Annotated in this window: 95 protein-coding genes, 10 tRNA genes and 3 pseudogenes; 19 read left to right on the forward strand and 89 right to left on the reverse strand. The window is 19.9% G+C overall.

From position 1 onward, the window contains the following. Positions 1–523 (forward strand): annotated as a pseudogene (locus GJT91_RS01045) (dihydrolipoyl dehydrogenase); the annotation flags it as partial. A 103-nt stretch (positions 524–626) separates the two neighbouring features. Here the strand turns inward: GJT91_RS01045 and dapE are convergent. The 6 genes from dapE to GJT91_RS01075 all read right to left on the reverse strand — a co-directional run bounded on the left by dapE (position 627) and on the right by GJT91_RS01075 (position 7,438). Next, positions 627–1,787, reverse strand: a complete 1,161-nt coding sequence (gene dapE / locus GJT91_RS01050; RefSeq protein ID WP_168868408.1) for a succinyl-diaminopimelate desuccinylase — start codon at positions 1,785–1,787, stop codon at positions 627–629. 73 nt (positions 1,788–1,860) lie between these two features. Beyond that, positions 1,861–4,194 carry an endopeptidase La gene (lon, locus tag GJT91_RS01055; RefSeq protein WP_168868409.1) on the reverse strand — a complete coding sequence of 778 codons (2,334 nt, stop codon included), beginning with the start codon at positions 4,192–4,194 and terminating at the stop codon, positions 1,861–1,863. Between the two features lie 70 nt (positions 4,195–4,264). Continuing rightward, the gene (gene clpX, locus GJT91_RS01060; protein WP_425483094.1) at positions 4,265–5,527 is read right to left on the reverse strand and encodes an ATP-dependent Clp protease ATP-binding subunit ClpX; all 1,263 of its coding nucleotides are present in this window, start codon (positions 5,525–5,527) and stop codon (positions 4,265–4,267) included. Positions 5,528–5,579: 52 nt separating this feature from the next. Further along, positions 5,580–6,215 (reverse strand): ATP-dependent Clp endopeptidase proteolytic subunit ClpP, encoded by a 636-nt coding sequence (gene clpP / locus GJT91_RS01065; RefSeq protein ID WP_281352645.1) that lies wholly within the window; start codon positions 6,213–6,215, stop codon positions 5,580–5,582. A gap of 60 nt (positions 6,216–6,275) precedes the next feature. Then, a complete protein-coding gene (locus GJT91_RS01070) occupies positions 6,276–6,554 on the reverse strand; it encodes a BolA/IbaG family iron-sulfur metabolism protein (RefSeq protein ID WP_168868411.1) in 279 nt (92 codons plus the stop codon). A 104-nt stretch (positions 6,555–6,658) separates the two neighbouring features. Next, entirely contained in the window at positions 6,659–7,438 is a 780-nt protein-coding gene (locus GJT91_RS01075) for an inositol monophosphatase family protein (protein ID WP_168868412.1), read from the reverse strand. Between the two features lie 202 nt (positions 7,439–7,640). Between GJT91_RS01075 and GJT91_RS01080 the strand changes: the two genes are divergently transcribed. The 3 genes from GJT91_RS01080 (at position 7,641) to GJT91_RS01090 (ending at position 10,524) form a co-directional block, all read left to right on the forward strand. Continuing rightward, the gene (locus GJT91_RS01080) at positions 7,641–8,216 is read left to right on the forward strand and encodes a NifU family protein (protein ID WP_168868413.1); all 576 of its coding nucleotides are present in this window, start codon (positions 7,641–7,643) and stop codon (positions 8,214–8,216) included. Positions 8,217–8,325: 109 nt separating this feature from the next. After that, the gene (locus tag GJT91_RS01085) at positions 8,326–9,234 is read left to right on the forward strand and encodes a homoserine O-acetyltransferase/O-succinyltransferase family protein (RefSeq protein WP_168868414.1); all 909 of its coding nucleotides are present in this window, start codon (positions 8,326–8,328) and stop codon (positions 9,232–9,234) included. Positions 9,235–9,258: 24 nt separating this feature from the next. Beyond that, positions 9,259–10,524, forward strand: a complete 1,266-nt coding sequence (locus GJT91_RS01090) for an aminoacyl--tRNA ligase-related protein (RefSeq protein ID WP_168868415.1) — start codon at positions 9,259–9,261, stop codon at positions 10,522–10,524. Here GJT91_RS01090 and tilS read toward each other — a convergent pair. From tilS to rpsB, 10 genes are all read right to left on the reverse strand, one after another. Further along, positions 10,499–11,830: a tRNA lysidine(34) synthetase TilS gene (gene tilS / locus GJT91_RS01095; RefSeq protein ID WP_168868416.1), complete on the reverse strand. Its 1,332-nt coding sequence runs from the start codon at positions 11,828–11,830 to the stop codon at positions 10,499–10,501. The two genes, GJT91_RS01090 and tilS, sit on opposite strands and share 26 nt — an antisense overlap. Before the next feature lie 32 nt (positions 11,831–11,862). After that, the gene (dnaE, locus tag GJT91_RS01100) at positions 11,863–15,384 is read right to left on the reverse strand and encodes a DNA polymerase III subunit alpha (protein WP_168868417.1); all 3,522 of its coding nucleotides are present in this window, start codon (positions 15,382–15,384) and stop codon (positions 11,863–11,865) included. 43 nt (positions 15,385–15,427) lie between these two features. After that, entirely contained in the window at positions 15,428–15,889 is a 462-nt protein-coding gene (fabZ, locus tag GJT91_RS01105) for a 3-hydroxyacyl-ACP dehydratase FabZ (RefSeq protein ID WP_168868418.1), read from the reverse strand. Between the two features lie 66 nt (positions 15,890–15,955). Then, positions 15,956–16,480: an OmpH family outer membrane protein gene (locus tag GJT91_RS01110; RefSeq protein WP_168868419.1), complete on the reverse strand. Its 525-nt coding sequence runs from the start codon at positions 16,478–16,480 to the stop codon at positions 15,956–15,958. Between the two features lie 38 nt (positions 16,481–16,518). Beyond that, the gene (gene bamA / locus GJT91_RS01115; protein WP_168868420.1) at positions 16,519–18,987 is read right to left on the reverse strand and encodes an outer membrane protein assembly factor BamA; all 2,469 of its coding nucleotides are present in this window, start codon (positions 18,985–18,987) and stop codon (positions 16,519–16,521) included. Next, on the reverse strand, positions 18,968–20,332 hold the full coding sequence (rseP, locus tag GJT91_RS01120; RefSeq protein WP_168868421.1) for an RIP metalloprotease RseP: 1,365 nt from the start codon (positions 20,330–20,332) through the stop codon (positions 18,968–18,970). Before rseP ends, bamA begins: the two co-directional genes overlap by 20 nt. Positions 20,333–20,417: 85 nt before the next feature. After that, positions 20,418–21,152, reverse strand: coding sequence for a polyprenyl diphosphate synthase (gene uppS, locus GJT91_RS01125; protein WP_168868422.1), 735 nt, complete (start codon positions 21,150–21,152; stop codon positions 20,418–20,420). Between the two features lie 54 nt (positions 21,153–21,206). Further along, complete coding sequence (locus GJT91_RS01130) at positions 21,207–21,761, reverse strand: ribosome recycling factor (protein ID WP_168868423.1); 555 nt, start codon at positions 21,759–21,761, stop codon at positions 21,207–21,209. A gap of 459 nt (positions 21,762–22,220) precedes the next feature. Beyond that, a complete protein-coding gene (tsf, locus tag GJT91_RS01135; RefSeq protein ID WP_168868424.1) occupies positions 22,221–23,030 on the reverse strand; it encodes a translation elongation factor Ts in 810 nt (269 codons plus the stop codon). 6 nt (positions 23,031–23,036) lie between these two features. Beyond that, a complete protein-coding gene (gene rpsB / locus GJT91_RS01140; RefSeq protein WP_425483092.1) occupies positions 23,037–23,750 on the reverse strand; it encodes a 30S ribosomal protein S2 in 714 nt (237 codons plus the stop codon). Positions 23,751–23,927: 177 nt separating this feature from the next. Between rpsB and map the strand changes: the two genes are divergently transcribed. Continuing rightward, positions 23,928–24,716, forward strand: a complete 789-nt coding sequence (map, locus tag GJT91_RS01145; RefSeq protein ID WP_168868425.1) for a type I methionyl aminopeptidase — start codon at positions 23,928–23,930, stop codon at positions 24,714–24,716. A gap of 67 nt (positions 24,717–24,783) precedes the next feature. On the opposite strand, the gene rpoD is transcribed toward map, so the two are convergent. The 3 genes from rpoD to rpsU all read right to left on the reverse strand — a co-directional run bounded on the left by rpoD (position 24,784) and on the right by rpsU (position 28,722). After that, on the reverse strand, positions 24,784–26,586 hold the full coding sequence (gene rpoD, locus GJT91_RS01150; RefSeq protein WP_168868426.1) for an RNA polymerase sigma factor RpoD: 1,803 nt from the start codon (positions 26,584–26,586) through the stop codon (positions 24,784–24,786). Positions 26,587–26,710: 124 nt separating this feature from the next. Then, complete coding sequence (gene dnaG / locus GJT91_RS01155) at positions 26,711–28,459, reverse strand: DNA primase (RefSeq protein WP_168868427.1); 1,749 nt, start codon at positions 28,457–28,459, stop codon at positions 26,711–26,713. Positions 28,460–28,506: 47 nt separating this feature from the next. After that, positions 28,507–28,722: a 30S ribosomal protein S21 gene (gene rpsU, locus GJT91_RS01160; RefSeq protein WP_168868428.1), complete on the reverse strand. Its 216-nt coding sequence runs from the start codon at positions 28,720–28,722 to the stop codon at positions 28,507–28,509. 127 nt (positions 28,723–28,849) lie between these two features. On the opposite strand from rpsU, the gene tsaD reads away from it, so the two are divergent. Beyond that, the gene (gene tsaD / locus GJT91_RS01165) at positions 28,850–29,857 is read left to right on the forward strand and encodes a tRNA (adenosine(37)-N6)-threonylcarbamoyltransferase complex transferase subunit TsaD (protein WP_168868429.1); all 1,008 of its coding nucleotides are present in this window, start codon (positions 28,850–28,852) and stop codon (positions 29,855–29,857) included. 86 nt (positions 29,858–29,943) lie between these two features. Then, positions 29,944–30,747 (forward strand): undecaprenyl-diphosphate phosphatase, encoded by an 804-nt coding sequence (locus GJT91_RS01170; RefSeq protein WP_168868430.1) that lies wholly within the window; start codon positions 29,944–29,946, stop codon positions 30,745–30,747. A gap of 1 nt (position 30,748) precedes the next feature. On the opposite strand, the gene GJT91_RS01175 is transcribed toward GJT91_RS01170, so the two are convergent. Then, positions 30,749–31,987, reverse strand: coding sequence for a multifunctional CCA addition/repair protein (locus GJT91_RS01175; RefSeq protein WP_168868431.1), 1,239 nt, complete (start codon positions 31,985–31,987; stop codon positions 30,749–30,751). A 190-nt stretch (positions 31,988–32,177) separates the two neighbouring features. Here GJT91_RS01175 and ribB point away from each other — a divergent pair, with 190 nt between their 5' ends. Continuing rightward, positions 32,178–32,825: a 3,4-dihydroxy-2-butanone-4-phosphate synthase gene (ribB, locus tag GJT91_RS01180; protein WP_168868432.1), complete on the forward strand. Its 648-nt coding sequence runs from the start codon at positions 32,178–32,180 to the stop codon at positions 32,823–32,825. Positions 32,826–32,841: 16 nt separating this feature from the next. On the opposite strand, the gene GJT91_RS01185 is transcribed toward ribB, so the two are convergent. From GJT91_RS01185 to trxA, 5 genes are all read right to left on the reverse strand, one after another. After that, positions 32,842–32,915, reverse strand: a tRNA-Pro gene (locus GJT91_RS01185). A 20-nt stretch (positions 32,916–32,935) separates the two neighbouring features. Beyond that, positions 32,936–33,008: transfer RNA gene (locus tag GJT91_RS01190), tRNA-His, on the reverse strand. A gap of 48 nt (positions 33,009–33,056) precedes the next feature. After that, positions 33,057–33,130, reverse strand: a tRNA-Arg gene (locus tag GJT91_RS01195). A 133-nt stretch (positions 33,131–33,263) separates the two neighbouring features. Further along, positions 33,264–34,523, reverse strand: a complete 1,260-nt coding sequence (rho, locus tag GJT91_RS01200) for a transcription termination factor Rho (protein WP_168868433.1) — start codon at positions 34,521–34,523, stop codon at positions 33,264–33,266. A gap of 245 nt (positions 34,524–34,768) precedes the next feature. Continuing rightward, complete coding sequence (gene trxA, locus GJT91_RS01205) at positions 34,769–35,092, reverse strand: thioredoxin (protein ID WP_168868434.1); 324 nt, start codon at positions 35,090–35,092, stop codon at positions 34,769–34,771. 386 nt (positions 35,093–35,478) lie between these two features. Here trxA and dksA point away from each other — a divergent pair, with 386 nt between their 5' ends. Next, positions 35,479–35,931, forward strand: a complete 453-nt coding sequence (dksA, locus tag GJT91_RS01210; RefSeq protein WP_168868435.1) for an RNA polymerase-binding protein DksA — start codon at positions 35,479–35,481, stop codon at positions 35,929–35,931. 500 nt (positions 35,932–36,431) lie between these two features. On the opposite strand, the gene GJT91_RS01215 is transcribed toward dksA, so the two are convergent. The 3 genes from GJT91_RS01215 to tsaC are packed head-to-tail and all read right to left on the reverse strand — an operon-like array spanning position 36,432 to position 38,470. Then, complete coding sequence (locus GJT91_RS01215; protein WP_168868436.1) at positions 36,432–37,049, reverse strand: Fe-Mn family superoxide dismutase; 618 nt, start codon at positions 37,047–37,049, stop codon at positions 36,432–36,434. A gap of 27 nt (positions 37,050–37,076) precedes the next feature. Next, entirely contained in the window at positions 37,077–37,910 is an 834-nt protein-coding gene (gene aroE, locus GJT91_RS01220) for a shikimate dehydrogenase (RefSeq protein ID WP_168868437.1), read from the reverse strand. A 2-nt stretch (positions 37,911–37,912) separates the two neighbouring features. Beyond that, positions 37,913–38,470, reverse strand: coding sequence for an L-threonylcarbamoyladenylate synthase type 1 TsaC (gene tsaC, locus GJT91_RS01225; protein ID WP_168868438.1), 558 nt, complete (start codon positions 38,468–38,470; stop codon positions 37,913–37,915). Positions 38,471–38,596: 126 nt separating this feature from the next. Here tsaC and def point away from each other — a divergent pair, with 126 nt between their 5' ends. Beyond that, positions 38,597–39,127 (forward strand): peptide deformylase, encoded by a 531-nt coding sequence (gene def, locus GJT91_RS01230; protein WP_168868439.1) that lies wholly within the window; start codon positions 38,597–38,599, stop codon positions 39,125–39,127. A 1-nt stretch (position 39,128) separates the two neighbouring features. Then, positions 39,129–40,097: a methionyl-tRNA formyltransferase gene (fmt, locus tag GJT91_RS01235; protein WP_168868440.1), complete on the forward strand. Its 969-nt coding sequence runs from the start codon at positions 39,129–39,131 to the stop codon at positions 40,095–40,097. On the opposite strand, the gene rplQ is transcribed toward fmt, so the two are convergent. The 28 genes from rplQ to rpsJ all read right to left on the reverse strand — a co-directional run bounded on the left by rplQ (position 40,090) and on the right by rpsJ (position 53,796). After that, positions 40,090–40,476 (reverse strand): 50S ribosomal protein L17, encoded by a 387-nt coding sequence (rplQ, locus tag GJT91_RS01240; protein WP_168868441.1) that lies wholly within the window; start codon positions 40,474–40,476, stop codon positions 40,090–40,092. The two genes, fmt and rplQ, sit on opposite strands and share 8 nt — an antisense overlap. A 29-nt stretch (positions 40,477–40,505) precedes the next feature. Beyond that, positions 40,506–41,519 (reverse strand): DNA-directed RNA polymerase subunit alpha, encoded by a 1,014-nt coding sequence (locus GJT91_RS01245; protein ID WP_168868442.1) that lies wholly within the window; start codon positions 41,517–41,519, stop codon positions 40,506–40,508. A 26-nt stretch (positions 41,520–41,545) separates the two neighbouring features. Continuing rightward, on the reverse strand, positions 41,546–42,166 hold the full coding sequence (rpsD, locus tag GJT91_RS01250) for a 30S ribosomal protein S4 (protein WP_168868443.1): 621 nt from the start codon (positions 42,164–42,166) through the stop codon (positions 41,546–41,548). A gap of 52 nt (positions 42,167–42,218) precedes the next feature. Then, positions 42,219–42,608: a 30S ribosomal protein S11 gene (rpsK, locus tag GJT91_RS01255; RefSeq protein ID WP_168868444.1), complete on the reverse strand. Its 390-nt coding sequence runs from the start codon at positions 42,606–42,608 to the stop codon at positions 42,219–42,221. Positions 42,609–42,633: 25 nt separating this feature from the next. Beyond that, positions 42,634–42,990, reverse strand: coding sequence for a 30S ribosomal protein S13 (gene rpsM / locus GJT91_RS01260; protein WP_168868445.1), 357 nt, complete (start codon positions 42,988–42,990; stop codon positions 42,634–42,636). Between the two features lie 49 nt (positions 42,991–43,039). Beyond that, complete coding sequence (gene rpmJ / locus GJT91_RS01265; RefSeq protein ID WP_168868446.1) at positions 43,040–43,156, reverse strand: 50S ribosomal protein L36; 117 nt, start codon at positions 43,154–43,156, stop codon at positions 43,040–43,042. Between the two features lie 39 nt (positions 43,157–43,195). Further along, positions 43,196–44,518: a preprotein translocase subunit SecY gene (secY, locus tag GJT91_RS01270; RefSeq protein WP_168868447.1), complete on the reverse strand. Its 1,323-nt coding sequence runs from the start codon at positions 44,516–44,518 to the stop codon at positions 43,196–43,198. 7 nt (positions 44,519–44,525) lie between these two features. Further along, the gene (gene rplO / locus GJT91_RS01275; RefSeq protein ID WP_168868448.1) at positions 44,526–44,954 is read right to left on the reverse strand and encodes a 50S ribosomal protein L15; all 429 of its coding nucleotides are present in this window, start codon (positions 44,952–44,954) and stop codon (positions 44,526–44,528) included. A 1-nt stretch (position 44,955) separates the two neighbouring features. Next, positions 44,956–45,135: a 50S ribosomal protein L30 gene (gene rpmD / locus GJT91_RS01280; RefSeq protein ID WP_168868449.1), complete on the reverse strand. Its 180-nt coding sequence runs from the start codon at positions 45,133–45,135 to the stop codon at positions 44,956–44,958. Further along, the gene (rpsE, locus tag GJT91_RS01285; RefSeq protein ID WP_168868450.1) at positions 45,119–45,649 is read right to left on the reverse strand and encodes a 30S ribosomal protein S5; all 531 of its coding nucleotides are present in this window, start codon (positions 45,647–45,649) and stop codon (positions 45,119–45,121) included. The genes rpmD and rpsE overlap by 17 nt, the downstream gene beginning before the upstream one ends. A 20-nt stretch (positions 45,650–45,669) precedes the next feature. Continuing rightward, on the reverse strand, positions 45,670–46,023 hold the full coding sequence (gene rplR / locus GJT91_RS01290) for a 50S ribosomal protein L18 (RefSeq protein ID WP_168868451.1): 354 nt from the start codon (positions 46,021–46,023) through the stop codon (positions 45,670–45,672). A gap of 32 nt (positions 46,024–46,055) precedes the next feature. Next, positions 46,056–46,589 carry a 50S ribosomal protein L6 gene (gene rplF / locus GJT91_RS01295; RefSeq protein WP_168868452.1) on the reverse strand — a complete coding sequence of 178 codons (534 nt, stop codon included), beginning with the start codon at positions 46,587–46,589 and terminating at the stop codon, positions 46,056–46,058. Between the two features lie 18 nt (positions 46,590–46,607). Further along, on the reverse strand, positions 46,608–46,994 hold the full coding sequence (gene rpsH, locus GJT91_RS01300) for a 30S ribosomal protein S8 (RefSeq protein WP_246212923.1): 387 nt from the start codon (positions 46,992–46,994) through the stop codon (positions 46,608–46,610). Positions 46,995–47,034: 40 nt separating this feature from the next. Next, positions 47,035–47,340: a 30S ribosomal protein S14 gene (gene rpsN / locus GJT91_RS01305; protein WP_168868454.1), complete on the reverse strand. Its 306-nt coding sequence runs from the start codon at positions 47,338–47,340 to the stop codon at positions 47,035–47,037. 14 nt (positions 47,341–47,354) lie between these two features. Continuing rightward, positions 47,355–47,894, reverse strand: a complete 540-nt coding sequence (gene rplE / locus GJT91_RS01310) for a 50S ribosomal protein L5 (RefSeq protein WP_168868455.1) — start codon at positions 47,892–47,894, stop codon at positions 47,355–47,357. 18 nt (positions 47,895–47,912) lie between these two features. Beyond that, positions 47,913–48,227: a 50S ribosomal protein L24 gene (gene rplX, locus GJT91_RS01315; RefSeq protein WP_168868456.1), complete on the reverse strand. Its 315-nt coding sequence runs from the start codon at positions 48,225–48,227 to the stop codon at positions 47,913–47,915. A gap of 18 nt (positions 48,228–48,245) precedes the next feature. Next, a complete protein-coding gene (gene rplN / locus GJT91_RS01320) occupies positions 48,246–48,617 on the reverse strand; it encodes a 50S ribosomal protein L14 (RefSeq protein ID WP_168868457.1) in 372 nt (123 codons plus the stop codon). A gap of 111 nt (positions 48,618–48,728) precedes the next feature. Beyond that, a complete protein-coding gene (gene rpsQ / locus GJT91_RS01325; protein WP_168868458.1) occupies positions 48,729–48,983 on the reverse strand; it encodes a 30S ribosomal protein S17 in 255 nt (84 codons plus the stop codon). A gap of 7 nt (positions 48,984–48,990) precedes the next feature. Further along, a complete protein-coding gene (gene rpmC, locus GJT91_RS01330; RefSeq protein WP_168868459.1) occupies positions 48,991–49,188 on the reverse strand; it encodes a 50S ribosomal protein L29 in 198 nt (65 codons plus the stop codon). A 7-nt stretch (positions 49,189–49,195) separates the two neighbouring features. Continuing rightward, on the reverse strand, positions 49,196–49,597 hold the full coding sequence (rplP, locus tag GJT91_RS01335) for a 50S ribosomal protein L16 (RefSeq protein WP_168868460.1): 402 nt from the start codon (positions 49,595–49,597) through the stop codon (positions 49,196–49,198). A 12-nt stretch (positions 49,598–49,609) separates the two neighbouring features. Further along, positions 49,610–50,317, reverse strand: a complete 708-nt coding sequence (gene rpsC / locus GJT91_RS01340; protein ID WP_168868461.1) for a 30S ribosomal protein S3 — start codon at positions 50,315–50,317, stop codon at positions 49,610–49,612. Positions 50,318–50,332: 15 nt separating this feature from the next. Beyond that, a complete protein-coding gene (gene rplV, locus GJT91_RS01345) occupies positions 50,333–50,668 on the reverse strand; it encodes a 50S ribosomal protein L22 (RefSeq protein ID WP_168868462.1) in 336 nt (111 codons plus the stop codon). A gap of 41 nt (positions 50,669–50,709) precedes the next feature. Continuing rightward, positions 50,710–50,997, reverse strand: a complete 288-nt coding sequence (gene rpsS / locus GJT91_RS01350; RefSeq protein WP_168868463.1) for a 30S ribosomal protein S19 — start codon at positions 50,995–50,997, stop codon at positions 50,710–50,712. A 10-nt stretch (positions 50,998–51,007) separates the two neighbouring features. Further along, positions 51,008–51,829: a 50S ribosomal protein L2 gene (gene rplB, locus GJT91_RS01355; RefSeq protein ID WP_168868464.1), complete on the reverse strand. Its 822-nt coding sequence runs from the start codon at positions 51,827–51,829 to the stop codon at positions 51,008–51,010. Positions 51,830–51,845: 16 nt separating this feature from the next. Then, positions 51,846–52,151, reverse strand: coding sequence for a 50S ribosomal protein L23 (gene rplW / locus GJT91_RS01360; RefSeq protein WP_168868465.1), 306 nt, complete (start codon positions 52,149–52,151; stop codon positions 51,846–51,848). Beyond that, a complete protein-coding gene (rplD, locus tag GJT91_RS01365; protein ID WP_168868466.1) occupies positions 52,148–52,753 on the reverse strand; it encodes a 50S ribosomal protein L4 in 606 nt (201 codons plus the stop codon). Before rplD ends, rplW begins: the two co-directional genes overlap by 4 nt. 36 nt (positions 52,754–52,789) lie before the next feature. Next, positions 52,790–53,425, reverse strand: coding sequence for a 50S ribosomal protein L3 (gene rplC, locus GJT91_RS01370; protein ID WP_168868467.1), 636 nt, complete (start codon positions 53,423–53,425; stop codon positions 52,790–52,792). 59 nt (positions 53,426–53,484) lie between these two features. Then, a complete protein-coding gene (gene rpsJ, locus GJT91_RS01375) occupies positions 53,485–53,796 on the reverse strand; it encodes a 30S ribosomal protein S10 (RefSeq protein ID WP_168868468.1) in 312 nt (103 codons plus the stop codon). Positions 53,797–54,032: 236 nt separating this feature from the next. Between rpsJ and ruvX the strand changes: the two genes are divergently transcribed. The 3 genes from ruvX (at position 54,033) to hemW (ending at position 56,259) form a co-directional block, all read left to right on the forward strand. Further along, positions 54,033–54,467, forward strand: a complete 435-nt coding sequence (gene ruvX / locus GJT91_RS01380) for a Holliday junction resolvase RuvX (protein WP_168868469.1) — start codon at positions 54,033–54,035, stop codon at positions 54,465–54,467. Positions 54,468–54,540: 73 nt separating this feature from the next. Beyond that, positions 54,541–55,101, forward strand: coding sequence for a hypothetical protein (locus tag GJT91_RS01385; RefSeq protein ID WP_168868470.1), 561 nt, complete (start codon positions 54,541–54,543; stop codon positions 55,099–55,101). Between the two features lie 9 nt (positions 55,102–55,110). Then, the gene (gene hemW / locus GJT91_RS01390) at positions 55,111–56,259 is read left to right on the forward strand and encodes a radical SAM family heme chaperone HemW (protein WP_168868471.1); all 1,149 of its coding nucleotides are present in this window, start codon (positions 55,111–55,113) and stop codon (positions 56,257–56,259) included. Here hemW and trmB read toward each other — a convergent pair. Next, the gene (gene trmB / locus GJT91_RS01395; RefSeq protein ID WP_168868472.1) at positions 56,256–56,951 is read right to left on the reverse strand and encodes a tRNA (guanosine(46)-N7)-methyltransferase TrmB; all 696 of its coding nucleotides are present in this window, start codon (positions 56,949–56,951) and stop codon (positions 56,256–56,258) included. The two genes, hemW and trmB, sit on opposite strands and share 4 nt — an antisense overlap. 71 nt (positions 56,952–57,022) lie before the next feature. On the opposite strand from trmB, the gene GJT91_RS01400 reads away from it, so the two are divergent. Further along, entirely contained in the window at positions 57,023–57,262 is a 240-nt protein-coding gene (locus tag GJT91_RS01400) for an oxidative damage protection protein (protein WP_168868473.1), read from the forward strand. Positions 57,263–57,287: 25 nt separating this feature from the next. Here the strand turns inward: GJT91_RS01400 and GJT91_RS01405 are convergent. Together GJT91_RS01405 and GJT91_RS01410 are read right to left on the reverse strand one after the other, a co-directional pair. Then, a tRNA-Ala gene (locus GJT91_RS01405) sits at positions 57,288–57,360 on the reverse strand. A 28-nt stretch (positions 57,361–57,388) separates the two neighbouring features. Next, positions 57,389–57,462 (reverse strand) — tRNA-Ile (locus GJT91_RS01410). Between the two features lie 1,442 nt (positions 57,463–58,904). Between GJT91_RS01410 and asnS the strand changes: the two genes are divergently transcribed. Together asnS and GJT91_RS01420 are read left to right on the forward strand one after the other, a co-directional pair. After that, positions 58,905–60,308 (forward strand): asparagine--tRNA ligase, encoded by a 1,404-nt coding sequence (gene asnS / locus GJT91_RS01415; RefSeq protein WP_168868474.1) that lies wholly within the window; start codon positions 58,905–58,907, stop codon positions 60,306–60,308. An 80-nt stretch (positions 60,309–60,388) separates the two neighbouring features. Next, complete coding sequence (locus GJT91_RS01420) at positions 60,389–61,540, forward strand: porin (RefSeq protein WP_168868475.1); 1,152 nt, start codon at positions 60,389–60,391, stop codon at positions 61,538–61,540. Between the two features lie 77 nt (positions 61,541–61,617). On the opposite strand, the gene GJT91_RS01425 is transcribed toward GJT91_RS01420, so the two are convergent. The 14 genes and pseudogenes from GJT91_RS01425 to GJT91_RS01490 form a co-directional block, all read right to left on the reverse strand. After that, positions 61,618–62,250: an MBL fold metallo-hydrolase gene (locus GJT91_RS01425; RefSeq protein ID WP_168868476.1), complete on the reverse strand. Its 633-nt coding sequence runs from the start codon at positions 62,248–62,250 to the stop codon at positions 61,618–61,620. A gap of 103 nt (positions 62,251–62,353) precedes the next feature. Further along, a complete protein-coding gene (gene rpsA / locus GJT91_RS01430) occupies positions 62,354–64,018 on the reverse strand; it encodes a 30S ribosomal protein S1 (RefSeq protein ID WP_168868477.1) in 1,665 nt (554 codons plus the stop codon). Between the two features lie 217 nt (positions 64,019–64,235). Then, a complete protein-coding gene (gene aroA / locus GJT91_RS01435; RefSeq protein ID WP_168868478.1) occupies positions 64,236–65,549 on the reverse strand; it encodes a 3-phosphoshikimate 1-carboxyvinyltransferase in 1,314 nt (437 codons plus the stop codon). 39 nt (positions 65,550–65,588) lie between these two features. Beyond that, positions 65,589–66,686 carry a 3-phosphoserine/phosphohydroxythreonine transaminase gene (gene serC / locus GJT91_RS01440; RefSeq protein ID WP_168868479.1) on the reverse strand — a complete coding sequence of 366 codons (1,098 nt, stop codon included), beginning with the start codon at positions 66,684–66,686 and terminating at the stop codon, positions 65,589–65,591. 38 nt (positions 66,687–66,724) lie between these two features. Further along, the gene (rodA, locus tag GJT91_RS01445) at positions 66,725–67,840 is read right to left on the reverse strand and encodes a rod shape-determining protein RodA (protein ID WP_168868480.1); all 1,116 of its coding nucleotides are present in this window, start codon (positions 67,838–67,840) and stop codon (positions 66,725–66,727) included. A 32-nt stretch (positions 67,841–67,872) separates the two neighbouring features. Then, positions 67,873–69,537, reverse strand: a pseudogene (gene mrdA, locus GJT91_RS01450) (penicillin-binding protein 2); the annotation flags it as partial. A gap of 11 nt (positions 69,538–69,548) precedes the next feature. Further along, the gene (locus tag GJT91_RS01455) at positions 69,549–69,743 is read right to left on the reverse strand and encodes a hypothetical protein (RefSeq protein ID WP_168868481.1); all 195 of its coding nucleotides are present in this window, start codon (positions 69,741–69,743) and stop codon (positions 69,549–69,551) included. A 32-nt stretch (positions 69,744–69,775) separates the two neighbouring features. Beyond that, on the reverse strand, positions 69,776–70,789 hold the full coding sequence (gene holA, locus GJT91_RS01460) for a DNA polymerase III subunit delta (RefSeq protein ID WP_168868482.1): 1,014 nt from the start codon (positions 70,787–70,789) through the stop codon (positions 69,776–69,778). Positions 70,790–70,833: 44 nt separating this feature from the next. Further along, the gene (leuS, locus tag GJT91_RS01465) at positions 70,834–73,389 is read right to left on the reverse strand and encodes a leucine--tRNA ligase (RefSeq protein WP_168868483.1); all 2,556 of its coding nucleotides are present in this window, start codon (positions 73,387–73,389) and stop codon (positions 70,834–70,836) included. Between the two features lie 105 nt (positions 73,390–73,494). Next, positions 73,495–73,962 (reverse strand): rRNA maturation RNase YbeY, encoded by a 468-nt coding sequence (gene ybeY / locus GJT91_RS01470; RefSeq protein ID WP_168868484.1) that lies wholly within the window; start codon positions 73,960–73,962, stop codon positions 73,495–73,497. A gap of 18 nt (positions 73,963–73,980) precedes the next feature. Continuing rightward, the gene (gene miaB, locus GJT91_RS01475; RefSeq protein ID WP_246212835.1) at positions 73,981–75,372 is read right to left on the reverse strand and encodes a tRNA (N6-isopentenyl adenosine(37)-C2)-methylthiotransferase MiaB; all 1,392 of its coding nucleotides are present in this window, start codon (positions 75,370–75,372) and stop codon (positions 73,981–73,983) included. A gap of 11 nt (positions 75,373–75,383) precedes the next feature. Beyond that, positions 75,384–75,455, reverse strand: a tRNA-Gln gene (locus tag GJT91_RS01480). Between the two features lie 12 nt (positions 75,456–75,467). Next, positions 75,468–75,556, reverse strand: a tRNA-Leu gene (locus GJT91_RS01485). 19 nt (positions 75,557–75,575) lie between these two features. Next, a tRNA-Met gene (locus tag GJT91_RS01490) sits at positions 75,576–75,651 on the reverse strand. 105 nt (positions 75,652–75,756) lie between these two features. On the opposite strand from GJT91_RS01490, the gene glnS reads away from it, so the two are divergent. Next, entirely contained in the window at positions 75,757–77,397 is a 1,641-nt protein-coding gene (gene glnS / locus GJT91_RS01495; protein ID WP_168868485.1) for a glutamine--tRNA ligase, read from the forward strand. A gap of 57 nt (positions 77,398–77,454) precedes the next feature. On the opposite strand, the gene fldA is transcribed toward glnS, so the two are convergent. Continuing rightward, positions 77,455–77,967, reverse strand: coding sequence for a flavodoxin FldA (gene fldA / locus GJT91_RS01500; protein WP_168868486.1), 513 nt, complete (start codon positions 77,965–77,967; stop codon positions 77,455–77,457). 6 nt (positions 77,968–77,973) lie between these two features. Beyond that, the gene (locus GJT91_RS01505; protein ID WP_168868487.1) at positions 77,974–78,771 is read right to left on the reverse strand and encodes an alpha/beta fold hydrolase; all 798 of its coding nucleotides are present in this window, start codon (positions 78,769–78,771) and stop codon (positions 77,974–77,976) included. A gap of 170 nt (positions 78,772–78,941) precedes the next feature. On the opposite strand from GJT91_RS01505, the gene pgi reads away from it, so the two are divergent. Next, positions 78,942–80,555 (forward strand): glucose-6-phosphate isomerase, encoded by a 1,614-nt coding sequence (gene pgi / locus GJT91_RS01510; protein WP_168868488.1) that lies wholly within the window; start codon positions 78,942–78,944, stop codon positions 80,553–80,555. A 191-nt stretch (positions 80,556–80,746) separates the two neighbouring features. Here the strand turns inward: pgi and GJT91_RS01515 are convergent, their stop codons facing one another. From GJT91_RS01515 to rpoB, 14 genes and pseudogenes are all read right to left on the reverse strand, one after another. Beyond that, positions 80,747–82,423: a DEAD/DEAH box helicase gene (locus GJT91_RS01515; RefSeq protein WP_168868489.1), complete on the reverse strand. Its 1,677-nt coding sequence runs from the start codon at positions 82,421–82,423 to the stop codon at positions 80,747–80,749. Between the two features lie 265 nt (positions 82,424–82,688). Beyond that, on the reverse strand, positions 82,689–84,785 hold the full coding sequence (pnp, locus tag GJT91_RS01520; protein WP_168868490.1) for a polyribonucleotide nucleotidyltransferase: 2,097 nt from the start codon (positions 84,783–84,785) through the stop codon (positions 82,689–82,691). Positions 84,786–84,864: 79 nt separating this feature from the next. Next, positions 84,865–85,134, reverse strand: coding sequence for a 30S ribosomal protein S15 (gene rpsO / locus GJT91_RS01525; RefSeq protein ID WP_168868491.1), 270 nt, complete (start codon positions 85,132–85,134; stop codon positions 84,865–84,867). Positions 85,135–85,179: 45 nt separating this feature from the next. After that, the gene (truB, locus tag GJT91_RS01530) at positions 85,180–86,124 is read right to left on the reverse strand and encodes a tRNA pseudouridine(55) synthase TruB (protein ID WP_168868492.1); all 945 of its coding nucleotides are present in this window, start codon (positions 86,122–86,124) and stop codon (positions 85,180–85,182) included. 35 nt (positions 86,125–86,159) lie between these two features. Continuing rightward, entirely contained in the window at positions 86,160–86,513 is a 354-nt protein-coding gene (gene rbfA, locus GJT91_RS01535; RefSeq protein WP_168868493.1) for a 30S ribosome-binding factor RbfA, read from the reverse strand. A 50-nt stretch (positions 86,514–86,563) separates the two neighbouring features. Then, the gene (infB, locus tag GJT91_RS01540; protein ID WP_168868494.1) at positions 86,564–88,876 is read right to left on the reverse strand and encodes a translation initiation factor IF-2; all 2,313 of its coding nucleotides are present in this window, start codon (positions 88,874–88,876) and stop codon (positions 86,564–86,566) included. A 29-nt stretch (positions 88,877–88,905) separates the two neighbouring features. Then, positions 88,906–90,402: a transcription termination factor NusA gene (gene nusA / locus GJT91_RS01545; RefSeq protein ID WP_168868495.1), complete on the reverse strand. Its 1,497-nt coding sequence runs from the start codon at positions 90,400–90,402 to the stop codon at positions 88,906–88,908. 286 nt (positions 90,403–90,688) lie between these two features. Further along, positions 90,689–90,765: transfer RNA gene (locus tag GJT91_RS01550), tRNA-Met, on the reverse strand. Positions 90,766–90,821: 56 nt separating this feature from the next. Beyond that, positions 90,822–90,913, reverse strand: a tRNA-Leu gene (locus GJT91_RS01555). 10 nt (positions 90,914–90,923) lie between these two features. After that, the gene (gene secG / locus GJT91_RS01560; RefSeq protein WP_168868496.1) at positions 90,924–91,199 is read right to left on the reverse strand and encodes a preprotein translocase subunit SecG; all 276 of its coding nucleotides are present in this window, start codon (positions 91,197–91,199) and stop codon (positions 90,924–90,926) included. Positions 91,200–91,488: 289 nt separating this feature from the next. Then, positions 91,489–93,291 (reverse strand): annotated as a pseudogene (gene ftsH / locus GJT91_RS01565) (ATP-dependent zinc metalloprotease FtsH); the annotation flags it as partial. Positions 93,292–93,342: 51 nt separating this feature from the next. Further along, complete coding sequence (locus tag GJT91_RS01570; protein WP_168868497.1) at positions 93,343–93,975, reverse strand: RlmE family RNA methyltransferase; 633 nt, start codon at positions 93,973–93,975, stop codon at positions 93,343–93,345. Between the two features lie 155 nt (positions 93,976–94,130). Beyond that, positions 94,131–98,342 carry a DNA-directed RNA polymerase subunit beta' gene (gene rpoC, locus GJT91_RS01575; RefSeq protein WP_168868498.1) on the reverse strand — a complete coding sequence of 1,404 codons (4,212 nt, stop codon included), beginning with the start codon at positions 98,340–98,342 and terminating at the stop codon, positions 94,131–94,133. 58 nt (positions 98,343–98,400) lie between these two features. Beyond that, a partial coding sequence (gene rpoB / locus GJT91_RS01580) for a DNA-directed RNA polymerase subunit beta (protein WP_246212847.1) occupies positions 98,401–101,932 on the reverse strand: 3,532 nt, incomplete at its 5' end.

Raw genomic sequence — 101,932 nt, forward strand, 5'->3', positions numbered from 1 at the left:
TAATCAAATGAAAACTAATATTCCAAATATATATGCTATAGGAGATGTTGTAGGTAATCCTATGTTAGCACATAAAGGAATTCATGAAGGACATTTAGCTGCAGAAGTTATTGCTGGAAAAAATCATTATTTTATTCCTAAAGTGATTCCATCAATTGCGTATACTAATCCAGAAATAGGTTGGGTAGGAATAACAGAAAAAAATGCTATAAAAAATAATATAGATTATAAAACTTCATCTTTTTCTTGGAAAAATTTAGGAAGAGCTATATCTTCTGATGAAAAAAATGGATTAACTAAATTAATTATAGAAAAAAGTTCTAATCGAGTTATTGGTGGAAGTGTTATTGGATATAATGCAGGAGAATTATTAGGAGAAATTAGTTTAGCAATTGAAATGGGATGTGATGTAGAAGATATTGCTTTAACTATACATGCTCATCCTACTTTTTATGAATCTATTGGAATAGCAGCAGAAATATATTTAGGATCAGCAACAGATATTATTAATATTAATAAATAAAATTTTAATTTATATAATTTTAAATTTAGAATTTTTATATTTATTTAAAATATAAATTTATATATTTTACCATTTTAAATAAAAAATTATTTTATTATAAAATTTATAAAATAAGAATTTCTTTTATTATTTTATAGTATATTTTATATATTATATTTAAATCATTGATATATACACATTCATTAATTTTATGAATAGTAGAATTAATTAATCCTAATTCCACTATTTGTGCACCAGTTTTAATAATAAATCTTCCATCAGAAGTACCTCCATTATTAATTAATTTTGGATTAATATTATTTATTAAATTAATATTTTTTTTTACTATTTTTAATAAATTTTTATTTTTTTTAAAATTATCATAAATACTTAAAAAAGGTAATCCTGATAAATTCCATTTTATATCATAATTAACAATATATTTTTTTATAATATAATTTAATTTTTTTAAAATATCTTTATAATAAATTTCATTATTAAAACGAAAATTTATATATAAAATAATATTTCCTGGTATAATATTATTATTTTTTATATCAGAACTTATTTTTGTTATTTGCATACTAGTTTCAGGAAATAAATAACTTTTTTTACTCCATTTAATTAATAATAATTTATTTAGTAAAGGTACTACCATATGTATGGGATTTTTTGCCAATTTATGATATGCAACGTGTCCTTGTACACCTATAATTTTTAATTTAATATTTAATGAACCTCTTCTTCCATTTTTAATAATATCTCCTATAATTTTATTACTTGTAGGTTCTCCTATTATACAATAATCCAGTTTTTCTTTTTTTTTTATTAATTTATTAATAACTTGAATAGTACCATTTTTTGCGTTACCTTCTTCATCAGAAGTAATAATAAAAGCTAAACGACCATTATAATTAGGATATTTTGTAATAAATTTTTTAGCCGCAATAATCATTGCGGCTAAGGATCCTTTCATATCACAAGCTCCTCTTCCATATAATATATCATTTTTTATGATAGCTTTAAATGGATCAAATTTCCATTTTTTAATATCACCTGGAGGAACAACATCTGTATGTCCAGCAAAAACTAAGGTATTATTATTTTTATTATTACCATTATGAAATGCCCAAAAATTTTTTGTATTTTTAATATTAATTAATTTAATATGAAAATTTAATTGTTTTAAAATTTTTATTAATATATTTTGACATCCTGCATCAAAGGGACTAATAGAACGACACTGAATAAGTTCTTTAGTTAAATTAATTATTTTTTTTAACATAATAATCATTTACTTTTATTATAAATATTTTTGTATAAAAAATTATTTGAAAAAATAGTTATTGATTCAAAGTTTAATATGGTTTATTTTGTAAAGATAATAATAATACTTCTTCAATATTTTTTACTGGAAAAATTTTTAGATCTGCAATAATATTTTTTGGTATATCTTCTAAATTTCTTTTATTTTGTTCTGGAATTAAAACAATATTAATACCTCCTCTATGAGCGGCTAATAATTTTTCTTTTAATCCTCCTATTGCAAGAACCTGTCCTCTTAAAGTAATCTCTCCGGTCATAGCTACATTTGCTTTTACAGGATTATTAGTTAAACTTGATACCAGAGCTGTACACATAGATATTCCAGCACTAGGTCCATCTTTTGGTGTAGCTCCTTCTGGAACATGTACATGAATATCTATATTTTTATAAAATTCCTTATTAATATTTAATTTTTCTGTTCTTGCTTTTACTACAGTTAATGCAGTTTGTATTGATTCTTGCATTACTTCTCCTAAAGATCCTGTATAAGTTAATTTTCCTTTTCCAGGTATACATACAGTCTCAATTGTTAATAATTCCCCTCCAACTTCTGTCCATGCTAATCCGGTAACTTGTCCTACAATATTTTCATTTTCCGCTTTTCCATAATCGAATTTTTTTACACCTAAATAATCTTTTAAATTAGAATTATTAATTACAATTGATTTAACATTTTTTTTTATTAAAATCATTTTAACAGTTTTTCTACATAAAGTAGATAATGTTCTTTCTAATCCTCTTACTCCAGATTCTCTAGTATAATATCTTATTATATTTATAATTGCTTTATCATTTATAAATAATTCTTTTTCTTTTAAAGCATTATTTGTAAATTGTTTAGGTAACAAATATTTTTGTGCTATACTTAATTTTTCATCTTCTGTATAACCAGATATTTTAATTACTTCCATTCTATCTAAAAGAGGTAATGGTATATTAATAGAAGAATTTGAAGTTGCTACAAACATAACATTAGATAAATCATAATCTATTTCAAGATAATGATCGTTAAAAGAAACATTTTGTTCTGGATCTAAAACTTCTAATAATGCTGCTGCAGGATCTCCTCTCATATCATATGAAATCTTATCTATCTCATCTAATAATAATAACGGATTTTTTACTCCGGATTTAATTATTTTTTGTATTATTTTACCAGGCATAGAACCAATATATGTACGACGATGACCTCTTATTTCTCCTTCATCTTTTATTCCTCCTAATGCTATTTTAATAAATTTTCTTCCTGTTACTTTTGCTATAGATTTTCCTAATGATGTTTTACCTACTCCAGATGGACCTACTAAACATAAAATTGGTCCTCTAATTTTATTAGATCTATTTTGTACTGCTAAATATTCTAAAATATGTTCTTTAACAGATTCTAAACCAAAATGATCTTGATCTAATATTTTTTTAGCTTTACATAAATTTTTTTTTAATCTACTTTTTTTATTCCATGGAATTTGTATCATCCATTCTATATATCCTCTAACAACTGTTGCTTCAGCTGACATAGGAGACATCATTTTTAATTTTTTTAATTCGGCATAAGTTTTTTCTTTTGCTTCTTTTGGCATTTTTGCTAATTTTATTTTTTTTTTTAATATTTTATTTTCATCAAAATATTCATCTGTTTCTCCTAATTCTTTTTGTATAGCTTTCATTTGTTCATTGAGATAATATTCTTTTTGACTTTTTTCCATTTGTTTTTTAACTCTATTCCTAATTTTTTTTTCTACTTGTAATAATTCAATTTCTGATTCCATTATAGCCATTAAATATTCTAATCTTTCATTAATATTTGACATTTCTAATATTAATTGTTTATTAGATAATTTTAAAGTCATATGTGCTGCTATAGTATCAGCTAATTTTGCTGCATCGTTAATATTATTTAAGGAATTTAAAACTTCTGGAGGAATTTTTTTATTTAATTTAGTATATCTTTCAAATTGATTAATAGCTGTTCTTATTAATATTTCTTGTTCTTTAACTTCAAGATTAGGCGAAGATAAATATTCTATTTCAGCTGTGAAATAATTATCGTTATCTGATAAAACTTTTATATTTGCTCTATATAAACCTTCTACTAATATTTTTACTGTTCCATCAGGCAATTTTAACATTTGTAAAATAGAAGTAATTGTTCCAACACTAAATAAATCATTAATATTAGGATTATCATTAGATGCTTCTTTTTGAGCAACCAACATAATTTTTTTATCATTATGCATTGCTGTTTCTAAACAACGAATAGATTTTTTTCTACCAATAAATAAAGGAATTACCATATGAGGATATACTACTACATCACGTAATGGTAATACAGGAATTACAATACGTTCTGAAATTTCAGAATTCATAAATTTTTCTCTTTATTATAATTATATTATAAAATATATTTTTATATATAAAATTAAAATTAATTATATTTTAACTATTATTTTTATATTCTATAATAGGTTGGGAAATATTATTAATAACATTACTATTAATTATAATTTTACTTATATTTTTTATTGAAGGTGTATCATACATTATATCTAATAATGATTTTTCTAAAATAGATCTTAGTCCTCTAGCCCCAGTATTTAATAATAATGCTTTTTTAGCTATTAATTCAATAGCATCATCTTTAAATTTTAATTTAATATTCTCATATTTAAATAAGGTTTGATATTGTTTAATAAGAGAATTTTTGGGTTCTAATAAAATTTTTATTAATTTTTTTTGATTTAATTCATTTAATGAAACTATAATAGGTAAACGTCCTATAAATTCTGGTATTAATCCAAATTTTATTAAGTCTTCGGGTAAAATTTTTTTTAAAATTTTATATTTATTACAAAATTTATTTGAATTTTTTTCTTTTTTTATATGAAATCCTATTTTACTAGAACTATTTAATCGATTTAAAATAATTTTTTCTAATCCATAAAAAGATCCAGCACAAATAAATAATATATTTTTAGTATTTATTTTAATAAATTCTTGTTGCGGATGTTTCCGTCCACCTTGTGGTGGTATAGAGGCAATTGTACCTTCAATTAATTTTAATAAAGATTGTTGAACACCTTCTCCGGAAACATCTCTTGTTATAGAAACATTTTCTGATTTACGTGCAATTTTATCAATTTCATCAATATATATAATACCATTTTCTGTTTTTTCTATATCATAATTAGCATTTTGTAATAATTTCTGAATAACATTTTCTACATCTTCTCCTACGTATCCAGCTTCTGTTAAAGTAGTTGCATCTGCAATAGCAAAAGGTATATTAAGAAAACGTGCTAATGTTTCAGCTAATAATGTTTTACCACTACCAGTAGGTCCTAATAAAAGGATATTACTTTTTTCTATTATATTATCTTTTTTATTATAATTTTTTAATTTTTTATAATGATTATATACTGATACTGAAAGTATTTTTTTAGCTTGTGATTGACTAATCACATAATTATTTAAATAATTAAAAATTTTATGTGGTGTAGGTAAATTTAAATAATTATTTTTATTAAAATTTTTATATTGTTTTTGATTTTCTTTTTGTAAAATATTATTACATAATGTAATACATTCATTACAAATATGAACTTTATTATCACTTAATATTAATTTAATAACTTCATTCTGTGTTTTTTTACAAAAAGAACAATATAATATTTTATTTAAATTATCCTTTTTTTTTATCATCAAAAACCTCATTTAAAAATTAATAAGTAGTAATTTTTATAATTTTATAAAACTAAGTAATAATATTATTTTTATTAGAAATAATATCATCTATTAAACCATATCTTATCGCTTCTTTAGCTGTTAAAAATCTATCTCTATTAGTATCTTTTTCAATAATTTCAATAGATTTACCTGTATGAAGTGCAAAAAGTTTATTTAGGTAATTTTTTATTCTTAAAATTTCTTGAGTTTGAATTTCTATATCAGTTACCTGACCTTGATAACTTCCTATTGGTTGATGTATCATTATTCTAGCATTAGGTAAGCAAAATCTTTTATTTTTTTTCCCAGCTGCTAATAAAAAAGCAGCCATTGAACATGCTTGTCCTATACAAAGAGTGCTAATATCTGATTTAACAAATTGCATAGTATCATAAATACACATTCCTGATGTAATAATGCCTCCTGGACTATTTATATAAATAAATATATCTTTATTTGGATCTTCTGATTCTAAAAATAATATTTGTGCAACTATTAAATTAGCCATACTATCTTCAATAGTACCGGTTAAAAAAATAATACGTTCTTTTAATAATCTTGAAAAAATATCATATGATCTCTCTCCTTTAGAGGTTTGTTCTATTACAATTGGTATTGTATACATTTGATGTTTTTTAAAAATTTTATTATTTTTTTTATACAAAATTATTATCCTTTTTTAAAAATGAAAAATTTTTTATATAATATGTAGATAATGTATATTTTATATTTTATGAATTTTAATTTTTTCCCATTCAACAGATGTATAAGTATATAAAGATAATGAATGAATATCCTTTAATATATCACCTATAATATGATATATTAATCTATGTCTACTAATTAATTTTTTTTTAATAAAAAAATTACTAACAATAATAATTTCTAAATGAGTTATTAAATTTGATATATGATTATTATGATTATGACTATTATTATTAATTTTTAAATATATAGGTTCTAATTTAGATTTTATTTTATTTTTTATTTTTTTTATAATCATTATGATATGTCCGGGACTTTTAATTTTATAATTTAAATTATATTTTTTATATATTTATAATTAAATAATTTTTTTATTATTAAAAAATAATTATAATTTATAAATTATTTAATTTTAGAAATTACTAATTTTATAATATCAGCATTACCTGCTAATATGTTAGTAGAATTTTTATAATTACAATTACCTACAAAATCTGTTATTAATCCGCCTGATTCTTTAATAATTAATTCTCCAGCAAGTAAATAATTAAAATTTTGTACATTATTATTTAAATAACAATCAATTTTATTTGCAGCTAAATATGCTAAATCTAAAGAAATAGAACCACTTATTCTAAGTGAAATTAAATTTTTAATAAATAAATTGATTAAATCAACATTTTTTTTTTTTGTAAAAAACATATAATTAGTATTTAAAGCAAATAATAAATTTTTATTTTGAAAATATTTATCACAACGTAATTTATAACCATTTAGTTGAGCATTTTGTCCTCTTATTGCTGTAAATAAATCATTTTTTAATGGATCATATACTAAAGAAATTTCAGTTTTTCCTTTTATACAAATAGCAATAGATATTGAAAAATGAGGTAATTTTTTAAAAAAATTAATAATTCCATCTAAAGGATTTATAATCCATACAGTTTTTTTATATTTAAAAATAAAAAATTTTTTTTTACATAAAAAAGTAATATTTTTTGCGTATATATCATAAATTACTTTAGTAATCATATTATTTAAATTTTTATTAATTTTTTTTATAAATAAATTAATATTATGTTTATTATAATCGGAATTTATATTTTGTATTTCATAATTTTTAATAATGATATTACCAATATTACGTATTATACGTATAGCAATATTAAGCATTGGACGCATATATTATTTCTCACTAACCTTTATATATTTTAAGTTAAGTAATTAAAATAATTAAATGATAGATCTAATTCATTTTATAATAAAAAATTAATATTTAAAATATTTTTTTATAAAAAATATATTATTAAATATATTGTTTTTTTTTTTAAAACATATATTATCTAAAATAGATACTTTAATAATTTTAATTATTTTTTTAATTATGTTACAGATTACAAAATCAGCTCAAAAATATTTTTTAGATTTATTATCTCAAAAAGATATTAATACATATATTAGAATTTTTGTTTTAACAAAAAATAATATTTTAAAAGGTAATGTTTCTTTTTGTAATATAAAAAAAATTAAAAATGATGATATTAAATTAGAATTTAAAAAATTTTCTATATTTATAGAAATAAATAGTTTTAAATTTTTAAAAAATATTAAAATTGATTTAATAAAAAAAGAATTATCTTCTAAATTAGAATTCATTTTTTTAAATAAAAAATATAAAGAAAATAATGTAAAAACTAAAGATTTAAAAAAAAATATTAATATTTTTATAAAAAATATAATTAATCCTAAATTATCATTACACGGTGGTTTTATTGTATTAAAAGAAATAACTAAAAATAATATTTTGTTATTAGAATTTCGTGGTGGTTGTCAAGGTTGTGCAATGAGTCAATATACTCTTAAAAATCAAATAGAAAAAGAATTATTAAATAATTTTCCTAGTATTAAAGGAATATGTGATATAACTTTACATAAAAAACATAAATTTTCTTACTACTAAAATAGTAATATATTTTTATTTAAATATTTTATTATATTTTAATAAAAAATTTAATTTTCATAATTCTAACATAATTTTATATAAATATTTAAATAAGGAATAAAGGAATATGCCCGTTTTAGTTATAAAAAAATTACCTGCTATTAATTTTTTAAAAAAAGAAAATATATTTTTATTACAAAAAATTGCAAATAAAAAATATCCAAATAAAATTAAAGTAATTTTATTAAATTTAATGTTTAAAAAAATTGAAACAGAAAATCAAATAATTAGGTTATTATCTAATTCTTCATTATTAATAGATTTATCTCTATTATGTGTTTATGATAAAAAATCATCTAATTATTTATCCATTAAGCATATTAAAAAATTTTATATTAATTTAGAACAAATATCTAGTAAGTATTATGATGGATTAATTATTACGGGAGCACCTTTAGGTTTAATTGATTTTATTAATATAAGATATTGGAAAGAATTTGTAAAAATAATACATTGGGCTAAAAATCATGTTAATTCTATTTTATCCATATGTTGGTCTGTACAAGCTGTATTAAATATATTATATAATATTCCAAAAAAAATTCATAAAAAAAAAATATTAGGTATATTTAAACATAATATTTTATTAAAAAATAATTTTTTAACTAAAGGTTTTGATGATTATTTTTTTGTACCACATTCAAGATATTCTAATTTTTCTTTAAATTTTATTAAAAATTATAATAATTTTAAAATTATTTCTTATTCAAAAGAATCAGGTGTTTATCTTTTTACTAGTAAAAATAATAAATATATATTTGTTACAGGACATCCAGAATATGATTCTTTAACAATACATGAAGAATATTTAAACAATTTAAAAAAAAATAAAAAAAATATAGATATACCTTATAATTATTATCCTCTAAACAATCCCAATTTAATACCTCAAATTAACTGGAAAAGTCATGGTAATTTATTATTTTTAAATTGGTTAAATTATTTAAATTATAAAAAAAATAATATTATTTATTAATAATTAATTTTAAAAGAGGTTTTAGTGTTAACTACTAAATATTTATTTTTTACATCTAAAAATAAAATACATAATCAAAATATAAATAGTTATTCTTTAATGATTAAAGCAGGAATGATTAAAAAATTATCTTCTGGAATATATATTTGGTTGCCAAGTGGATTGAGAGTAATTAAAAATTTTGAAAAAATAATACGTTTTACAATGAATAATATAAATGCAATAGAATTATTATTACCCATGATACATCCTAGTTATCTTTGGGAAAAAAGTGGACGTATAAATGATTATGGTGAAGAATTATTAAAAATTTTAGATCGAAAAAAAAATAGTTTTATTTTAGGCCCTACTCATGAAGAAGTTATTAATTATTTAATAAATCATGAAATTAAATCTTATAAATCTTTACCTATTCATTTATATCAAATACAAACAAAATTTAGAGATGAAATAAGATCTCGTTTAGGAGTTATACGTTCTAAAGAATTTATAATGAAAGATAGTTATTCATTTCATATGAATAAAAAATGTCTACAACAAACATATGAAGTTGTATTAAATACTTATAGAAAAATTTTTGATTTAATACAAATAAATTATTTCGTAATACAAGCAAATAATAGTGTTATTGGTGGAAATATTTCTCATGAATTTCATGTTTTATCAAAAAATGGAGAAAGTAAAATTTTCTTTTTTAAAGATAATTATTATTTTTTAGATAAAAAATTAAAAAAAAATTCAATAAAAATTAAAAATAGTATAGAAATAGCTCATATTTTTAAAATTGGAAAAAAATATTCTGAATCAATGAATATTTATATTCATAATAAAAAAAAAATTAAACAACATTTATATATGGGTTGTTATGGAATTGGCATATCAAGATTAATTGCTGCTGTTATAGAACAAAATTATGATTTAAAAGGTATATATTGGCCTAATTCGTTACTAGCTCCTTTTTTAATAGCTATTATTCCTATTAATATGTATAACCATCCTATGGTAAAAAAAAAATCTTTTTTAATTTATAAAAAATTTATTTCATTAGGTATAGAAGTTCTATTAGATGATAGAAAAATAAATCCTGGTATTATGTTTTCAGATATAGATATTATTGGAATACCATATATTATTATTATCAATAATAATAATATTATTAATAATAATGTTGAATATAGACATAGAAAAACAGGATTTAAAGATATTATTTCTTTAGATTTAATTACTGATTTTATTTTTAAAAAAATTAAATTAAACAAGTGTTTTAATATTTTTTTTCCCAAAAAATAAAAAAATTATTTTTGTTATTTGAAGAAATTTTTCCTTCTTTTGTAACCAAATTATTTTCTAGTTCTGCAATGAATTCATTATTATAAAATAATAACGGTATTTGTTCTCTTTTCCACTTAGGAATTAATAAATTTTTCCATATATCATTTATATTTTTTTTACATTTTAATTCATTAAAATAATATTTACCTGTAATATTAAACTTTATATATACACTTTCATGATAATTTGGTTTTCTTATATTTATAAATTTATCTTTATAATTTATATTAGTATCTAATGTTACTAATTTTCCTAATTTATTAGGTAATATAAATGGAACATTTAAATTATCCCATGTTAATAAAATATTTTTCAAATTATTAAAATATTTTATACAAAACAAATAATTTTTATATTTACGAATAATATATTTTCCTATTTTAATTTGTGGATTATTATTATTTTTACAACAAATAATCTCATTCCATATAATAAATAACATTCTTCTAGAAGGCATATAATAATATTTATTATATTCAATCCATCTTCTAATTATAAAATTTCTTTTTATTGTACTAAATTTATATAATGGAGTAATGAATAAACTATTATTTTTTTGTATTAATTTCATTAATATTGGATTCATTAAATCTACTAAAAGTTTTTCTTGTTCTTGACAAATTATTGAAGATCTATTGACTGAATAATTAAAAAAAGGCCATCTATTTATAATTTTAGGTAAAATAATATTTCTTAAAAAATTACGGTCATATCTTATATCTTTATTACTAGGATCTTCTATCCAACTTATTTTTTTTTCTATAGCATATTTAAATATTTGATTTCTAGTAATCTCTAAAAAAGGACGAAATAATTTTATATTATTTAATATACTTATTTTAGATATTCCAGATAATCCCTTAGGGCCACTTCCTCTTTTTAAAGCAAGTAAAAAAGTTTCACATTGATCATTTAAATTATGAGCAGTAACTAAAATTTCATCATTTTTAATAATATTTTCAAAAATCTTATATCTTTTTATTCTAGCATATTTTTCTATATTATTTTTTTGTGTAATTTTTATATTTTTTTTTATAAATAAAACGTTCCATTTTTGACATTGTAACCTACATATTTTAGACCAATTATTTGATAAAATGTGTAAATTATGATTAATATGAATAGTTCTTAATAAAATTGGATATTTTTCTCTTAATTTTACTAAATTATATAGTAATACTGTAGAATCTATACCTCCGCTATATGCTAATAGTATTTTTTTAAATTTACATAACATTAATTGTATCTCAGTTTTTATTAACATAATTTTATTTTTAAAAAAAATATTTAATTGAGTTAATTAAATTCAAATTTAATATTATTATTATTATTATTATCTAGTAAATAAATAAATTTATTTTCATTAATTGAAATATAGTAAAATTTTTTAAAAAATATTTTTTTTTTTATACCAAAAAAATTAGAATAAAAATATATTTGTATTAAATTTTTATCATGATTTTTATCAAAAAAAATTAATTTTTTAAGATTTTTTAAAAAAGAATTTTTTTTTAAAAAAAAATCATTCATAAAAATAATATTTATACTATGTAAATATTTTTTTCTAGTTTCTTCAATATCTTTTATATGAAAAGCATCACATATAAATAATTTTTTAAAATTATTGAAATATATAATTCCACGTATTATTACAATATTATTTAATATAATTAAATTATTATTTAATTTATTTAATAATATATGTACTTCAATTATATTAGTACTGTCATCTAAATTAAAAATAAAAATTTTTTGTTTTTTTTTATTATAAGAATTACGAATATTACTTATTATACCTCCTATTGTTATAGGTAAATAAATATTTTTTTTATAATTCATAATTATATTATTAATACTTCTATTTTTAGTATAAAACATAATTTCTTTAAAATAAATATGTATTGGGTGACCTGTTAAATAAAATCCTAAAGTATTTTTTTCTTTTATTAAAATATTTTTTTTAGACCAAAAATAATTTATGTTATTATCAATAAATTTTTTATCTATTAATAATTTTTTATTATTTATATTAAAAAAATCTATTTGACCTGTTTTTTTTTCTTGTAAATATTTATTAGTTATTTTTATAATTTTTTCTAAATTATTTATTAAAATTCCTCTATTAAAATTAAAACAATCTAATGAACCAGAAGTTATTAGTACTTCTAAAATTCTTTTATTTATTTTTTTTAAATTTATTTTAATAAGAAAATCAGATATAGATTTAAAAAAATTATTTTTTTTTCTTATATTAATTATATTATATGCTTGTTGCTCACCAATTCCTTTTATTGCTCCTAGTCCATATATAATATTACCATATTTATCAACATTAAATTTATAGGAACTATTATTAATATTAGGAGGTAAAACATTAATTTTCATATTTTTACATTCAGATATTAAATTAATAGTTTTATTTATATTATCCATTTCCGATGTTAAAACAGCCGCCATAAATTCTGAAGGATAATAAAATTTTAACCACAAAGTTTGGTAAGATATTAAAGCATATCCAGCAGAATGAGATTTATTAAATCCATATGAAGAAAATTTTTCTAAATAATCAAATATTTTCATAGATAAAATATTATTAATTTTTAATTTTTGAGAACCTTGTAAAAAACGTTTTCTTTGTTTTGACATTTTTTCATGTTGTTTTTTACTTATTACTCTTCTTAAAATATCAGCTTCACCTAAACTATATCCTGCTAATATTTGTGCTATTTTCATAACCTGTTCTTGATATAAAATAATTCCATATGTAGATTTTAATATTGGTTTTAATTTTTTATGTTGCCAATTTATATCAGGATATGATATTACTTCTTTTCCATTTTTTCGATTAATAAAATTTTCAACCATTCCTGATTGTAATGGTCCAGGACGAAATAAAGCTAATAAAGCAATTAAATCTTCAAAATTATCTGGTTTTAATTGTTTTATTAACTTCTTAATACCTTCAGATTCTAATTGAAATATACCCGTAGTTTTAGCAGTTTTTAAAAAATTAAAAATTTTTTTATCATCTAAATTAATATTATTAATATCTATTAATTTTTTTTTTTTTTCAAATCTTTTTTTATTAATTATATTTAATGAATAATTAATAACAGTTAAAGTTCTTAATCCTAAAAAATCAAATTTTACTAAACCAATATCTTCTATATCATTTTTATCAAATTGAGTAACTATATTTTTTCCATTATCATCACAATATATTGTCGTATATTTTGTAATATTATCTGGAGATATAACAACTCCACCTGCATGTTTACCAACATTTCTTATTGTTCCTTCTAATTTAAGAGAAGTATTTACTAATTCTTTAATATTAATATCAGATTTATATAAATCATGTAATTTTTTATTATTTATAAATGCCTTTTTTAAACTTATTTTAACATCTAAAGGTATTAGTTTTGAAATACGATTAAGAAAATCGTACGGATATCCTAGTACTCTACCAACATCTTTTATTACAGATTTTGCAGTCATAGTTCCAAATGTTATAATTTGGGATACTGATGTATTTCCATATATTTCTCTTACATGATTAATAACTAAATCACGTTTTTCCATACAAAAATCAATATCAAAATCTGGTAATGAAATTCTTTCAATATTTAAAAACCTTTCAAAAATTAGATCAAATTTTATTGGATCTAAATTTGTAATATTTAAAACATAAGCAACTAATGAACCAGCACCAGATCCTCTTGCAGGTCCAACAGGTATATTATTTTTTTTTGCCCATTGAACAAATTCCATAACTATAAGAAAATAACTAGGAAAACCCATTTTATTAATAATATCTAATTCTAGATCTAATCTTTTTTTATATTTTATTTTTTGTATTTTGAATAAATCAGAGTTTTTATATAAAATTTTTAATTTTTTTGTTAAACCTATATAAGATTTTTTGATAAGATAATTCTGTGGTGTTATATTTTTTATTATTGAATAATTAGGTAAAAAATATTTTCCTAAAGATAAAAAAACATTACATCTTTTAGCAATTTCTACACTATTATTTAGTGCTTCAGGTATATCTTTAAATAAAATATACATTTCTTTTTGACTTTTTAAAAATTGTTCTTTACTATAATTAGATTTTTTTTTACTTTCATTTAAAGTATAACTTTTATTTATTGCTACACGAATTTCATGTGCATAAAAATCTTGTTTGTTTAAAAAACGTACGTTATTAGTAGCAACAACTGGTATAGAAAAATAATTTGCAAATTTAAGAATTAAATTTATATAATTTTCTTCATATATATGATTAGTACGATTTAATTCAAAATAAAAACGATTATAAAAATATTTTTTATAAAAAAAAATTATTTTTTCTACTAAAAAAAAATTTTTTTGTAAAATATTTTTACCTATATCTCCATTTATTCCACCTGATAATATAATTAATCCTTTATTATACTTTTTAAGTAGATCATAAGTTATTATAGGTCCAATTTGGCTATTGTAACCATTTTTATAAGTGTCAAAAATTAGTAATTTTAAATTTTGATAACCTATATTATTCATTATTAATATTGTTAATTTTGAATATTGATTACTATTATTTAAATTAAATAAATTTTTAATTTTAAAATCTGCTCCAATAATAGCTTTTAAACCAAAATTATGAGCATATTTATAAAATTTTATTAAACCAAAAATATTACTAAAATCTGTGATAGCTATTGCTGGCATATTTAATAGTGAAACTTTTTCTACAAGTTGTTCTATTTTTGCTAATCCATCTTGTATCGAATAATCACTATGTACATTTAAATGAATAAATTCTGGATAATTCATATTATATATAAAATTTCTTAAATTTGATAAAAATCGAAAATTTTTATTTTAAAACTCTCATACAAGTAATTGTTGCTTGACAAATAATTTTATTATTTATTTTAGCTATACTATAAAAACTTATAAAAGATTTTTTTTTTTTTTCTATAATACTATTAATTAGTATTTGATCTCCTGGAAAAGCAGGTTTTTTAAAACGCGCATTATCAATACCTGTTAAATAACAGATTTCTTTATTTTTTATATTTTTTTGATTAATACTTTTATATAAAAGAATATTTGTAGTTTGTATCATAGATTCTAATAATAATACTCCAGGATAAATAGGTGTTTTTGGAAAATGTCCTTGAAAATAAGGTTCATTTATAGAAATATTTTTTATAGCATTTAAAAATTTAAATTTTTTAAATGCTATAACTTTATCAATTAAAATAAATGGATATCTATGAGGTAGCATATACAAAATTTCATTAATATTTATTACAGAACAATTTTTATTATTCAAAATAATTTTTCTTTATAATAAAATATAAAATTTTAAAATAATTATTTTATAATTAATTTTATTATTTTACATTATTAACAATATATTTATTTGTTTATTTGCTAATTCTATAACATCATTTGTTATATCTTTAACATTTTTTACATATGATAAAAAAGAAACATCTATAATTATATTATAATGTCCTTTTTCTGCAACAATATTAATTAATTTATTAATAAAAAATAATATTTTGTTACGTGCTCTATTTTGTTTTTGATTATTTTTTATTTTAAAACTTTTTATTTTTTTAAATAATAATTTTTTTTCATATATTATTTCTCTTTCTATTTTTTTTTTTAATTTTTTTGATAAATTTTTATTTTTTAATTTTTTTATTTTATTTTTTAATAATATTTCCATTTTTTTAATTTTTTTAATTTCTAAATCAAATTCCTTTTTTAATTCCTTAGATATTTTTTCTTTTTGAGGTATAGTTTGAAAAATTTTTGCAAGATTTATAATAGCTATTTTAGGGCAACAAAAAACTTTATTACATGGTATAACTAAAATTAATATTAATAATATTATAGTTTTTAAATAATATTTCATTTTATTTAAACCTTTTATTAAATTTAAAATATAAAAAATTACCAGATTTTTGAAATACTAAATTGAAAAAATTCAATCTTATCTGTTTTTTCCATTTTTAATGGATATGCATAAGATAAAGTAATTTTTCCAAATCGAGAATACCATTTTAAAGAAAAACCAATTGATGCTTTAATTTTTGTAAAAGTACTAAATTTTGGAATTTTATATAATTTAGATAAATAATCATTTTTCCATGAAGTATCTACTAAATTACCTATATCTAAAAATATAGAAGATTTTATTTCTTTTTTATACTTATCTTTTATAAAAGGAACAGGCATAATTAATTCATTATTTATATTAATTAAAAAATTACCTCCAATTGAATTATCCGATAAACAAATAGTTTTTTTATTATTACAATAATGTTCCTTTGAGGAATAATATACTGCTTTTGGTCCAATACTATTATTTTTAAACCCTCTAATTGAATTAGCCCCTCCTAATAAAAAATTTTTATAAAAAGGATATTCTCCAAAAAAACTATTTCCATAACCAATATTACTTTTAAATAAAAATACTAAAGAATTATGTAAAAATTTTAAATTTAAAGGAAAATATTGTAAATAATTAAAATCAATTTTATAATTTCCAGTATTAATATACACTGGTGCAGTAAAATCTGTATCAATAGAAATTAAGTTTCCATTAAATGGAAATTGAAAATTATTTAAATTATTATGAAAAAATGAATATTGAATAATAAATTCATCTAATAAATAATGTTTATATAATTTATTATATTTTTTATATCCTATACTTTTAAAATAACGCCATAAAGATATTTGTGGTTTAATATTATTAATTTGATTTTTTATAAATCCAAAATTACTTTCTAGAAAAATATTATTATTTATAGGAAATTTTATTATTCCAATTATTCCTTTATTTTTATTGATATAATCATAAAAAAAATTATTATTTTCTTTAAGTTTATTTATAAATATTTTTATACCAATATTAACTTGATTTAAAAAAACATTATTTTTCATTACAAAAAATTCTAAATAATAATGATAAAAATCCTTATTAAAATTAATATCTACATCATAACCAGTACCTATAAAATTATTTTGTTTTATGTTAGTATCTAATGATAATGATCCACCCATCCCCATTCCTAAATTAGTATTTAAAAAACCTATATTTTTTTCCTTAACTTTAAATATGATATCTATTGTGTTTGCTAAATCATGATTTTTATGTAAAAAAATTTCAACTTTATCAAAATAACCCAATGAATATAATTTTTTTTGTGTTTTTTTTAAAAGTTCAACATTAATATAAGTTCCTTCCATCTGTAATACTTGATTCCTTAATATATAATCATGAGTAAAATTATTTCCTAAAAAATCTATTTTTCTTACATAAAATTTTTTTTGTGTTTTAATATCAAAAATTAAATCTATTGTATTATTTTTATTGTTAAATATTTTTTTTATTTTAATTTTATTATTTAAAAATCCATGATTGTTCATAAATTGTTTAATTTTATATCTTGATTGTATCACTACACTATTATTATAAATATTTCCAGGAGTAATATTAATTATATTTTTTATATTTTTATAATATTTTTTTTTATTTATATTTAAAATAATTTTTTTATAAAAAAATTTTTTATTTTCTTGAATTGTGATTATTAAATTTAGTTTTTTTTTATTAAATGATAAATATTGAGTAATATTTTTAATTTTAAAATTTATATATCCTCTATTAAAATAAAAATTTTTTAATTTAATTAAAATATCAATAATAAAATTAATTTGATATGTTTCTTTTTTAAAAAAGAAATGATTATTTATTTTTAAATAATTTAATAAAAAATTAGTTGTATAATTATTATTTCCTATAATATTTATTTCATTTATTTTTGTAATATCATGTTCTTTAAATAAAATTTGAATATTTGCTCTATTATTTATATCTGTTGTAATTTTAATTTTAACTTTAGAAGTAAACATACCATTTTTTAAAAATACATATTCAATATTTTTTTTAAAATAAAATAATAGAACATTATTTAATATTTCTCCTTTTTTTATGTTAAATTTCTTTAATAATAAATTTATAAAATTATTATAAATAATTTTATTACCTTTAATAAGAATATTATTAATAATAGGTTTTTCTAAAATTTTGATAAAAATTAAATTTTTATATCTAAAAATATCAATATTATTAAACATATTAGTAAGAAATAATGTATTCATAATATTAGATATATCTTTTTCAGACATACATTTTTTTTTATATGAATTTATATTAGTAATAAAATTTTTTAATTTTATTTTATTAATACCAAAAAATATTATTTTATTAATACAATATAAATCTTTTTTTTTTTTTATATTATAATCATAAGAAATAATATTTGTATTTAAAATAAGTATAAATATAAATAAATATTTATAATATTGATTTATTTTTAAAAAAAATTTTTTTTTAAAATTGTTTAATATCATTTATTAATGTAATCCCCATAATAATAATTAAGATAATAATACTAATATTATATATTAATTGTTTAATTTTATATGATAATTTTTTACTTGTAATTTTTTCAAAAAATAAAAGAAGTAATTGTCCTCCATCTAATATAGGAAAAGGAAATAAATTAATAATACTTAAATTAATATTTATTAAAGCTAAAAACATAAAATAATAAATAAAATTATTACGAACTAATTTCCCAGCAATATAACCTATAGAAATAGGACCATTTAATTTATAAATATTATTTTTATTATAAAAAAAATTTATAAAAGAATTTAAAATTATATTAATTAAATTTAAATTTTTATTTAAAGATTTTTTTAATGCTTCAAAAAAATTATATTTACATATAATTTTTGATGTATCTTTTATACTAATTATTTCTGGTAAAAATCCTAAAAAATTTTTATTTTTAGATTTTATAATAATAGGTAAAATACTAAAATTTATCTTTTTTTTATTTCTTTTAATACTAAAATGTATAATTTTATTATGATTTTGATAAAGAAATTTTTGAAAATTATACCAATTTGTAAATTTTTTTTCTTCTATGTTTATAATTTTATCACCAATATGTAATTTTAATTTTTCTGCTATAGATCCAGGTATAATATAACTAATATTAGGATTAATTTTTAATTCTTTAGGTATAATTCCTAATATAAATATTAAATTTTTTTCTTTTAAAAATTTAATAGATTTTTTGTAAATATTTAATGTTTTTTTGATTATAATATTTGAATTTATTTTATTAATTTCTAAATATATTTTTTTATTGTTATTTATATTTTTAATTAATTCTATATTAAAAATATTCCAATTAGAAATATTAACATTATTAATTTTTTTAATTTCTAAATTTGATTTTAATCCAATATTATTAGCTATTGAAGCATAATTAATTTCATTAATAATAGTTTTTTTTATAGGAAATCCTATAAAAAAAATAATCCAGTAAATTACTATTGCAAAAATAATATTTGCAATTGGTCCTCCTAAAATAATTAAAATTTTTTTTAAAAAATTTAACTGATTAAAAAATAAAAATTTATATTTTTTGAAATTATATTTAATATTATCTTTTTCTATAAAATCAGGCATTTTAACATAACCACCTAATGGAATTAATCTTAAAATATAATTAGTTCCATATTTATCACGATATTCAAAAATTTTTTTACCGAAACCTAATGAAAAACATTCTACATATGTATTAAAAAATCTTGCTGTACAAAAATGTCCATATTCATGCACTATAATTAAACTACTTATAGTAATAATAAATACTATTATAGTATATAAAATACTAAACAAAATTTTAACTCCTGAAATTAATATTTAATTAAATTATATTATATTTTAAAATAAAATATTTATATTTTTTTTAAAATTTATCAATTTAATCACCACCAAAACGACGATTTCTTTTTACAAAAGATTTTATTGCTTTTTTAAAATCTTGTTTATTAAATTCAGGCCATAATTTTTTTGTAAAATATAATTCTGAATATGCAATTTGCCAAATTAGAAAATTACTAATACGATATTCACCTCCTGTTCTTATTACTAAATCTATAGGAAAAATATTATTTAAACAAATATAATTATTTATTATATTTTCGTTAATATCTTTAATATTTAATAATCCTTTATTTATATTTAAAAAAATTTTTTTAACACTATTAGTAATATCCCAACGACCACCATAATTTGCTGCTATATTTAATAATAATTTATTATTTTTTCTAGTTATAGATTCCGCTTTAGCGATTGATTTTTGCAATGAAATATTAAATTCTTTTGTATTACCAATTATTTTAAGACGTATATTTTTTTTTTTTAAATTTATTGTCTCAATATCTAAAATTTCTTGAAATAAATTCATTAAAAATTTAACTTCATTACTAGATCTTTTCCAATTTTCACTGCTAAAAGCATATAATGTTAATGCTTTTATTTTATATTTTAAAGAAAATCCAATTATTTTTTTTACAGTTTTAACACCTTCTTTATGTCCTAAAAATTTTACTTTTTTATTTTTTTTTGCCCATCTTCTATTACCATCCATAATAATAGCTATATGTTTTGGATAATTAATATTATTATTTTTTATATTTAATTTATTAATTTTCATTTTTATTCTAAAACATAAATATCATTATATAATGATTTATCAAAAATAAATATTTTATTTTAAAAGTTCTTTTTCTTTTTTTTTTACAAATTTTTTTATTTTATTTGTAAATAATATAGTTTGTTTTTGTATATAATTATATAATTTTTTTTCTTGATTTTCGTCTATTTTTTTTTCTTTTAAAAAAATTTTGATTTTATTATTTGATTTTCTACGTATATTACGAATATAAATTCTATTTAATTCAGCTTCTATTTTAATATTTTTTAATATTTTTCTTTTTTTAGTTTCAGTAATAGGAGAAATATAAACATAAATATTATTATTAATTATTTTAGTAGTTACATCTAAGTTAGAAAGAGCAATACTTTTTTCTATATTTTTTATTATTTTTAAATCAAAAGGAGTTATTTTCAGAGTAAAAGAATTTTCTACTACTATAGAAGATATGTAATTAATTAATATTAATTTATTATCTAATTTTATAGATATATTATTCAATAAATAAGGAGATAATCTATTTTGAGACATTAAAGTAATTTTATTTATAAATGAATTTAAACATTTTTCCATATTTTTTTTATTATTATTAATAATATCACTATGCATATAATAATTACCTTTATTTAAAAAATTAATTATTTAAAATTATTTTCAAATAATTTTTTATTAATATTATATAAATAAAATTAATTTTTTTTAATATAAAAATATATATATTATAAATATATTTTTAAAAAAATATTATTTATAATTTATTTTTATAATATAACTATATTCTAATAAATTAAAAAATTAAATATTTTAATATTTATTATACAAAAAATATTTTATTTTAATATTTAAAATAAATATTAAAAAAATTATTAAATTTTTATATTATCTATTTACTTTATCTTATAATATATTCTATATAATTTTTATTTATTATATAATAATATAGTTTATATATTTTTATATAAATAAAATTTAACTTTATAAAAATTTATAATTATAGGTAATTTTTTTAATTTTATTAAATTTATTGATAATATTTAAATAAAAAATATTAATTAAATTATGCTTAAATTAATTTTTAATTATATTTGATCCTAATTCAAAACATATAAATTTTAAAATTTTCATATTATTTTCATTTAAATATTTTTTAACAGTTTTATTATTGTCTAATAAGAATTTTTGATTATATAAAGTAATATTATTTATAAATTTTTTTACACGACCTTCAACTATCTTATCTATAATTATTTGAGGTTTATTTGTTTTTATTATAATATTTTTTTGTATTTTATATTCATGATCAATAATATCTATTGGAATATCTTGTGTATTAATATAATCTGGTTTTAGCATAGCAATATGCATAGCAATTTGTTTCATTAATAATTTATTATTTATATTTGATTGAATTATAACTCCAAGACGTTTGTTATGATGTATATATTTACCGATAAATTCTCCTTTAATAAAACCAAGACGATTAATAAATATATTTTCTTTTAATAATCCTATTAATTCCATTCTCTTTTTATTAAAAATTTTTCGTATTATATTTATATCTGTTTGTTTATTTTGAGTAATGTATTTTATTATATCTTTCGTAAAATTTATAACTTTTTTTGATTTTGTAATAAAATCTGTTTGACAATTTATTTCTAATAATATACCAAAATCTTTTGTTACATAATCTGTAATTAATCCTTCTTTTGTTATATTTTTTAATTTTTTAATAGATTGTAATTTTAAATATTTTCTTATGTAATCAATAGCAAGATTTAAATCTTGTTTGGTTTTTATTAATGCTTTTTTACATTCTGTAATTCCAGCTCCAGTAATATCTCTTAGTTCCTTAATTTTTTTTATATTAATTTTCAACATAATCTCCTAATTAATTTTATTTTCTAATTTATAAGTACTATTGTCTTTTTTATTATTTAAAATAGTTTTAGTAACATAATATAAATATAATTTTATGGCACGAATAGCATCATCATTTGCAGGTATAACAAAATTAATATCATCTGGATCAGAATTTGTATCAACAATAGCAAATATAGGAATATTTAATTTTTTAGCTTCCCTAATAGCAATTTTTTCATAATTTGCATCTATTACGAATATTGCATCGGGTAATCCTCCCATATTTTTTATACCTCCTAAACTTTTTTCTAATTTTAGTAATTCTCTATTACGTGTTAATGCTTCTTTTTTTATTAATTGTTTAAAAGTTCCATCCTTACTCTGTAATTCTAATTCTTTTAATCTTTTAATAGATTGTTTAACAGTTTTCCAATTTGTTAACATTCCTCCTAACCAACGATAATTTACAAAAAATTGACCACAATTATTAGCTGTTTCTTTAATTAAATCAGAAGCAGCTTTTTTTGTACCAATAAATAAAATCTTACCTTTATGAAAACTTATTTTTTTTAATTCCATTAAAGCATTATTAAACATAAGAATAGTTTTATCCAAATTAATAATATGTATTTTATTTTTATTATAAAAAATAAATTTTTTCATTTTTGGATTCCAATAACGTGTTTGATGTCCAAAATGTGCACCTACTTTAAACATTTTATTAATAGATATAGACATTATTTATTATCCTTTTTTATATATTATTAAATAATATTATATAATAATAATTTATACAAAAAATTATTTAATTCATAATATTCTTATTTTAAATTTTAATTTTATTAAACTTAATTAGTTATAATATAATGTTTAATATTATACAATTAATAACCATTAACTATGTAAAATTAAATAATGAAAATATTAATTAAAAATTCTGAAGAGATAAAAAAAATTCATAAGTCTTGTAAATTAGCCGCAGAAGTTTTAGAAATGATTGAAAATTATATAAAACCTGGTATAAGTACAGAAGAAATAAATATTATATGTCATGATTATATTACTAAAGTTCAAAAAGCTATACCAGCTACTTTAGGTTATAAAGGATTCCCAAAATCTGTATGTATTTCTAAAAATGATATTGTATGCCATGGTATTTCAAGTAAAGATGATATTTTAAAAAATGGTGATATTATTAATATAGATGTAACAATCTTATATAATAATTATTATGGTGATACATCTAAAATGTTTTTTGTAGGTAATAAAATTTCTTTAAAATCTAAGTTATTATGTTTAATTGCTCAAAAAAGCTTATATAAAGCTATTAATATTTTAAAACCTGGTCTTAGATTACATAAAATAGGACAAATTATTCAAAAATATGTAGAATCAAAAAGTTTTTCTGTTGTAAAAAATTATTGTGGACATGGTATAGGTAAAAATTTTCATGAAGATCCTCAAATTTTACATTATAATTCACATGATTATGGTATAATTTTAAAACCTGGTATGATTTTTACTATTGAACCAATGATAAATATAGGAAAACATAATGTTTATTTAACAAATGATAAATGGACAGTTAAAACTCAAGACAAAACTAATTCAGCTCAATATGAGCATACTATACTTATTAACAAATCAGGTAGTGAAATTTTAACTATTAGGAAAGAAGAAAAATTAATTTTATTAAAAAAATAAATTTGATATAATCAAGTAGTTAATTTTTAATTACTTGATTATATTAAAATTTATAAAAAAAATTTTTTTAATTATCTAAAAAACTTTTTAAAATTTCAGATCTACTAGGATGACGTAATTTTCTTAATGCTTTAGCTTCTATTTGTCTAATTCTTTCTCGAGTTACATCAAATTGTTTACCAACTTCTTCTAAAGTATGATCAGAATTCATATCTATTCCAAATCTCATTCTTAAAACTTTAGCTTCTCTTGGAGTTAAACTAGACAAAATATTATATGTTGCTACTTTTAAACTTTCTGATGTTGCTGCATCTAATGGTAATTCTGAAGTATTATCCTCTATAAAATCACTTAAATGTGATTCTTCATCATCTCCTATAGGAGTTTCCATAGAAATTGGTTCTTTAGCTATTTTTAATACTTTTCTAATTTTTTCTTCTGGTAACATCATATGTTCGGATAATTCTTCTGGAGTAGGTTCTCTTCCTAATTCTTGTAATATTTTTCTAGAAATTCTATTAAGTTTATTTATAGTTTCAATCATGTGTACAGGTATTCTTATTGTTCTAGCTTGATCAGCAATAGATCTTGTAATAGCTTGTCTAATCCACCATGTGGCATATGTAGAAAATTTATATCCTCTTCTATATTCAAATTTATCTACTGCTTTCATTAAACCAATATTTCCTTCTTGAATTAAATCAAGAAACTGTAATCCTCTATTTGTATATTTTTTAGCTATTGATATAACTAATCTTAAATTAGCCTCAATCATTTCTTTTTTAGCTTTTTTAGCTTTTATTTCACCTGTAGTAATTTTTTTATTAATATTTCTAATTTTTTTAATTGTTAAACCAGTTTCTTTTTCAATATTTATTAAATTTTTAAAGTGATTTTTTAATTTATTAAAAAATATATTTATATCATATGTATTAAATTTATTTTTTAATTTATATTTTTTTAAAGATTTAAAAAAATATTCTTTATTAATTTCTTTTTCATAAAAAATTTTAATAAATTCTTTTTTTAAAATATTATATTTTTGAATACACATATTCATAATATTTTTTTCTTCTATATGTATACGAAACATTATAGAACGCATATTATTTACTAAATAATTAAATTCTTTAGAAACCAAACGAAATTGTTTAAAAATTATTGAAAGATTTTTAATTTTATTTAATGATTGATAATGATTTATACCTTTTTTCTTTATAAAAATTAATGTTATATCATGTTGTTTTTGTAATTCTAAAAATTTTTCTTCAGCTAATTCATAATCTATAATATTTTCATTATTTTCTGTTTGGTTATTAGATAATTTTTTATTTACGGATGAAGATATTAAAATATTTTTTTTATTTTTATTATGTATAAAACCATGAATTAAATCTGATAAACGAATATCTCCAGATTTAACTTTATTATATTGTTGTAATAAATATTTTATTGACTTAGGATATTCTGCTATTGAACATTGTACTTGATTTATTCCTTCTTCTATACGTTTAGCTATATTAATTTCTCCTTCTCTTGTTAATAATTCTACTGTTCCCATTTCACGCATATATATTCGTACTGGATCTGTTGTTCTACCCATTTCTGATTCTACATTAGATAATACTTGTACTGCTTCTTCTTCTACTTCATCTGTATGATTATTATTTAATATTAAATCATCATTATCTGGCGTTTTTTCCATGACTGGAATACCCATATCATTTATCATTTGAATAATATCTTTAATTTGATTAGAACTAATGATATTATCAGGTAAATGATCATTAACTTCTGAATAAGTCAAATAACCCTGTTCTTTTCCACGTGTTACAAGTAATTTAAATTGTAATTTTGAGTTATGATCCATAAATAGTTCCATAATTTTATTTATTACTTTCATAAATTTTTATAAAATTAGTTAATAAAATATACTAATATTTAATTAAATATATTATTTATATATATTAATTATTATTTTTAAATATATATTTTTATAATTTTAAATTATTTTTTTTTTCAATTAATATTTTATTTAAAGACCACAATTCTTTTTTTTCTTTAAAATTTAATCCTTTTTTTCTATCTAAAGATATTAAATATTCTTGTCTATTTTCTAATATATTTATTTTTAATTTATTTATTAAATAAATAAAAAATTTTTCTATTTTATTATCAAAAATCATATGGTTCCATGTTACTAAAATTTCAAGAACTTTTTTTAATTTTGTTCCTCTATATTCTTCTAAAATTTTCAATGTCGTTATATTTTTATTTTTATATAAATTAACAAATTTAATAAAAAAAAATAAACCATTTATATTAGAAGTTTTAAAAAATGTTAATTTTGGTACTAATTTTATTAGTTTTGGATTTTGTATTAATAAACTTAATAATCTACGAATAGTAGTTTTTTTAAGATAATTATTTGTAATAATTTTTTTTTCATAATTTGGTAAATTATATATATCAAGTAAATTAATAATTCCAATTTTTTCTCCTAATTTTTTTATTAAATTTATTTGAAAAAGATAATCGGGAATTAATTTTATAAAAGATAAAGCTTTATAGCAAAATTGTGTCTTTTCTTCACAAGAAGAAAATAAATTTTTTGAAAGTAATTTTTTAAAAAAAAAATCAGAAAATGACAAAGTATTATTAATTCTTTTTTGAAATATGATTTTCCCCTCTTTTCTAATTAAACTATCTGGATCTTCTTCATTAGGTAAAATCATAAATCTTATTTCTTTTCCATTTATTAAGCATGTTAAACTAATTTTTAAAGCTTTCCAATTTGCTTTTACACCAGCTTTATCTCCATCATAACAATAAATAATTTTATTTGTTACAGTAAATATTTTTTTTATATGTTTATTTGTAATAGCAGTACCCATTGTAGCTACTGCATATTTTATATTAAATTGAAATAAACTAATTACATCAGTATAACCTTCAACAACTAATATTTTTTTAATAATATTATTATTTTCTTTTTTTGTTTCATATAATCCATATAATTCGTTACTTTTATGAAAAATAATATTTTCTGCAGAATTTAAATATTTAGGATTTTTTTTTTTAGTTATTCTTCCTCCAAATCCAACTATAAAACCTTTTATATTTTTAATTGGAAAAATAATACGATTATAAAAAATATCATAATATTTATTATTTTTCTTATTTATTTTTAAAATATTTAATTTTTTATATAAAATTTCAATATTTTTTTGATTATTTTTTATTTTATCGATCCAATATAATGGAGAAAAACCAATGGAAAAATATTTTATAATATTTGTATTAAATCCTCTATTTAATAAATATTTAAATGCTTCTTTACCCATAGAAGTATTATATAGAGAATTTTTATAAAAATTACTTATATTAAAAATTAATTTATAAAAAATATAATTTTTAGATACTTTATTTTTAATATATGATTGATTATTTATAATAGGAATTTTAAATATATTTGCTATTGATTCTATACTTTTTAAAAAAGATAAATTATCATAATTCATAACAAAATCAATAATATTACCATGTACACCACATCCAAAACAATGATATAATTGTTTTTTGGAATTTACAACAAATGAAGGATTTTTTTCCATATGAAAAGGACAAAGACCAAAAAAACTTTTTCCTACTTTTTTTAATTTAATTTTATTTTTAACTAAAAAAACGATATCAGTTTTATCTAATAAATTATTAATAAACGTACGAGTAACATATTTAATCATTAAAATAATTTTCTATAATTTGTTATTATTTATAATAAATATTTATTTTAATATAAACGTATTCTCCTATATTTTTCTCTAGAAATTTTTTTTGCATATCTTTTAATTGCAGAAGCTTTTATTCTTTTTCTTTCTGTTGTTGGTTTTTCATAAAATTCTCTACGTCTTACTTCTGCTAATATTCCGGCTTTTTCACAAGAACGTTTAAAACGTCTTAAAACTAAATCAAAGGGTTCATTATCACGTACTTTTATAACAGGCATATAAAGTTTCCTATTTTAATATATTAATTCATAATTTTATTATATTTTGTATTATAATATATAATAAAAATTATATAAATATTTTTTTATTTATAAAAAAAGTTAATAATAAAAAAGGATAATAATTATGCTTATAATGGGAATTGAAACATCATGTGATGATACAGCGGTAGCAATTTATGATAAAAATTTAGGTATATTATGTAATAATATTTACACACAAAAAATTCATTCTAAATATGGGGGTGTTGTTCCTGAATTAGCAGCAAGAAATCATTTTACAAAACTTATTCCATTAATAAAAAAATCTTTATTAAAAATAAATAAAAATTTAAATAACCTTGATTGTATATCTTATACCGCTGGCCCAGGACAAAAAAATTCTTTAATTATAGGAACTATTATTGCACATTCTTTAGGATATATTTTAAATATACCGGTTATTCCAGTAAATCATATGGAAGGACATTTATTTTCAATTATGTTAAAAAAAAAAAAACCAAATTTTCCTTTTATTGGTTTATTAATTTCCGGAGGTCATACACAATTAATATATACATATAAATTTGGAATATATAAATTATTAGGAACAAATATAGATGATGCTGTTGGAGAAGCTTTTGATAAAACATCTAAAATATTAGGTTTAGATTATCCCGGAGGGAAAAACTTATCTAAATTAGCTAAATATGGAATTCCAAAAAAATTTATATTTCCTAGACCAATGATTTTAAAAAAAAATAATTTAAATTTTAGTTTTTCTGGATTAAAAACTTTTGTAAAAAATTTTATACAAAAAAAAAAATTAAAAACATTTCAAATTAAAGCAGATATTGCATGTGCATTTGAAGATACCATCATAGATACACTTTACATAAAAAGTTTATGGGCTTTAAAAAAATATAATATTAATCAATTAGTAATTGCAGGAGGTGTAAGTTCTAATAAAAAACTTAGAATTTTTTTTAAAAAAAATTTACAAAAAAATCATATTAAATTATTTTATAGCAATATAAAATTATGTACTGATAATGCCGCTATGATAGCTTATATTGGATCAAAAAAATTTTTTTTAGAAAAAAAAAAATATATTTTAAATAAAATAAAAATAAATTCAAAATTATCTTTCAATTAATAAAATTTATTTTATTTATAAATTTAATATAAAATAATTTTTTTAAAAAAATATAAATATACATTTTAAATTGAGATAAGATAATAATGTTAATAAATTATACTTCTATTATAATATTAAGTATAGTACAAGGTTTAACTGAATTTTTACCAATTTCTTCAAGTGCACACATTTTCATTTTTTCTAAAATATTAAATATAATAGATAATAACAATATTCAATTATTTAAAATAATTATACAATTAGGTTCTACATTAGCTATTTCTTTATTTTTTTGGAAAAAAATTATCAAAATTATATTAAATACTATTAAATTTAATATTTTTTATGAAAAAAAAATAAATTTATTACATATTATAATAACTACATTACCAGTAGTAATTATTGGTATAATTTTTTATTATAAAATAAAAACAATAATTAATATACAAAATATTATATATGGATTATTTTTTGGTGGAATATTATTATATTATGCAGAAAAATTAAAACCAAAAAAAAATATAATTAAAAATATAAATAATATAAAATATAGTACAACTTTTTTTATTGGATGTTTTCAATCTTTAGCTTTATTTCCTGGAATTTCAAGATTTGGAATAACTTTCTCAATTAGTTTATTATTAGGATTAAAACGTATTATAGCAACAGAATTTTGTTTTATTATATCTATTCCTGTTATTTTTGGTGCAAACTTATTAGAATTATATAAAAATTATTCAATAATAAATACAAATAATATAAAAATATTTATCTTAGGATTTATTATTTCTTTCATTACTAGTTTAGTTATTATGAAAATATTCTTATATATTATCAATCATTTTTCTTTAAAATTATTTACATTATATAGACTATTTTTAATATTAATATTAATTTATTTATTTTAAATTAAATTTTATTAACTTTTTTTTTTAAATATAATTTCAACAATTTTAATCTTTTTTTTTGAATTTTTTTATTTATATCATATCCTGTTAAATTATTTTTATTAATTATATTTTTAATATCTATTTTAGATATATATTCATACATATCAATAAAATATTTACCTTGTAAATATTTTATTGATTCTAATGTAGCTCTTCCTCTTGCATCTGCTTCACTAATTTGTGCAATTTGTCTTACCCTATAAGGTTTTCTCCAAGCATCAATCATATTATATATATTCAATATATCTTCTGGTTTTTGATTTTCTATATCATGTATAATATCATGTATTTGTGCTGCTAATATAGATAAATTTTTAATATTATTAGGAATTCTTAAATTTTTACATAATTTTTTAATTAAAGGTACACCTGCTTTACCATGACCAGGATGTCTAGGTAATACTTTTTTAGGAGTTAAACTTTTACCTAAATCATGACATAATGCTGCAAATCTTGTTGATACTTTAGATGTAATTTTTGATATTACATTTAATGTAAGCATAGTATGTATACCAGTATCTATTTCTGGATGCCATTTAACTGGTGCTGGTATTCCATATAATTTATTTATTTCAGGAAAAATTATAGCTAAAGCATTACATTTTTTTAATATTTGAAAAAATATATGAGGATGTGTTGTTTGAAGAGCAATATATGTTTCTTTCCATATTCTTTCTGGTTTTAAATAAGATAATTCACCTGAATTACTCATAATTTTCATTAATTTTAATGTACTATCATGAATACGAAAATTTAAATATTTTAATTTAGCAGCAAATCTAGCTACTCTTAATACTCTTAAAGGATCATCTTTGAAGGCACTTGAAACATGTTTTAATAATCGATTTTTAATATCATTTATCCCATTATATGGATCATAAAAATTTCCTAATTTATCTTGTGCAATAGAATTAATAGTTAAATCTCTACGTAATAAATCTTCTTTAAGGGTAATTTTTGAAGAAGAATGATATATAAATCCTTTATATCCATGACCCATTTTTCTTTCTGTTCTTGCTAAAGCATATTCTTCATGATTTTTAGGATGTAAAAAAACAGGAAAATCTTTTCCTACTAATTTAAAACCTAATTTTAACATTAATTTTATATTTGAACCAACAACAACCCAATCTTTATCCGTAACTTTTATATTTAAAAGATGATCACGAACTGCTCCACCAACTAAATATATTTTCAATTTCACACCTCTTAAAATAAAGTAATATTTATATTTTTTATATTTATATTTATATTTAATATTATTATATTAAATTTTAATATAAATATATTTTATTAATATTTTAATTTTAATTTATTTAAAAAAATAAAACTTAATTCATTTTTTTTTAATATACAATATTATTAAATTATAATATAAAAATATTTTTATGAAAATACTTGATATAGAATTTGGTACTACTGAAAATCGTATTAAAAATGCTATTTTTTCTTTACAAAATAAAAATGGGATTTTAGTTTTAGATGATGAAAAAAGAGAAAATGAAAGTGATATAATTTTTTCAGCAGAAAATATTTCTATTAAACAAATAGCTTTTTTAATTAGATATGGAAGTGGTATTGTTTGTTTATGTATTACGGAACCTCTACGTAAAAAATTAAAATTACCTATGATGGTAAAAAAAAATACAAGTATATATAAAACAGGATTTACAATTAGTATTGAAGCGGCTCATGGTGTTTCTACAGGAGTATCTGCAAAAGATAGATTTACAACTATTAAAACAGCTATTGCGAATAATACAACACCTCAAGATTTAAATAGTCCAGGGCATGTTTTTCCTTTAAGAGCTGTAAAAGGAGGTATTTTTAAAAGAAAAGGACATACTGAAGCAACAATTGATTTATTAAAAATTGCAAAAATGAAACCAGTAGGAGTATTATGTGAATTAACTAATTCAGATGGTTCTATGGCAAAAATATTAGATACAATATCTTTTGCAAAAAAAAATAAAATGATAATTATTACTATAAATGATATAAAAAAATATATTACTAGAAATAATATTTCTATTTAAAAAAAAATTATTTTAATCGGCGAGAGAGGATTTGAACCTCTGACCCACTGGTCCCAAACCAGTTGCGCTACCAAACTGCGCTACTCGCCGATATAATATAATATTTTTTGGGTGGTTAATGGGAATCGAACCCATGACAACTGGAATCACAATCCAGTACTCTACCATCTGAGTTATAACCACCAAATAACTATTTATATTTTAAATATTTATTAGTATGTTTTATTATTTTACACCCGACAGGAATTGAACCTGAGACTTCTGTTTTCGGAAAACAGTACTCTATCCTACTGAGTTACGGGTGTAATATCATTACATTAATATTACAAATAGATTTCTTTAATGTCTAGTATTTTTTTTTAAAAATATTTTTTTATAAAAAAAACAATATTTTTTTTCATAAGATAAAATTAAATTATAATAAAAATCTTAATAAAATTAGGATCTTTTCATCATATCAAAAAAATCATTATTAGTTTTTGTCATAGATAATTTATTTATTAAAAATTCCATTGCATCAATTTCATTCATAGGATGTATTATTTTTCTTAAAATCCACATTCTTTGAAGTTCTTCTTGAGAACTTAATAATTCTTCTTTTCTTGTTCCTGATCTATTATAATCTATAGCAGGAAAAACTCTTTTTTCTGCTATTTTACGTGATAAATGTAGTTCCATATTCCCAGTTCCTTTAAATTCTTCATAAATAACATCATCCATTTTTGATCCTGTATCAATTAATGCTGTTGCAATAATTGTTAAACTTCCTCCTTCTTCAACATTTCTTGCTGCTCCAAAAAAACGTTTAGGACGATGTAATGCATTAGCATCAACACCTCCTGTTAAAACTTTTCCAGATGCAGGTGCTACAGTATTATATGCTCTAGCTAAACGTGTCATTGAATCTAATAAAATAATTACATCTTTTTTATGTTCTACTAATCTTTTTGCTTTTTCAATAACCATTTCTGATACTTGTACATGCCTAGATGGAGGTTCATCAAAAGTTGATGCAATAACTTCTCCTTTAACTAATTTTCGCATTTCAGTAACTTCTTCTGGACGTTCATCAATAAGTAAAACTATTAATACACAATCTGGATGATTATAGGCTATACTTTGTGCAATATTTTGTAATAACATAGTTTTTCCCGCTTTAGGAGGAGCTACTATTAAACCTCTTTGTCCTCTACCAATTGGAGAAGCCAAATCTAATACTCTAGCCGTTAGATCTTCTGTTGATCCATTTCCTCTTTCCATACTTAATCGTAAATTAGCATGTAAAGGTGTTAAATTTTCAAAAAGAATTTTACTTCTAGCATTTTCAGGTTTATCAAAATTAACTTGGTTTACCTTTAATAAGGCAAAATATCTTTCTCCATCTTTAGGAGGTCGTATTTTTCCTGAAATAGTATCTCCTGTACGTAAATTAAAACGTCTAATTTGACTGGGAGAAACATATATGTCATCTGGACCTGCTAAATAAGAACTATCAGAAGAACGTAAAAATCCAAATCCGTCTTGTAATATTTCTAATACTCCATCACCAAAAATATTTTCACCACTTTTGGAATGTTGTTTTAATATAGTAAAAATAATATCTTGTTTACGCATTCTAGCTAAATTTTCTAGATAAATACTTTCACCTAAATCTATTAATTCAGATATTGGTTTATTTTTTAATTCGGTAAGATTCATAATGGTGAGGTCTTAACTTTGAATAAGTCTTGATGTTTTTATAAATAAATATAAAATATAATTTTATTTATATTTAATAAATACATATTATTTAATAGATAATAATTTTTTTTAAAATATGAAGATATATATATTCTTAATTATAAAAATAATTTAATTATTTTTTTAATTTTTTATAATAAATTTTCATAAAATATTTATTTCCTCTAAAAAAAGAATTATATTTTTTAAAAAATATAATTAAGTTATTTTAAATTTTTATTTAAAAAATTTTCTAATTGTGTTTTATTAATTGATCCAATAATTTTATCTATAACTTTCCCATTTTTAAATAATATAATTGTTGGTATACTACGAATATTATTTTCTTCAGCTATATTTTTATATTTTTCAACATTTAATTTAGTAAAAATTATATTTTCATATTTATTAAATATTTGTTCTAATATTTGAGAAAATATTTTACATGGATTACACCAATCTGCCCAAAAATCAACTAAAACTAAATTATTTTCTTTTATTTTTATTTTAAAATTTTGATCAGTTAAATTTATTATAGTATTTTTCATAAATTCATATCCTATTATAAATTAAATAATTATAAAATTATATTTTTTAATAATTTTAAAAAATTATTCTAGTATAAATATTTATTAGAATATTTTTGATTTTAAAAATAATTTATTTTCTTAATAAATTATTTTAAATAATTATAATAATTAATTTTTTTATTAAAAAATTTCATAGTCATTATATATTAATATTAATTTAATTACAATAAAATAAATAAATTTTAAAAAATATTAAGAATTTAAATATTTTAAATTTTAAAAAAATAGTATATAATATTTGTTTGTTTAAAAAAATTTATGATAAACACATAAATTTTTTATAAAAAATAAAAAAATAAAATCTAAAAAAATTTTTATATTAAATAAATAATGTTGGAGTTTTAATGAAAAAAAATAAAAATTTTTTATCTTCTTTGAATATTTTATCTATAGCTGGAGTATCTCCATATAAATTAGAATCTAATGAAAAATATATGAATAATAAACAATTATTACATTTTAAAAAAATATTACAATCATGGAAAAATAAAATAAATAGTAAAATTAATAATACAATATCTTATATACAAGATAAAGCATCTAATTTTCCTGATATTATAGATAGAGCTTCTCAAGAAGAAGAATTTAATTTATTATTACGTAATAAAGATAGAGAAAGAAAATTAATTAAAAAAATAGAAAAAACTTTAAAGAAATTAGATACAAAAAATTTTGGATATTGTGATTATTGTGAGGTAGAAATTGGAATAAAAAGGTTAGAAGCTCATCCTACAGCAAATTTATGTATTGATTGTAAAACTTTAGCAGAAATTCGTGATAAACAAATTATTAGATAAAATTTAATTTATTTTTATAAATTAAAATATTTATTATTAAAATTTATAATAAGTATAAAAAAATAAAAACATATAATAAATTTGTCTAAAATTAATAATTTTTAAAATTATATATCAATTTATTATTAATAAAATATATTTTATACTTTGAAACAAATTTTTAACTTTTATTTTTTTATTTTATAATTTTAATAATATTAAATATTTTTAATTTTTATAATAATTTTTTTCTAAAATCTAAAATAACTTAATTGATTAAAATTTATATTATTTTTTTAAAAAGATTAAAATTAAATATTTAAATACTATATTTTCTAATTTTAAATTAAAATTTTTTAAAATTTATAAATTATTTAAATAAATTTTCAACAAATTTTTTATTTTTCATAAATAATATATATTATTATATATTATTTTTCAAAATGAAAATGATTAATAATATATTATATTTTTCTTTTAAATGTACTTTATTAAATAAAATAAAGTACATTTTATATTTTTTATTTTAAAAATAAATATAATACTCTATCCCAATTTAAAACATGCCAAAAAGATTTAATATATAAAGATTTTTGATTTTGATATTTTAAATAATAAGCATGTTCCCATAAATCTAATCCTATTATAGGATAATTCAATAATTTATTATTTTTTTTATTCATAATTGGATTGTCTTGATTTTTTGTAGTTATTATTTTTAATAAATTATTTTTTTTAATTAACCAAATCCATCCTGAGCCAAAAAAACTTAAAGCTTTTTTTTCAAAATTTTTTTTAAAATTTTCTAAATTATTAAAATTATCTTTTAAAATATTTAAAATTATATTATTAGGTTTTGTATTTTTTTTTAAAATTTTCCAAAAAAAACTATGATTAGCATGTCCACCAGCATTATTACGTAATAATTTTTTTTGTTTTATAGGAATAGATAAATTATCTAATTTTAATAATAATTCATTAATTTTAATATTTTTGATATTGTTTTTTTCAAGTATTAAATTAGTATTATTTATATAATTTTGATGATGTTTTGTATGATGTATTTCCATTGTTTTAGTATCAAAAAAAGGTTCTAAATCTGAATATTCATATAATAATTTTGGTAATTGATAACTCATAAAAAATCTCCTATTAAAATAATATTATTAATATAAATAATTTTTTTTAAATTTTTTAATAATTATTTTAGTATTTGGCATAATACCATGCCATAAATAAAATGAATATGCCGCTTGTTCAATTAACATTCCAATTCCATCTGATATTTTTTTTGCTCCATATATACGACACCATCTTAAAAAGGGAGTAATAGAAATATTATAAAAAAGATCATAATAAAAAATATTTGGTTTAATAATTAAAGAAGGTATATTAGGAATATTTCCTTTAATACTACTTGATGTAGCATTTATAATTAAATGATATTTTAATTGATTAAATAAATTTTTAGAAAAATATTCTAATTTTATACAATTTAAATTTTTTATATTATTAAAATATTTAATAATATTTTTAGCATTTTTATAAGTACGATTTATAATTGTTATACTACAACCAAATTTAATTAATGGATATATAATACCTTGAGCTGCTCCTCCTGCACCTATTAATAAAATTTTACTTTTAGGATTAATAAATTTTAAATTTTTTAAATCTTTTAATAAACCAATACCATCAGTATTATCACCTAAAATTTCTTTAGATTTCATTATTTTTATTGTATTTACTACCCCAGAATATTTAGCTCTTCTAGTATATATATTACACAATTTATATGCTTTTTTTTTAAAAGGTATTGTAATATTAGCTCCATTACCTCCAGATTTAATAAAATCTGAAAATTTTTCATAAAAATTATTTAATGGAACATAAATTCTTTTATATTTTTGTAATATTCCTGTTTGTTCAGCAAATAATTTGTGTATAATTGGTGATAGACTATGTTTTATAGGATTACCAAATACTGCAAATGTTTTCATATTTATCCCTTACGAATAACTAAATTAGTAAAACTATCTCTAATTTCAGAAGGTTTTAAATATCCTCCTGTTTTACCATTTATAATTAAAATATTATTTTTTTTACTAAAATACTTTATTACTTCTTTAAAAGTTTTACATGGTTTCATTCCTGAAATATTTGCACTAGTAGAAATAATAGGTTTACCAAAATAATCACATAATTTTTTCATTATATAATGATTAGTTACACGTACTGCTATAGTATTAAAATCTCCAATTAACCAATAAGGTGTATTATTTGAAATAGGCATAATCCATGTAATCATTCCAGGCCAAGTAGATAAAATTTTTTTTTTTTGATTTTTAATAATTTTTTTTTCATTTATATATTTTAATAATTGAGAATATTTAGAAGCAACTAAAATTAATCCTTTTTTTATACTACGTTTTTTTATTGTTAATAAATTATATACTGCTTTTTTATTATCAGGATCGCATCCTAATCCAAATACAGATTCAGTTGGATATGCTATAATTTTACCTATTTTTAATGCATTAATAAATATATTTATATTCATAATTTTTGTAAAAATTTGATAAAGTTATAAATACATTATATATTAAAAATAAGTATATTTTTAAATTTTAAAAATTTTTCTGCTATATTATAAAGATTATTATTTTATAAAAAAAAGATTTTAATTATGTCTATAATGAAATTATTATATTTTCCCAATAATAAGTTGCGTATAAAAGCTAAATATATTAAAAATATAAATAATGATATTATTTCATTAGGAAAAAATATGTTAAAAACAATGTATTTTTATAATGGCATTGGATTAGCTGCTACTCAAGTAGGAATAAATAAAAGAATAATAGTAGTTGATATAACTATAAAAAAAAATAATCCTTTAATTCTTATTAATCCTGAAATAATAAAGTTTGACAAATTAAAAATTAATAGTAAAGAAGGTTGTCTCTCTATACCTATTAAACAACAATATTCTATTTTAAGATATAAAAAAATAAAAATCAAAGCAAAAAATTTAATGAATAAATATTTTGAATTAGAAATTTATGATTTATTATCCTTTTGTATACAACATGAAATTGATCATTTAAATGGAATTTTATTTATCGATTACTTATCAAATTTAAAATTTCAAAGAATTTATGATAAAATGTATAAATTTAATCAAAAAATAATATCTTTTAAAAAAAAAATTATATAAAATGAAAAAAAAAATAAAAATTATTTTTATAGGTACTTCAAATTTTGCTTCATATCATTTAAAAGGTTTAATAAAGAATTTATATACAATATCGTGTATTATTACTAAACCAGATACCCGTGCTAATAGAGGTCATAAATTAACTTTTAATTCTGTAAAAAAATTAGCAATAAAATATAAAATTGATATTTTACAGCCAAAATCTTTAAATTCTATTATATTAATTAAAAATATTATGGTTTATAAATGTGATCTAATTATAGTAATAGATTATGGTTTGTTAATACCTAATAATATTTTAAATATTCCTAAATTATTTTGTATTAATATACATGCCTCATTATTACCTAGATGGAGAGGAGCGGCACCAATACAAAGAGCATTATTAGAAAATGATTTAAAAACCGGTATTAGTATTATAAAAATGAATAATTTTTTAGATCAAGGAGATATAATTTACCAAGTAGAATATAATATTTTATTATATGATACATATGGATCTTTATATAAAAAATTAGCTGTATTAGGTTTACAAGGTCTTTTATTAATTTTAAATAAAATTAAAAAAAGAGAAAAAATTAAATTTAAATCACAAAATATACATATGATAAAACCTACATATGCAAAAAAAATTTCTAAAATAGAATGTAAATTAAATTGGTATTTATCAGCTAAAAAATTAGAATGTATGATTCGTGCATTTAATCCTCAACCAGGAACTCATTTTATAATACAAAATCAACGATTTAAAGTATGGCAAGCAGAAGTAATTACTAATTTTAGTAGTAATGATAAAATACCAGGAACTATTTTATTAGTAAATAAATACGGCATACAAGTTAATACTATTAATGGTATTTTAAATATTCAAATTATTCAACCTAGTGGTAAAAAACAAATGAATATTCAAAATTTTTTAAATTTTAATCAGTATAAAAGTATTTTTATAAAAAATAATGTCATTACTTAATTTTTTTATTTTTTATATTTATTTTTCTTCCTATTAACTCTATATAAGCCATAGGTGCATTATCACCAACACGAAACCCACATTTTATTATACGTGTATAACCACCTAATCTATTTTTAAATTGTGGCCCAATAATATTAAATAATTTTATAATATTTTTTTTATTATTTAATTTAGAACGTATTAGTCTTTTATTAGAAACATTATTATTTTTAGCCATAGTAATCATTGGTTCAATTATAGTTCTAAGTTCTTTTGCTTTTATTAAAGTAGTTTTAATAATTTCATTATAAATTAATGAATTTGCCATATTATATAACATTGCAGATCGGTGAGTATTACTTCTATTAAAATAACGACCTATTTTACGATGACGCATCTTATTTTCCTTTTTTTAAATTTAAGAAATTATTTAATTTTTTTATTATTTATTACTGGGGGCCAATTTTCTAATCTCATTCCTAATGATAATCCTCGAGCGGCTAATATATCTTTTATTTCTGTTAAAGATTTTTTTCCTAAATTAGGAGTTTTTAATAATTCTACTTCAGTACGTTGTACTAAATCTCCTATTAAATATATCATTTCTGTTTTTAAACAATTTGCAGAACGAACAGTTAATTCTAAATCATCAACTGAACGTAATAAAATAGGATCAAATTCTGGTTTTTCTTCTTTAATTTCTTTTTCTTTTTTTATATCACGTAAATTTACAAATGATTCTAATTGTTCAGCTAAAATTGTAGCTGCTTTTCTAATTGCTTTTTCTGGATCTATTGTTCCATTAGTTTCCATTTCTATAATTAATTTATCTAAATCTGTTCTTTGTTTTACTCTTGCTGCTTCTACATTATATTTTATTCTTTTAATAGGACTATATGAGGCATCTAATAATAATCTACCTATTTTAGGATTATTTTTAATAATATTATCATTATTTATGATTGTATGAGCAGCTACGTATCCTCTTCCTAATTCTATTTTAATTTTCATATTAATTGATGTATTTACATTAGTAATATGACAAATAATATGTTCTGGATTAATAATTTCTACTTCATTACCATGATTAATATCTGAAGCTTTTACTATGCAAATTCCTGTTTTATTTAAATTTAAAATAATTTTTTTTTTCTTATTTTTAATCTTTATAGCTAATTTTTTTAAATTTAATAATATTTCAATAATATCTTCTTGAATACCTTCTTTTATACTATATTCATGTAATATTCCTTCTATTTCCACTTCTGTTACTGCATAACCAGGAAGTGAAGATAATAAAATACGTCTTAATGCATTTCCTAATGTGTGTCCAAAACCACGTTCTAAAGGTTCTAATGTTACTTGTATAGTAAAATTACTTATTTTTTTTATATTTACTAAACGAGGTTTTAAAAATTCTGTTACAGAACCTTGTTCCATCTATAAACTCTCTTTATTTTAAAATGTTATTTTGAATATAACTCAATAATTAAATGTTCATTAATATCTGCAGGAAAATCAGAACGTTCCGGAATTTTTTTAAATACACCTATCATTTTATTATGATCTACTTCTAACCAATTAGATTTTTCTCTTTGTTTATATAAATCAATTGATGCAATAATTCTTAATTGTTTTTTAGATTGTTCACATATTGATACTTTATCATTTAAAGATAATTGATAAGAGGCTATGTTTACGACTTGATTATTAATTTTAATAGATTTATGAGAAATTAATTGACGAGATTCTGCTCTTGTAACTCCGAAACCCATTCTGTAAACAATGTTATCTAATCTTTTTTCCAATAAGAATAATAAATTAAATCCTGTATTTCCTTTTATACGTGATGCTTTTTTATAATAATTACGAAATTGACGTTCTAAAATACCATATAATCTACGTAATTTTTGTTTTTCTCTTAATTGAATACCATAATCAGATAATCTTTTTTTTTTAAAACCATGTTGTCCAGGAAATTGTTCTAATTTACACTTTGTGTCAATAGCACGTACATTTGATTTTAAAAATAAATCTGTACCTTCTCTTCGACATAATTTTAATTTAGGTCCTAAATATTTAGCCATTATATTAATATCCTTTAGTATTTAAATTTAGTTATATTTTAAATAATATTATTTATACTCTTCTTTTTTTAGGAGGTCTACATCCATTATGTGGAATAGGAGTCACATCAGTAATATTTGTGATTTTAAATCCTGCATTGTTTAAAGCTCTAATAGTAGATTCCCTACCAGGTCCAGGACCTTTTACCATTACTTCTAAATTTTTAATTCCATAAATTCTTACAATTTCTGCACATTTTTCTGCCGCTACCTGAGCTGCAAATGGGGTAGATTTTCGAGATCCTCTAAATCCTGATCCTCCTGCTGTTGCACATCCTAAAGAATTACCTTGACGATCTGTAATCGTAACAATAGTATTGTTAAAAGAAGCGTGTATGTGAGCAATACCATCTATAATTTGTTTTTTTAAATTTTTTTTTAAATTTAAAGATTTTTTTTTCATTATATATTTTACCTAAATTAAAATATTATTTTTTAAAATGTTTGCGTAATTTTTTTCTAGTTTGAGCATTTGTTTTAGTACGTTGTCCTCTAACAGGTAATCCTTTTTTGTGACGTATACCACGATAACAACCTAAATCAACTAATCTTTTAATGTTTAAATTAATATTTCTTCTTAAATCTCCTTCTATTATAAATTTAGATATCATATTCCGTAATAAATCTATTTTTTCTTTTTTAAGTTCATTAATTTTAGTATTTTGAGAAATATTAATTTTTTTACATATGTAAAAAGCATGAGATGTACCTATTCCATAAATGTATTTTAATGCTATTATTATACGTTTATTATCGGGGATATTAATTCCAGCTATACGAATCATTTTTAATTTTTCCACATAATTTTAAAAGTTTAGAATAAATAAAAATATATTATCCTTGACGTTGTTTATGTTTGGGGTCAATATTGCAAAATACATATATTTTTCTATTTCTACGAATAATTTTACAATTACGACATAATTTTTTTACAGAAGCACGAACTTTCATTTTATTATATCTCCTAAAAAAATAGATATTTAAATATTATTATTTTAAGTTAATTTTTTTAAGTATAGATTCATATTGATTAGACATAATTAACGTTTGAATTTGTGAAATAAAATCCATAATTACAACTACAACTATAAGTAGTGATGTTCCACTAAAATAAAATGGTACATTTATTATGTTACGTAAAAATTCAGGAATTAAACAAATAAAAGTAATATATATACTTCCAGTAAGTGTTAATCGCATAATTATTTTTTTTATATATTTAGATGTTTGTTTACCTGGACGGATACCAGGAATATAAGCACCTGATTTTTTTAAATTATCAGCTGTTTCTTTAGGATTAAATACTAAAATAGTATAAAAAAAACAAAAAAATATAATTGCAGATATATATAATATTATATATATAGGTTGTCTTGGTTGTAAAGATATAGAAATAATATGTAACCAATTTAAATTAGTCATATTATTAAACCATGAAAATATAGTAGAAATAAATAATATAATACTAGAAGAAAAAATTGCAGGAATTACTCCAGACATGTTAATTTTTAATGGTAAATGAATATTTTGTTGTGTATACATTTTTTTTTCGTAATTTCTTCTTGCGTATTGCACAATTATTTTTCTTTGTCCTCCTTCTATAAAAACAACAAATAAAGTTATAAAAAATATTAAAAATAATAAAATCAAAATTGTAAAAAAATTTAAATCTCCTTGTTTTGTTTGTTGTATTATTTGTCCAATCGCAGAAGGTAATCCAGCAATTATACCAATAACAATAATAATTGAAACTCCATTTCCTATTCCTTTTTTTGTAATTTGTCTTCCTAACCACATTAAAAATGTTGTACCAGTAATTAAACTGAAGATAGAAATCATAAAATAATAAATATCAGGATTTAAAACTAAATTTTTCATATTTGGTATATGCAATAATCCTGTAGTGATACCTATTGCTTGTATAATAGATAAAATTAATGTAGCATATTTAGTATATTTATTAATTTTTTTTCTTCCAGATTCTCCTTCTTTTTTTAAAAGAATAAAAGTAGGATGAATAGATGTTAAAATTTGAATAATAATAGATGCAGAAATGTAAGGCATAATTCCTAATGCAAAAATAGAAGCTCTACTAAGAGCACCACCAGAAAACATGTTTAACATGTCAAGTATAGTACCATGTTTCTTTATAATTAATGTATGTAAAAGACTCACATTAATTCCTGGAATTGGTATAAATGAACCTATGCGGTAAATAATTAAAGAAACTATTAAAAAAACTATCCTTTTTTTTAACTCATTAAATCCATTTTTAGTACTTTGAAAATTTAATTGGTTAAATGATTTAATCATTTATTATTTATTCCTCAATTATACCACCTAATTTTTTAATAATGATTTTAACACTTTTTGTACAATGTAATTTAATTATTTTTTTTGATGAGTTTAGATTTCCTGTATTAATAATTTTTACATACTTAATTTTTTTATTTATAATTTTAGTTGATTTTAGAATATTTAAATCTATATAATCACCTTTTATTTTTGATAAATCATCTAATCTAATTTCTTTAAAATAATTTTTTTTTCTTGATTTAAATCCAAATTTAGGTAATCTACGATATAAAGGTGTTTGTCCTCCTTCAAATGATCTATTAATATTATAACCAGAACGAGATTTTTGTCCTTTATGGCCTCTACCACAAGTTTTTCCTTTGCCAGAACCAATTCCACGTCCTAATCTTTTTTTATTATTTTTTATTTTAAAAAATAAAGTATTTAAATACATATTAATTATTAACCTTTATCATATAAGATATTTTTTTTATCATTCCTAAAATACTGGGTGTATTTTTTCTTATAACAGTATGTCCAATATGTTTTAATCCTAAACTAATTAAAATTGATTTATGTTTAGGTAATCTACCTATAGAACTTTTAATTTGTGTAATTCTAACATTTTTTAACACTTCTCATATTCCTTTTTATTTCTTCTATAGTTTTATTTCTTTTTGCAGCAATCATTCTTAATGATCGTATATTAGATAATCCTTTAATAGTTGCTCTAACAACATTTATTGGATTTGTTGAACCATATGATTTTGCTAAAATATTATAAATTCCTGCAACTTCTAATACAGCTCTCATCGCTCCTCCAGCAATAATACCAGTACCTTCATAAGCAGGTTGCATAAATACAAATGAACCAGTATGATAACCATAAATTGGATATTGTACTGTATTATTTTTGATAATAATATTAATCATGTTCTTTTTAGCTTTTTCCATAGCTTTTTGTATCGCACTAGGTACCTCTTTAGATTTTCCATAACCAAAACCAATTTTTCCTTTTCCATTCCCCACCACAGTTAAGGCTGTAAAAGAAAAAACACGTCCTCCTTTTACAGTTTTAGATACTCTATTAACAGAAATTAATTTTTCTTTTAATTCATTATTTTGATTTTTATTATTATAAATATTCATAATTTTTTTTAATATTAATGTTAAAATTTTAAACCTGAATAACGAGCTGCTTTAGCTAATTCCTTAATTCGTCCATGATATTTAAATCCTGAGCGATCAAAAGATACATTTAAAATACCCTTTTTAATAGATCTATTAGCTATTTTATTTCCTACTAAAATAGCAGCTTTTATATTTCCGGTATATTTTAATTTTTTTTTTATTTTTGATTCTAAAGTTGATGCTGTTACTAAAATCTTATTATTTTTGGAAATTACTTGTGCATATATATGACGAGAAGTACGATGTATTAATAGACGTGTTATTTTAAATTTTTGTAAATTTTTACGAAATTTAGTAATTCTCCGTATACGAGTAATTTTTTTATTATTCATGATATTGATGTTAAATAACCTTATTTTATATCTTATTTTTTTTTAGTTTCTTTAATTTTTATTTTTTCGTCACTATATCTAATTCCTTTACCTTTATATGGCTCAGGAGGACGATAAGATCTTATATTTGCAGCAACTTGTCCTAATAATTGTTTATCTAATCCTTTTAATATTATTTCATTTTGATTTAAACATTCTCCTACAATACTTTTAGGTAAAGTATAAGATATTAAATGTGAAAATCCTAATGATAAATTTAATTTATTATTTTTAATTGAAATTTTATAACCTACTCCGAATAATATTAATTTTTTTTTAAATCCCTTTGTAACTCCAATAATCATAGAATTAATAAGAGACCGAGTAGTACCCGCTTGTGCCCATCCATTTTTACATTCAAAAATTGGTTTAAATGATAATTGATTTTTTGCAAAAAATATTTTTACTTTTTTATTAACAGTATTTTCTAATATTCCATTTTTACCTTTAACACTTATATTCTGTTTTTTTATAAAAATTTTTACATTACTAGGAATAATAATTAATTTTTTAGCTATTCTAGACATTATTGTATATACCTTTTTTTAGGATACATAACATATTATTTCACCACCTATCCCATAAAGACGTGCTGTATAATCAGTCATTATTCCTTTAGATGTAGATATAATAGCAATACCTAAACCTGCCATTACTTTAGGTAAAAAAATTTTTTTTTTATAAATTCTTAATCCTGGACGACTCACACAATGTATTTTTTCTATTACTCCTTTTCCTTTAAAATATTTTAAATTTATTTCTAATTTTAGGTTTTTATTTTTTATTAAATTAAAATTTTCTATATATCCTTCAATTTTTAAAATATTTGCAATAGATTTTTTTATTTTTGAATATTGCATGGTTACTTTAGATTTATGTGAAAATTGTCCGTTACGAATGTGTGTTAACATATCTGCAATTGGTGATTGTATACTCATATTAATATTTTATCCTATATTATTTTATAATAAATTACCAACTAGCTTTCTTTAATCCAGGAATATCTCCTCTCATTGCTGCTTCTCTAAATTTAATTCTACTTAAACCAAATTTTCTTAAAAAAGCATGTGGTCTACCAGTTAATTTACATCTATTTCTTTGTCTAGAAATACTAGAATCTCGTGGTAAAGATTGTAATTTAAAAATCGCCTCCCAACGAGATTTATCCGATGTATTAATATTAGAAATAATTTTTTTCAATTTTTTTCTTTTTAAAAAAAATTTTTTTCCTAATTTAATACGTTTTAATTCTCGTACTTTAACAGATTCTTTAGTCATTTTATTTACCTTATTTATGTCCGAAATGGAAAATTAAATTCTTTAAATAAAGCATAACTTTCTTTAATTGATGTTTTATTAGTTGTTATTGCAATATCTAAACCTCGTATATGATCTATTTTATCAAAATTAATTTCTGGAAAAATGATTTGTTCTTTTATACCTATATTATAATTACCATTTTTATCAAAAGATTTTTTAGATAAACCTCTAAAATCTCTAATTCTTGGAATTGCTATCCATAATAAACGTTCAAAAAAATCCCACATTCTTTTTTTTCTTAAAGTTACTTTACATCCAATAGGATATCCTTTTCTTATTTTAAAACCAGATATAGATTTATGTGACTTAGTTATTATAGGTTTTTGTCCACTAATAACAGTTAAATCATTAATAGCATTATTTAAATGTTTTTTATCCAAAATAACTTTACCTACTCCCATATTTAAAGTAATTTTTTTTATACAAGGAACTTGCATAATAGAATTATATTTAAAATCTAATATTAATTTTTTTACTATTTTATTTTTATAATAATTATATAATTTTGACATATAATAATAATCCTTGATTTATTCAATATACTTATTATTTGATTTAAAGAATCTTTTTTTTCTTCCTTGAATATATCGAATACCAATTCGATCAGCTTTTTCTGTTTCTTTATTAAAAATAGCAATATTAGAAATATGGATAGCCGCTTCTTTTTCGATAATTCCTCCTGTATGTGACCTTGTCGGATTAGGTTTACTATGTTTTTTAATAATATTGATACCTTCTATTATTACTAATTTTTTTTTTATAAAATATTTTATTTTTCCCGTTTTACCTTTATCTTTGCCCGTTAATATAATTACTAAATCATTACAACGTAATTTACGTATCATAAATTTATATCTCTTTATTTAAATTACTTCGGGAGCTAATGAAATAATTTTCATAAATTTTTCATTTCTTAACTCTCTAGTAATAGGACCAAAAATTCTTGTCCCAATTAATTGTTCATTACTATCATTTAATAAAACACATGAGTTATTATCAAAACGAATTATAGAACCATCAATACGTCGTATTCCTTTTTTAGTTCTTACTACTACTGCTTTTAATACATCTCCTTTTTTTACCTTTCCTCTAGGAATAGCATCTTTTATGGTAATTTTAATTATATCACCAATATTTGCATAACGACGACGAGTTCCTCCTAATACTTTAATACACATTACACTACGAGCTCCGGAATTATCTGCAACATTTAATATTGTATGTTCTTGTATCATAATGATTATCTTTATATATAAATTTATATAATAATTAAAGTAATTTTATTTATAAAATTATTATTAAATAAATTTTATTATTTATTGTTAATTAATGAAAGGATTATATGATTAAATTATTGTTTTTTTTATGATGTTAACTAAAATCCAAGATTTAGTTTTTGATAATGGACGACATTCTTTAATTTCAACAATATCTCCAATATTACATATATTTTTTTCATCATGAACATGTAATTTTGTAGTACGATTAATAAACTTACCGTAAACTGGATGTTTTATTAATCTTGTGATATTTACTACAATTGATTTTTGCATTTTATTGCTTTTAACCTTTCCTTTTAAGATTTTTATTTTTTTTTTCATAATATTATTATAACTTTTTTACTTTTCTTTGTAATAAAATTGTTTTTATTCTTGCGATATTTTTTCTTGATTTTTTTAATAAATGATTTTGTTTTAAATTTCCTGAATTTAATTGTATTTTCAAATTAAATTGTTCTCTTGCTAAACTTAATAATTCATTTTTCAATTCTTTATTATTTTTTTTTAAAATTTCATTCATTTTCATATATTTTTTATTTCTTTAAAAAAATTGTTTGAACAGGTAATTTTGCAGAACCTAATTTAAATGCTTTACGAGCTATTATTTCTGATACTCCATCAATTTCATATAACATTCTACCTGGTTGAACTAAAGCTACCCAATATTCTACATTTCCTTTCCCTTTACCCATTCTAACTTCTAGAGGTTTTTCTGTAATAGGTTTATCTGGAAAAATTCTTATCCATATTTTACCTTGTCTTTTAATTGCATGACTTATAGCTCTTCTTGCTGATTCAATTTGTTTTGAAGTAATTCTTCCTCTATTTACAGCTTTTAATCCATAAGTTCCAAAATTAATATCCATTCCTACAATCATACCCCTATTTCTTCCTTTTTGCATTTTTCTAAATTTAGTACGTTTTGGTTGTAACATTAAAACCCCTTTTTACTTACGTCTTTTTTTATGTTGCATCCTATAATTTTTTATAATAGGTTTTGTAAAAATTGATGTTTCTTTTAAAGAATTTTTTAATATTTCTCCTCTAAAAATCCAAACTTTAACACCTATTATTCCATAAGTAGTATTTGCTTCTGATATACTAAAATCTATATCAGCTCTTAAAGTATGCAAAGGCACTCTTCCTTCTCTATACCATTCTGTTCTTGCAATTTCAGTACCTCCTAAACGACCACTAACTTTTACTTTAACTCCTTTAGCACCTAATCTCATTGCATTTTGTACTGCTCTTTTCATTGCTCTTCTAAACATTACTCTTTTTTCTAATTGTGAAGATATAATATTAGCAATTAATTTAGCTTCTAATTCAGGTTTTCTTATTTCTGTTATATTAATTTGTGCGGGTACTCCTGTAATTTTAGATACAGTTTTTCTAAGTTTTTCAACATCTTCTCCTTTTTTACCTATAACTATACCAGGACGTGCTGTATAAATATTAATTCTAATACTTTTAGAGGGTCTTTCTATTATAATTTTTGATACAGAAGCTTTTATTAATTTTTTATTTAAAAATTGCCTCACTTTAAAATCACTATATAAATAATTAGCATAATCTTTTGTATTAGCAAACCAAATAGAATTCCATATTTTTACAATACCTAATCGTAATCCATTTGGATGTGTTTTTTGTCCCATTAATATTTTCTCCAATTATGTATTATCAGATAATATAATAGTAATATGACTTGTGTATTTTAAAATCCGATCTGAACGTCCTTTTGCACGCGGCATAATACGTTTCATATTAGTTCCTAAATCTATAAATATTTTTAATACAATTAAATTATCAATATCTAAGCCATAATTATGCTCAGCATTTGCTATAGCTGAATTTAATACTTTTTTAATTAAAAAAGCGGATTTTTTATTAGAAAAATTTAAAATATCTAAAGCTTTAGATATTTTTGCCCCTCTAATTAAATTAGCTATTAATCTTAATTTTTGTGCAGAAGAATATGCATATTTATGTTTTGCTAAAATTTCCATTTTTCTCCTTACTAAAGTAAGTATTTATTTATAATTAATAATTACTTTTTTAAATTTTTTTTAATTTTTTTATCAGCAGTATGCCCTCTGTATGTACGTGTTGGTGAAAATTCACCTAATTTATGACCAACCATTTCGTCAGAAATATATACTGGAATATGTTGTCTACCATTATGTACAGCAATAATTAATCCTATCATATTCGGAAATATAGTAGAACGTCTAGACCAAGTACGTAATGGTTTTTTATTTTTATTTTTTATTGCTTTTTCAACTTTTTTTAATAAATGCTTATCAATAAAAGGACCTTTTTTTAGAGAACGAGGCATGTGTTATCCCTTATTTATTACGATGTTTAATAATATATTTATCTGTTCTTTTATTTTTTCTTGTTTTTTTACCTTTAGTTTGTACTCCCCAAGGAGTTACAGGATGTTTTCCAAAATTTTTACCTTCTCCACCACCATGTGGGTGGTCTATTGGATTCATTGCTGTCCCTCTAACAGTAGGTCTAATTCCTTTCCAACGTTTTGCTCCTGCTTTCCCAAAAGATTTTAACATATGTTCATTATTACCAATCTCACCTAATGTGGCACGACAATCAGATTTTATCTTACGAATTTCTCCTGATTTTAATCTTAAAGTTATATATAATTTTTCTTTAGCAATTAATTGTACATATGTTCCAGCTGATCTAGCTATTTGACCACCTTTTCCTGGTTTCATTTCAACATTATGTAAAATAGAACCTACTGGAATATTACACATTGGTAATGTATTACCAATTTTTATACTAACATTTTTTCCTGATTTAATAATATTGCCAATTTTTAAATTTTTTGGAGATAAAATATAATTTCTTACTCCATCTTTATATTTAATTAATGCAATATGAGCTGAACGATTAGGATCATATTCAATACGTTCAACTATAGCAGAAATATTATCTTTATTTCTTTTAAAATCTATAATACGATATAATTTTTTATGTCCTCCTCCGATATGACGAGTTGTTATACGACCATAATTATTTCTACCTCCTGATCGCTTTTTTTTTCCTATTTGAGAAGATAAAGGTTTGCCTTTATATAAATATTTATTAACAATTTTAATCATATGACGTCTTCCTGGAGAAGTAGGTTTATATTTTTTAATTGTCATATTCTTAATTTTATCCTTATAAATTTTGATTTATATTAAAATTAATATTTTGATTTTTTTCTAAAAAAATATATGCTTTTTTCCAACTATTACGTTGATAAGTATATTTTTTATTTTTTTTAAGTTTACCCTTTACAAGTAAGGTATTAACATTTTTAATGTTAATATTAAAAATTTTTTTTATTGCTCTTTTAATATCTATTTTTGTTGCTTTTTTAGAAACCTTTATAGTTAAAACATTATTTTTTTCAGAAATAAAAGAAGACTTTTCGGAAAAGTGTGGGCCTTTTATAATTTTAAAATCTTGTTCTTTTAAAATCATGATAATATCTCTTCTATATGTTTAATAGCATTAATAGTAATTATTATTTTATTTGCATTTATTAAATAAAGAGGATTTATATTAATAGAATTTTTTATTTTTATGTTATATAAATTACGAGATGCTAAAAATAAATTTTTATCAATAAATGTTGTAATAATCATTATTTTATTTGATAAATATTTTTTTAATTTTTGAATTAATATTTTAGTTTTAGGTTTTTTCACTATAAGTTCTTTTATTAAAATTAATCTTTTTTTTCTAATTAATTCTGAAAAAATACTTTTTAATGCACCACGAAACATTTTTTTATTAATTTTTTTATTATATATTTTATTTTTTGACGCAAAAGTAACTCCACCTGAACGCCAAATTGGACTTTTTACAGAACCTGCTCTAGCTTTTCCTGTTCCTTTTTGTTTCCATGGTTTTTTTCCAGATCCTATTACTTCTCCCCTTGTTTTTTGAGCTTTTGTTCCTTGTCTTCCTATTGTTCTATAAGATTCGATTACTTGATGTATTAATGATTTGTTATAATTTCTATTAAAAATTTTATCTGAAACTATAACTATATCTTTTGTATCTTTTGTTATAATTTCCATTATATTACCTAGCTAACATGTTTATAATATTATTTATTAAAATTTAATTGCTGGTTTAACAATTACATTACTCCCCGTATAACCAGGTATAGCACCTTTTATTAATAATAAATTTTTTAAAAGATCTATTTTAATAATATGTAAATTTTGAACAGTAATTTTTTTATTACCTAATTGTCCAGCCATTTTTTTTCCTTTAAATACTTTTCCAGGAGTTTGGTTTTGTCCAATTGATCCAGGAACTCTATGTGATAAAGAATTACCATGACTAGCATCTTGTGTTTTAAAATTCCATCTTTTTACAGTACCTGAAAAACCTTTTCCTTTTGATATTCCAGTAACATCAACTTTAACTATTTTTTTAAAAATATTAATATTTAATTTTTGTCCTACATAAAATTGATTTTTATAATTATTAGAAAGACGATATTCCCATAAAATATATCCTGCTTCAGTTTTAGCTTTTGCAAAATGTCCTATTTCAGCTTTATTAATTCTGTTAGTTTTTTTAAAACCTGTTGTCATTTGTATCGCATTATAACCATTATTTAAAATATTTTTAATTTGTGTAACACGAATATTTTCAAATTGTATAACAGTTATTGGAATAGATATTCCAGTTTCATTAAAAATTCTAGTCATACCCATTTTTTTTCCAACTAATCCAATCATTATTATATATACTCCACATTATTATTAATAATGTTTAAAAAAAATTGTGATAAATTTTCCTAACCTAAACTAATTTGAACATCAACTCCAGCTGCTAAATCTAAACGCATTAATGCATCTACAGTTTTTTCTGTGGGTTCTATAATATCAACTAAACGTTTATGAGTACGAATTTCATATTGATCTCTTGCATCTTTATTTACGTGAGGTGAAATCAATATTGTAAATTTTTCTTTGCGAGTAGGCAAAGGTATAGGACCACGAACTTGAGCACCAGTACGTTTAGCAGTTTCAACGATTTCCGCTGTTGATTGATCAATCAAACGATGATCAAAAGCTTTAAGACGAATACGGATTCTTTGGTTCTGCATTAGACCAGAGCCTCCCATTTTAAAATTAAAATGACCCTCTATAAATTTAAAATAATATTGAGAGCACCTATTTGATAATATTAAAAACAATAATCATATTATTATGACTTATAAAGTATTAATAAAGCAATATATTTTAATTTATAAAATTAAAAAAACTATATAATAATAATTATTATTATTTATAATAAAATATTATTTTAATTAAAATTATCTTAAATAAGAAAATATTTGATATGGAAAAAAATTGTAATAATATAACGCTATTAGCATTTGATTATGGAACCAAAAATATAGGAGTAGCTGTTGGACAAAGTATTATACGTATAGCACATACATTGAAAGTTATTAAAAATAAAAAATCTGGTATTATTAATTGGATAATATTAAATAATTTAATAAATGAATGGAATCCTAAAAAAATTATAGTAGGATTACCATTACAAATGGATGGAAGTCAACAATATATTACTGTTTTGACTAAAAAATTTGCTTATTATATAAAAAAAAAATTTAATATAAATGTAGAATTACATGATGAAAGATTAAGTACTGTTGAAGCTAAATATATTTTATTTAAATATGGAGGATGGAAAAAACTCAAAAAAAAAAATATTAATTCTTTATCTGCGTCAATTATTTTACAAAGTTGGTTTGAAAAAAATAAATAAAATTTTTTCTTAAATTAAATATTTAATATAAAAAATTTTTATAGTAAATATTTTCGAAATAATAAAGGAACTTATGATAATAACAATATTTTTATATAAAACTTTAATAGAAATAATAATATTAATTTTTTTATTACGATTATGGATTTTTTTTACTATAAATAATAATTGTAATTCTTTTACAAAATTTATTATTTTATTAACAGAAATATTTTTAATATATATTAAAAATATTATTTCTAATATAAAAAAAAATGAGTTTTTATCTTTATTAACATTAATATTTTTAATATTTATTAAATATCCAACAATAATATTATTACAAAATGGAAATCTATTTTATCATAATTTAATTTTTTATATATTTATTAGTATTGTAATTTTATTAAAATCTTTTGGATATTTATTTTTTTGGATAATAAATGTATATTTAATTACTAATTTTATAAACATTAAATATAATAATTTTAATTATATTTTAGAAAAATTAGTAAATCAAATTTTAAATTCTATAAAAAAAATTTTTCCCAATATTTATAATATAAACTTATGTTTATTTATAATTAATTTAATTTTATATTTAGTTAATAATTTATTAAAAAATTTTTTTCCTCAATTTTGGTTTTTAATATAATTAAATTATATGATTAATTTAAATCAATATCCATATAGTTTATATATTCATATTCCTTGGTGTTTAAAAAAATGTCCTTATTGTGATTTTTATTCTTCTATTTTTATTAAAAAAAATAAAAAAATACAAAAAAAATATATAAATAGTTTATTACTTGATTTAGAAAAAGATTTATTTTTGATTAAAAAGAATATTTATATTACAAGTATTTTTTTAGGAGGTGGGACTCCAAGTTTAATAGATTCAAAATTAATTTTTTTTTTGATAAATAAAATAAGAAAAAAAGTTTATGTATCAAAATTTGCAGAAATTACTATTGAAATAAATCCATCATCTATTTCTGAAAAAAAAATTATAAATTATATAAAAAGTGGAATTAATCGTTTTTCATTAGGAATACAAAGTTTTAATGACAAAAATTTAAAAATTTTAGGAAGATTACATACCTCTAAAGAGGCTATAAATGCAATTAATATTTTAATTAAAAATAAAATATCAAATTTTAACTTAGATTTAATCTATGGTATACCAGGACAATCATTAAAAAGTGCTTGTAATGATTTATATAAGGCTATTTCATTTCAACCTAATCATATTTCTTGGTATCAATTAACTATTGAAAAAAATACAATTTTTGAAAAATATAAACCTAAAAATCTTTTAGATGATAATTTATTATGGAAAATGTTTATACAAGGTATAAAAATATTAAAAAAAAATAAATATTCTCAATATGAAATTTCTTCTTTTGTTAGAAAAAAAAATTATATGTGTAAACATAATTTAAATTATTGGTATTTTGGAAATTATTTAGGAATTGGTTGTTCAGCTCATAGTAAAATAAATATTTTAAATAATCAAATTATTAGAATTGTTAAAAACAAAAATATAAAACAATATATAAATGGATATTTTATATCATATAAAAAAAAAATTTTATTAAAAGATATAGTTTTTGAATTTTTTTTAAATCGTTTTCGTTTATATACAAAAATTAATAAAATAGAATTTCAAAAACTATTAAATATAAATAATAATATTCATTATTGTATTAAAAAAGCATTAAAATTAGGATATTTACAAGAAAATGATAATTTTTTATTTGTAACGAATAAAGGACATTTATATTTAAATGATTTGTTAGAAATTTTTCTTTAAAAAAAAGATATTTTTTGATATTCTATACAATATATTATTTTTTTTTCTCTTTTGGCTTTATCTAAAAATTTTGTACTTAAAGTTAATGGATTAAAATTTTTATATATATTTTTATATTGATTAGATTTAAAAATTAAAAATTGATTTTGATATTTAAAATTTTCAATACAAGAAATAATATCAAGGTAATAATCTTTACAATCAGTAACTATATATAATAATCCATTATTTTCTAATTTATTAAACATTATTTGAATAAAATTTATTTTTAATAATCTCCTTTTTTTATGTTTTAATTTTGGCCATGGATCTGGAAAATATAATTGAATTAATTTTATTGAATTATTAGGAATCATATATTTAAAAACAAAAAAAACATCACAATAAATCAATCTTAAATTTTTAATATTATTTTTTATAATAGATTTAAGACAATTGATAATTCCTGGTAAATATACTTCTACTGCAATAAAATTATATTGTATATTATTAATAGCTAAATTAATTATATTATTATCTTTACCAAAACCTATATCAAATATAATTGGTAATTTATTATGAAAATAATATTGAAAATTTATTATTTTATTTTGTTTTTTAATATTAAAAAAATTAAAATATTTAGAAAAAAATATATTATTAAATTTTGTTAATTTTCTATAACGACAGATAAAACTCTTAATATTATTCATATTATTTATGTAAATATTATTTTAATTATAATATATATAAATTAATTAAATTTAAAATTATAGGTTATATAATGTCAAAAAAAATTTTTTGTATTTATTTTCAAACAAAATTAGAAAAATTAAATCATAAGGTATATCCTGGTAACATAGGTAATATTATTTTTTATCATATATCTAAAAAAGCATGGTTAAAATGGCTAATTTATCAAACTAAAATAATTAATGAAAAAAAATTAAATATGATAAAAGAAAAAAATATTATTTTACTAGAAAATGAAATGATTAAATTTCTTTTTTTAAAAAAAAAATAAACCCATAAAATAACAAAAATATTTATGGAGCTAAGCGGAATTGAACCGCTGACCCTCTGCGTGCAAAGCAGATGCTCTACCATCTGAGCTATAGCCCCTTTATTTTTTATATTTTCTTTAAACTTTTAGGCTTGAGTGGACTTGAACCACCGACCTCACCCTTATCAGGGGTGTGCTCTAACCATCTGAGCTACAAGCCTATCATATAAAAAATATAATATGTAATTATCCATAACTAAAATTAAAAGTCAACCTAAATATTTTTTTATTTTATTAATATTAATTTTATTTTTTTATAATAAAATTTATAATAATAATAATTATAAAAAAAATAATTAAATATATAAAAATTGAAATTAATCATTTTTAAAAAATATATTTTTTACAATTAAATTAAAAATTAAAAAAAATTAAATATACATATTTATTAAAAAGTTAATAATTTAATTAAATTTTTTAAAAAAAAATAATAAAATTCAAGATATTTAGAATATATTAATTCTTAATAAAATTTTAAAATATTTTAAATTGAAATTAAATAAATATAAAAATATAATGTAAAATAATTAAATTAGAGATTTTAAAAAATATAATTTAATGCAATTAATACATCTTAAAATAAAAAATTATTAAAATTTAAATAAAATTATTAAATTATTTATAATATAACTATTAAAAAATTAATTAAAAAAATAAAGAAAATAGAAGTTTTAATCTAAAAATTTTTAAAATTTAGATATTAAAATTATTAATAAAATAAATAAAATTTTTATTAATAAAAATGATATATTTTTAATTTTAGTATAAATTTAATAAATAAAAATTTAAAAAAGATAAAATAATATAATTAATAAAAGAATTAATAATTATATAAATTTGTTATTAGTAACCATATATAATATAAAAATAATTATGATATTTAACAGATTAACTAAAATATAAAAAATTATTATTAATCTATATATATATTCAAATTATGTTATACTAATTTACAGGAAAATATGTTTTTAATAAAATTAGAAAATTAATAAAAAATAATAAAATTTAAATTCTATAGGAATAATTTATTTAAAAATTATAATCATTTATATTTTAAATATAACTTAAATTAGTATTTTATTTTGTTATACTAATAAATATATTTATTCATTTTATAATAATATTTTTAAATTTTTTTTAAAATATTAAAATTTTTTAAATTATAATATGTTATTTTTTTCTATAAATAAGTATGAACTAAAAAATATTTAGATAATATATTAATAAAATTATCAAAATTATTTTTTAATTAAAATATAAAAAAATTTATTTAATTAATATTAATTTAATTTTAAAAATAAATTAATAATATAAACTAAATTTTTTTTATTATTTAAAAATATATAAAAAACTTAAAAAATTATAATAAAATTTTATTATTATTCAATTTTTTAAGAAAAAATTTTATTTATTAAAAATATAATTTTTTTAAATTAAATTTTAAATAAAAATAAACATATTTAATATATTAAATTTAAATAAAAATAATTGTAATTATAATTTTGATAATTTAGAATAAAAATTCTAATACAAATATTTTAGTATAATTTTTTAATATAAAATAAAATTTTAAAATTTAAAAATCTAAATAAAGAGTAAAATTATGTGTTTAATCTCTAGTATATCGCAATTAATAACTAGTGAAAAAAAAATTAATAGTGAAATATCTATAGGAGGTTGGGTACGTAATAGAAGACATTCTAAAATAGGTATTACTTTTATTAATTTATATGATGGTTCTTGTTTAGAAGATATTCAAATCATTGCTAATAATAAATTAAATAATTATGAAAATGAAATTTTATTTATTACCAGTGGTTGTTCTTTAAAAGTTATAGGAAAATTAAAAATTTCACCTAAAAAAATACAAAAATATGAAATACATGCTTTAAAAATAAAAATTACAGGATGGGTTAAGAATCCAGGAAAATATCCCATTTCACCTAAAAAACATAGTTTAAAATATTTAAGAGAAGTATGTCATTTACGTTCTAGAACTACAATAATCAGTAGTATTACTAGAATTAGACATAATATAGCATTATATATACATAATTTTTTAAATAAAAAAAAATTTTTTTGGATAAATACTCCTTTAATTACTACTTTAGATACTGAAGGTTCTGGAAAAATGTTTAAAGTATCTACTCTAGATTTTGTAAATTTAAAATATAAAAAAAATAAAAAAGATTTTTATAAAAACGATTTTTTTGGAAAAGAATCATTTTTAACTGTTTCAGGACAATTAAATTTAGAAACATATGCTTGTTCTATGTCTAAAGTTTATACATTTGGTCCCACTTTTAGAGCAGAAAATTCTAATACTAAACGTCATTTAGCTGAATTTTGGATGTTAGAAATAGAAATAGCATTTACGAATTTAAAAAATCTTATAAAATTTGCAGAAAAAATGTTAAAAAATATTTGTAAATATATTTTACATTATCATGAAAATGAAATTTCTTTTTTATCTAAAAAAACAGAAAATAATTTATTTATTAAAATTAATAAAATTTTATTAAATAAATTTATTATAATTAAATATACTAAAGTTATAGAAATTTTAAAAAATTGTAAAAAAAAATTTTCTAACCCCATAAAATGGGGAGAAGATCTTTTTATAGAACATGAAAAATATCTAACAAATAAATATTTTAACAATCCTATAATAATATATAATTATCCTAAAAAAATTAAAGCTTTTTATATGTATTTAAATAATGATGAAAAAACTGTAGCATCAATGGATTTATTATTACCAGATATTGGAGAAGTTATTGGAGGTTCTCAAAGAGAAAATAGAATAGAAATATTTGATAAAAGATTAAAAGAATTTAAACTTAATCAAAATGATTATTGGTGGTATCGTGATTTAAGAAAATATGGAACTGTTCCTCATTCCGGATTTGGTTTAGGTTTTGAAAGATTAATATCTTATATTACTGGTTTATATAATATTAGAGATGTTATACCATTTCCAAGAACTCCATATAATGCTAAATTTTAAAAATTTTTTATAAATATAAAAAATAATAAATTTTTAATTTATATCAATGAATAATAATTTTATTAATCAGGATAAAAAATATGAAATTTAATATATTTAAAATTTTAATACCTTTTGTACTATCAATAAGCGTTGTTAACGCTAGTGAAATTTATAACAATAATGGACAAAAAATAGATTTATACGGATTTTTAGAACTTAAAAATAGTGTTTCTAAAAATAATGTTAAAGTTTCTGAAAAATATAGAGATACTGCATCAAATGTTATTCTAGGTATTAAAGGAGTTACCCATATATTTGATGATATTTATGGTTATGCACAATTAGAATATAGTTTACCAATAAATGAAGTTGAAACCAGTAAAAATATTCATCCATCAATTCATTTAGGATTTATAGGTATAATTTTTAATCATGGTAATAATTCTATAGATTATGGAAGAAATTATGGTATATTATATGACGTAACTTCTTATATGAAAAAAAATTCTTTTTTTGAAAAAAATTTTATGTATGATAAGAATGATTATTTTATGTTTGGCAGAACTAATAATCTTCTAACATATAGAAATAGAAATTTTTTTGGATTAATGAAAGGATTAGATTTTGCTTTACAATATAAAAATTCTGATCAAAATTATGATAATAATAATAAAAATTATTTAGAAAATAATAGAAAAGGATGGGGTACTTCTATTAGTTATAAATTAGGAAATACAGGAGTAAGTATTTCAGGAGCTTATTTTAATTTTTTAAATATAATTAATAAAGATAAAAAAGTTTTCTCTAATGCTGATAAAAATTTTAATAACAAAAATAAAGATATTAATACTTATTCAATCGGAGCTAAATATCAAAAAAATAATATTTATTTAGCAGCAGTTTTTAGTGGTTCTTATAATGGATTAAAATATATGGATTATTATGAAAATTTATTTGCTCATAAAATTAAAAATTTAGAAATTGTTGGACAATATAAATTTGATGATAATTTAAGAACTACTATATCATACACACAATCACAAGGATATGATATTCCTCCTGGAGTTAATTATGCTGGTGGTAATATAGATTTATCAAAATATATTTTAATTAATACAATTTATAAATTTAGTAAAAATTTTTCTGCTTATGTAGGTTATCGTATTAGTTTATTAAGTAATGAATATATTAAAAGTAATAGAATTTTTAATGGAAATCTTTTAGGTATAGGTATAACTTATAATTTTTAATAATGGAAAAATAAATATTTTAACTAACTATTTTTAATTTTTTAATTTTACAAAAAATAAATTTTAAATAGTTAGTTTTATTTTTTATATATAATATTATTATTGATAATTTCTTTATAAATTATTGTTTTTTTCCCATGTCCAGGTAAAATTATATTATTTATTCCTAATGGAATTATATTTTTTTGAATAGAATTCATTAAAATATGAAAATTACCTTTTGGTAAATCTGTTCTTCCTATGTTATTTTTAAAAATAATATCTCCTGATATTAAAATATTATTTAATTTATTAAAAAAAATAATATGACCAGGACTATGACCGGGACAATGATATATTTTAAAAATAACTTTACCTATATTTACAATTTGATTATTTTTTAACCATATATTATTTTTAAATATACATTTTGGTAGTTGAAAAATTTTATTTTGTAATTTTATATTTTTTAACCAAAAAATATCTTTTTTATGTGGTCCTAAAATAGGTATTTGATAAAAATTAGATAATATATCAGCTGCACCAATATGATCTAAATGACAATGAGTTATTAATATTTTTCTTATATTTACTTTATATATGCTTATAATTTTTATAATTTTTTGATATTCACCACCGGGATCAATAATAGCTGCCTTTAATGTTTTTTTACACCATATTAAATAACAATTTTGTTTAAAATTTGTTACGGGTATAGATATATATTTCATATGAATTACTGTTTATATATTTTATACAAAAAAAATATATTAAAAAATATTTTTAAATTTTTTAAAATTACTTAATTTAAATTTTTGTTAAATAAAAAAATTATTATTCACATTTAGCTGCTTTAAAAGCCTCTGTCATTGCGTTAGAAAAATTACTATTTTTAGTATTATTATTTTTTTTAATAATTTTATTTTCTAATGTCTTCATATTAATAATAATATTCACTATTCTAGTTTTACGGTCAATATTATTTATTTTTCCTTCTATATTTTGTCCTATTTTAAGATATTTTAATATATTTTCAATTTTATAATTTTTATATTCAGATAATTTAATATTACCTAATATACCGTTATTTAATTTTATTTTAATATTTTTAATATCTTTACTAGTAATAGTTCCTTTCACTTTATGATTTTTTTGTTGTTTTTTTAAATAAAAATTTAAAGGATCTTCTATTAATTGTTTAATTCCTAAAGAAATTCTTTCCCTTTCTGGATCTACTTGTAAAACCATAGTTGTAATGTTTTCACCTTTTTTATATTTATATACTTCATTTTCACCATTATTTATCCATGATAAATCAGATAAATGAACTAAACCATCTATTCCTCCAATTAAACCTATAAAAATACCAAAATCTGTTATTGATTTTATTTTTCCTTCTACATGATCTCCTTTATTATAATTTTTTGAAAATTCTAACCATGGATTTAAAGTACATTGTTTAATTCCTAAAGAAATTCTCCTTCTTTCTTCATCAATATCTAATACCATAACTTTTATTTTATCATTAACAGTTACTACTTTAGTAGGATGTATATTTTTATTTGTCCAATCCATTTCTGATATATGTACTAATCCTTCTACTCCTTCTATAATTTCAACAAAACAACCATAATCTGTTAAATTAGTAACACGACCGACTAATGTACTATTTTCAGGATAACGTTTAGATATAGAAACCCAAGGATCTTCTCCTAATTGTTTTAATCCTAATGAAACACGAGTTTTTTCTTTATCAAATTTTAATATTTTTATTAAGATTTCTTCTCCAATACTAACAATTTCACTAGGATGTTTTACTCTTTTCCATGCCATATCTGTAATATGCAATAATCCATCTACTCCTCCTAAATCTACAAAAGCTCCATAATCAGTAAGATTTTTAACTAAACCTTTTATTTCCATTCCTTCATATATAGTATTAAGTAATTGATTTCTTTCAGCACTATTTTCTAATTCTATTACTGATTTTCTAGATACAACAACATTATTACGTTTTCTATCTAGTTTGATAACTTTAAAATCTAGTTCTTTCCCTTCTAAATGAGAAGTATCTCTAATTGGTCTAATGTCTACTAAAGAACCTGGTAAAAAAGATCTAATACCATAAAGATCTACAGTAAAACCACCTTTTACTTTTCCATTAATAATTCCTTTAATATTATCATTTTTTAAATTTGCTTTTTCTAATATTAACCAAGCTTCATGCCTTTTAGCTTTTTCTCTAGAAAGTATGGTTTCACCAAATCCATCTTCTATGGAATCTAATGCAACATCAATTTTATCTCCTATTTTTATTTCAATATCACCTTGAGAATTTTTAAATTGAGTAATAGGAATAAAAGATTCTGATTTTAATCCAGCATCCACTAAAACAACATCTTTTTCAATAGAAATAACAGTACCAGTAATTATTGATCCTAAATTAATAATTTTATTTTTTAATGATTTTTCAAATAATTCAGTAAAACATTCACTCATATTAGTAACTTTTAAATATTTATTAAAAATATATACTTAAATCATATTTAGTATTATTTTTTAAAAAACTCATATAATCCTTATATGAGAATGAAATGAAATATATAAGTTAATTTAATTATATAAAATATAATTTATTTTAAAGTTAACATTAATAATATTTTTCTGCAACTACATATATAAATTTTTTAAATATTCTTATTAACAAATATTTAAATTATTTTTCTTTATTATTTTTACTATTATAAAAACTTATTTTTTGTAATTCTTTAAAAAAATTAGGATATGTTTTATTTGTACATTTAGGATTAATAATACTTACAGAATTATTTGAAAGTGCTAATAAAGAAAAACACATAGCAATACGATGATCATTATAAGTTTCAACAATAATTTTTTTTATTTTTTTAGGAGGAGTAATTATAATATAATCTTTACCTGTGATAATTTTTGCTCCTGTTTTTTTTAATTCATTAGACATTGCTTTTAAACGATCAGTTTCTTTGACACGCCAATTATATATATTTTTAATAGTTGTAATTCCATTTGCAAATAAACTAGTAACAGCTATGGTCATAGCTACATCTGGGATATGATTCATATCCATATTTATGGATTTTAAAATGTTTTTAGTACAACTAATATAATTTTTTCCATAATGTATAATGGCACCCATTTTTTTTAAAACATTTGCATATTTTATATCTCCTTGTATACTATTTTTAGTAATATTTTTGATTTTTACTGTCCCTCCTTTAATAGCTGCTGCAGATAAAAAATATGATGCAGAAGATGCATCTCCTTCTATAAGATATTCTCCAGGAGAAATATAACTTTGTTTGCCTAAAATTTTAAAATGTTTATAATTATTATTTTGTACATTTACTCCAAAAACTTTCATTAATTTAATTGTTATATCGATATACGGTTTTGATACTAAATTACTATTTATAATAATTGAAATATCTTTTTTTATTAGAGGACTAATTAGTAATAAAGATGTTAAAAATTGACTTGATATAGAACCTTCTATTTTAATATTTTTAATGTTTTTAAAACCTCCTTTTATCTGTATAGGAGGAAAATTTATATTTTTTAAATATTTTATAATAGCTCCACAATTTGTTAAAGTATCTACAAGATGTTTAATAGGCCTTTCTTTCATACGTGGATCACCAGTTAAAATAATATCACATTTTTTATTTAATGAAAGTAAAGCAGTTAAAGGTCTTATTACTGTACCAGCATTACCAAGATACAATTTTAATTTTTTTTGTGGATTAATAATTCCATTATTCCCTGTAATTTTACATATTGTTTTATTATTTGATAATAAAAATTTTATACCTAATAACTTTAATGCTTTTAACATGTAATTAACATCATCACTATTAAGTAAATTTATTAATTTAGTATTACCTTTAGCTAAGGAAGCTAATAATAATACTCTATTAGAAATACTTTTTGATCCAGGTAATATTATAGAACCTTGAATTTTTTCTATAGGTTTTAAAACTAAAATATTTTTCATAATATAATTTTTAAATTAAATTTAAAATAATCATAACATTTATGAATACATTTTTTCGAAATTATTCATAAAATTTATTAGTTTTTCAACTCCTTCTATAGGCATAGCATTATATATTGATGCTCTAATTCCTCCTATTATTTTATGTCCTTTAAGATAAATTAATCCAATATCTTGTGCTTTTTTTAAAAAAATATTTTCTTTTTTAGGGTTTTTTAAGTGAAAAACAACATTTGTTATAGATCTATTTTGTTTATCTATTTTATTTATATAAAAATTACTATTATCTATAGTTGAATATAATAATTGTGCTTTTTTTTTATTTATTTTACTAATATATTTTATTCCACCTTTTTTTTTCAACCACTTTAATACTAATCCGGATAAATATAAAGAAAATGTAGGAGGAGTATTAAACATTGAATCATGTTGAGAAATAATTTGATAATCTAATACTGAAGGTAATTCTTTACGTTTTTTATTAATATTATTTATTATTAAATTTTTTTTTATAATAATAATAGTTAAACCTGCAGGACCTATATTTTTCTGAACACTAGCATATATCATTCCATAATTTTGAATATTTATTTTTTGTGTAAGTATAGAGGATGATAAATCTGCTATAATAATTTTATTTTTTAATTTAGGTTCTTCATTTATTGCAATTCCTTCTATAGTTTCATTAGGACAATAATGAACATATTTTGTATTATTATTTAAATCCCAATCTTTTATTTTTTTTATATAATATTTTCCATTTTTTTTTTTTACAGGATTAATTATATTAGGTTTACAGTATTTTTTTGCTTCTTTTATAGCTTGATTAGACCAATGACCAATATTAATATAATCAGCTGTTTCATTATAAGATAATAAATTCATAGGTATAGCTGAAAATTGTGTTCTAGCTCCACCTTGACAAAATAATATTTCGTATTCTAAGGGTATATTCATTAATTCACGTAAATTATTTTTTATATCTATCATTAATTTAATAAATTCATTATTACGATGACTAATTTCCATAACAGAAATATTCAAATTATTCCAATTTGTAAATTCATTTTGTGCTTTTTTTAATACTTCATAAGGTAATGCAGCGGGACCAGGACTAAAGTTAAATACTTTTTTCATTATTAGAATCCTATTTAATAATAATTTTTATAAATATATTATATTTTATATTTTTTATTAAAATCATATGTATACATAGACATTATAATACCAAAATTAGTCATAACAACTACAAAAGAAGTACCTCCATAACTAACTAATGGTAAAGGAATACCAACAACTGGTAATAACCCACTAACCATGCTCATATTAATAAATACACATAAAAATAATACTAATATTATTCCACCAATTAACATTTTATTAAAAATATTTTTACAATTTAATGATAAATATATACCTCTTATTATTAATGACATATATAAAATAATAAAAAGTAATATTCCTATAAAACCAAATTCTTCAGCTAAAACAGAAAATATAAAATCAGTATGTTTTTCTGGTAAAAAATTTAATTGTGCTTGAGTTGCATTTTTCCAACCTTTACCTAATATTCCTCCAGAACCAATTGATATTTTAGATTGAAAAATATGATAACCTTTTCCTAATACATCATAATTAATTTTTGTTAACATAAACATTCTTTCTCTTTGATAATCATGTAATAATAAAATCCACGTAAAAGGAATAGATATAATAAATGTTATTATACTTTTTATTATAATTTCCCAAGATAATCCTCCTAAAAATAACATAATAAGACCAGAAAGACTGATTAAAATAGCAGTACCTAAATCTGGTTCTTTTGCAACTAATAGAACTGGTATTAAAATTAGAATAATTATTTCAAAAAATATTTTTATATTAATAGGATATTTATTTTTATTTAAAATTTGAGTAACAATTAAAGGAACTGATATTTTAGATATTTCCGAAGGTTGAAATTTAATAAAACTAATATTTAACCATCTTTTTGCGCCTTTTGTTGTATAACCAAAAAAATTTACCATTATTAACAAAAAAATAGAAAATAAATAAAATATAAAAGAATATTTTTTATAAAGATTAGGAGGAATTTGCGAAGCTATTATCATAATTATAAAACCTATTAATAATTGTACTAACTTATGTTTTATTAAATTATAATTAAAAGTTTCTGATATACTCCATGTTATAAAAAAACTTATTGCTGAAATTAATATAATTAATATCAATAAAATAATATCTATATGTAAAACAGAATTTATAAAATATTTTAAATTTTTTTTTTTCATAATAAATTATAATTATATAATTAATCTACATTTTAAATTAAAAATTCTTTTTTATGTTCAAAAATATAATCAAAAATTTTTCTTGTAATATAACCTATTGAAATACTATTATCACTATTTTCTATAATAATTGTAATAGCTATTTTAGGATTTTCGAAAGGAGCAAACGATATTATAAGTTTATGATCTCTTAATTTTTTTTTTATTTTTTTAATATTATATTTTTTTAAATTTTTTAAATTAAATACTTGAGCTGTACCAGTTTTTGCAGCTATATGATAGCGTGCTGAAGAAAAATATTTATACATAGTACCTTTTTTTTTATTAGCTACATTGTACATTCCTAATTTTACTATATTCCAATATTTTAAAGGTAAATTTATTATTTTTTTATCTTTTGGTTTCGAATAATAATAAAAAATATTATTTAATTTTCTTTTTTTATAAATATGGAGATTTTTACTAATACCATTATTTATTAAAATAATCAATGCATTATGTATTTGTATAGGTGTAGCATTCCAATAACTTTGTCCTATTCCAACTGAAATAGTATCTCCTAAATACCAAGGAACTTGTATATTATTAAATTTCCATTTTTTAGTAGGCATATTACCTAGTTTTTCATTAAATAAATCAATATTTGTTAATTTACCATAACCAAATTTAGTCATCCATTGATGAATTTTATTAATACCTATATTATAGGACAGTTGATAAAAAAAAGAATCAGATGATTCTTGTAAAGCTTTTGTAATATTTAAGTAACCATGTCCATTTTTTTTCCAATCTTTATAAATTTGATTAACTTTAGGAATTTTCCAAAATCCAGGATCAAATAAAATTGTATTTTCATCTATTAAATTTAAATCTAATGCAACTAAAGATAAGTATGGTTTTACAGTAGAAGCCGGAGGATATATTCCTTGAATAACTCTATTAACTAATGGATGATTATTATTTTTTAATAAAATATTTAAGTTTTGATTTTTAAAACTATTAATAAATAAATTAGGATCATAACTAGGTGTAGATACCATAGCTAAAATATCACCATTTCTGGGATTACTAACAATAACAGCACCTTTAATATTAGTCATTAAAGAATAAATATATTTTTGTAAAGAAAAATCAATTGTTAAAAAAATATCACTTCCCGTATATGCATTTTTTTTACAAATTTTATATTTATATTCACCTTTATTATTTGTAGCAATTTTTTGGTAACCTAAATTACCATATAATAAATCTTCATAATATTTTTCAATACCACTAACACCAATTGGGTGATTTTTAATATATTTTTTTATAAGATTTATATTTTTGAAAAAAATTTTTTTTTTATTATTATATAATTTAGTATAACCAACTAAATGAGCAAATATATTACCATGAGGATAAAAACGTTTTTGACAATATATCAAAGATATTTGAGGAAATTTATATTTATTAACTAAAAATTTTGACATTTGTACATTATTTAAATTAAATTTTAATGTAAATGGTGTATAATTATTATCTTTAATTTTTTTATTAAAAATATTAATAATATTATATTTATTATTTTTTAATTTTAATAATTTTTGCAAAGTTATAAGATTTTTAAAAAAAATATTATTCTTATCAGGTTTTATTTTTAAACGATAAAAAATTATATTTTTAGCTAAAATTATCCCATTTCTATCATAAATTAATCCTCTATTAGGTTTTAAAAAAAAAAATTAGTATAATTTAATTCTGCTTGTAATTTATATTTTTTATAAGATCTAATTTGTAAATAATATAAATTATATATTAAAATGATTATTAATATTAAGAATGTTTTTATTGAAAATTTTATTCTTTGTAAAAATATTTTTGATTTTATTTCGTTTTTTTTTAAAAAATTATACTTTATATTCATTAGTGATTTATAACCTGTAATATTTTAGATATTTATAAAAATAAAAAAGCTAACCTTTCTAAATCAATCCAAAAATATTCATCTATATAATTAGATATTATAAAACTTTTAATATTTATTTCAATTTCTAATAATAATTTAATTATTAAATATAATTTTTTATAATTAATTTTTTTTAATGATATTTTAAAACAATTTTTTTTTTTTATAGATATTATTTTATTTTTTTTAAAAACTATATCTAAAGAATTTTTTTTAAGATTTCTATATAATTTTAAAAGTAAAAAAATATTTTTTTGTAATTTATTTAAAACTAAAAATGGATTTTGTTGAATATATTTCATGTATTTAATTATGTTAATACTATTTTCTATATTTCCTGTTAAAAGAGAATTAATTAAATTATTTTCTTTAATTAATATAAAATTATTTATATTACTATATATAATTGATAAAGGAGAAAAATTTTTGTTTTTTTTTTGTAAAGAAATATTTTTTATTATTTGATCTAATAAAATTAAATTATTAGAAAAATAATTTTGTAATACATTATAAATATTTTTATTTATTGGTAAATTTATTTTTTGAAAACAATAATTAATCCAGTTAATAAATTCTATATTATTTAATTTATTACATTTTATAAATATAGAAAATTTATTATTTATAATATTTTTTATTATTTTTTCTATATATAAATTTATATTATTATGAATTTCTATAATTAATATATTATTTTTATCTGTTAAATTTATTAAAAATATTAAATTTTTCATAAATTTTAAAAATATATTTATATTTAAAAAAATTAAATGTATAATTTGTTTTTCATAAAAAATATCATGTATAGAAAATTTAGAAAAAATATAATCCCAAATAAAATTTTTATCTACAATAATAACATTATTTTTAATAAATTTTAATTTTAAAAATTTATGAAATAACAAATTTATATTTTTTTTTATAAAAAATAACTCATCTCCTGCTATAATATAACAAAAAAATTTTTTATTATAAATTTTTTTATAAAAATTATTTAATAACATTGTATCCGTTTTTATGCAAAATTAATTTTAAAATTAATATATATTTATATTTTTTTTGTAACTATATTAAATAATTTATGTGGTACATAAATTGTTTTTATAACTATAATATTTTTTAAAAATTTAGATATTTTATTATGTAATAAAATATATTTTTTAATATTATTTTCTTTTTTTTTATATTTTAATGGAATTGAAAGATTATATTTTTTTTTACCATTAATTTGAATTACAATATTAAAAGTATCAAATAATTTAGTATCAATATTTTCAATTATTGGCCATGATTCATAATCTATATCAGTATTTTTTCCTATATATTTCCATAATATAAAACAAAAATGTGGTGTAAAAGGATATAGAATCTTTATTACTATTAATAATCCATTATAAATAATAAGATAATCTATTTTATTAGATATTTTATATTGAATAAATTTCTTAACTAAGATCATTATAGATGATATAATTGTATTAAAAACTTGAGTTGTTTCAAAATTATTTGTTACTTTTATAATAGTTTCATTTATATAGTTTTTTATTATTAATTGTTTTTTATTATATTCATTAAATAAAAAATATTTTTTATTAATTTGTTTATAATCATAATTTAATTTTTTATATTGGTAAATAAATCTCCATAATTTTTTTAAAAATCTAGACATTCCTTTAATACCTGATTCTTTCCATTCTAAAGACATAGTAGGAGGCGCTGCAAACATAATAAAAAGACGTAAAGTATCAGCACCATATTTTTGAATAATATCTTTAGGATCTACACCATTATTTTTAGACTTAGACATTTTTATCATACCATTATATATTAATTTTCTTCCTTTATTATCAAAAATATTTATAATATTATTATCTTTTTTAAAAATAATATTTTTTGATGAAACCCAATTATATTTATTATTTTTATCTATATAATAGTAAGAATCAGCTAAAACCATTCCTTGACACAGTAATTTTTTCACTGGTTCATCAGTATCTAGTAAACCTATATCTCTCATTAATTTATGAAAAAAACGAAAATATATTAAATGCATTGTTGCATGTTCTATTCCTCCAATATATTGATCTATAGGTAGCCAATATTTTGCTTTTTTTTTATCTAACATATTATTATTATCATGAGGACATGTATATCTAACATAATACCATGAAGATTCAATAAAAGTATCAAATGTATCAGTTTCTATTTGTCCTTTTATTCCATTTTTATTATATTGAAACCATTTTAAATTTTTTTTTATTTTTTCATTATAATTTTCTTTTATATCTTCATTAAAAAAATTTGTAGGAAAAATAAGAGGTAAATCTTTTTTTTTAAAAGGAATAAAATCCCCATTATTTTTTATAATAATAGGAATAGGGGTCCCCCATAAACGTTGTCTTGAAATACTCCAATCTTTTAAATGATAATATTTTTTATAAAATGCTATTTTTTTTTTAATTAAGTTATTAAATAATAATTTATTATTAAATTTATTATTTTTATTAAAATTAAATACTTTATTTTTATTTATAATTAATATATTACATTGCTGTGCTAATAAAAAATCTTTTTTATCATACTTTGGTATACCAATAGTAGCATTTATTTCATAAATATTAGATAAATAATTTACAATTATTATTGGTATTTTTTTTTTTGTAAAAATATTTTCAGCAAATAATAAACTATTAATACATTTTATGTTATGAATAGGAAAAGATAAATTTTTTTCATTAGAAAAAAAAAATTCACATTTTTTAATAAATTTTTTAATTTCTTTATTTTTAATAAATTTTTTACATATAGGATGATTATATAAAATTTTTATAAAACTTATATCTATAAATTGATATTTAGATTCTATAAAAACATTGAATTTTAAATTAGTATTAAAAATTTTAAAAAGAATTTCTACTCCTTTTATTTTACCTATCCAATTTTTTTGCATATTTTTAACTTTATTAGGCCAATTATTTAATTTTTTTAAATAATTTAATAATTCTTCATTATAAGAAGTAATTTTTAAAAACCATTGTTTAATCCATTTTTTTTTAACAAAACTATGACATCTCCAACAAGAATTATTTATAACTTGTTCATTAGCTAATACTGTTTTATCAGTAGGACACCAATTTACTAAAGAATTTTTTTTATACGCTAATCCTAATTTATATAATTTTAAAAAAAACCATTGTTCCCAATGATAATATTCAGGATTACATGTTGTAATTTCTCTATCCCAATTAAAACTAAATCCTAATAATTTTAGTTGTTTTTTCATATATAAAATATTATTTTTAGTCCAAATATTAGGAGATACATTATTATTATAAGCAGCTATTTCAGCTGGTAAACCAAAAGCATCCCATCCAATGGGATGTAAAACATTTTTACCTAACATACGTTGATATCTAGCAATAACATCTCCTATTGTATAATTACGTACATGACCCATATGTAATTTACCCGATGGATATGGTAACATTGATAAACAATAGAATTTTTCTTTATTATAATTTTCTGTTACTTTAAAAGTATTATTTAAATCCCATTTTTTTTGAACATAAGATTCTACTTCTTTAGGAGAATATTCTTTTTTCATATAAAAATAATTCCTGCATTTTTTATTTACAAAATTATTAAAAAAAATAAAAATTATTTTAAAAAAAAAATTTATTATTATATATTTTAATTTTATTAAAATTTTTTATAAATATGGATTTTTATATCCAAGTAATTTAAGTATATTAATTTCTTCTAATTCCATTAAATTTGCTTCTTGAAAATTTTTATGTTCATATTGTAATAGATGTAAAACTGAATGTATAATAATATGAGTGTAATGAAATTTTAATGCTTTTTTTTGTAAAATAGATTCATATTCAATAATTTCTTTACATAAGATAATATCTCCTAATAATTTTTTTTTTAAAAAATTATTTTCTAATAAAAAAGATAAAACATTAGTAGGTTTAGATATTTTTAAATATTTTTTATTAAGTTTTTCAATAATATTTTTTGTGACTATAGAAATAGTTATTTCAATATTTTTAACATTTTTAATATTTTTTTTTTTAAAAATAATATTTAACCAATAAAAAATTTCATTTTTTGTTGGTAAATTATAATTATTTTTACAATAATTATAATAATTTAAAAGAATTTTTGATTTCATAAAATCCTAAATAAAAAATTAGTTTTTACAAATAGAAATAAATATTGCATATAAAGAATATAAATAAGAATCAATAATTTTTACATTTATAAATTTACCAATATAATTATTATTACTTATAAAAAACACAGTCCTATTATTTTCTGTTTTTCCAAAATATTGATTATTTTGAATAGATATCCCTTCTACTAATATAATTTGTATTGTATTTATCATTTTTAAACTAAATTTTTTAGTCTGTTGTTTTAAATAATATTGTAATAAATATAATCTTTCTTTTTTCTCACTTATACTTACATTATCTTTCATTTTACTAGCTGGAGTTCCAGGTCTAGAAGAATAAATAAAACTAAAACTCATATCTAAATCAATATCTAAAATTAATGAAATAGTATCATAAAAATCTTTTCTAGTTTCACCAGGAAAACCAACAATAAAATCTGAACTAATTTGAATATTAGGTCTAATATTTTTAAGTTTATTTATAATTTCAATATAATCACTAACATTATATCTTCTTTTCATTAATGAAAGAATTCTATCAGAACCACTTTGTACTGGTAAATGTAAAAAATTTACTAATTGAGGAATTTTTTTATATATATTAATTAATTCATTAGAAAAATTTTGTGGATGACTTGTAGTAAATCTAATTCTTTTTATGTTTTCTATTTTAGATATCATTTGTAATAATTTTGTAAAATTACAATAATCTTGTTTTTTAATATCTTTATAATTATAAGAATTAACATTCTGCCCCAGTAAATGTATTTCTTTAACTCCTTGTAAAGATAAATTTTTAATTTCTAAAATTATATCCTTATAAGGTCTACTTATTTCTTTTCCTCTAGTATATGGAACTATACAATATGTACAATATTTATTACAACCTTCAATAATTGAAATAAAAGAACTTACATCTGTTGTTTTTTTAGGAGGAAAAAATTTAAATTTTTCGTTTTTTGGAAAACTTATATCAATTAAATATTTTTTAAATTTATGTACTTTATATACCATTCTAGGTAATTTATGAAAAGTTTGGGGGCCAAAAATAATATCTACATAATGTGCTCTTCTTAATATTTTTTCACCTTCTTGAGAAGCTACACAACCACCAACTCCAATTATAATTTCAGGATTATTTTTTTTTAAATTTTTCCATCTTCCTAATTGATGAAATAATTTTTCTTGTGCTTTTTCTCTAATAGAACAAGTATTTAATATTAAGATATTTGCATTTTGAGCAAATTTAGTAATTTTACAATTTAATTCTTTTTTCATAATATCAGCTATCTTAGAAGAATCATATTCATTCATTTGACAGCCCCAAGTTTTAATATATAATTTGTTATTTAACATAATTAGATTATAATAAATTATTTTTATACAAAATTTTAATAAAATTAACATAATAAATTAATCTGGGGTACCTGGATTCGAACCAGGGATGCCGGTATCAAAAACCGGTGCCTTAACCACTTGGCTATACCCCAATTTTTATATTTTGCGGAAGACGAGACTCGAACTCGTATTATATTTATTAAATAGCCAGAACCTAAATCTGGTGCGTCTACCAAATTTCCGCCACTTCCGCAAAAATAAATTATTTTATTTAGCTACGATGGGAATTGAACCCATGACCTCAGCGTTATGAGTGCTGTGCTCTAACCCAAACTGAGCTACGTAGCCAATAATTATTCTTATATTATGTAAATAATCAAGTATAACGTCAACTAATTTATTTATAAAAATTAATATTTTAAATTAATTTTAGAAAAAGGATTAAAATAAAAAATGTATAATTATTATAAAAATAATTTTATTTTTAAAATTATAGAAAAAGATATAAAAAAAAAAAAATATAATATGATTTGTACTAGATTTCCACCTGAACCAAATGGATACCTACATATAGGTCATATAAAATCTATTTGTTTAAATTTTTTAATAGCTAAACATTATAAAGGAAAATGTTTTTTAAGAATTGATGATACTAATCCTTCTACAGAAAATGTTAAGTATATTCAATCTATTATAAAAGATTTAAAATGGTTAGGATTTAAATGGAATGAAGAAATTAAATATTCTTCAAATTATTTTAATATAATGTATAAATATGCTATAGAATTAATTAATAAAAATTTAGCTTATGTTGATGAATTAAATATTAAAGATATTAAAGATTATAGAGGAACATTATTAATACCTGGCAAAAATAGTCCATATAGAAATCGTTCAAAAGAAGAAAATTTAGAATTATTTAAAAAAATGAGTTTAGGTTATTTTCCTGAAGGTAGTATGTCTTTACGTGCAAAAATTAATATGAAATCAAAAATAATTGTAATGAGAGATCCTGTATTATATAGAATTAAATTCAAAAAACATCATCAAACTGGAACAAAATGGTGTATATATCCTACTTATGATTTTAGTCATTGTATTTCTGATGCAATAGAAGGTATTACACATTCTTTATGTACGTTAGAATTTCAGGATAATAGAAAATTATATAATTGGATATTAAATAATATTAGTATAGGATTTTATCCAAAACAATATGAATTTTCAAAATTACAAATAGAACATAATATAACTTCAAAAAGAAAAATTAATTTATTAATAAAAAAAAAAATTATAAAAAGTTGGGATGATCCTCGATTATTAACTATTTCTGGTTTAAGAAGAAAAGGATATACTGCTTCTTCTTTAAAAAATTTTTGTTATCGTATAGGTGTAACAAAACAAAATAATATTATTGAAAAATCTTTTTTAGAATCTTGTATAAAATTAGAATTAAATAAGACAGTACCTAGAACTATGGCCATTTTACGTCCTTTAAAAATAATTATTGATAATTTTCCTACAAAAAAAAAAATAAAATTATCTATTCCTAATCATCCAAATAATTTAAATATGGGATATAAAAATATTTATTTTACTAAAGAAATATATATAGATATTTTAGATTTTTCCGAAAAAGAAAAAAAACATTATAAAAGACTTATTCTTGGGAAAAAAGTACGTTTAAGATATGCTTTTATAATTAAAGCAAAAAAAATAATTAAAGATAAAAATGAAAAAATTATTTGTGTATATTGTAATTATTATAAAAATACATTAGGAATAAAAATCAATAAAAAACAAGAAATAAAGGGAATTATACATTGGATATCTTGTTCTTATTCAATTTCAGCTTTTTTTCATTTATATGAAATTTTATTTACAAAAAAAAATATTAATAATTATGATAATATTTTTTCTATTCTAAATAAAAAATCAATGTTAGTATATAATGGTTTTATAGAAAAAAATTTACTAAAAAATAACAAAAATAAACATTTTCAATTTGAAAGAGAAGGATATTATTATTTAGATAATAAATATTCAAATAAAATTATTTTTAATAGAATTGTATCATTAAAAAATAATAATTAATATTTTTAAAAATTAAAAAATAAAATCAATTATATTAATATAATTGATTTTATAATTTTATATTTGAAATTCTTTATATATTTGTTTTGTCCAAGTTATAATGCGTGAATTTGTTAATTCTGGTTGTCTATCTTCGTCTATAGTTAATCCTAAAAAATAATTTTTATTTTTTAAACTTTTTGTATGATAAAAATCATATCCTTGAGTAGGCCAATATCCTATAATTTTTGCTTTATTTTTTTTTATTATATTATAAATAATTTTTATTGCATCACAAAAATAATCTCCATAATCTTCTTGATCACCACAACCAAATAAACCTATAATTTTATTTTTAAAATTAATTTTTTGTAAAATAGGTAAAAAATCATCCCAATCACACTGAGCTTCTCCATAATACCATGTAGGTATTCCAAATAATATATAATTATATTTTTCAATATTCTTTTGTTCTGCCTGAGAAATATTAAATACTGAGGCAAGATTATTGCCTAGTTGTTTTTGTATTTTTAATGCAACATTTTCTGTATTTCCTGTATCACTACCAAAAAAAATACCTATTTTTGACATTTTTTATTATTTTTCCTCGATAAATATTATTTTTAACAAAAATTTTAAAATAAAATGAAAAATGAATTTTTTATTTTCAATATATAGTAAATGCCCAACATTAGGAATATTATATATTTTAGCAAAAGGAAATTGACTAAATATATTATTATAATAAATAAAATTTATATAATTTGATAATTCACTTTTTAAAAAAAAAATATTTCCATTCCACTTAGGAATTATATTCCAATCTAATATTTTTTTATATTCATTTTTTAAAATTTGTACATTAAATTCCCATTTTCCATTTTGAAATGTTTTTAATAATGTATTTATTACATATAAATTTTTAATATATAATTTCATTATTTGAAAAATTTTTTTTTTAATTAAAATATTTTTTTTATATATTATATCAAATATAGTAAAAATATTTTTATTAAAATATTTATATTTAACAGGAGCAATATCTAATATAATAATAAATTTTATTTTATTAGGTATAAATTGAGTAAGTTTCATTGCTATTTTCCCACCCATAGAATGTCCTATAATAATAATATTATTTTTAATATTTAAAAAATTTAAAGTTTCTAAAACATCTTGAGATAAAAAAATATAATCCATCCCTTTACTATGAGATGATAAACCATGATTTCTTATATCTAATAATATAATTTGACATTTTAAATATTTATTTAAAAATTTTCCCATTAAATATAAACTTTTTTTATTACCAAATAATCCATGAAGCATAACAATTGTATATTTATTTTTTATAAATAAATACTTATATGGAATAATTAAATAACTTAAAATCATATAAAGTAAAACTCATTTTAAATACATTATTATATTATATATAAATTAAAAATTGATTTTTAATAAATTTAAAATTTATGATATAATTTTTTTAATAAAAACAATTTTATTTTAAAAAATGTTATTTATTTTAAAATCTATATTTTTATATAACTAATAATTTATATATTATGAAAAATATTAATCCTACAAAAACTATTTCTTGGAAAAATTTGCAAAATCATTTACAAGAAATGAAAAAAATTAATCTTTATCATCTTTTTAAACAAGATAAAAATAGATTTACAAATTTTTCGATTAATTTTGAAAATAAAATTCTTTTTGATTATTCAAAAAATATAATTAATAAAAATACAATACAATATTTAATTAATTTAGCAAAAGAGACTGGTTATATTGATTTTATTAATGCATTATTTTATGGTGAAAAAATTAATGTTACAGAAAATCGTTCTGTTTTACATACAGCAACAAGAAATAATAATAATTATTTATTAAAAAATAAAAAAATATATGATGATATAAATTTTATTTTACAAAAAATAAAAAATATTTCTAATAATATTATTTTAAATAAATGGAAAGGTTATTCAAATAAAAAAATAAAAAATATTATAAATATAGGTATAGGTGGATCAGAATTAGGACCATTAATGGTTACAGAAGCATTAAAATCATATAAAAATAAACTAAATTTATTTTTTTTATCTAATATTGATTCTGAACAATTAATTAATATTATTAAAAAAATAAAACCAGAAGAAAGTTTATTTATTATTGTATCGAAAACTTTTACTACACAAGAAACAATAACAAATGCTTTAAGCATAAAAAAATGGTTTATAAAAAAAATTTTTACAAAAATTAATAGAAATATATTATCAAAACATTTTATTGCTGTTACAAATAATATTAATGCTGCAATAAATTTTGGTATTGATAAAAAAAATATTTTACCATTATTATCTGAAATAGGAGGACGTTTTTCTTTATGGTCTTCTGTAGGATTATCTATTTCCTTATCTATAGGATTTAATAATTTTCAAAAATTACTAAACGGTGCTAATAAAATGGATAATCATTTTTTTTATACTCCTATAAATCATAATATTCCTATTATTATGGCTTTAATTAGTATTTGGTATAGTAATTTTTGGAACACAGAAACAGAAGCTATAATTCCTTATTCTAATAATATGTGTTTTTTTCCAAAATATTTACAACAATTATGTATGGAATCTAATGGTAAATCCATAGATAGAAATGGAAATAAAATAAAATATCAAACTAGTCCTATTATATGGGGAGATATTGGTACTAATGGACAACATTCTTTTTTTCAAATGCTACATCAGGGTACTAAATTAATACCATGCGATTTTATCGCTTCAGTTAATAATTCAAATGATTCTTTTAAAGAACATCATAATAAACTTATTGCAAATTATATTGCACAAACTAAAACATTAGCATTTGGTAATGCTAATAAATATATATTACAAAAAAATATATATAAATATTGCTTTGGAAATCATCCAAGTAATTCTATTTTTTTAAAAAAAATTAATCCTTATAATTTAGGATTATTAATTTCTTATTATGAAAATAAAATTTTTATGCAAGGCATAATTTTAAATATTTTTTCTTTTGATCAGTGGGGTGTTGAATTAGGTAAGAAAGTAGCAAATATTATACTTAATGATTTTAATCAAAATATTAAAAAAGTAAATAAATATGATAGTTCAACTAATGGGTTAATTAATTTTTATAAATCTTTTTATTAATTTTTATTAAAGAAATTAATAAATAAATTCATTTAATTAATAAAAATAAATAATAATAATAATTTATAATATTTATAATTATTTTTATTTTATTTAAAATAATATTTTAAATGATAAATACATGTCTTATATTTTATTGAAAATTTATATATTTTATTAATTAAATAAAATTTTTATAAAAAAATTTTTTACTAAATTTTATGTATTTTTTTATAATTCTTAAATGATTTTTTAGATTTAGGCATCAAAATAAAATTTATTTTTTTATTTAGGATTTTAATATTTTTAGTATATTGAATAATATTTTTTTTAATTTTTGAATTTAATTCTACAATAGAATAATAAGTAAATAATTTAATATTTCCAATATTATTACTTTTAATTTTAAATTCATTAATAATTGCTCCTACAATATGACGAACTTCTAAATTATCTTTTTTACCTATATTAATACGATATACATCCATATAATTTTGATTTTTTTTATACTTTTTTATATACTTATTTTGAATAAAATTTGTTTTTTTATAAAATTTTTTTCTTATATCATATAATGAATCAGGAGGTAAAATTAAAGGTCTTTTCCCTTGTGCCATTTTCAACAAAATAATTATTAATGTTTCTTGATTTATATTACTTTGAGTAATTATCTTAGATAAGATATCTTTATATTTTTTTAAATCAATATTATTTATTTCTTCTTTTATTTTTACAATAAATTTTTCTAGTCTTTTTTGACATAAAATTTGAGAATTTGGTAATAATATTTCATTAATACTGCATTTAATTCTACGTTCAATATTTTTTAGTAATCTTTTTTCTCTATATTCGATAAATGTTAAAGATTTACCTTGTCTACCTGCTCTTCCTGTTCTCCCTATACGGTGAATATATGATTCAATATCCATAGGAACATCATAATTTATGACTAAATTAATTTTATCAACATCTAAACCTCTAGCAGCAATATCAGTAGCGATTAAAATTTTTAATTTACCATTTCGAAATTTTTCCAAAGTTTTTTCTCTATTATTTTGTTTCATATCACCATTTAATGGTGCACTATTATAACCAAATTGTTTTAATGTATCTGATATTTCAATTGTTGATGTTTTCATTTTAACAAATATTAAAACTGCATCAAAATTTTCAGTTTCTAAAAATTTCATTAAAGCTTCTATTTTTTTACCATATATTATCCAATAAGTTTGTTTAATATCGGGAATAGTTTTAATATTTGTTTTTATAAAAATTTCATATGGATGAATCATAAATTTTTTAGTTATATTTTTTATTCTTTTTGGCATGGTTGCTGAAAATAATGATGTTTGATGTCCTTTAGGTATTGTAGATAATATTTTTTCTACATCTTCAATAAAACCCATTCTTAACATTTCATCAGCTTCATCTATAACTAAACTACGTAATTTTGTTAAATTAACTGTTTTTCTTTTAATATGATCTAATAAACGTCCTGGAGTTGCTATAATAATTTGTACTCCCAAACGTAAATTTTTTAATTGTATATGATATGATTGTCCTCCATATAATGGTACAATATTTATACCATGAATATGTTTTGCAAAAATAGATGTAGCTTCTGCTACTTGTATAGTTAATTCTCTTGTAGGTGTTAAAATTAATACTTGTGTTGTTTTATTAGATAAATTTAAATTATTTAATAAAGGTAATATAAATGCTGCAGTTTTACCACTGCCTGTTTGTGCTATTCCTAATACATCTTTACCTAATAATAAATAGGGAATACATTTTTTTTGGATTGGAGAAGGTTTTAGATATCCTGTATTATTCAAGGATTTTAAAAGAAACTTATTTAGACCAAATTTTTCAAAAGTAATATTAGTCATTAATATGTATACCTCTTAAATATATTTTTTAAAAAACTAAAAATTAGTAATTCATATAATAATAAGTAAAATTACTAATATATAAGATTATAAATATTTAATTGTAATTATGTTTTTAAACATAATTACAAATATTAATAATTAATTTTTATAAATTAAAATATTAATTATTATTTATATTTTGAATATATAATTATTAAATAATTTATATTATTTTTTTAATAAATTTTTTATAAAAAATAAATATTATTAAAAACTATTAAAATTAAATTTTATTATTAGCAGCTTTAATACTTAATCTTATTCGTCCTTGTTTATCAATTTCAATAACTTTAACCATTACATTTTGTAATAATTGTAAGTAATCACTAACTTTATTTACATGTTTATTAGCAATTTGAGAAATATGTACTAATCCTTCTTTTCCATTTCCTATAGAAATAAAAGCACCAAATTCAACAATACGAATAACTTTACCGTTATAAATTTTTCCAATTATTATATCTGCTGTAATTTCTTCTATACGACGAATTGCAAATTTAATTTTTTCATTATTTTTAGCTGCTATTTTTATAATTCCACTATCTTCTATTTCGATAATTGTATCAGTTTCTTCTGTTAAAGCTCTAATAACAGAACCCCCTTTACCTATCATATCTTTAATTTTTTCTGGGTTGATTTTAATTGTATGAATTCTTGGTGCAAATTCTGAAATATTTTTTCTAGGTAAGCTAATAGCTTGTTTCATTATTTCTAAAATATGTAATCTAGCTAATTTTGCTTGTTTTAAAGCTAATTTCATAATTTTATAAGTTATACCTTCTATTTTCATATCCATTTGTAATGCAGTAATTCCTTTTTTAGTACCTGCCACTTTAAAATCCATGTCACCTAAATGATCTTCATCACCTAAAATATCTGATAATATTATAAAATTATCATTTTCTTTAATTAAACCCATTGCTATTCCAGCAACAGCATTTTTTATAGGAATACCTGCATCCATCATAGCTAAAGAGGCACCGCATACTGAAGCCATTGAAGAAGAACCGTTAGATTCTGTTATTTCGGATACAATGCGTATTGTATAAGGAAAATTATCCATATTAGGCATTACTGATATTAATGATTTTTTTGCTAAATTACCATGACCAATTTCACGTCTTTTAGGATTACTAATAATACCAATTTCACCAACAGAATAAGAAGGAAAATTATAATGAAACAAGAAATTATCTATTTTATTATTAATTAAATTATCTAAAGGTTGAGCATCTCTAGCAGTACCTAATGTTACCGTAACTAAAGCTTGTGTTTCTCCGCGTGTGAATAAAGCCGAACCATGTGTTCTAGGTAAAATTCCTGTACGTACATCTAAACTACGTATCATATCATTTTCACGACCATCAATTCTAAGATTCTTATTAATAATATTTTCTCGTACTATTTTTTTTTCTAACTCATAAAAAATTTCATTTATATGATTAATCGGTATGTTTTCATGTTCTTTTTCTTCTTTTATTAATTCAATAATTTTTAATTTAATTAAGTCAATTTGATTAATTCTATTTTGTTTTTCTTTAATATTATATGCTTTAATTAAATCTTTTTGTGATAAAAAAATAATTTTTTGTTTAAGATTTTTATTAATAGGATATAAAATCCATTCTTTATTATTTTTTTTAACCTTATTAGATAAATGAATAATATTATCAATTAATTTTTGTTGTTTATTATGACCATATATTATTGCATTTAAAATTTGTTCTTCAGTTAATAAATTAGATTTTGCTTCTACCATTAAAATAGCTTTTTTTGTACTAGTAACAATTAAATCTAATTCACTATTTTGCATTTCTTTTATATTAGGATTTAATACATATTTCTTATTAATATAACCAATACGAGCAGTTCCAAATGTACCATTAAAAGGAATGCCAGATAAATTTAAAACGGTAGATGCTCCAATAATAGCAACAATATCTGGATTAATTTCAGGATTTACAGACATGACAGTAGCAATAATTTGTACTTCATTTAAAAAACCTTTTTTGAATAAAGGTCTTATAGGACGATCTATTAAACGAGAAATTAATATTTCTCCTTCACTGGGACGTCCTTCTCTCCGAAAAAAATTACCAGGAATACGACCAGCGGCATATGATTTTTCTTGATAATATACTGATAGTGGAAAAAAATTTTGTTCTGGTATTACTTTTTTATCTACTACCATTGTGACAAAAACAGCTGTGTCGTCAATACTAACCATTACAGCTGATGTTGCTTGTCTAGCTATCATTCCTGTTTCAATAGTTACAGTATTATTACCATAACGAAATCTATGAATAATGGGATTTAACAAAATAAATATCCTTTAAAAAAATTTAATATTAAGATAAATCTAAATTTTAAAAAATTTATAAATAATATTAAAAACATATTTATTTTTTCAATCCTAAATCTTTAATTAGTATATTAAAATCATGTAATTTTTTTTTTTTAAAATAATTTAATAATTTTCTACGTTGTGATATCATATGTAAAAGTCCTCTACGACTGTGATAATCTTTTTTATGTATATGAAAATGTTTATGTAAATAATTAATTTTAAATGTCAATAAAGCTATTTGTATTTTTGTTGAACCTTTATCCTTAGGATTCATTTTATATTTTTTTATAATTTTTTCTTTTTTTTCTTTATTAAAATACATAATTTACTCCAATAAATTATTTATAAATGAATATAATTATAAAATCTAAATAAAATTTATTAATTTATATTTTGTTATATAACCTTTATTATTAATTTGACAAACACCTATCAAATTAAATGAATTAATTTCAAATATACGAAATTTTTTTTGTTTTTTTACAAAAGAAACAACTTTTACTTTTTTTCCATTTTTAATATTATTTATCAAAGTATATGACAAATATAATTTAGGTAAGTAATGTATTATATAATTAATTGGTAATAATAATTTATCTATTAAAAAAATATTTAGTTTATTATTTTTATAATTTTGAATTAAAATTTTTAGTTGTTCAATTGTTATAACATTTTTATGTAAAATAGAAATATGAGATATTTGAATTCTACGTAATTTTATTATGTGTGCTCCACAATTTAATTCATCTCCTAATTTATCAATAATGCTACGTATATAAGTTCCCTTGGAGCAATTAATTTTTAATTTAATTTTATTTTCATAAAATTTTAGTAATTTAATATAATAAATTAAAATTTTTCTTTTTTTTAGATGAGAAAAATTAATTCCTAATCTAGCATATTTATAGAGAGGTATACCTTTATATTTAAGAGCTGAATACATAGGAGGAATTTGTATATTTTTCCCTTTAAAAAAATTTATTTTTTTAATAATATTTTTTTTATTTACATAAATATCTTTTTTTTGAATAATAATACCATCTTTATCACCAGTATTAGTTTTTTCACCTAAAAGAGCTGTAACTATATAAATTTTATTTGCATTTATTAAATAACTAGTAAATTTAGTATATGCTCCTAAACAAATAGGCAATAACCCACTTGCTAGTGGATCTAAAGTTCCTGTATGACCTGCTTTTTTTGCCCTAAAAATAACTTTAATATCTTGAAGAAGTTTATTTGATGTAAAACCTATAGATTTATCAAGTAATAATAAACCATTTATATTACGTTTTTTTATTTTTTTTAACATATATAGTTAATTATATCATAATTTTTATTATATAATTAAGTATTTTTTTTAATATTAATTAAAAGATTATTAATATATTTTCCTTTTTTTAAAGAAAGATCTAAAAAAAATTTAAGTTTTGGTATTTTCCGTAAATTTATTTTTTTTTTAAGAATATATCTAATATATTCTGAAATATTATTTAAATAATAAAGTGAATTTTGTTTATTATTTCTTTTTTCTTCTTCATATGATAGCATTATAAAAATTTTTGCATATGAAAAATCTTTTGATATTAGTATATCAGTAATAGTACTAAACTTATTTATTCTTATGTCACTAATATTATTTAGTAATATTTTTGCTATTTGTTTTTTTAATTCATATGAAATACGTAAATTTCGATACAAAAAAACCTCCATTTAAATATTTTATAGTATATTAAATTAATTTATGATTATTATTTTTTTGTAATTTCAGTTTTTTCAAAAATTTTTATTTTATCTCCTATTTGCATATTATTAAAATTTTTAATACTAATTCCACATTCCATACCATTACGTACTTCATTAACATTTTCTTTAAATCTTCTTAAAGAATCAAGAATTCCTTGATAAATAATATTTTTATCTCTTAATAATTTCATTAAATTATTACGTTTAATAATACCATATGTAACTATACATCCAGCTACAATTCCTATTTTAGGAATAGTGAAAATACTTCTTACTTCGGCCAATCCTAATAACTTTTCTTTGTATTCTGGTAATAAAAGATTTTTTATATATTTTTTCATATCATCTATTAAATTATATATAATAGAAAAATATTTTATTTTTATTTTTTCTTTTTTTATTAAATTTTTGGCAATATTATTTGCTTTAATATTAAAAGCAATAATAATAACATTATTTTTATTACTAGCCATAGCAAATGATATATCTGTTTCCGTAATTTCTCCTACTCCTGAATGAATAATTTTTATATTAATTTTTTCATTAGATAAATTCATTAATGTATCTTTAATAGCTTCAACAGAACCTTGTACATCTGCTTTTAATAAGATATTTATTTCATGAATATTTTTGTTATTATCGTTTAAATCTAAAAATATTTTTTTAAATTGTTTTTGTTTTTTTTCTAATTTAATTTCACGATATTTATTTTTTCTATATAATGCTACTTCTTTAGCTTTTTTTTCATTATTTACTTCTATTAAAATATCGCCAGCATATGGTATTTCAGATAAACCTAAAATTTTAATAGGAGTAGAAGGTCCTGCTTGAAGTATATTTTCTCCTTTAAAATTAATTAATCCTTTAATTTTTCCATAAGTATATCCACATAATACTATATTTCCTTTTGTTAATATTCCTTCTTTTATTAAGACATTAGCTATAGGACCTTTTCCTTTATCTAAATAAGAATCAATAACAACACCTTGTGCCATACCCTTATTATTTGCTTTTAATTCTAATATTTCAGCTTGTAATATAATAGCATTTAATAAATCATTAATACCTTCACCTGTTTTAGCAGAAACATTAACAAAAATATTATCTCCACCCCATTCTTCAGGTATAATATCATACCTACTTAAATCGCTTTTTATTTTTTTAAAATTTGAAATTTTTTTATCTATTTTATTAATAGCAACTATAATAGATACTTTTGTTTTTCTTGCATGTTTTATTGCTTCTATAGTTTGGGGCATGACTCCGTCATCAGCTGCAATAACTAATATAATTATATCTGTAATTTGTATTCCTCTTAACCTCATAGAGGAAAAAGATTTATGTCCTGGAGTATCAAAAAATGTTATATTTTTATTATTAAATTTAATTTCATAAGCATTTATATATTGAGTTATTCCACCATTTTCTTTTAGAGCAATATTACTAGAAAAAATATAATCTAATAATGAAGTTTTCCCATGATCTACATGACCCATAATTGTTACTATTGGAGATCTTGTTTTTGGTTTTATATTAATATTATTTTTATTAATTAATAATTTTTCTATATCATTTTCACGACGCAATATAACTTTATGACCCATTTCTTCCGCTATTAATTGAGCTGTTTCTTGTTTTAAATATTGATTAACATCAGAAATTTTTTCTCCCATATTTATTATAATTTTCATTAGTTTTGAGCTTTTAACTGCCATTTTATTAGATAATTCTATTATACTAATAGTTTCGTTAATAATAATATCGCGATTAATATTTTTAATAGGTTTATGAAAGTTTTGATACAACTTAGAAGAATTTAATTTATATTTTTTATAATTATTATTATTTTTATTATTTTTAGGATGTAATTTATGTTTTTTTTTCTTATATATTTTTTTATTAAAAATATCATTATTTATATTTTTATTTTTTAAATTTTTCTGAATATAATATTTTTTATTTTTATTTATTTTTTTTTTATTTAATTCTAAATACTTTTTATTTTTATGATTTGTAATATTTTTTATATTATTTATAAATATAGTTTTTTTTTTATTTATAATTTTTATTAATTTTTTTTTACCTTTATTATTATTTACTGGTGAAATATCATGTATTTTTTTTTTAAAATTTAATAATTTTAAACTTTTTATTTTTTTCTTTTTTAAATATATTAAAAAATTTTTTTTTTCTTCTACATTAACTATATCATTTTCTACTTTAGATATACCATTATCAGAAAAATATTTTATTATATTTTTTACTGAAGTTTTAACTTCATTAGCTAATGATTTTATAGTTATAACAGCATCTATCATGCTGTCTACTCCTCTATTTTAATAATTAATTACGTATTATTTTTTTTATTAAACCAACAAATATTTCGTGCAGACATAATCATTTTTCCAGCTTCTAACTCATTTAAACTATCTATATCAGATAGATCTTCAATGCTTTGCTCTGCTAAATTTTCAATAGTTAAAATTCCTTTATTTACTAATAATTTAGATAATTTTTTATCCATTCCTTTTAATTGCAATAAATTATTTTTAGATTTTTCATGATTATCTTTTATTAAAGATAAATTATTGTTAACATTTTTAGCTAATTTTTTAAGTTTTTTTAAATCATTAATTTTTAAATTAAAATTATTAGTTATTTTATATAATTTATTTATTGGAATTAATATTAATTCTTCAAAAGAAGATATTTTTCCATCTTCAACTATTATTTTTGATAATTTATATTCAATATTTAAATATTTTATAAACATTTCTATAATATTATTTTTTTCTTTCTTATATTTATGACATAAATTATTTTTTGTCATAATATTTAATTCCCAACCACTTAATTGTGATGCTAAACGAATATTTTGTCCATTTCTACCAATAGCTTGAGCTAAATTATCTTCCTTAACTATTATATCTATAATGTGTTTTTTTTTCTTTAAGACAATTGATGATATCTCAGCAGGAGACATAGCGTTAATAATAAATTTTTCAGGATCAGAATCCCATAGTATAATATCAATACGTTCTCCATTTAATTCATTAGAAATTGCTTGTACTCTAGCACCTCTCATACCTACACAAGCACCTACAGGATCAATTCTTTTATCATTTGTTTTTACAGCAATTTTAGCCCTAAATCCTGGATCTCTTACAACACCTTTAATTTCGATTAATCCTTCTGCTATTTCGGGAACTTCAATATGAAATAATTCAACTAACATCTGTATTTTAGATCTACTTAAAAATAATTGTGTTTCTTTTACATTTTCTTTAATGTAAAAAAGTAAACCTCTTATTCTATCTCCTAATCTAAAATTTTCTCTTGGTAACATATCAGAACGTAAAATAATGGCATTAATACTATGTCCTAAATCTAAATTTAGATGTTTTCTATTTACTTTTTTAACTATTGCACTTAATATTTTTCCTTCTTTTTTTTTAAATTTAGCAATAGTAACAGCTTTTTCTGCTTCTCTTACTTTATGTACTATGACTTGTTTAGCAGCTTGCGTAGTAATACGATCAAAATTAATAGATTTAATTTGATCATAAATATAATCACCTAATTTTAAATTATTATTTTCAATACGCGCTGCTTCTAAAGTAATTTCTTTAGTAGGATAATTAACTTTTTTAACAATTAACCATTTTCTAAAAGTATTAAAATTTCCATTTTTACGATCAATATTTACAAATACTTCTATATCTTGTTCATATTTTTTTTTTGTAGCACTTGCTAAAGCACTTTCCATCGCTTCAAATATTTTTTCACGAGGTAAAGATTTTTCATTTGCAACTGCTTCAATGACAGCTAATATTTCTTTATTCATCCTAGTTATCCTTAAATATTAAATTATTAAATTAGAAAACTAGATTATATTCAAAGATTATTACTTATATTAGCAATATGAATGTACTTTTTTAATAAAAATAATAATTATTGAAATAATATTTTTATTATCTATAAAATAATTATTTATATAGATTAATTTCATTAATTTAAAAAAAATTCGATAATAAGTAAATATATATATAAAATAATTTTATATATTAATTATATACCTATGCTAAAAAAAGACATTACTTACTTAAGGAATTAATATAAAATATGATATTTGGTTGCGGGAGTTGGATTTGAACCAACGACCTTCGGGTTATGAGCCCGACGAGCTACCAAACTGCTCCACCCCGCGTCTATAGTGAATATATATATAATATGCTAAAAATATAAATAATGCAATATTAATTTTGGTACCGAAGACGGGATTTGAACCCGTAAACCCAAAATAATAGGGCACTACCACCTCAAGGTAGCGTGTTTACCAATTTCACCACCTCGGTAAAAAAATTATTACTTATTATATTTTACTATATTAAATTGTTGTGTGGTATATTTTTTATACTTTTTTACGTTAATATTATTTAATATTAAACTAATAATAAAAAATAAAGACGTTAATGTAATAATTAACCTAGTTAATATTTTATTTGATATATTTGTATTAAAAGGTGATTTTATACTATTTGATGATGAATTAATATCTATTTCATTATTATCTTGAAACATAATAACACTAATTAAAATAATTGTAATCAAAATAAATAAAATCAATAATAACTTATACATAAATTATTAACAAATAACATTCCAATCAAATATTAATTATTATTATTATATAATAATAAATATTAATTACAATATAAATTTATGTTTTATATAAAAAATATTTTTTATTTTTTTAAATCTTTAATTAAAAAATATTAATTTTGTAAAAAGTATATTTATTAAAAATTTTTATTTTTACCATATAATATTTAATATTAAAGTATTTACAATATTTTATTTTATTATTTATCTTTATTTTTATAAAATATTATTTATTTATATATAATAAAAATTATTATTATTTTTATTCAGGTGGTCTTACTTTTTTTCTAGCCATTAAATCATTAATTTGTATTATACCTATTGTTTCATATTTAATGAGAGTATTTTTCATAGCATGTAAAATATCAATATTATCACTTAAAATTTTAAAAGCTCTATTATAATTTTCTTGTATTAAAAATTTGACTTCCTGATCGATTATTTTAGCTGTTTCATCAGACATATGTTTAGCTTTAGCAACTGATCTACCTAAAAAAATTTCACCTTCTTCTTCTGCATACAATAAAGGACCTAATTTTTTAGAAAAACCCCATTGAGTTACCATATTTTTTGCAATATTCGTTGCGACCTTAATATCATTAGAGGAACCTGTTGATACATATTTTTCACCATAGATAATTTCTTCAGCTATTCTACCACCATATAATGTAGATATTTTACTTTCTAACTTTTGACGACTAATACTAATTATATCAATTTCAGGTAAAAAAAATGTCACTCCTAATGCTCTTCCTCTAGGAATAATTGTAACTTTATGTACTGGATCATGATCCGGAACTAATCTTCCAATAATTGCATGACCTGCTTCATGATAAGCGGTAGCTTCTTTTTGTTCTTCAGTCATTACTAAAGAACGTCTTTCTGCACCCATCATAATTTTATCTTTTGCTTGTTCTAATTCTAACATAGAAACAAAATTATAATTTTGACGAGCTGCTAATAAAGCCGCTTCATTGATTAAATTTGCTAAGTCAGCTCCTGAAAAACCTGGTGTTCCTCTTGCTAAAATTTTTAGATTAACTTCTTTAGATATAGGTATGTTTTTTATATGTATTTTTAATACTTGCTCTCTTCCTCTTATATCTGGTAAACCAACAATTACTTGACGATCAAAACGACCTGGTCTTAAAAGAGCTGGATCTAACACATCAGGACGATTAGTGGCTGCTATAACAATAATACTTTCATTATTATTAAAACCATCCATTTCAACTAACATTTGATTTAAAGTTTGTTCCCTTTCATCATGTCCTCCACCTAATCCCGCACCTCTCTGTCTTCCTACGGCATCTATTTCATCAATAAAAATAATACATGGAGATGATTTTTTAGCTCTACTAAACATATCTCTTACTCTGGAAGCCCCCACTCCTACAAACATTTCAACAAAATCAGAACCTGAAATAGTAAAAAATGGTACTTTTGATTCTCCTGCGATAGCTTTAGCTAATAAAGTTTTTCCAGTTCCTGGAGGACCTACCATTAAAATTCCTTTAGGGATTTTACCTCCTAATTTTTGAAATTTTGCTGGTTCTTTTAAGTAATCAACTAGTTCTTTAACTTCTTCTTTTGCTTCATCACATCCAGCTACATCATTAAATGTAATTTTTATTTGATCTGTTGTTAACATTTTAGCTTTACTTTTTCCAAAAGATAATGCTCCTTTACCACTACCTTGTAGTTGACGCATAAAAAAAATCCAAACTCCAATTAATAGTAACATTGGAAACCAGGAAATAAAAATAGATAATAACATACTAGGGGATTCAAGAGGTTCTCCTAATACTTTAATATTTTTTGAAAGTAACATTTCAAGTAAATGTGAATCATGCATTGGTAAATAAGTGGTATAATTACTATTATCTTTTCTAACAACACGAATTCTTTTTCCATTAATACTTGTTTTAATTATTTTATCTTGTTTTATTTCGGATAAAAAAGTTGAATATTCAATTTTATTTTTTTTATTTGATTCATTTGGATTTAAACTCTGGAAAACAGATATTAATATGACTGTAATTGCTAACCAGAGAATTAGATTTTTTGCCATATCATTCAAAAGAATAACCCCTTGTAACTTTGTTAGTATATTTATTTTATATTAATTTTTATATTTTTTTGCAACAATATAAATTTCACATGATTGAGATCTTGAAGCATTAGGTTTACTAATTTTAGTTGTTTTAAATACAGAACTAATCTTATTATAATATTTAGTTAATCCTTTACCTTGAAAAGTTTTTATCAAAAAACTCCCATTATATTCTAATAGAGAATAGCATAATTTTAATGCTATTTCATTTAAATGAATAATACGTGGTATATCTATTTCTTTTATTCCTGAAATATTAGGAGACATATCAGACATTATTATTTGAACTTTTGTTTTATTTAGTATTCTTAGTATTTTATTTAATATAATAGAATTACATATATTTCCTTGATAAAAATAAACTTTTTGAATAGGATTCATTGGTAATATATCACAAGCTATAATTTTTCCCTTTTTACCAATTTTTGATGCAGCAAAACTAGACCATCCACCAGGTGAAGATCCTAAATCAATTATTGTTATATTATTTCGAAATATCTTATGTTTTTTTTCTATTTCTTCTAATTTAAACCATGACCTAGATCTAAATTTATTAATGTTTCTTTTTGCTTTTCTTATATAAGAATCTTTAAAATAATTTTTTAACCATTTTTTAGATTTTTTATTTTTTTTAAAATTCATAAAAATTATTTTTTATAAAATACTTAATAAATTTTAAATAACGATAAATATAATTTTTTAAAGTTATATACTAAATAATAACAAAAAATTTTAAACATTACAATTTATAACAGAATTAAACAATCTAAAAAATTATTTCTTTTAAAAAGAATTTTTTAATTAGCATTTAATAATTCAGTTAAATTAGCAGCAGCGGAATCTGCTGAAGAAATATTATTTGTTTTTTTGTTTAATTTTAATTTTTTTTTCTTAATTTGATTTTGATGATACGAGTATCCAGTTCCAGCCGGAATTAATCTTCCTACAATAACATTTTCTTTTAATCCTTTTAATTTGTCACATTTTCCAGATACTGATGATTCAGTTAAAACTCTTGTTGTTTCTTGAAAAGAAGCAGCAGAAATAAAGGATGAAGTTGCTAAAGATGCTTTAGTAATACCCAATAAATCGTGATTATATAATGCTATATTTTTTCCTTTTTCTTGTAATTTTTTATTTGCAATTTTTATTTTTGATACTTCTACTTGTTCTCCTTCTAAAAAATTAGAGTCTCCCATTTTAATTATGGTAGCTTTACGTAACATTTGACGTATAATAACTTCTATATGTTTATCATTAATTTTTACTCCTTGAAGTCTATAAACATCTTGTACTTCATTAATTATATAATTAGTAACCGCGTTAATTCCTCTTAATCTTAAAATATCATGTGGAGATTCTGGACCATCTGAAATTATATCTCCTTTATTAATTAATTCTCCTTCAAGTATATTAAGTTGTCTCCATTTTGGAATCATTTCTTCGTATGGTTTAATATCAGAATTAACAGGAGTAATTATTATTCGTCTTTTTCCTTTTGTTTCCTTACCAAAAGAAATAATACCACTAATTTCTGCTAAAATAGCAGAATCTTTTGGTTTTCTAGCTTCAAATAAATCAGCTACTCTTGGAAGTCCTCCAGTAATATCTTTAGTTCCGCCTGATTCTTGAGGTACTTTTGCTAAAACATCTCCTGTATTTATATTAATACCATCTTTTAAGTGAACTATTGATTTATTAGGTAAAAAATAATGTGCAGGCATATCTGTACCTGGAATTATTATATCTTCATCATTATTATTTATTATTTTAATCATAGGCCTAAAATCTTTTCCTATAGAAGTTCTTTCAAAAGTATCTAAAACAACAATAGATGTTAAGCCAGTTAAATCATCAGTTTGTTTTATAATTGTTTGTCCTTCTAACATATCAACAAATTTTATTTTACCGCTTACTTCACTAATAATAGGCATACTATGAGGATCCCAATATGAAACTATTTCTCCTGCAACAATATCTGATCCATTTTTTTTTGTTATAATAGCACCATATGGTATTTTATAACTTTCTATAATTTTATTTAAATTATTTATAATTTTTAATTCAGAATTTCTAGATATTACTACTAATTTATTAGTAGAGTTTATAACTGATTTTACATTTATTAATTTTATAGTTCCATTATCTTTAACTTGAATACTCGATTCTGTAGCAGAACGAGAAGCAGCACCTCCAACATGAAAGGTTCTCATTGTTAATTGTGTTCCAGGTTCCCCTATTGATTGTGCTGCAATAACTCCTATAGCTTCCCCTATATTTATAAGATGGCCTCTAGCTAAATCACGACCATAACAATATGCACAAACTCCAAAATTATTTTCACAACTAACAACAGATCTTACTTTAATATCATCAATTGCATATTGTTCTAATATATCACAGTATTTTTCATTTAATAATGTATTTCTATGAATTAGAATTTTTTTCCTATTTGGATAAAAAATATCTTCTGAAACTACTCTTCCTAATACTCTCTCTCTTAGAGATTCTTTTATATCTCCTCCAGTAATAATAGAAGAAATTTTTATACCATCTAAAGTTAAACAATCATTTTTAGTTATTACTAAATCTTGAGCTACATCTACTAGTCTACGAGTAAGATAACCAGAATTTGCTGTTTTTAAAGCAGTATCTGCTAATCCTTTACGAGCTCCATGAGTTGAAATAAAATACTGTAAAACATTTAATCCTTCTCTAAAATTAGCAATAATTGGAGTTTCAATAATAGAACCATCTGGTTTTGCCATTAAACCTCTCATTCCAGCTAATTGTCTAATTTGCGCTGCAGAACCTCTAGCACCAGAATCTGCCATCATAAAAATATTATTAAAAGAACTTTGTTTTGTTATAAAACCCTCTTTATTTATTACTTTTTCTATGGATAAATTTTTCATCATAGCTTTTGCTACTTTTTCATTAGCAGCTGCCCAAATATCAATAACTTTATTATATTTTTCTCCTGAAGTAACAAGACCTGATTGGAATTGTTCTTGAATTTCAGTAACCTCAGATTCTGCTTCAGAAATAATTTCTGTTTTATTATCAGGAATTACAATATCATCTATTCCTACGGAAGAACCAGATTTAGCAGCATAATAAAAACCAGTATACATAATTTGATCAGCAAAAATAACTGTAGATTTTAATCCTAAAATTCGATAACATATATTTAAAATTTGTGAAATATCTTTTTTACCTAAAGTTTTATTTATCATATTATATGATATACCTTTAGGTACGCAATTCCAAAAAATAGCTCTACCAATAGTGGTGTTATAAATATTACTATTTTTTATCCATGTATTTTTAATTAAATTTTTTTTATATTCTTTAATTTTTACTTTAACACGAGCATGTAAATCAGCTTTTCCAAGAATATAAACACGTTCTGCTTCTTTAGGGCCTGTTAATATCATTCCTTCTCCATATGCATTAATTTTATCTTTAGTCATATAATATATACCTAATACTACATCTTGTGATGGAACAATAATCGGTTCACCGTTTGCAGGAGATAAAATATTATTAGTAGACATCATTAAAATTCTTGCTTCTAATTGTGCTTCTAATGTTAAAGGAATATGAACAGCCATTTGATCTCCATCAAAATCTGCATTATATGCTGCACATACTAAAGGATGTAATTGTATCGCTTTACCTTCAATCAAAATAGGTTCAAAAGCTTGAATTCCTAATCGATGTAAAGTTGGAGCTCTATTTAATAAAATAGGATGTTCTTTGATTACTTCATCTAAGATATCCCATACTATTGGTTCTTCTTTTTCTACCATTTTTTTTGCAGCTTTAATAGTATTTGCAAATCCTTTTATTTCTAATTTTCCATATATAAATGGTTTAAATAATTCTAATGCCATTTTTTTAGGTAATCCACATTGATGTAATCGTAAATACGGACCTACTGTAATAACAGATCTACCTGAATAATCAACTCTTTTACCTAATAAATTTTGTCTAAATCGTCCTTGTTTACCTTTAATCATATCAGCTAATGATTTTAGAGGTCGTTTATTAGCACCAGTAATTGATTTTCCTCTTCTTCCGTTATCTAATAATGCATCAACTGCTTCTTGTAACATACGTTTTTCATTTTTTATTATAATACCAGGAGCTGATAATTCTAATAAACGTTTTAATCTATTATTACGATTAATAACTCTACGATATAAATCATTTAAATCAGATGTTGCAAATCTTCCTCCATCTAAAGGTACTAGAGGTCTCAAATCTGGAGGTAATACAGGTAATACTGTCATAATCATCCATTCTGGTTTATTACCTGAATTTATGAAAGATTCTAATAATTTTATTCTTTTAGAGATTTTTTTTCTTTTAGTTTCAGAATTAATATTATTTAATTCATCACGTAATATTTTACATTCTTGTTTTAAATTAATATTTTTTAATAAATATTGTATTGCTTCTGCACCCATTTTAGCTTCGAATTCGTTACCAAATTCTTCTAATGAATCTAAATATTGTTCTTCAGATAAAATTTGTTTTTTATTTAATGAAGACATACCTTCTTCAATTACTACATATGATTCAAAATATAGTACTCTTTCTATATCTTTTAAAGGCATATTTAATAATAAACCTATTCTAGAAGGTAATGATTTTAAAAACCATATATGTGCAATTGGAGATGCTAATTCAATATGACCCATCCGATCTCTTCTTACTTTAGTTTGTGTAACTTCTACTCCACATTTTTCACAAACAACACCTCTATGTTTTAGACGTTTATATTTACCACATAAACATTCATAATCCTTAATAGGGCCAAAAATACGAGCACAAAACAAACCATCTCTTTCTGGTTTAAAAGTACGATAGTTAATTGTTTCAGGTTTTTTTACTTCTCCAAAAGACCAAGATTTTATCATATCAGAAGAAGCTAAAGAAAGTTTTATTGTATCAAATTCTTCTATTTTATTTTGTGATTTTAAAAAATTAAATAAATCTTCCACAAATTTATTACCTCAATCATATTATGAGCAGATAAGAAATTTTTATATTTTTTAATTATTATTTATTTTCTAAACTAATATTTATACCTAATGAACGTATTTCTTTTAATAAAACATTAAAAGATTCTGGAATACCAGCATTCATTTGATGGTTTCCAGCAACAATATTTTTATACATTTTTGTTCGTCCATTTACATCATCAGATTTAATTGTTAACATTTCTTGTAAAGTATATGCTGCTCCATATGCCTCTAATGCCCAAACTTCCATTTCACCAAATCTTTGTCCTCCAAATTGAGCTTTTCCTCCTAAAGGTTGTTGTGTTACTAAACTATAGGAACCTGTAGATCTAGCATGCATTTTATCATCTACTAAATGATTTAATTTTAACATATACATATATCCAACAGTAACAGGTTTTTCGAAAGGCTCTCCTGTGCGTCCATCATATAATTTAATTTGTCCAGAAATTGGTAAATTTGATAATTTTAATAATTCTTTAATCTCATTTTCTTTAGCACCATCAAATACTGGTGTGGCTATAGGCATTCCTTTTTTTAAATTTTTTGCTAATATCATGATTTCATCATTACTAAAATTATTTAAATTTATATTTTGATCAATATTATTACCAATATCATATGCCTTTTGAAGGAAAATACGTATTTTTTCTATATTTTTTTTTTTTAATAAAAACTTAATTTTATTTCCTATTTCTTTAGCTGCCATACCTAAATGAGTTTCTAAAATTTGTCCTATATTCATTCTAGATGGGACACCTAAAGGATTTAATACAATATCAACAGGAATCCCATTATCATCATAAGGCATATCTTCTATAGGACAAATTTTAGAAATAACTCCTTTATTTCCATGTCTTCCTGCCATTTTATCTCCTGTTTGTATTTGTCTTTTTACTGCTAAATTTATTTTAATAATTTTTAAAATACCAGGAGCTAAATCATTACCTTGTGTGATTTTTTTTTTTTGTAATTTTATTTTTTTTTCAAATATATTTTTTATTTCTTTATATTTTTTAATATAATTATTTATTTTTTTTTGTTTTATTTTGTCTTTTAAAGAAATGGAGCTACAATAATTAATATCAAAAGTTTTGATATTATCTTTTATTAAAAAATTATTATTTAATAAAAAATTTTTTATATTAAAAATAATATTTTTTTCAAAAATTTTTTGTTCAGCAAGTAAATCTTGTTTTATTTGATTAAATTGCATTTCTTCAATTTCTAAAGTTCTTTTATCTTTTTTTACTCCATCTCTTGTGAAAATCTGAACATCAATAACTGTACCTAAGGTTCCATTAGGAACACGTAAAGAAGTATCTTTTACATCAGAAGCTTTTTCTCCAAAAATAGCACGTAATAATTTTTCTTCTGGTGATAATTGTGTTTCTCCTTTTGGAGTAACTTTACCTACAAGAATATCTCCACTTTTGACTTCAGCACCAATATATACAATTCCACATTCATCTAATTTAGATAAAGAAGACTCACTAACATTTGGTATATCAGATGTAATTTCTTCTTGACCTAATTTTGTATCACGAGATATACAAGATAATTCTTGTATGTGTATAGTAGTAAATTTATCTTTTTGGACAATTTTTTCTGATAATAAAATTGAATCTTCAAAATTATAACCATTCCATGGCATAAAAGCTACTCTCATATTTTGTCCTAATGCTAATTCTCCTAAATCTGTAGCGGGCCCATCTGCTAAAACATCACCTTTATAAACTAATTCATTTAAATGAACACATGGAATTTGATTTATACATGTATTTTGATTAGATCTTATATATTTTTCTAAATGATATATATCTATATTATTTTTATTATTAATGTTATCATTTACTTTTACAATAATTTTTGAAGAATCTACATATTGTATAATGCCAGAATTTTTAGCAATAATGGTAACACCAGAATCAATTGCTACAATTCTTTCCATACCAGTTCCTACTAATGGTTTTTCAGATTTTAAAGTAGGAACTGCTTGTCTTTGCATATTAGCACCCATTAAAGCTCTATTAGCATCATCATGTTCTAAAAAAGGAATTAATGAAGCACCTACGGAAACAATTTGTTGTGTAGAAACATCCATATAATGAATTTGGTTTTTGTTAAATAAACCAGATTCACCTTTATAACGACATGTAATAAATTCATCTATTATATATCCATTTTTATCAAGATCTGTATTAGCTTGTGCAATAATAAAATTTCCTTCTTCTATCGAAGATAAATAATTAATTTTATTAGTAACTAATCCATTTTTTACAAATCTATACGGTGTTTCTAAAAAACCATATTCATTTGTTCGAGCATAAACTGATAATGAATTTATTAAACCTATATTAGGACCTTCTGGGGTCTCAATTGGACATACTCGTCCATAGTGAGTAGGATGAACATCTCTAACTTCAAACCCAGCTCTTTCTCTAGTTAATCCTCCTGGTCCTAAAGCAGAAATACGTCGTTTATGCGTAATTTCAGATAATGGATTATTTTGATCCATAAATTGTGATAATTGGCTGGAACAAAAAAATTCTTTTATAGCTGCAGAAATTGGTTTAGCGTTAATCATATCTTGAGGTGTTAAAGTTTCTAAATCTCCTAAAGATAATCTTTCTTTTACGGCCCTTTCCACGCGAATTAGACCTATACGAAATTGATTTTCTGCCATTTCACCAATAGAACGTATTCTTCTGTTACCTAAATGATCAATATCATCAATATTTCCTTTTCCATTACGGATATTAATTAATTTTTTAATTACATCAATAATATCTTTTTTATCAAGTGTACCAGGACCATTAATATATTTACGTAATAATGAACGATTAAATTTCATTCTACCAACTGGAGATAAATCATAACGGTCTTCTACAAAAAATAATCTTTTAAATAAAATTTCCGCTGCTTCTTTTGTAGGTGGCTCACCTGGACGCATCATTCTATAAATTTCTACTAAAGCTTCCAAGCGATTAGTAGTAGTATCTAATTTTAGAGTTTCTGAAATATATGCACCATGATCTAAATCATTAGTAAAAATTGTTTCAATAAATTCATTATTTTTAAAAATTTTTTTAATTATATCCTTTGATAAAGGAGAGTTAGCAGAGATAATTACTTCTCCAGTAGAAGTATCTATATAATCTTTATTGACTATTTTACCTACCATATATTCTATAGGAATATTAATATATTTTATATTATCTTTTTTAAAAGAATTAATATGACGTATAGTAATTCTTTTACCTTTTTTAACATAACAAATATTATTATATTTAATATCAAAAAATGCTGTTTCCCCTCTTAATCTATCTGGAACTAATATCATTGAGATTTTGTGATTTTTCATATAAAAAATATTTTTTTCAAAAAAAATATCTAATATCTCTTCTATATCATAACCTAAAGCACGTAAAATAATTGTAATTGGTAATTTTCTTCTTCTATCTATACGTACAAAAATATTATCTTTAGGATCAAATTCAAAATCTAACCAAGAACCCCTATAAGGTATAATTCGAGCATTATATAATATTTTTCCTGATGAATGTGTT

The sequence above is a fragment of the Enterobacteriaceae endosymbiont of Donacia semicuprea genome (assembly GCF_012570535.1).
Lineage (GTDB): Bacteria > Pseudomonadota > Gammaproteobacteria > Enterobacterales > Enterobacteriaceae.

Coding starts and splice junctions, on each gene's coding strand:
- rpmJ (WP_168868446.1), bottom strand. CDS start 43,156: ATGAAAGTTCGTGCTTCTGTAAAAAAATTATGTCGTAATTGTAAAATT.
- tilS (WP_168868416.1), bottom strand. CDS start 11,830: ATGTTAATAAAAACTGAGATACAATTAATGTTATGTAAATTTAAAAAA.
- nusA (WP_168868495.1), bottom strand. CDS start 90,402: ATGAATAAAGAAATATTAGCTGTCATTGAAGCAGTTGCAAATGAAAAA.
- rpsE (WP_168868450.1), bottom strand. CDS start 45,649: ATGAATATTTATAATAATAAAAATCAAAATAATGAATTAAAAGAAAAA.
- rpsO (WP_168868491.1), bottom strand. CDS start 85,134: ATGTATTTTAATAAAGAAAAAAAAGAAAAAATTATAAAAAAATATAAA.
- fldA (WP_168868486.1), bottom strand. CDS start 77,967: ATGTCAAAAATAGGTATTTTTTTTGGTAGTGATACAGGAAATACAGAA.
- tsf (WP_168868424.1), bottom strand. CDS start 23,030: ATGTTGAAAATTAATATAAAAAAAATTAAGGAACTAAGAGATATTACT.
- serC (WP_168868479.1), bottom strand. CDS start 66,686: ATGAAAAAAGTATTTAACTTTAGTCCTGGTCCCGCTGCATTACCTTAT.
- dksA (WP_168868435.1), top strand. CDS start 35,479: ATGAAAAAAAATAAAAATTTTTTATCTTCTTTGAATATTTTATCTATA.
- rplX (WP_168868456.1), bottom strand. CDS start 48,227: ATGATACGTAAATTACGTTGTAATGATTTAGTAATTATATTAACGGGC.
- def (WP_168868439.1), top strand. CDS start 38,597: ATGTCTATAATGAAATTATTATATTTTCCCAATAATAAGTTGCGTATA.
- tsaD (WP_168868429.1), top strand. CDS start 28,850: ATGCTTATAATGGGAATTGAAACATCATGTGATGATACAGCGGTAGCA.
- rplQ (WP_168868441.1), bottom strand. CDS start 40,476: ATGCGTCATCGTAAAATAGGTCGTTATTTTAATAGAAGTAATACTCAC.
- infB (WP_168868494.1), bottom strand. CDS start 88,876: ATGATAGATGCTGTTATAACTATAAAATCATTAGCTAATGAAGTTAAA.
- rpsM (WP_168868445.1), bottom strand. CDS start 42,990: ATGATTCGTATAGCTGGAATTAATATCCCCGATAATAAACGTATAATA.
- rpoD (WP_168868426.1), bottom strand. CDS start 26,586: ATGGATCATAACTCAAAATTACAATTTAAATTACTTGTAACACGTGGA.
- ribB (WP_168868432.1), top strand. CDS start 32,178: ATGAAAATACTTGATATAGAATTTGGTACTACTGAAAATCGTATTAAA.
- GJT91_RS01170 (WP_168868430.1), top strand. CDS start 29,944: ATGTTAATAAATTATACTTCTATTATAATATTAAGTATAGTACAAGGT.
- rplN (WP_168868457.1), bottom strand. CDS start 48,617: ATGATACAAGAACATACAATATTAAATGTTGCAGATAATTCCGGAGCT.
- GJT91_RS01570 (WP_168868497.1), bottom strand. CDS start 93,975: ATGAATTTTAAAAAAAATAAAAAATCTAAAAAATGGTTAAAAAATTAT.
- dapE (WP_168868408.1), bottom strand. CDS start 1,787: ATGTTAAAAAAAATAATTAATTTAACTAAAGAACTTATTCAGTGTCGT.
- GJT91_RS01400 (WP_168868473.1), top strand. CDS start 57,023: ATGTCAAAAAAAATTTTTTGTATTTATTTTCAAACAAAATTAGAAAAA.
- rho (WP_168868433.1), bottom strand. CDS start 34,523: ATGAATCTTACCGAATTAAAAAATAAACCAATATCTGAATTAATAGAT.
- GJT91_RS01505 (WP_168868487.1), bottom strand. CDS start 78,771: ATGATTTTAAGTTATTTAATTATTCCATATAAGTATTTATTTATAAAA.
- rplP (WP_168868460.1), bottom strand. CDS start 49,597: ATGTTACAACCAAAACGTACTAAATTTAGAAAAATGCAAAAAGGAAGA.
- GJT91_RS01130 (WP_168868423.1), bottom strand. CDS start 21,761: ATGCATAGTGATATTATTAATAATAATAAAAAAAATATGGAAAAATGT.
- uppS (WP_168868422.1), bottom strand. CDS start 21,152: ATGAAAATTAATAAATTAAATATAAAAAATAATAATATTAATTATCCA.
- clpX (WP_425483094.1), bottom strand. CDS start 5,527: ATGATAAAAAAAAAGGATAATTTAAATAAAATATTATATTGTTCTTTT.
- aroA (WP_168868478.1), bottom strand. CDS start 65,549: ATGAAAAATATTTTAGTTTTAAAACCTATAGAAAAAATTCAAGGTTCT.
- bamA (WP_168868420.1), bottom strand. CDS start 18,987: ATGATATTAAACAATTTTAAAAAAAAATTTTTTTTAAAAATAAATCAA.
- aroE (WP_168868437.1), bottom strand. CDS start 37,910: ATGAAAACATTTGCAGTATTTGGTAATCCTATAAAACATAGTCTATCA.
- holA (WP_168868482.1), bottom strand. CDS start 70,789: ATGTTATTAAATAATTTTTATAAAAAAATTTATAATAAAAAATTTTTT.
- rplF (WP_168868452.1), bottom strand. CDS start 46,589: ATGTCTAGAATAGCTAAAAAATTAATTATTATTCCTAGTAATGTAAAA.
- ruvX (WP_168868469.1), top strand. CDS start 54,033: ATGGAAAAAAATTGTAATAATATAACGCTATTAGCATTTGATTATGGA.
- lon (WP_168868409.1), bottom strand. CDS start 4,194: ATGAATTCTGAAATTTCAGAACGTATTGTAATTCCTGTATTACCATTA.
- rplV (WP_168868462.1), bottom strand. CDS start 50,668: ATGGAAATTTTAGCAAAACATAAATATGCATATTCTTCTGCACAAAAA.
- GJT91_RS01385 (WP_168868470.1), top strand. CDS start 54,541: ATGATAATAACAATATTTTTATATAAAACTTTAATAGAAATAATAATA.
- GJT91_RS01085 (WP_168868414.1), top strand. CDS start 8,326: ATGCCCGTTTTAGTTATAAAAAAATTACCTGCTATTAATTTTTTAAAA.
- GJT91_RS01420 (WP_168868475.1), top strand. CDS start 60,389: ATGAAATTTAATATATTTAAAATTTTAATACCTTTTGTACTATCAATA.
- rplR (WP_168868451.1), bottom strand. CDS start 46,023: ATGAATAATAAAAAAATTACTCGTATACGGAGAATTACTAAATTTCGT.
- rpsS (WP_168868463.1), bottom strand. CDS start 50,997: ATGCCTCGTTCTCTAAAAAAAGGTCCTTTTATTGATAAGCATTTATTA.
- dnaE (WP_168868417.1), bottom strand. CDS start 15,384: ATGAATTATCCAGAATTTATTCATTTAAATGTACATAGTGATTATTCG.
- miaB (WP_246212835.1), bottom strand. CDS start 75,372: ATGTTAATTTTATTAAAATTTTGTATAAAAATAATTTATTATAATCTA.
- GJT91_RS01075 (WP_168868412.1), bottom strand. CDS start 7,438: ATGCGTCCAATGCTTAATATTGCTATACGTATAATACGTAATATTGGT.
- GJT91_RS01425 (WP_168868476.1), bottom strand. CDS start 62,250: ATGAAATATATATCTATACCCGTAACAAATTTTAAACAAAATTGTTAT.
- rodA (WP_168868480.1), bottom strand. CDS start 67,840: ATGAAAAAAAAAAATTTAAAATATTTTATAAATTCTGTTTTACATATA.
- rplW (WP_168868465.1), bottom strand. CDS start 52,151: ATGATTTTAAAAGAACAAGATTTTAAAATTATAAAAGGCCCACACTTT.
- rpsD (WP_168868443.1), bottom strand. CDS start 42,166: ATGGCTAAATATTTAGGACCTAAATTAAAATTATGTCGAAGAGAAGGT.
- rplB (WP_168868464.1), bottom strand. CDS start 51,829: ATGACAATTAAAAAATATAAACCTACTTCTCCAGGAAGACGTCATATG.
- ybeY (WP_168868484.1), bottom strand. CDS start 73,962: ATGAAATCAAAAATTCTTTTAAATTATTATAATTATTGTAAAAATAAT.
- secG (WP_168868496.1), bottom strand. CDS start 91,199: ATGTATAAGTTATTATTGATTTTATTTATTTTGATTACAATTATTTTA.
- rplE (WP_168868455.1), bottom strand. CDS start 47,894: ATGTCAAAATTATATAATTATTATAAAAATAAAATAGTAAAAAAATTA.
- asnS (WP_168868474.1), top strand. CDS start 58,905: ATGTGTTTAATCTCTAGTATATCGCAATTAATAACTAGTGAAAAAAAA.
- glnS (WP_168868485.1), top strand. CDS start 75,757: ATGTATAATTATTATAAAAATAATTTTATTTTTAAAATTATAGAAAAA.
- fmt (WP_168868440.1), top strand. CDS start 39,129: ATGAAAAAAAAAATAAAAATTATTTTTATAGGTACTTCAAATTTTGCT.
- GJT91_RS01455 (WP_168868481.1), bottom strand. CDS start 69,743: ATGAATATAAAGTATAATTTTTTAAAAAAAAACGAAATAAAATCAAAA.
- rpsN (WP_168868454.1), bottom strand. CDS start 47,340: ATGACTAAAGAATCTGTTAAAGTACGAGAATTAAAACGTATTAAATTA.
- leuS (WP_168868483.1), bottom strand. CDS start 73,389: ATGAAAAAAGAATATTCTCCTAAAGAAGTAGAATCTTATGTTCAAAAA.
- pgi (WP_168868488.1), top strand. CDS start 78,942: ATGAAAAATATTAATCCTACAAAAACTATTTCTTGGAAAAATTTGCAA.
- rpsB (WP_425483092.1), bottom strand. CDS start 23,750: ATGTCTATATCTATTAATAAAATGTTTAAAGTAGGTGCACATTTTGGA.
- trmB (WP_168868472.1), bottom strand. CDS start 56,951: ATGAATAATATTAAGAGTTTTATCTGTCGTTATAGAAAATTAACAAAA.
- secY (WP_168868447.1), bottom strand. CDS start 44,518: ATGATTAAATCATTTAACCAATTAAATTTTCAAAGTACTAAAAATGGA.
- rplO (WP_168868448.1), bottom strand. CDS start 44,954: ATGTATTTAAATACTTTATTTTTTAAAATAAAAAATAATAAAAAAAGA.
- GJT91_RS01245 (WP_168868442.1), bottom strand. CDS start 41,519: ATGGAACAAGGTTCTGTAACAGAATTTTTAAAACCTCGTTTAGTAAAT.
- rpmC (WP_168868459.1), bottom strand. CDS start 49,188: ATGAAAATGAATGAAATTTTAAAAAAAAATAATAAAGAATTGAAAAAT.
- GJT91_RS01515 (WP_168868489.1), bottom strand. CDS start 82,423: ATGACTAATATTACTTTTGAAAAATTTGGTCTAAATAAGTTTCTTTTA.
- GJT91_RS01070 (WP_168868411.1), bottom strand. CDS start 6,554: ATGATTATAAAAAAAATAAAAAATAAAATAAAATCTAAATTAGAACCT.
- rpsU (WP_168868428.1), bottom strand. CDS start 28,722: ATGCCTGTTATAAAAGTACGTGATAATGAACCCTTTGATTTAGTTTTA.
- GJT91_RS01215 (WP_168868436.1), bottom strand. CDS start 37,049: ATGAGTTATCAATTACCAAAATTATTATATGAATATTCAGATTTAGAA.
- tsaC (WP_168868438.1), bottom strand. CDS start 38,470: ATGAATATAAATATATTTATTAATGCATTAAAAATAGGTAAAATTATA.
- GJT91_RS01080 (WP_168868413.1), top strand. CDS start 7,641: ATGTTACAGATTACAAAATCAGCTCAAAAATATTTTTTAGATTTATTA.
- rpsQ (WP_168868458.1), bottom strand. CDS start 48,983: ATGAAAAAAAAAATAAAAATCTTAAAAGGAAAGGTTAAAAGCAATAAA.
- rpsC (WP_168868461.1), bottom strand. CDS start 50,317: ATGGGACAAAAAACACATCCAAATGGATTACGATTAGGTATTGTAAAA.
- rplC (WP_168868467.1), bottom strand. CDS start 53,425: ATGATTGGATTAGTTGGAAAAAAAATGGGTATGACTAGAATTTTTAAT.
- rpsK (WP_168868444.1), bottom strand. CDS start 42,608: ATGAAAAAAAAATCTTTAAATTTAAAAAAAAATTTAAAAAAACAAATT.
- rpsA (WP_168868477.1), bottom strand. CDS start 64,018: ATGAGTGAATGTTTTACTGAATTATTTGAAAAATCATTAAAAAATAAA.
- truB (WP_168868492.1), bottom strand. CDS start 86,124: ATGTTAAAAAAAATAAAAAAACGTAATATAAATGGTTTATTATTACTT.
- dnaG (WP_168868427.1), bottom strand. CDS start 28,459: ATGATTAAATATGTTACTCGTACGTTTATTAATAATTTATTAGATAAA.
- GJT91_RS01110 (WP_168868419.1), bottom strand. CDS start 16,480: ATGAAATATTATTTAAAAACTATAATATTATTAATATTAATTTTAGTT.
- trxA (WP_168868434.1), bottom strand. CDS start 35,092: ATGAAAAATACTATAATAAATTTAACTGATCAAAATTTTAAAATAAAA.
- hemW (WP_168868471.1), top strand. CDS start 55,111: ATGATTAATTTAAATCAATATCCATATAGTTTATATATTCATATTCCT.
- map (WP_168868425.1), top strand. CDS start 23,928: ATGAAAATATTAATTAAAAATTCTGAAGAGATAAAAAAAATTCATAAG.
- rplD (WP_168868466.1), bottom strand. CDS start 52,753: ATGGAAATTATAACAAAAGATACAAAAGATATAGTTATAGTTTCAGAT.
- rpsJ (WP_168868468.1), bottom strand. CDS start 53,796: ATGCAGAACCAAAGAATCCGTATTCGTCTTAAAGCTTTTGATCATCGT.